At 60.2% G+C, this 115,343-nt stretch carries 105 protein-coding genes, 1 tRNA gene and 1 other RNA gene (1 of these 107 running past the window's edge); 37 read left to right on the top strand and 70 right to left on the bottom strand.

The window, feature by feature from the left end; genetic code table 11:
• Positions 1-363 precede the first annotated feature (363 nt).
• The 5 genes from lon to cmoB all read left to right on the top strand — a co-directional run bounded on the left by lon (position 364) and on the right by cmoB (position 5,972).
• Positions 364-2,781: an endopeptidase La gene (gene lon / locus LCH64_RS21835; RefSeq protein ID WP_003227839.1), complete on the top strand. Its 2,418-nt coding sequence runs from the start codon at positions 364-366 to the stop codon at positions 2,779-2,781.
• Positions 2,782-2,998: 217 nt separating this feature from the next.
• Positions 2,999-3,391, top strand: a complete 393-nt coding sequence (locus LCH64_RS21830; RefSeq protein ID WP_003227841.1) for a protease inhibitor I42 family protein — start codon at positions 2,999-3,001, stop codon at positions 3,389-3,391.
• Positions 3,392-3,393: 2 nt separating this feature from the next.
• Positions 3,394-4,029 (top strand): lysoplasmalogenase, encoded by a 636-nt coding sequence (locus tag LCH64_RS21825; protein WP_226501214.1) that lies wholly within the window; start codon positions 3,394-3,396, stop codon positions 4,027-4,029.
• Positions 4,030-4,239: 210 nt separating this feature from the next.
• A complete protein-coding gene (gene cmoA / locus LCH64_RS21820) occupies positions 4,240-5,019 on the top strand; it encodes a carboxy-S-adenosyl-L-methionine synthase CmoA (RefSeq protein WP_003227846.1) in 780 nt (259 codons plus the stop codon).
• Positions 5,016-5,972, top strand: a complete 957-nt coding sequence (gene cmoB, locus LCH64_RS21815; RefSeq protein ID WP_226501213.1) for a tRNA 5-methoxyuridine(34)/uridine 5-oxyacetic acid(34) synthase CmoB — start codon at positions 5,016-5,018, stop codon at positions 5,970-5,972. The genes cmoA and cmoB overlap by 4 nt, the downstream gene beginning before the upstream one ends.
• A gap of 132 nt (positions 5,973-6,104) precedes the next feature.
• On the opposite strand, the gene tadA is transcribed toward cmoB, so the two are convergent.
• Both tadA and LCH64_RS21805 read right to left on the bottom strand, forming a co-directional pair.
• A complete protein-coding gene (gene tadA, locus LCH64_RS21810; RefSeq protein ID WP_003227849.1) occupies positions 6,105-6,602 on the bottom strand; it encodes a tRNA adenosine(34) deaminase TadA in 498 nt (165 codons plus the stop codon).
• Positions 6,602-7,978 (bottom strand): multicopper oxidase family protein, encoded by a 1,377-nt coding sequence (locus LCH64_RS21805; protein WP_226501212.1) that lies wholly within the window; start codon positions 7,976-7,978, stop codon positions 6,602-6,604. The genes tadA and LCH64_RS21805 overlap by 1 nt, the downstream gene beginning before the upstream one ends.
• A gap of 226 nt (positions 7,979-8,204) precedes the next feature.
• Between LCH64_RS21805 and LCH64_RS21800 the strand changes: the two genes are divergently transcribed.
• Positions 8,205-12,845 carry a membrane-targeted effector domain-containing toxin gene (locus LCH64_RS21800; protein WP_226501211.1) on the top strand — a complete coding sequence of 1,547 codons (4,641 nt, stop codon included), beginning with the start codon at positions 8,205-8,207 and terminating at the stop codon, positions 12,843-12,845.
• A gap of 140 nt (positions 12,846-12,985) precedes the next feature.
• Here the strand turns inward: LCH64_RS21800 and LCH64_RS21795 are convergent, their stop codons facing one another.
• Positions 12,986-13,513 (bottom strand): hypothetical protein, encoded by a 528-nt coding sequence (locus LCH64_RS21795; RefSeq protein ID WP_226501210.1) that lies wholly within the window; start codon positions 13,511-13,513, stop codon positions 12,986-12,988.
• Between the two features lie 440 nt (positions 13,514-13,953).
• Between LCH64_RS21795 and LCH64_RS21790 the strand changes: the two genes are divergently transcribed.
• Positions 13,954-16,026 (top strand): TerD family protein, encoded by a 2,073-nt coding sequence (locus LCH64_RS21790; RefSeq protein WP_226501209.1) that lies wholly within the window; start codon positions 13,954-13,956, stop codon positions 16,024-16,026.
• Positions 16,027-16,214: 188 nt separating this feature from the next.
• Here LCH64_RS21790 and guaA read toward each other — a convergent pair whose 3' ends face one another.
• The 4 genes from guaA to LCH64_RS21770 all read right to left on the bottom strand — a co-directional run bounded on the left by guaA (position 16,215) and on the right by LCH64_RS21770 (position 20,973).
• A complete protein-coding gene (gene guaA, locus LCH64_RS21785) occupies positions 16,215-17,792 on the bottom strand; it encodes a glutamine-hydrolyzing GMP synthase (RefSeq protein WP_003227864.1) in 1,578 nt (525 codons plus the stop codon).
• Positions 17,793-17,891: 99 nt separating this feature from the next.
• The gene (gene guaB / locus LCH64_RS21780; protein WP_003227866.1) at positions 17,892-19,361 is read right to left on the bottom strand and encodes an IMP dehydrogenase; all 1,470 of its coding nucleotides are present in this window, start codon (positions 19,359-19,361) and stop codon (positions 17,892-17,894) included.
• A gap of 116 nt (positions 19,362-19,477) precedes the next feature.
• A complete protein-coding gene (locus LCH64_RS21775; RefSeq protein ID WP_226501208.1) occupies positions 19,478-20,026 on the bottom strand; it encodes a sugar ABC transporter ATPase in 549 nt (182 codons plus the stop codon).
• Between the two features lie 173 nt (positions 20,027-20,199).
• Positions 20,200-20,973, bottom strand: coding sequence for a sulfite exporter TauE/SafE family protein (locus tag LCH64_RS21770; RefSeq protein ID WP_003227870.1), 774 nt, complete (start codon positions 20,971-20,973; stop codon positions 20,200-20,202).
• A 100-nt stretch (positions 20,974-21,073) separates the two neighbouring features.
• Between LCH64_RS21770 and LCH64_RS21765 the strand changes: the two genes are divergently transcribed.
• The 4 genes from LCH64_RS21765 (at position 21,074) to leuA (ending at position 26,457) form a co-directional block, all read left to right on the top strand.
• On the top strand, positions 21,074-22,006 hold the full coding sequence (locus LCH64_RS21765) for a LysR family transcriptional regulator (RefSeq protein ID WP_226501207.1): 933 nt from the start codon (positions 21,074-21,076) through the stop codon (positions 22,004-22,006).
• A 99-nt stretch (positions 22,007-22,105) separates the two neighbouring features.
• On the top strand, positions 22,106-23,485 hold the full coding sequence (xseA, locus tag LCH64_RS21760; protein ID WP_226501206.1) for an exodeoxyribonuclease VII large subunit: 1,380 nt from the start codon (positions 22,106-22,108) through the stop codon (positions 23,483-23,485).
• A gap of 3 nt (positions 23,486-23,488) precedes the next feature.
• Complete coding sequence (locus LCH64_RS21755) at positions 23,489-24,313, top strand: peptidoglycan DD-metalloendopeptidase family protein (RefSeq protein ID WP_003227874.1); 825 nt, start codon at positions 23,489-23,491, stop codon at positions 24,311-24,313.
• 464 nt (positions 24,314-24,777) lie between these two features.
• The gene (gene leuA, locus LCH64_RS21750; protein ID WP_003227879.1) at positions 24,778-26,457 is read left to right on the top strand and encodes a 2-isopropylmalate synthase; all 1,680 of its coding nucleotides are present in this window, start codon (positions 24,778-24,780) and stop codon (positions 26,455-26,457) included.
• A gap of 167 nt (positions 26,458-26,624) precedes the next feature.
• On the opposite strand, the gene LCH64_RS21745 is transcribed toward leuA, so the two are convergent.
• The 21 genes from LCH64_RS21745 to trmJ all read right to left on the bottom strand — a co-directional run bounded on the left by LCH64_RS21745 (position 26,625) and on the right by trmJ (position 45,620).
• Positions 26,625-27,416, bottom strand: coding sequence for an amidohydrolase (locus tag LCH64_RS21745; RefSeq protein ID WP_103520540.1), 792 nt, complete (start codon positions 27,414-27,416; stop codon positions 26,625-26,627).
• Positions 27,404-28,552, bottom strand: a complete 1,149-nt coding sequence (locus LCH64_RS21740) for a pyridoxal phosphate-dependent aminotransferase (RefSeq protein ID WP_226501205.1) — start codon at positions 28,550-28,552, stop codon at positions 27,404-27,406. The genes LCH64_RS21745 and LCH64_RS21740 overlap by 13 nt, the downstream gene beginning before the upstream one ends.
• 250 nt (positions 28,553-28,802) lie before the next feature.
• Complete coding sequence (gene der, locus LCH64_RS21735; RefSeq protein ID WP_003227884.1) at positions 28,803-30,275, bottom strand: ribosome biogenesis GTPase Der; 1,473 nt, start codon at positions 30,273-30,275, stop codon at positions 28,803-28,805.
• A gap of 212 nt (positions 30,276-30,487) precedes the next feature.
• Positions 30,488-31,639 (bottom strand): outer membrane protein assembly factor BamB, encoded by a 1,152-nt coding sequence (gene bamB / locus LCH64_RS21730; RefSeq protein WP_045122617.1) that lies wholly within the window; start codon positions 31,637-31,639, stop codon positions 30,488-30,490.
• A complete protein-coding gene (locus LCH64_RS21725; RefSeq protein WP_003227886.1) occupies positions 31,632-32,273 on the bottom strand; it encodes a tetratricopeptide repeat protein in 642 nt (213 codons plus the stop codon). Before LCH64_RS21725 ends, bamB begins: the two co-directional genes overlap by 8 nt.
• A gap of 41 nt (positions 32,274-32,314) precedes the next feature.
• Positions 32,315-33,604 (bottom strand): histidine--tRNA ligase, encoded by a 1,290-nt coding sequence (gene hisS, locus LCH64_RS21720; protein ID WP_003227887.1) that lies wholly within the window; start codon positions 33,602-33,604, stop codon positions 32,315-32,317.
• A 36-nt stretch (positions 33,605-33,640) separates the two neighbouring features.
• Positions 33,641-34,750, bottom strand: coding sequence for a flavodoxin-dependent (E)-4-hydroxy-3-methylbut-2-enyl-diphosphate synthase (gene ispG, locus LCH64_RS21715; protein ID WP_003227888.1), 1,110 nt, complete (start codon positions 34,748-34,750; stop codon positions 33,641-33,643).
• Between the two features lie 3 nt (positions 34,751-34,753).
• Positions 34,754-35,791: a RodZ family helix-turn-helix domain-containing protein gene (locus tag LCH64_RS21710; protein ID WP_003227890.1), complete on the bottom strand. Its 1,038-nt coding sequence runs from the start codon at positions 35,789-35,791 to the stop codon at positions 34,754-34,756.
• Positions 35,791-36,549: a type IV pilus biogenesis/stability protein PilW gene (gene pilW, locus LCH64_RS21705; RefSeq protein WP_003227892.1), complete on the bottom strand. Its 759-nt coding sequence runs from the start codon at positions 36,547-36,549 to the stop codon at positions 35,791-35,793. Before pilW ends, LCH64_RS21710 begins: the two co-directional genes overlap by 1 nt.
• 12 nt (positions 36,550-36,561) lie before the next feature.
• Positions 36,562-37,710, bottom strand: a complete 1,149-nt coding sequence (gene rlmN, locus LCH64_RS21700; protein WP_003227893.1) for a 23S rRNA (adenine(2503)-C(2))-methyltransferase RlmN — start codon at positions 37,708-37,710, stop codon at positions 36,562-36,564.
• A 28-nt stretch (positions 37,711-37,738) separates the two neighbouring features.
• On the bottom strand, positions 37,739-38,164 hold the full coding sequence (gene ndk / locus LCH64_RS21695) for a nucleoside-diphosphate kinase (RefSeq protein ID WP_003227894.1): 426 nt from the start codon (positions 38,162-38,164) through the stop codon (positions 37,739-37,741).
• 87 nt (positions 38,165-38,251) lie between these two features.
• Complete coding sequence (iscX, locus tag LCH64_RS21690) at positions 38,252-38,452, bottom strand: Fe-S cluster assembly protein IscX (protein WP_027619659.1); 201 nt, start codon at positions 38,450-38,452, stop codon at positions 38,252-38,254.
• 14 nt (positions 38,453-38,466) lie between these two features.
• Positions 38,467-38,808, bottom strand: a complete 342-nt coding sequence (gene fdx, locus LCH64_RS21685; protein WP_003227897.1) for an ISC system 2Fe-2S type ferredoxin — start codon at positions 38,806-38,808, stop codon at positions 38,467-38,469.
• Complete coding sequence (gene hscA / locus LCH64_RS21680) at positions 38,808-40,673, bottom strand: Fe-S protein assembly chaperone HscA (RefSeq protein ID WP_226501204.1); 1,866 nt, start codon at positions 40,671-40,673, stop codon at positions 38,808-38,810. The genes fdx and hscA overlap by 1 nt, the downstream gene beginning before the upstream one ends.
• A gap of 51 nt (positions 40,674-40,724) precedes the next feature.
• Positions 40,725-41,246 carry a co-chaperone HscB gene (hscB, locus tag LCH64_RS21675; protein ID WP_003227901.1) on the bottom strand — a complete coding sequence of 174 codons (522 nt, stop codon included), beginning with the start codon at positions 41,244-41,246 and terminating at the stop codon, positions 40,725-40,727.
• Positions 41,247-41,254: 8 nt separating this feature from the next.
• Complete coding sequence (iscA, locus tag LCH64_RS21670; RefSeq protein WP_003227904.1) at positions 41,255-41,578, bottom strand: iron-sulfur cluster assembly protein IscA; 324 nt, start codon at positions 41,576-41,578, stop codon at positions 41,255-41,257.
• A gap of 28 nt (positions 41,579-41,606) precedes the next feature.
• On the bottom strand, positions 41,607-41,993 hold the full coding sequence (gene iscU / locus LCH64_RS21665; protein WP_003227907.1) for a Fe-S cluster assembly scaffold IscU: 387 nt from the start codon (positions 41,991-41,993) through the stop codon (positions 41,607-41,609).
• An 83-nt stretch (positions 41,994-42,076) separates the two neighbouring features.
• Positions 42,077-43,291 (bottom strand): IscS subfamily cysteine desulfurase, encoded by a 1,215-nt coding sequence (locus tag LCH64_RS21660; protein ID WP_003227909.1) that lies wholly within the window; start codon positions 43,289-43,291, stop codon positions 42,077-42,079.
• A gap of 47 nt (positions 43,292-43,338) precedes the next feature.
• The gene (iscR, locus tag LCH64_RS21655) at positions 43,339-43,830 is read right to left on the bottom strand and encodes a Fe-S cluster assembly transcriptional regulator IscR (RefSeq protein WP_003227911.1); all 492 of its coding nucleotides are present in this window, start codon (positions 43,828-43,830) and stop codon (positions 43,339-43,341) included.
• A 239-nt stretch (positions 43,831-44,069) separates the two neighbouring features.
• The gene (gene cysE / locus LCH64_RS21650; protein ID WP_024014221.1) at positions 44,070-44,846 is read right to left on the bottom strand and encodes a serine O-acetyltransferase; all 777 of its coding nucleotides are present in this window, start codon (positions 44,844-44,846) and stop codon (positions 44,070-44,072) included.
• 3 nt (positions 44,847-44,849) lie between these two features.
• Entirely contained in the window at positions 44,850-45,620 is a 771-nt protein-coding gene (trmJ, locus tag LCH64_RS21645) for a tRNA (cytosine(32)/uridine(32)-2'-O)-methyltransferase TrmJ (RefSeq protein WP_003227915.1), read from the bottom strand.
• A gap of 145 nt (positions 45,621-45,765) precedes the next feature.
• Here trmJ and suhB point away from each other — a divergent pair, with 145 nt between their 5' ends.
• On the top strand, positions 45,766-46,584 hold the full coding sequence (gene suhB / locus LCH64_RS21640) for an inositol-phosphate phosphatase (protein ID WP_003227916.1): 819 nt from the start codon (positions 45,766-45,768) through the stop codon (positions 46,582-46,584).
• A 239-nt stretch (positions 46,585-46,823) separates the two neighbouring features.
• Here suhB and LCH64_RS21635 read toward each other — a convergent pair whose 3' ends face one another.
• The 6 genes from LCH64_RS21635 to queA all read right to left on the bottom strand — a co-directional run bounded on the left by LCH64_RS21635 (position 46,824) and on the right by queA (position 52,928).
• Complete coding sequence (locus LCH64_RS21635) at positions 46,824-47,372, bottom strand: glycine zipper 2TM domain-containing protein (RefSeq protein ID WP_003227918.1); 549 nt, start codon at positions 47,370-47,372, stop codon at positions 46,824-46,826.
• A gap of 122 nt (positions 47,373-47,494) precedes the next feature.
• Positions 47,495-48,409, bottom strand: coding sequence for a protein translocase subunit SecF (secF, locus tag LCH64_RS21630; protein WP_003227920.1), 915 nt, complete (start codon positions 48,407-48,409; stop codon positions 47,495-47,497).
• A 9-nt stretch (positions 48,410-48,418) separates the two neighbouring features.
• On the bottom strand, positions 48,419-50,287 hold the full coding sequence (gene secD / locus LCH64_RS21625; RefSeq protein ID WP_003227922.1) for a protein translocase subunit SecD: 1,869 nt from the start codon (positions 50,285-50,287) through the stop codon (positions 48,419-48,421).
• Positions 50,288-50,351: 64 nt separating this feature from the next.
• Positions 50,352-50,690, bottom strand: coding sequence for a preprotein translocase subunit YajC (gene yajC, locus LCH64_RS21620; protein ID WP_003227923.1), 339 nt, complete (start codon positions 50,688-50,690; stop codon positions 50,352-50,354).
• A 43-nt stretch (positions 50,691-50,733) separates the two neighbouring features.
• Positions 50,734-51,849 carry a tRNA guanosine(34) transglycosylase Tgt gene (gene tgt / locus LCH64_RS21615; RefSeq protein WP_161794909.1) on the bottom strand — a complete coding sequence of 372 codons (1,116 nt, stop codon included), beginning with the start codon at positions 51,847-51,849 and terminating at the stop codon, positions 50,734-50,736.
• Between the two features lie 14 nt (positions 51,850-51,863).
• Positions 51,864-52,928 (bottom strand): tRNA preQ1(34) S-adenosylmethionine ribosyltransferase-isomerase QueA, encoded by a 1,065-nt coding sequence (gene queA, locus LCH64_RS21610; protein ID WP_003227927.1) that lies wholly within the window; start codon positions 52,926-52,928, stop codon positions 51,864-51,866.
• Positions 52,929-53,036: 108 nt separating this feature from the next.
• Between queA and LCH64_RS21605 the strand changes: the two genes are divergently transcribed.
• Positions 53,037-53,121, top strand: a tRNA-Leu gene (locus LCH64_RS21605).
• Between the two features lie 260 nt (positions 53,122-53,381).
• Here LCH64_RS21605 and LCH64_RS21600 read toward each other — a convergent pair.
• On the bottom strand, positions 53,382-53,738 hold the full coding sequence (locus LCH64_RS21600; RefSeq protein WP_226501203.1) for a hypothetical protein: 357 nt from the start codon (positions 53,736-53,738) through the stop codon (positions 53,382-53,384).
• A 67-nt stretch (positions 53,739-53,805) separates the two neighbouring features.
• Complete coding sequence (locus tag LCH64_RS21595) at positions 53,806-54,066, bottom strand: DUF6429 family protein (protein ID WP_226501202.1); 261 nt, start codon at positions 54,064-54,066, stop codon at positions 53,806-53,808.
• Positions 54,067-54,331: 265 nt separating this feature from the next.
• Between LCH64_RS21595 and LCH64_RS21590 the strand changes: the two genes are divergently transcribed.
• Positions 54,332-54,661, top strand: a complete 330-nt coding sequence (locus tag LCH64_RS21590) for a hypothetical protein (protein ID WP_103369541.1) — start codon at positions 54,332-54,334, stop codon at positions 54,659-54,661.
• Positions 54,662-54,695: 34 nt separating this feature from the next.
• Here the strand turns inward: LCH64_RS21590 and LCH64_RS21585 are convergent, their stop codons facing one another.
• Complete coding sequence (locus LCH64_RS21585) at positions 54,696-55,451, bottom strand: hypothetical protein (RefSeq protein ID WP_226501201.1); 756 nt, start codon at positions 55,449-55,451, stop codon at positions 54,696-54,698.
• 119 nt (positions 55,452-55,570) lie between these two features.
• On the opposite strand from LCH64_RS21585, the gene LCH64_RS21580 reads away from it, so the two are divergent.
• The 4 genes from LCH64_RS21580 (at position 55,571) to LCH64_RS21565 (ending at position 60,044) form a co-directional block, all read left to right on the top strand.
• On the top strand, positions 55,571-55,936 hold the full coding sequence (locus LCH64_RS21580; protein ID WP_103520550.1) for a hypothetical protein: 366 nt from the start codon (positions 55,571-55,573) through the stop codon (positions 55,934-55,936).
• 89 nt (positions 55,937-56,025) lie between these two features.
• Positions 56,026-57,204: a hypothetical protein gene (locus tag LCH64_RS21575; protein WP_103520551.1), complete on the top strand. Its 1,179-nt coding sequence runs from the start codon at positions 56,026-56,028 to the stop codon at positions 57,202-57,204.
• A 116-nt stretch (positions 57,205-57,320) separates the two neighbouring features.
• Positions 57,321-58,052, top strand: a complete 732-nt coding sequence (locus LCH64_RS21570; RefSeq protein WP_201136644.1) for a hypothetical protein — start codon at positions 57,321-57,323, stop codon at positions 58,050-58,052.
• A gap of 72 nt (positions 58,053-58,124) precedes the next feature.
• The gene (locus LCH64_RS21565) at positions 58,125-60,044 is read left to right on the top strand and encodes an alkaline phosphatase D family protein (protein WP_226501200.1); all 1,920 of its coding nucleotides are present in this window, start codon (positions 58,125-58,127) and stop codon (positions 60,042-60,044) included.
• Positions 60,045-60,170: 126 nt separating this feature from the next.
• On the opposite strand, the gene LCH64_RS21560 is transcribed toward LCH64_RS21565, so the two are convergent.
• Positions 60,171-61,343, bottom strand: a complete 1,173-nt coding sequence (locus LCH64_RS21560; protein WP_003227963.1) for an aspartate aminotransferase family protein — start codon at positions 61,341-61,343, stop codon at positions 60,171-60,173.
• Positions 61,344-61,445: 102 nt separating this feature from the next.
• Here LCH64_RS21560 and LCH64_RS21555 point away from each other — a divergent pair, with 102 nt between their 5' ends.
• From LCH64_RS21555 to LCH64_RS21545, 3 genes are all read left to right on the top strand, one after another.
• Positions 61,446-62,351, top strand: a complete 906-nt coding sequence (locus tag LCH64_RS21555; RefSeq protein ID WP_045122621.1) for a LysR family transcriptional regulator — start codon at positions 61,446-61,448, stop codon at positions 62,349-62,351.
• Positions 62,352-62,406: 55 nt separating this feature from the next.
• A complete protein-coding gene (locus LCH64_RS21550) occupies positions 62,407-62,811 on the top strand; it encodes a GNAT family N-acetyltransferase (RefSeq protein ID WP_103484055.1) in 405 nt (134 codons plus the stop codon).
• A 61-nt stretch (positions 62,812-62,872) separates the two neighbouring features.
• Positions 62,873-63,388 carry a hypothetical protein gene (locus LCH64_RS21545; RefSeq protein WP_226501199.1) on the top strand — a complete coding sequence of 172 codons (516 nt, stop codon included), beginning with the start codon at positions 62,873-62,875 and terminating at the stop codon, positions 63,386-63,388.
• Between the two features lies 1 nt (position 63,389).
• On the opposite strand, the gene msrA is transcribed toward LCH64_RS21545, so the two are convergent.
• The 3 genes from msrA to msrB are packed head-to-tail and all read right to left on the bottom strand — an operon-like array spanning position 63,390 to position 66,480.
• Positions 63,390-64,094: a peptide-methionine (S)-S-oxide reductase MsrA gene (gene msrA, locus LCH64_RS21540; RefSeq protein ID WP_226501198.1), complete on the bottom strand. Its 705-nt coding sequence runs from the start codon at positions 64,092-64,094 to the stop codon at positions 63,390-63,392.
• A gap of 15 nt (positions 64,095-64,109) precedes the next feature.
• Positions 64,110-65,918 carry a cytochrome c biogenesis protein DipZ gene (locus LCH64_RS21535; RefSeq protein ID WP_226501197.1) on the bottom strand — a complete coding sequence of 603 codons (1,809 nt, stop codon included), beginning with the start codon at positions 65,916-65,918 and terminating at the stop codon, positions 64,110-64,112.
• A 43-nt stretch (positions 65,919-65,961) separates the two neighbouring features.
• Positions 65,962-66,480, bottom strand: coding sequence for a peptide-methionine (R)-S-oxide reductase MsrB (gene msrB / locus LCH64_RS21530; RefSeq protein WP_226501196.1), 519 nt, complete (start codon positions 66,478-66,480; stop codon positions 65,962-65,964).
• Positions 66,481-66,631: 151 nt separating this feature from the next.
• Between msrB and LCH64_RS21525 the strand changes: the two genes are divergently transcribed.
• From LCH64_RS21525 to LCH64_RS21515, 3 genes are all read left to right on the top strand, one after another.
• The gene (locus LCH64_RS21525; RefSeq protein ID WP_003227973.1) at positions 66,632-67,342 is read left to right on the top strand and encodes a response regulator transcription factor; all 711 of its coding nucleotides are present in this window, start codon (positions 66,632-66,634) and stop codon (positions 67,340-67,342) included.
• Positions 67,339-68,859 (top strand): HAMP domain-containing sensor histidine kinase, encoded by a 1,521-nt coding sequence (locus LCH64_RS21520; protein ID WP_226501195.1) that lies wholly within the window; start codon positions 67,339-67,341, stop codon positions 68,857-68,859. Before LCH64_RS21525 ends, LCH64_RS21520 begins: the two co-directional genes overlap by 4 nt.
• 119 nt (positions 68,860-68,978) lie before the next feature.
• Complete coding sequence (locus tag LCH64_RS21515) at positions 68,979-69,680, top strand: hypothetical protein (protein ID WP_096795496.1); 702 nt, start codon at positions 68,979-68,981, stop codon at positions 69,678-69,680.
• A 67-nt stretch (positions 69,681-69,747) separates the two neighbouring features.
• On the opposite strand, the gene LCH64_RS21510 is transcribed toward LCH64_RS21515, so the two are convergent.
• From LCH64_RS21510 to hmpA, 8 genes are all read right to left on the bottom strand, one after another.
• Positions 69,748-70,239 carry a RidA family protein gene (locus LCH64_RS21510; RefSeq protein ID WP_226501194.1) on the bottom strand — a complete coding sequence of 164 codons (492 nt, stop codon included), beginning with the start codon at positions 70,237-70,239 and terminating at the stop codon, positions 69,748-69,750.
• A gap of 311 nt (positions 70,240-70,550) precedes the next feature.
• The gene (gene cyoE, locus LCH64_RS21505) at positions 70,551-71,438 is read right to left on the bottom strand and encodes a heme o synthase (RefSeq protein ID WP_003227980.1); all 888 of its coding nucleotides are present in this window, start codon (positions 71,436-71,438) and stop codon (positions 70,551-70,553) included.
• A 10-nt stretch (positions 71,439-71,448) separates the two neighbouring features.
• On the bottom strand, positions 71,449-71,784 hold the full coding sequence (cyoD, locus tag LCH64_RS21500) for a cytochrome o ubiquinol oxidase subunit IV (protein WP_003227981.1): 336 nt from the start codon (positions 71,782-71,784) through the stop codon (positions 71,449-71,451).
• A complete protein-coding gene (cyoC, locus tag LCH64_RS21495) occupies positions 71,784-72,407 on the bottom strand; it encodes a cytochrome o ubiquinol oxidase subunit III (protein WP_003227982.1) in 624 nt (207 codons plus the stop codon). Before cyoC ends, cyoD begins: the two co-directional genes overlap by 1 nt.
• A 3-nt stretch (positions 72,408-72,410) precedes the next feature.
• Positions 72,411-74,438: a cytochrome o ubiquinol oxidase subunit I gene (cyoB, locus tag LCH64_RS21490; protein WP_226501193.1), complete on the bottom strand. Its 2,028-nt coding sequence runs from the start codon at positions 74,436-74,438 to the stop codon at positions 72,411-72,413.
• A 3-nt stretch (positions 74,439-74,441) separates the two neighbouring features.
• Entirely contained in the window at positions 74,442-75,383 is a 942-nt protein-coding gene (gene cyoA / locus LCH64_RS21485; protein ID WP_003227985.1) for a ubiquinol oxidase subunit II, read from the bottom strand.
• Positions 75,384-76,208: 825 nt separating this feature from the next.
• Positions 76,209-76,718, bottom strand: a complete 510-nt coding sequence (locus tag LCH64_RS21480; protein WP_003227988.1) for a disulfide bond formation protein B — start codon at positions 76,716-76,718, stop codon at positions 76,209-76,211.
• Positions 76,719-76,979: 261 nt separating this feature from the next.
• Positions 76,980-78,161, bottom strand: coding sequence for an NO-inducible flavohemoprotein (hmpA, locus tag LCH64_RS21475; protein WP_226501192.1), 1,182 nt, complete (start codon positions 78,159-78,161; stop codon positions 76,980-76,982).
• Positions 78,162-78,323: 162 nt separating this feature from the next.
• Between hmpA and norR the strand changes: the two genes are divergently transcribed.
• The 5 genes from norR (at position 78,324) to LCH64_RS21450 (ending at position 82,845) form a co-directional block, all read left to right on the top strand.
• On the top strand, positions 78,324-79,877 hold the full coding sequence (norR, locus tag LCH64_RS21470) for a nitric oxide reductase transcriptional regulator NorR (RefSeq protein ID WP_226501191.1): 1,554 nt from the start codon (positions 78,324-78,326) through the stop codon (positions 79,875-79,877).
• A gap of 273 nt (positions 79,878-80,150) precedes the next feature.
• Positions 80,151-81,053 carry a chemotaxis protein gene (locus LCH64_RS21465; RefSeq protein WP_003227992.1) on the top strand — a complete coding sequence of 301 codons (903 nt, stop codon included), beginning with the start codon at positions 80,151-80,153 and terminating at the stop codon, positions 81,051-81,053.
• A gap of 27 nt (positions 81,054-81,080) precedes the next feature.
• Entirely contained in the window at positions 81,081-81,539 is a 459-nt protein-coding gene (locus LCH64_RS21460) for a GNAT family N-acetyltransferase (RefSeq protein WP_226501190.1), read from the top strand.
• A gap of 146 nt (positions 81,540-81,685) precedes the next feature.
• Positions 81,686-82,009 carry a hypothetical protein gene (locus LCH64_RS21455; RefSeq protein ID WP_226501189.1) on the top strand — a complete coding sequence of 108 codons (324 nt, stop codon included), beginning with the start codon at positions 81,686-81,688 and terminating at the stop codon, positions 82,007-82,009.
• Positions 82,010-82,095: 86 nt separating this feature from the next.
• Positions 82,096-82,845: a YkgJ family cysteine cluster protein gene (locus LCH64_RS21450; protein ID WP_226501188.1), complete on the top strand. Its 750-nt coding sequence runs from the start codon at positions 82,096-82,098 to the stop codon at positions 82,843-82,845.
• Positions 82,846-82,961: 116 nt separating this feature from the next.
• Here the strand turns inward: LCH64_RS21450 and LCH64_RS21445 are convergent, their stop codons facing one another.
• The 3 genes from LCH64_RS21445 to LCH64_RS21435 form a co-directional block, all read right to left on the bottom strand.
• The gene (locus LCH64_RS21445) at positions 82,962-83,927 is read right to left on the bottom strand and encodes a transporter substrate-binding domain-containing protein (RefSeq protein ID WP_226501187.1); all 966 of its coding nucleotides are present in this window, start codon (positions 83,925-83,927) and stop codon (positions 82,962-82,964) included.
• A 130-nt stretch (positions 83,928-84,057) separates the two neighbouring features.
• Entirely contained in the window at positions 84,058-84,297 is a 240-nt protein-coding gene (locus tag LCH64_RS21440; protein WP_003228000.1) for a hypothetical protein, read from the bottom strand.
• Positions 84,298-84,408: 111 nt separating this feature from the next.
• Positions 84,409-84,714, bottom strand: coding sequence for a type 1 fimbrial protein (locus LCH64_RS21435; protein ID WP_098965528.1), 306 nt, complete (start codon positions 84,712-84,714; stop codon positions 84,409-84,411).
• A 146-nt stretch (positions 84,715-84,860) separates the two neighbouring features.
• On the opposite strand from LCH64_RS21435, the gene LCH64_RS21430 reads away from it, so the two are divergent.
• The 8 genes from LCH64_RS21430 to LCH64_RS21395 all read left to right on the top strand — a co-directional run bounded on the left by LCH64_RS21430 (position 84,861) and on the right by LCH64_RS21395 (position 95,594).
• Positions 84,861-85,121: a hypothetical protein gene (locus LCH64_RS21430; protein ID WP_226501186.1), complete on the top strand. Its 261-nt coding sequence runs from the start codon at positions 84,861-84,863 to the stop codon at positions 85,119-85,121.
• Between the two features lie 440 nt (positions 85,122-85,561).
• Positions 85,562-86,722 (top strand): efflux RND transporter periplasmic adaptor subunit, encoded by a 1,161-nt coding sequence (locus LCH64_RS21425; protein WP_226501185.1) that lies wholly within the window; start codon positions 85,562-85,564, stop codon positions 86,720-86,722.
• Complete coding sequence (locus LCH64_RS21420) at positions 86,719-89,820, top strand: multidrug efflux RND transporter permease subunit (protein ID WP_103485648.1); 3,102 nt, start codon at positions 86,719-86,721, stop codon at positions 89,818-89,820. The genes LCH64_RS21425 and LCH64_RS21420 overlap by 4 nt, the downstream gene beginning before the upstream one ends.
• 7 nt (positions 89,821-89,827) lie before the next feature.
• Positions 89,828-90,505 (top strand): heavy metal response regulator transcription factor, encoded by a 678-nt coding sequence (locus LCH64_RS21415; protein ID WP_003228008.1) that lies wholly within the window; start codon positions 89,828-89,830, stop codon positions 90,503-90,505.
• Entirely contained in the window at positions 90,495-91,859 is a 1,365-nt protein-coding gene (locus LCH64_RS21410) for a heavy metal sensor histidine kinase (protein WP_226501184.1), read from the top strand. Before LCH64_RS21415 ends, LCH64_RS21410 begins: the two co-directional genes overlap by 11 nt.
• A gap of 297 nt (positions 91,860-92,156) precedes the next feature.
• A complete protein-coding gene (locus tag LCH64_RS21405) occupies positions 92,157-92,378 on the top strand; it encodes a hypothetical protein (protein WP_003228010.1) in 222 nt (73 codons plus the stop codon).
• A gap of 196 nt (positions 92,379-92,574) precedes the next feature.
• Positions 92,575-93,891 (top strand): OprD family porin, encoded by a 1,317-nt coding sequence (locus LCH64_RS21400; RefSeq protein ID WP_226501183.1) that lies wholly within the window; start codon positions 92,575-92,577, stop codon positions 93,889-93,891.
• A 197-nt stretch (positions 93,892-94,088) separates the two neighbouring features.
• Positions 94,089-95,594 carry a sensor domain-containing diguanylate cyclase gene (locus LCH64_RS21395; protein WP_226501182.1) on the top strand — a complete coding sequence of 502 codons (1,506 nt, stop codon included), beginning with the start codon at positions 94,089-94,091 and terminating at the stop codon, positions 95,592-95,594.
• A gap of 201 nt (positions 95,595-95,795) precedes the next feature.
• Here LCH64_RS21395 and lpxC read toward each other — a convergent pair whose 3' ends face one another.
• From lpxC to rsmI, 18 genes are all read right to left on the bottom strand, one after another.
• Positions 95,796-96,707, bottom strand: a complete 912-nt coding sequence (lpxC, locus tag LCH64_RS21390) for a UDP-3-O-acyl-N-acetylglucosamine deacetylase (protein WP_007961638.1) — start codon at positions 96,705-96,707, stop codon at positions 95,796-95,798.
• Between the two features lie 112 nt (positions 96,708-96,819).
• Positions 96,820-98,016 (bottom strand): cell division protein FtsZ, encoded by a 1,197-nt coding sequence (gene ftsZ / locus LCH64_RS21385; RefSeq protein WP_003228013.1) that lies wholly within the window; start codon positions 98,014-98,016, stop codon positions 96,820-96,822.
• Positions 98,017-98,084: 68 nt separating this feature from the next.
• Positions 98,085-99,344 carry a cell division protein FtsA gene (gene ftsA / locus LCH64_RS21380; protein WP_003228014.1) on the bottom strand — a complete coding sequence of 420 codons (1,260 nt, stop codon included), beginning with the start codon at positions 99,342-99,344 and terminating at the stop codon, positions 98,085-98,087.
• A 15-nt stretch (positions 99,345-99,359) separates the two neighbouring features.
• Positions 99,360-100,226, bottom strand: coding sequence for a cell division protein FtsQ/DivIB (locus LCH64_RS21375; protein ID WP_003228015.1), 867 nt, complete (start codon positions 100,224-100,226; stop codon positions 99,360-99,362).
• A gap of 4 nt (positions 100,227-100,230) precedes the next feature.
• Positions 100,231-101,205: a D-alanine--D-alanine ligase gene (locus tag LCH64_RS21370; RefSeq protein WP_086791637.1), complete on the bottom strand. Its 975-nt coding sequence runs from the start codon at positions 101,203-101,205 to the stop codon at positions 100,231-100,233.
• Positions 101,202-102,662: a UDP-N-acetylmuramate--L-alanine ligase gene (gene murC, locus LCH64_RS21365; protein WP_201136629.1), complete on the bottom strand. Its 1,461-nt coding sequence runs from the start codon at positions 102,660-102,662 to the stop codon at positions 101,202-101,204. The genes LCH64_RS21370 and murC overlap by 4 nt, the downstream gene beginning before the upstream one ends.
• The gene (murG, locus tag LCH64_RS21360; protein WP_226501181.1) at positions 102,655-103,725 is read right to left on the bottom strand and encodes an undecaprenyldiphospho-muramoylpentapeptide beta-N-acetylglucosaminyltransferase; all 1,071 of its coding nucleotides are present in this window, start codon (positions 103,723-103,725) and stop codon (positions 102,655-102,657) included. The genes murC and murG overlap by 8 nt, the downstream gene beginning before the upstream one ends.
• Positions 103,715-104,926, bottom strand: coding sequence for a putative lipid II flippase FtsW (gene ftsW / locus LCH64_RS21355; RefSeq protein WP_171061850.1), 1,212 nt, complete (start codon positions 104,924-104,926; stop codon positions 103,715-103,717). The genes murG and ftsW overlap by 11 nt, the downstream gene beginning before the upstream one ends.
• Positions 104,927-104,928: 2 nt before the next feature.
• On the bottom strand, positions 104,929-106,275 hold the full coding sequence (gene murD, locus LCH64_RS21350) for a UDP-N-acetylmuramoyl-L-alanine--D-glutamate ligase (RefSeq protein WP_045122625.1): 1,347 nt from the start codon (positions 106,273-106,275) through the stop codon (positions 104,929-104,931).
• 5 nt (positions 106,276-106,280) lie between these two features.
• On the bottom strand, positions 106,281-107,363 hold the full coding sequence (mraY, locus tag LCH64_RS21345; protein ID WP_003228019.1) for a phospho-N-acetylmuramoyl-pentapeptide-transferase: 1,083 nt from the start codon (positions 107,361-107,363) through the stop codon (positions 106,281-106,283).
• Entirely contained in the window at positions 107,363-108,730 is a 1,368-nt protein-coding gene (gene murF / locus LCH64_RS21340) for a UDP-N-acetylmuramoyl-tripeptide--D-alanyl-D-alanine ligase (protein WP_226501180.1), read from the bottom strand. Before murF ends, mraY begins: the two co-directional genes overlap by 1 nt.
• Positions 108,723-110,186 (bottom strand): UDP-N-acetylmuramoyl-L-alanyl-D-glutamate--2,6-diaminopimelate ligase, encoded by a 1,464-nt coding sequence (locus LCH64_RS21335; RefSeq protein WP_226501179.1) that lies wholly within the window; start codon positions 110,184-110,186, stop codon positions 108,723-108,725. The genes murF and LCH64_RS21335 overlap by 8 nt, the downstream gene beginning before the upstream one ends.
• Positions 110,186-111,925, bottom strand: coding sequence for a penicillin-binding protein 2 (locus tag LCH64_RS21330; protein WP_226501234.1), 1,740 nt, complete (start codon positions 111,923-111,925; stop codon positions 110,186-110,188). Before LCH64_RS21330 ends, LCH64_RS21335 begins: the two co-directional genes overlap by 1 nt.
• Entirely contained in the window at positions 111,925-112,218 is a 294-nt protein-coding gene (ftsL, locus tag LCH64_RS21325) for a cell division protein FtsL (RefSeq protein WP_003228022.1), read from the bottom strand. The genes LCH64_RS21330 and ftsL overlap by 1 nt, the downstream gene beginning before the upstream one ends.
• On the bottom strand, positions 112,215-113,156 hold the full coding sequence (gene rsmH, locus LCH64_RS21320) for a 16S rRNA (cytosine(1402)-N(4))-methyltransferase RsmH (RefSeq protein ID WP_226501233.1): 942 nt from the start codon (positions 113,154-113,156) through the stop codon (positions 112,215-112,217). The genes ftsL and rsmH overlap by 4 nt, the downstream gene beginning before the upstream one ends.
• A 2-nt stretch (positions 113,157-113,158) precedes the next feature.
• Positions 113,159-113,614 carry a division/cell wall cluster transcriptional repressor MraZ gene (gene mraZ, locus LCH64_RS21315; RefSeq protein ID WP_003228026.1) on the bottom strand — a complete coding sequence of 152 codons (456 nt, stop codon included), beginning with the start codon at positions 113,612-113,614 and terminating at the stop codon, positions 113,159-113,161.
• A gap of 401 nt (positions 113,615-114,015) precedes the next feature.
• Positions 114,016-114,369: RNase P RNA component class A (gene rnpB, locus LCH64_RS21310), an RNA gene on the bottom strand.
• Positions 114,370-114,442: 73 nt separating this feature from the next.
• Positions 114,443-115,343, bottom strand: partial view of a 16S rRNA (cytidine(1402)-2'-O)-methyltransferase gene (gene rsmI / locus LCH64_RS21305; RefSeq protein WP_080593268.1) — the 3' portion only. The gene runs 5 nt beyond the window's last position; only the last 901 of its 906 coding nucleotides appear in the window; the start codon falls outside the window, past its right edge; its stop codon occupies positions 114,443-114,445.

The following is a 115,343-nucleotide window of genomic DNA, read 5'->3' as shown; positions in this document are numbered from 1 at the left end:
AGCCAAACACAGCGAGAGGAGGTGCAGCGAAGCAAACCGGAGGCGCTGCGCCCGGATCAATCCCGCAGCGAAGGAACCCCGAGCCCCAGCGAGCGGGCCGAACGCAGGAGCAAGCGTTTTTTGCTTACTTTTTTAGGCGCTTGTAAAAAAGTGAGTCGCCGTCAGGGCGAAACCCTAAGTAGCCGTTACCAAAAAAACGGATATGTACACAAAAAACCAAGAACCTGGTCGGCCCAAAGGCCGCCAAGTCCAAAGCGAGCCCCCTGTCAAAACCCTGAACACACAAGCAGAAACACCCCCCCCATTGAAACCACCCAAAGCCTGCCCCATCTAAGACCCATACCCCATTGCGCAGGTGCCCCAATGAGCGACCAGCAAGAATTCCCGGACAACCCCGACGACTACACCGAAGCTGACCACATCGAACACCACTCCACCGGCAAAGGCCTCGCCCTGCCCGGCCAGAACCTGCCGGACAAGGTCTACGTCATCCCGATCCACAATCGCCCGTTCTTCCCGGCCCAAGTGCTGCCGGTCATCGTCAACGAAGAACCCTGGGCCGAAACGCTCGATCTGGTGAGCAAATCCGAACACCACTCCCTGGCCCTGTTCTTCATGGACACGCCCCAGGAAGACCCGCGCCACTTCAACACCAAAGCCCTGCCGCAATACGGCACGTTGGTGAAGGTGCACCACGCCAGCCGTGAAAACGGCAAACTCCAATTTGTCGCCCAAGGCCTGAGCCGCGTACGCATCAAGACCTGGCTCAAGCACCATCGTCCACCGTACCTGGTGGAAGTCGAATACCCGCACCAGCCGACCGAGCCGACCGATGAGGTCAAGGCCTACGGCATGGCGCTGATCAACGCGATCAAGGAACTGCTGCCGCTGAACCCGTTGTACAGCGAAGAGCTGAAGAACTACCTCAACCGCTTCAGCCCCAACGATCCGTCGCCGCTGACCGACTTCGCCGCCGCCCTGACCTCCGCCACCGGTTCCGAGCTGCAAGAAGTGCTCGACTGCGTGCCGATGCTCAAGCGCATGGAAAAAGTCCTGCCGATGCTGCGCAAGGAAGTTGAAGTCGCGCGCCTGCAGAAAGAGATCTCCGCCGAGGTCAATCGCAAGATTGGCGAGCATCAGCGCGAGTTCTTCCTCAAGGAACAACTCAAGGTCATCCAGCAGGAACTCGGCCTGACCAAGGACGACCGCAGCGCCGACCTTGAACAATTCGAGCAACGCCTGGAAGGCAAAGTCCTGCCGGCGCAGGTACAGAAACGCCTCGAAGAGGAAATGAACAAGCTGTCGATCCTCGAAACCGGATCGCCGGAGTACGCGGTCACCCGCAACTACCTCGACTGGGCGACCTCGGTGCCGTGGGGCGTGTACGGCGAGGACAAACTCGACCTCAAGCACGCGCGCAAGGTGCTCGACAAACACCACGCCGGCCTCGATGACATCAAGGATCGCATCCTCGAATTCCTCGCCGTCGGTGCCTACAAAGGCGAGATCAGCGGCTCGATCGTGCTGCTGGTCGGCCCGCCGGGCGTGGGTAAAACCAGCGTCGGCAAATCCATCGCCGAATCCCTCGGCCGACCGTTCTACCGCTTCAGCCTCGGCGGCATGCGTGACGAAGCCGAGATCAAGGGCCACCGCCGCACCTACATCGGCGCGCAGCCGGGCAAACTGGTGCAGGCGTTGAAAGACGTCGAAGTGATGAACCCGGTGATCATGCTCGACGAGATCGACAAGATGGGCCAGAGCTACCAGGGCGACCCGGCCTCGGCGCTGCTGGAAACCCTCGATCCGGAGCAGAACGTCGAATTCCTCGACCATTACCTCGACTTGCGCATGGACCTGTCGAAAGTGCTGTTCGTGTGCACCGCCAACACCCTGGATTCGATTCCCGGCCCGTTGCTGGACCGGATGGAAGTGATTCGCCTGTCGGGCTACATCACCGAAGAAAAAGTCGCCATCGCCAAGCGCCACCTGTGGCCGAAGCTGCTGGAAAAGGCCGGCGTGTCCAAAGCCAGCCTGAGCATCAGCGACAGCGCGCTCAAGGCCTTGATCGACGGTTACGCCCGTGAAGCCGGGGTGCGCCAACTGGAAAAACAGATGGGCAAACTGGTGCGCAAAGCGGTGATGAAGCTCATCGACGACCCGAAAGCGGTGATCAAGCTCGGCCCGAAAGACCTCGAAGCCTCGCTGGGCCATCCGGTGTTCCGCAACGAACAAGTGCTGTCCGGCACCGGCGTGATCACCGGTCTGGCCTGGACCAGCATGGGCGGCGCGACCCTGCCGATCGAAGCGACGCGGATTCACACGCTCAATCGTGGCTTCAAACTCACCGGGCAACTGGGTGATGTGATGAAAGAGTCGGCGGAGATCGCCTACAGCTACGTCAGCTCGCACCTGAAATCGTTCGGCGGCGATCCGAAGTTCTTCGATGAAGCCTTTGTCCACCTGCATGTGCCGGAAGGCGCGACACCGAAGGACGGTCCAAGCGCCGGCGTGACCATGGCCAGTGCCCTGCTTTCGCTCGCACGCAACCAGGCGCCGAAAAAAGGCGTGGCGATGACCGGCGAACTGACCCTGACCGGGCATGTGCTGCCGATTGGCGGGGTGCGCGAGAAAGTCATCGCGGCGCGGCGGCAGAAGATTTTCGAGCTGATCCTGCCCGAACCGAACCGCGGTAACTTCGAAGAACTGCCGGACTATCTGAAAGAGGGAATTACCGTGCACTTTGCCAAGCGCTTTGCGGATGTGGCGAAAGTGCTGTTCTGACAGTTATCTAAGGCCTGACACACCGCCTTCGCGAGCAAGCCCGCTCCCACATTGGTTGTGTGGTGATCACAAATCCTGTGTTCATCACAAAACCCTGTGGGAGCGGGCTTGCTCGCGAAGGCGTCTGTAGCGACACCACTGACTGCCTGACGGTCACACTTTGTCTCATCTTCAGTTATGCTCGCCGTTCGTCGCCAACACCGGAGCCACTGAGCCTATGTCCCCCACTCGCCTGTTCGTCCCCCTCGCCCTTTCCCTGCTGGCCGCCTGCGCCACGCAGCCGAAACACAACGTGACCGTGGAAAAACAGAGCGAATGCCCCGTGCGGCTGACCAACGGACAAAACCTGATCGTGATGCTACCAAGCAATCCGACCACGGGTTATCGCTGGGCGATTCAGGATTCGGCGGGCGGTGTGCTACATGCCCTCAGCCCCGAGGTTTACAGCAGCCCGAAAGATTCCGGCATGGTCGGCGCGGGCGGTTTTTCCACCTGGCGCTTCCAGGCCTTTGCCACCGGCACCGGCCGCCTGCGCCTGACCTCGCAGCAACCTTGGGAGCCCGAAGTAACACCAGTGGAAACCTTCGACTGCGCCATCTCGGTGAACTGAGCGTGGGCTGGCTGATTCTGGCGCTGATGGGCGCGGTGACGTTTCTCTACGGCGTGAGCACCCATGCGGCGCTGCTCTGCCTGTTGGTCAAACCGCTGCCGGTGCTGGCGCTGCTCGGCTGGCTGCACGATGCGCCACCCAGCGACTATCGGCGCTGGATCAGTCTGGGGCTGATTTTCTCTTTGCTCGGTGACGTGTTGTTGGCGTGGCCGGGGGATTTGTTCGTGTTTGGCCTGGGTGCGTTTCTGGTTGCACACCTGGCGTACCTCAAGGCTTACCTCAGCGATTGCAAGCGTCTGGCGCTCTTGCCGCTGGTGCTCGCGCTCGGCGTGGGCGCGGTGCTGCTGGGGCTGCTGATCTCCAGCGGTCTTGGGCCATTGCTGGTGCCGGTGGTCGTCTACGGCACCGCGATCAGCGCCATGCTCTGGCGCGCCCTCGCCCGCCTCGGCACCGACGTGCCCAAGCGTTCGGCGCTGCTGGCGGCGGCGGGCGCGGTGTCGTTCGTGTTCTCCGACAGCGTGATCGGCATTGATCGCTTCGTATCGCCATTCCAAGCGGCCCCATACGTGATCATCCTCAGCTACTGGCTGGGCCAGTGGGGGATTGCCGCTTCGGCGTTCTCCCCCGCCAAACGATGAAACCGTTGTGGCGAGGGAGCTTGCTCCCGCTCGGCTGCGCAGCAGTCGTAAAACCTGAGTACGAGGTATACCTGCAGTATCGCGTGCCCCGGAATTGGGGTCGCTTCGCAACCCAGCGGGAGCAAGCTCCCTCGCCACAGGTATGTGTTTCGGGCGTGCGTGCGGCGGTTTATCAGACAACCCAAGCATCCCGACGCCACTTTGGCTAAAATGCCGGCCTTTTCCACCGACACCGCCGGAACCGCCGTGAGCAAAGAACCCGATCGCATTTTCGCCCAGCCGATGGCCCAGGTGCCTGACTTCGCCTTCAACGAGGACGTGGTGCGGGTGTTCCCGGACATGATCAAGCGCTCGGTGCCGGGTTACCCGACCATCGTCGAAAACCTCGGCGTGCTCGCCGCGCAGTTCGCCCAACCAAACAGTGTCCTTTACGATCTCGGCGCCTCGCTCGGCGCCGTGACTCAGGCCCTGCGCCGCCACGTGCGCACCGACGGTTGCCGGGTGATCGCGGTGGATAACTCGGCGGCGATGGTCGAACGCTGCCGCGAATACCTCAACGGTCAGGATTCGATGTTCCAGGAGTTGCTGCCGGTCGAAGTGATCGAAGGCGACATTCTCGCGCTCGAATTCAAACCAGCCTCGGTGGTGGCGCTGAACTTCACCCTGCAATTCATCGCACCGGAACAGCGCACCGCGTTGCTCTCGCGTATCCGCCAATCGCTGCTGCCCGGCGGCGCGCTGATTCTGTCGGAGAAGCTGCGCTTCAACGATGCGCAAGAGCACGCGCTGCTCACCGATCTGCACGTCGCGTTCAAACGCGCCAACGGCTACAGCGAACTGGAAATTGCCCAGAAGCGCAGCGCCATCGAAAACGTCATGAAGCCCGACAGCCTCGAAGAACACCGCGAACGCCTGCTGGCCGCCGGGTTCTCGAAAGTCGTGCCGTGGTTCCAGTGTCTTAACTTTGCCTCGTTGATTGCCTTGCCATGATTGATCTGTCCCCCCTCGCCCGCCGTCTGGCCGGCACGCCGCTGGCCGACTGGGCCAACACCCTGCAAGGGCAACTCGACAAGAAAATGGAGAAAGGCCACGGCGATCTGGAGCGCTGGCAGAGTGCGCTGGACGCGTTGCCGAAGATCCAGCCGAGCGAAGTCGATCTGCTCAACGGCCTGAAACTCGACACCGATTGCGACGATGAAACCCGTGCACAAATGCGCACCGCACTGATGGGCCTGTCGCCGTGGCGCAAGGGGCCGTTCGACCTGTTCGGCGTACACGTCGACACCGAATGGCGCTCGGACTGGAAGTGGTCGCGGGTCGCTCCGCATCTGGATCTGAAGGGCAAACGCATCCTCGATGTCGGTTGCGGCAACGGTTACTACATGTGGCGCATGCTCGGCGCCGGTGCCGACAGCGTGATCGGCGTTGATCCGAACTGGCTGTTCTTCTGCCAGTTCCAGGCCGTGCAGCGTTATCTGTCCGAGCCGAACGCGTGGCACCTGCCGTTCCCGTTCGAAGACCTGCCGCCGAACCTGGAAGGCTTCGATACGGTGTTCTCGATGGGCGTGTTCTACCACCGTCGTTCGCCGATCGAGCATTTGCTGGCGCTGAAGGATTGCCTGGTCAAGGGCGGCGAACTGGTGCTGGAAACGCTGGTGGTTAAAGGCGACAAGCATCAAGTGCTAGTGCCAGAAGATCGCTACGCGCAAATGCGCAACGTGTGGTTCCTGCCATCGGTGCCGGCGCTGGAATTGTGGCTGCGCCGAGCAGGCTTCACCGATATTCGTTGTGTCGACGTCAGCATGACGACGGTCGATGAACAACGAGGCACCGAATGGATGAAGTATCAGTCGTTGAGTGACTTCCTTGATCCGGAAGATCACAGCAAGACCATCGAAGGCCTGCCGGCGCCGATGCGGGCGGTGATTGTCGCGAAGAAATAACCCAATCTCCCCTGCACAGGAGATCCCCCCTGTGGGAGCGGGCTTGCTCGCGAAAGCGGTGTGTCAGGCAACATTTAATCGCCTGACACACCGCTTTCGCGAGCAAGCCCGCTCCCACATTGGGTGTTGTGTTTATTCAGATGGCTTTGCGCGCCGGGCGCGGAAGAATTCGGTCAGCACTGCTCCACATTCTTCGGCCAGTACCCCACCCTCATACAACACCCGGTGATTCAAAAAGCCCTGGGTAAAAAACTGCCCCTGACTCTGCACAATCCCGGCCTTCGGCTCCAATGCGCCATACACCACCCGCGCAATGCGCGAATGCACGATCAGCCCGGCGCACATGCTGCACGGTTCCAGCGTCACGTACAGCGTGCTGCCCGGCAGGCGATAGTTGCTGACGGCTTGCGCAGCGGCGCGGATCGCGACCATTTCCGCGTGGGCACTCGGGTCGCTGGTGGTGATCGGGCAGTTGTAGCCACGCCCGATGATTTCGCCGTCCTGCACCAGCACCGCGCCCACCGGCACTTCGCCCAGGACTGCGCCTTGCTCGGCGAGGGCCAGTGCTTCACGCATGAAATCGCGGTCACGGCTGCGGTCGATGATCGCGGCGGGGCGAATCTGGCGCATCACTTCACCTCGATGGCGGCCATCAGGCCGGTTTCCATGTGGTCGATCACATGGCAATGGAACATCCACACCCCCGGGTTATCCGCCACCAGCGCCACTTGCGCACGCTCGTTCTTGCCCAGCAGGTAGGTGTCGGTGAAGTACGGGGTGATCTTGTGCCGGTTCGACGCAATCACCTTGAAGCTCATGCCGTGCAAGTGGATCGGGTGCTGATACTGGGTCATGTTCTTCAGTTCGAAGATGTAGCTCTGGCCCAGTTTCAGGCTGGCAATCGGCCGATCGGCGCAGGTCTTGTCAGTGATGTCCCAGGCCTTGCCGTTGATCTGCCACAGGCTCGGCGGCTTGCCGTTGTCGACATTCACCGACACCGAACCGACCCATTCGAAATTGAAGTTGAGTTTCTCGGCATTCGCCAGATCCGGCTCGGCCACCGGGTTGGCGGGCAAGGCTTTCGGCCACTCGGTCGGCGCATCGTTGTTGGCCACCGAACGCAAAGTCCCCAGACGCACCGGGCCATTGCGCAGCGACAACTCTTCACCGGCCGGCGGCGCCTTGATCGCCAGACAAATACGCATGCCCGGGCCGAGCCAGTATTCCTTGCCCAGCGGCCGCGGCTCGACCGGGTTGCCGTCCAGCGCATAAATCTGCGCTTCGACGCCGGGGATGTTGATGCGATAGGTCAGCGTGTTATCGAGGTTGAGCAAACGCACCCGGGTGATCTGCCCGGCCGGCAATTCGATCACCGGCGAGGGCACGCCGTTGATGGTCGACAGCCGCCCCGCCGTACCGCCACGCGCCGCTTCGCGCGGAACACTGAACTCGACGAAATGCCCCTCATCGTCGATGTGCCAGTTCTTCAGACTCAGGGTCTTTTCGTACTTGAAACCGGTCGGCTCGCGCTCTTCGACAATCAACGGCCCGACCAGCCCGCGCCCCAGCTCTTCGCTGCTGCTGACGTGCGGGTGATACCAGTAGCTGCCGGCGTCCGGCACGCGGAATTTGTAATCGAAGTATTCACCGGGCAGCACCGGCAGTTGCGAGACATACGGCACACCGTCCATCTCCAGCGGCAGACGGATGCCGTGCCAGTGAATGGTGGTCGCCACCGGCAGGTGGTTGATGAAACGCACCCGCAGCCACTCGCCCTGACGCACGCGCAGTTCAGTGCCCGGCGCCGACGGGCCGAACGCCCACGCCTCGGTCTTGTGCCCTGGCACCAATTCAACGTCCAGTGGCGCCGCGATCAGCTCGTAGTCGTGGCCCGCGTCAGCATCGGCCATCTTGCCCAGCCAGTAGCGCGACGCGCCTCCTGCTCCGACACCAACGACAACAAGACCGGCCAGGCCACCGAGGATTTGGCGACGGGTAAAGGACATGAACTCAACTACCTCACGTATCTGCTTCGGGCGCCGGGCCCGCAAAAGGCAAATACGATACACCTGCAATTGCGAAACAGTAAGGGCAGCGCGGCGGATGGACGCAGTTGCGCCTCGCGCGTACACGATTTCGAGCGCTCAAGTGACATAACTATGTAGTGCACATGCATCGAACAGCCGGGCGATCCTGTGCCACCCGTTTCTCATGGATAGAGAGTTCAACCACATGCCAAGCCCGATGCCCAACGCCGCCGACAAGGCCGCGCTCAAGGCGATTGCCGCCACCGTCATCCAGACCTGCCCGAGCCTGCAGGATGCCGCTCGACAGGTCGCCAACGATTTGCTGAGCAAATACCAGGTTCACGGCCTCGACCCGGATCAAGTGTATTTCCACCGCTTCGACGCCTCGCAAAGCAGTTCGAAAGCCTTCACCGGCTGGGAGCATGTGCACGCCACGCCCACTTCAAGCATGACCCTGACCCAACTGGTGATTCACCGCTTCCGCGTGGCTGATCAGGACAACGCCGACCTGCTCGACGTCTATGGCGGCTTCTACACTGCCGGCCCCGATGCCCGCACCTTCGATGAGCGCAATGAAGTGCGCCTGCACGGCAACGACGTGCTCAAGGACTTCTGGAGCATCGACTTCAGCACGCTATACGACGATCAACTGAACGCATTCTGGAACACCAGCGGCAGCGACTTTCGTACCCTGGCCAAGTGCAATTTCCTGATCAAAGCCCTGCAGGCGCGGGACCAACGTCAGCTGAGCGACGCGGATTTTCTGTTCGTCACGCGAGCGGTGATCGGCCCGCTGACCTGGCCGGTGAACCTGGCCATGCTGCAGGCACAACAGCGTTGTCCGAACAGCGTGCGCAGGCTGGATCTGGCCGGTTATGCCGCGATCAACGTTCTGCGTTTCGTCGCGCCCCAGGGTCGGCAGATCCTCTATCTGCCCGGTGACAGCGACGCTTTTCAGGTACTGGAAACTACCACCGACCTGCACTTCTGGATCCTGCAGCGGATGAACAAACGCGCTGCCCGCGAAACATTCCTTGCGCATTTCTCGCTGGCCGACCGGCAGCAGATCAACGCCAACCTTGGCGAGCTGATGAATCGCCTGGTAGCAACGTGGGGCCGCTACGACCACTCGCTGATCAATCAGGACAACCGCGCGGTCAGCGGCGACGCCTTCACCTGGCTGAGCGACTCGACCCGCGCGGCGATGTTTGCCGAGGCCAGCCTGTCCCTGACCTCCAATGGCGACCAGCGCAAGAAGCTGTGGATCGGCTACCTCAGCGCCGGGGTCAAGGTGTTCGGGCCGATGGCCGTGGTCGGCTGGCCAATCGCATTGCCGGTGATTGGCGCCAGCATTGCCAACATGGGCTTGAATATTGATCAGGCGGTCAATGGCAAAACCGCCACCGAGCGCAAGGCCGGAATCCTCGGTGCAGTCCTCAGCGGCATCGACATGCTGTTCAACCTGCTGGTCCTCAAGGGTCCGGGATCGCTGGTCGAAGTCGGCCCCGAGGTGGATGCCGCCGAAGCGGCGGAAATGGCCGACCTGATCGAGAGCAATCAACCTGAACCTGCACCACCGGCGGTGCAGGCGCCCCCGATCCCGACTGATCTTCCCGTAGCGCAGACACCTGCCACGAACATCCCGCAATCGTTCAAGATCAACCGGGTCTTGGGCGAGGACACGCTGATCAGCGAGTCGGGCAAATTTCGTGGTATCCATCGACTGGCATCCAATCCCTCGTCCGCAATCAGCCTTGGTGACAGCGCCTACTACGTGCGTTTTGAAGAAAACCTGAATGGACGTGGCAACTGGGCAATCATTGATCCCGCCAGGCCCGACGCCTTTGCCGGCTCGATCCCCGTCCGGCTGAACGCTGACGGTGCCTGGGAGGTGGCGCCGAGATTGGGGCTTCGCGGCGGTCTCGATATCCCCATGATCGCCGGTGGCAGTGAAGCGAGCGGTCCCGCCGTCGAACCATGGGCGCAAACACCGGGCATCCATGTTCCCGGACTCGATGATCCCGACATGCGCGCCTGGGCGCTCGGCGGTCCGGATCTGCAAGCCCAGTTCCGCCGCGCCTGGACCCTGGGCGGCATCGACATGCACAGCGTGATCAGGCCCGAAACCGAAGCAGGCAATGCACTCATGCCGCATGCGCATGAGGTGATCTCGTTAAGCGAGTTCGACCTGGCGCAGGAACAAGCACGTGCGACGCTGATCAGCGATGCCAACGCCTGGTATGAACTGCACCCGCCGGCTCCACGCCTGCATGTACTGCCGCCGGAGCCCGTCGCCTCCCCGAGCGACTTGTTCGACGTCGCGCTGGCGGAGAAACCCGGGCTGGTGATCGGTGAAAGCCGCGGCAGCATCGGCAGCAAGAAACTGCTGATCGAACACATGCCGCATCTCGCCCGCAGCGGTGTGAAGACCCTGTACCTGCAAGAGTTGCTGGCCAACGTCAATCAACTGGATCTGGATGCGTTCGCCCGCACCGGGGAAATGTCCGAGGAACTGCGAGACTACCTGAACAGAATCGACTTCCGGGCCGGCAACGACCCGGACGGCAAATTCAACCTGATGGCGCTGGTGAAGGCCGCCAACGCCCAGCGCATCCGACTTCAGGCGATCGACCTGTCGACCACTTACAACATCAACAAAGATTCGCTGCAGCCCTTCCCCAACAACCAGATGGCGCGCAGCTTCTTTGCCGGCGAAGTCATTCGCTTTCATCAGGAACTCAATGGCCCAGGCAAATGGGTGGCATTGGTCAATCAGGAAAACATGAGCGCCTTTCGCGGCTATCAAGGCATCAGCGAGCAGACCGAGGCCTTGAGTGTACGCATCGACGATGTAACGCCGGGACAAGCCGAAGCCATCGGTAGCGACCCTGGGCTGGCGGTGGAATATGCCGATTACCCCGACTCCCCGGTCGAGGAAATTGCCGGAGGCCTGAGCGATCCCGACAGTATTCAAAACCTGATCAAGGGCGACTGGCGGGTGCAAATGGAAACGCCATGGGCATACCGCACCCCGCAAAATCTGCGCGCACTGTTGCCGGAACCGGGAATGTTCACGTTTCAGCGCTACCGCAGCAGCCTGCTGGTGGTCTACCGCAATGCCGAACGCCACATGGCTGACAGCGCGATCAGAATCACCCCCGCCGGCAGGCTCAACCTCGATACACCGCTGGCCCCGCCCCCTGAATCGCTGACCGTGGACACACTGGACGAGTTGAAACAGGCGCTGATCGAAAAAGGCCTGAAGCCGATGGGTTGGCCTCAAGTGAGCGCCACAACGCTGCTTGAAGACACTCCGCGACCAGTCATCCCGTCGAACTGGCAGGCCAATGAGTTGCTGGATGGGATTACTCCGGTGAACGAGCCAGGAAAATTCCAGGGCATTTATCTGCTCGATTCGAATCCTGCGACCGCGATCTCGATCGACGACACCGCCTATTACGTACGCTACGAAACCGACATCAACGGCAGCGGACACTGGGCTGTCATTGATCCCGAGCATCCTCACGGCTTTACTCGCTCGATCCCGGTACGCCTGAACCCTCAGGGCGAATGGGAAACCATACCCCGCGCCGGCCTCAGTGGCGGTGGCAAGCCTGCGGTAACGGCCGGACCGAGCAGCCGCAGACCGGTGCTCGCCCTGCCCGCCTCGCAATACGACATGCCGGCGCCGCTTAAAACGGAGTTGGAGGAAGGCGCGGACGGCCTGAATGACGAAGCATTGCGTGATTTCTATGACAGCCTGAACGAGTTCGATGCCTACCGCGACTTCAAGGGCATCCGTAAACGCCTGTACCGCGACGCCCGGGATTTTTTCAGCACCTTGCGCCTGCCCGAACGCCCTCCCGTCCCCACCCTGGCAGCCGACGCGACCGCCGAGGAGATCATCGAGAAAATCCTCGAACATGCCCGGGGCTTGGTGATCGGTGAAAGCCACACCGCCGTTGGCAGCAAGCAATGGCTGATCGAGAACATGTCGTTGCTGGCCAGCAAACAGGTGAAGAGCCTGTACATGGAGCATTTGCTGACGGACTTCCATCAAGCCGCACTGGACGAGTTCTTCCAGACCGGCAACCTGCCGAAAAAACTCGAGGCGTATCTCAAGGCGCTCGACGTCGGCAACATGACCGATCCGCTGCAGCGCTACACGTTTCTGGAACTGGTCAGGGAAGCCAGAAAACAGGGAATCCACGTGCAAGCCATCGACTGCATGGCAAGTTATCGCCTCAATGGCATGGACATTCCGTCCGGCGATGAGGCGGCGCGGCAGAAAATGATGAATTACTTTGCCCGCCTGGTGATCCGCGCCGACCAGGCTGCGCGGGGCGCACACAAATGGGTGGCGCTGATGGGCAATTCCCACTCCAACAGTTTCGAAGGCGTGGCCGGCGTCAGCGAACTGGAAGAGGCGATCGGCATTCGCGTCGAGGATGTCCCCGAAGGGACTGCACGGGGCATCGAAGTCGACCCGGGGAAAATCCTGCCGTTGGGCGGTACCGAGCATGATCGCTCGGCACTGGTCAGGGGCGACCTGCGCCTGCAGATGGAAACGCCCTGGACCGCGCACACCATGACGGAATTCGAAACCCTGTTGCCGCGCTACGGCATGTACTCCCTGAAGCAGCAACCCAACATGACCTTCATCGTCCATCGCAGCCGCACGCAACAGCTGGTGCGGACCATCATCGAGACCGACGGCAAGCGCTTCTACATCGAACGCCCCGGCTGGCCTTCGGTGAGCGGTAAACGCTACCCGAGCATGAAAGCGCTGCTGCAGGCACTGGATGACATGGGCATGCAACTGGGCGGCTGGTCAAAACCGCTGTAACGCAAAAACGCAAAAAGCCGTGTGAAACGCATTTCACACGGCTTTTCGGTTGCAGCGATCAAGCCTCTAAGGCTTGCGCGGGATCAATTCGGTTGGCTCGACTGGTCGCAGTTACCAGTCGTTGAACCGTGCAGAATCAATCAACGTGCAACGCTGTAGTTTTGGACAACATCGTTTTCAAAATAGATGGTCAAAACAATGCCTTGGCGCGTGGTTTTGCCACTGGTCACGCTGCCCACCTCATTTAATGTTCCCTGCGCATTGGAGACATGGGACGAAACCTGTGCAATTTGGCCACCTGTCTCGGGCGATACGAATCTGTGGGCGAGATTCATATACTTCTCGACCCCTTCCTCGCTCTTCACATAAGTCCAGTTAGTTATAGTGTCCGAGTCTGCCGCCTCCTGCATGGGAGGGCCAAATAACTGGGATATCTGGCTCTTGGTGGTCTTGCCACGAATGATGGTGGTCTTTAGATAAGCTTCGTCATATTTCTTCGCACCTACACCATTGGGATTCAACGATCCCATTAAATCGTTTGAGTTTGCGCAGCCGATTAAAAGTCCCGCCATCAGACACAGCGCAATTCCGTTTCTAAACGCTTTTCCATGTGTTGGCGACATACGCTTACCTGCATGTATTTCACGAATTATGGAGATGACGAGCAACGGAGCTCGACGCGATGTTGTTGATCAACACGCATGACTTTGTTATCCGTCAAGACAGTAGCTGTACTTCAGTCAATAGAAGACGCTTCCAGATTAGGGAGCGAAGATCGACTTAGCTATAGGGCAAGTGTGCTATTGCCGGATGGCCATGATTGCCAAAAACGCCAATATCCGCCTGGATGATAGACAAGCGACTTGTCGTTCATCCCCCCTTCATATCGTGAATCAGCTTGTTACCGTTGAGAGAAGCAACGACCTGACAAAAAGCGAAAACCTTACGTAGAATGTCTCCGTGGCTATGGAACACCTTCCTTCTAACCCCCTATGAACTAGGGGTTCCGCTCTCCACACCGCGCCTGCTTCTAGCAGGCGTTTTCATATCAGTTGCAGGCATGATGCTGCGGCTCGCTCACGACGACGACCCAAGGAGAAAATCAAGCATGAATCAGGAGCTATTCCTGCGTCGCCGTAGCAAAGTTCACGTACCGGTGGGTACTGGCGGTGCAACCCGCGCTCAGGTCGCGTCGGCTATCCGGGAGGTCGCGGCGTTCCGGTGTGTACTATCAGAAACGCTGATAGAGCAGATCGGCATGTTGTCACCGACAGAGCTCAAGCACTGGTTGTATGGCATTGTTGAAATCCTTCGGCGGAGGAGTGGCGCGCATGTGCATCATCGGCCGTTCTATCCTGACTTTCCAGATCAGGTTCTGAGGGCCACAGAGGCGGAGTTGTATCTTAACGCGGTCATACATTACCTCACGCTTAGGCGCCTACCACCGACTGAAGAATCTCGACCTCCACTGCTTGAAGGCAACTTCATACACTGGGTTATTGAGCCGGGAAGCGTCCATGAGTTCGAGTCACTGCTCGAGCCGCTGGTTTCATCACGCACTTCACTTTCCGAAGAGGAAACGGCTGATGTTGTCTGGTTCGTCAGGGAGTACAAAAGTGATGTTTTCCGTCTGCTGCCCGAGGCCATCCCTTTCCGGGAGATACGTGCACAGGTTGGCGGCGCACTTATCCTGCATGTAGCCGGTGACGCACGGGTGGACGCATTCCTGGAGCGCAACGTCGAAACGGCGACGGATGTGCTGCGACTCGCGGTCGCCCTGAGTGGAGGTGACGTGTCACTTGCGACAGCTACGACACGTTTCAAAGCGATGAAGCGCTCGATGCGCCGTCTGTTATTACGCCTGCTCGACTCAATACCCAATGCTACAGAAGATGTGATGCGCCACGCCGAGCGCTGGAAGCGTCTGGCTGAAGTGCTGCATCCGGGCGACTACGCCGATAAGTACCCACGAGCACTCGACGCGATCACGGCAGCGCGCCGCGACGAAGCGCCAGCCACCTTTGGTTCACGTGTCGAAACACTGCTGGCCCAGCGCGACATCGCCACGCTCACGCCCTTACTACAGAGCCGTCCCGGTGAATTCGCACGACGGCTGGACGTGAGCCTGCGGCGCGCGACGAACCCCGAGTCGGTTCTCGACGCATTCGAGGCTGTTGCAACACAAGTGTCCTCACCTGTCCTGCTGCAATTGCTCGCCCAGGTACGCGCTCCACGCCCCCTGTCCCTGCGCGCCTTCACCCCAAAAGGCGCATTCGCCAAGGTCTATGGCATCAAGGATCACCGCGAACCTCTCACCGCCGAAGTGTTGGCTCGCGCAGCCCGAATCTGCGAAAACGCGCTTGTAACGCGTTTTGCATCGCTGCCGCCACTCGGTCGTTGTTTCATCGATCCCGCATTACGCGAATACAAGGTGCCGCTGGCGCAGCGTGCATCGTCGAAATCGCTACGTACGCTGGTGCGAGGCAGTCGGTTGCCTATGCCTGATGCACGCTTCATTCGCCTGTTCTTGTGGTGGAAGAATGGCACCGGGCGCACGGATATTGACTTGTCCGCCGCTTTTTTCGACGCCGACTTCGTATTCAAGCAAACGGTCGCGTACTACAACCTGAAGGATTTCGGCGGTTGCCACAGCGGCGACATCACCGACGCGCCCGACGGCGCGTCGGAGTTCATCGACCTCGATGTAGATGCCCTCGTCGACAGAGGTATTCGCTACGTCGTCACGTCCATCAACTCATACACCACACAACCGTACTGCGATCTTCCAGAATGCTTCGCTGGCTGGATGGCCCGCACCGATACGGCATCGGGTGAAGTATTCGAGCCGCGAACCGTGTTCGACCGTGTCGATATCGCATCCGACACAATTATCTGTCTGCCCTTCGTGATGGATTTACAGGAACGACGCACGATTTGGGCCGATCTGGGACTTACTTCATCGCCGCGGTGGAACAACGTCGGGAACAATCTCAGTGGGGTATCGTTGATGCTGCGGGCCTTGGTTCATACGCCACGGCCGGATTTGGCAACGCTGTTCGACTTGCATGTACGAGCACGAGGGGAACGAGTTGCTTCGCCGGAGCAAGCAAATGCAGTGTTTGCGCCTGAGCAAGGGATAACACCGTTCGATACAGATTTGATTCGATCACAGTTTCTCTGATACGTATGCCAGCCTTAGCGATCGATTGAGAACTACGCCCCTTGCTCCAGTGCTCCCACCAAAAATGCCAGCAAGTCTCACTGAGTGGCCGTTCGCTCCGAAGCACTAATAGAACCCCAAAAAAAACGCCTGATGCATAAGCACCAGGCGTTTTTTGTTTCAACCGATCCGCCCTGAGGCCGAGGGCATTATTCCCACTCAATGGTCGCTGGCGGCTTGCTCGACACGTCGTAGGTGACGCGGGAGATGCCTTCGATTTCATTGATGATGCGGCCGGAAACGGTTTCCAGCAGTTCGTAAGGCAGGTGAGCCCAACGTGCGGTCATGAAGTCGATGGTTTCTACGGCACGCAGGGCCACGACCCACGCGTAACGACGGCCATCGCCGACCACGCCAACCGATTTCACTGGCTGGAACACTACGAAGGCCTGGCTGACCTTGTGGTACCAGTCGGCTTTGCGCAGTTCTTCGATGAAGATGTGGTCGGCACGACGCAGCAGGTCGGCGTATTCCTTCTTCACTTCGCCGAGGATGCGTACGCCCAGACCCGGGCCCGGGAACGGGTGACGGTAGACCATGTCGTACGGCAGGCCCAGCTCCAGACCCAGACGACGGACTTCGTCCTTGAACAGTTCGCGCAGTGGCTCGACCAGTTTCAGGTTCATCTCTTCCGGCAGGCCGCCCACGTTGTGGTGCGACTTGATCACGTGCGCCTTGCCGCTTTTCGCGCCAGCCGACTCGATCACGTCCGGGTAAATGGTGCCCTGCGCCAGGTACTTGATGTTGTCCAGCTTGCAGGATTCGGCATCGAACACGTCGATGAAGGTACGGCCGATGATCTTGCGCTTCTTCTCCGGGTCGGCTTCGCCGGCCAGGTTGTTGAGGAACTGCTCTTCAGCATTGGCGCGGATCACCTTGACGCCCATGTTCTCGGCGAACATGGCCATCACTTGCTCGCCTTCGTGCAGACGCAGCAGACCGTTGTCGACGAAGACGCAGGTCAGCTGGTCGCCGATGGCCTTGTGCAGCAGCGCCGCAACCACCGAGGAGTCAACGCCGCCGGACAGACCCAGCAGCACGTTGTCGGTGCCGACTTGTGCGCGGATGTTGGCGATGGCGTCTTCAGCGATCTTCGACGGGGTCCACAGGGCTTCACAGCCGCAGATGTCCAGCACGAAGCGCGACAGGATGCGACCGCCCTGCTTGGTGTGGGTCACTTCCGGGTGGAACTGCACGCCGTAGTAAGCGCGTTCGTCGTTGAACATGCCGGCGATCGGGCAGCTTGGGGTGCTGGCGAGTATGTGGAAGTCTTCCGGCATCTTGGTGACCTTGTCACCGTGGCTCATCCACACGTCGAGACCGAACAGGCCGTCGGCGTCGATGTGGTCTTCGATGCCGTCGAGCAGGCGGCTCTTGCCGACCACGTCAACGCGGGCGTAACCGAACTCACGCAGCTCGGAACCTTCAACCTTGCCGCCAAGCTGCTCGGCCATGGTCTGCATGCCGTAGCAGATACCGAAAACCGGCACGCCCAGGTCAAACACCGCTTGCGGGCAGCGCGGGCTGTTGGCTTCGTGTACGGATTCGGGGCCGCCGGCGAGAATGACGCCTTTAGGCGCGAATTCGCGGATCGCCTCTTCGTCCATGTCGAACGGGTGCAGCTCGCAGTACACACCGATCTCGCGCACGCGGCGGGCAATCAGTTGGGTGTATTGCGAACCGAAGTCGAGGATCAGGATGCGGTGAGCGTGAATGTCGAGGGCCATGATTCAGTCTCGTCTAAGTAATTCAGAAACAGTCGTGATTCAGAAACAACTCGGGGCTGAATAAAACAGCCCCGGTTGCTTAACGATTTGCTTGAAGCATCAACCTACGCGGTAGTTTGGCGCTTCCTTGGTGATCTGCACGTCGTGAACGTGGGATTCGGCCATACCGGCACCGGTGATCCGCACGAACTCAGGCTTGGTACGCATTTCTTCGATGTCGGCGCTGCCGGTGTAACCCATCGAGGAACGCAGACCGCCCATCAACTGGTGGATGATCGCGGTCAGGGTGCCTTTGTACGGCACACGGCCTTCGATCCCTTCCGGAACCAGTTTCTCGGCGCCTGCCGAGGAGTCCTGGAAGTAACGGTCGGAGGAACCTTGAGCCTGGGACATGGCGCCCAGCGAACCCATGCCGCGATACGCCTTGTACGAACGGCCCTGGAACAGTTCGATCTCGCCCGGCGCTTCTTCAGTACCGGCGAACATCGAGCCCATCATCACGCAGGATGCACCGGCCACGATGGCCTTGGACAGGTCACCGGAGAACCGGATGCCGCCGTCGGCGATCAACGGCACGCCAGTGCCTTCAAGGGCAGCGGCGACGTTGGCGATGGCACTGATTTGCGGCACGCCGACACCAGCGACGATACGGGTGGTGCAGATCGAGCCAGGGCCGATACCGACCTTGACTGCGTCGGCGCCAGCTTCGGCCAGAGCCTTGGCGGCAGCGCCGGTGGCGATGTTGCCGCCGATCACCTGCACTTCAGGGAAATTCTCTTTGACCCAGCGAACGCGGTCGATCACGCCTTTGGAGTGACCGTGTGCGGTGTCGACCACCACCACGTCCACACCGGCGTTGACCAGCGCAGCAACGCGGTCACCGGTGTCTTTACCGGTGCCGACAGCTGCGCCAACGCGCAGACGACCTTGATCGTCCTTGCTGGCCAGCGGGTAGGCTTTGGCTTTTTCGATGTCTTTGACGGTCATCATGCCTTTGAGGGCAAACTTGTCATCGACGATCAGAACTTTTTCCAGACGGTGCTTGTGCAGCAGCTCGCGGACTTCGTTCTTGTTGGCGCCTTCACGGACGGTGACCAGACGCTCTTTAGGCGTCATCACTTCACGTACGGTGGCTTCCAGACGAGTTTCGAAGCGTACGTCACGGGAAGTGACGATGCCGACCAGGTCGCCATCGTGCAGTACCGGAACGCCGGAGATGTTGTGCATGCGGGTCAGTTCGAACAGGTCACGTACCGTGGCATCAGCCTCGATGGTGATCGGATCCTTGACGACGCCGGCTTCGAACTTCTTGACCTTACGCACTTCGGCAGCTTGCTGCTCGATGGTCATGTTCTTGTGGATGATACCGATACCACCTTCCTGAGCCATGGCGATTGCCAGACGGGCTTCAGTGACGGTGTCCATGGCGGCAGAAACCAGAGGAATATTCAGCTCGATGCCACGGGTAAGGCGGGTCTTGAGACTGACTTCGTTAGGAAGCACCTCGGAATAACCGGGCACTAGGAGAATGTCGTCGAATGTCAGAGCTTCTTGGCTGATACGCAGCATCGCGGGGGCTCCCGAGCGGGAAAATGGAAGCGCGCCATTATAGTCAGACACCCCCTGCTGTTCAATGTAAAACTCAGCTTAATATCAATGTTGCTGATATACGGAGACCCCCGCCGCTACAGCTCCACCTTGACCCAAGAGACAGATTGATCGAGCCAATCGGCGAACTCATCGATAAAGCTCTGCTTGAACCCGGCTTCCAGCCAGTTGTTGAAGATGAAACCCAGGTTGGAAAACGCACATTCCTGCAAGAACAGAAAGCCGTTGATATCGTCTTCATGCCCGCATTCCGGGCAGGTGAAGTTATCGGTGCGCCCGGGCATCCAGTCTTCCAGACTCTCGAACAGCGCTTCGCCGACTTCGCGGCGGCACTCGGCGCACCCGGCTTCTTCGAGAAAACCCTTGGCCGGGGTGTAGATGCAGCGCTTGACGATGATCTCCAGGCCATTGATCGGTTCACCGAAAGGCAGTGCCTCGGGATGCAGTACCACCGCACGCGCGCCGTCGGCAATCGCATGGGCCATGCGGTTGCCGGTGCGGCCGCAGGTAGTCAGCTGTTCTTCGATGATGTTCTTGCGCACCAGCCAGCGCACGATCGCCCGGGCCCGGGGTTCGTGGACCGGCAGGGTGGAGATTTTCGGGACGATGATGCTTTGCGAATTCATGGTGCAAGCCTGCTGCAGATACCGAGATTTACCCCTGTAGGAGTGAGCCTGCTCGCGATAGCGGTGGGTCAGACACATCAAGATCAACTGATACACCGCTATCGCGAGCAGGCTCACTCCTACAAAGGAATTGCGGCCGGCAGCTTAATCCCTGACGAAATCCGGTCAAGTGCTCACGCCATACTAATAATGTAGCGCCCGATCAACGCAATCCCGCTGGCCAGCACCAGCCAGGTCACCAGCCGCACGAACGCCTCGCGCGACAGACGCATGGTCAACCGCCGCCCGATCCACAACCCCAGCGCCATGGCCGGCAACAGACACAGCGCCAGCATCAACAAGGGTAGCTCGGCATACACCCCGGCGATGGCGAACAGGCTCAAACGCACCACCGTGCTGCAACTGATCAGCGCACTTTGCGTGGCCCGCGCCGCATCTTTCGGCAAACGGCTGTTGAGATAGATCGCATATAAGAAGCCGCCACTGCCAAACAGCGCGCCAAACAGCCCGCCCACGGTGCCCATCGGCAGCGCCCATGCGGCGGACAGCTGCGTCGGCCGGGCTTTGACCCACAGGCTGTAAATCGCGTAAGCACTGATGAACAGCCCCATCAACAGCAGCAACAGATCGGATTTGAGGTTAAGCAGGAAAATCACCCCCAACGTGCATCCCACCGCCATGCACGGCAACAGCCGCAACAACTCGGGTTTCGCCACGTCCCGGCGCGAAGGCAGCAGATTGCCGAACGCCGCGACGAAATCCAGCAGCACCAGCAGCGGCACGATTTTCGACAACGGCATGAACAGAATCAGAATCGGCCCCGCGACCAGTGCGGTACCGAACCCGGCAATCCCGAAGACGATATAGGCCAGCGCAATCCCCAGCCCGATCACCGCCCAGCCGCCCGCGCCCCACGTCCACTCGCTCAACAACCCCGCCACGCTCATCGGTCCGCTTCCTTTATAAGCCTGTGATGACTTTAGCCAGCGCCAAGCCTTGCGACTAATATGATCAAAGTCGCCCACCCATCTCGAAAAGGCATACCTGGTGCTTTCAACCCGTCAACTGCGCTATTTCGTGGAAATCGCCGAATGCGGCAGCTTCAGCGCCGCGGCTGAACGCTTGTTCATCGCGCAGTCGGCGCTGAGCCGGCAGATCAAGGACATGGAAGCGCGCCTGCAAACCCCGCTGTTCGAACGCACTGCACGCCAGCCCCGGCTCACGGCGGCAGGTGAGGCGTTTTTGCCGCGAGCCAGAAACCTGCTCAATGAACTGAGCAAAGCCAGCGCGATGGCCACCGAAGTCGGTAACGGGCAATCGGGTACTGTGCGTCTGAGTCATTCCAGCACCGTGTCGATCAGCGGGCATCTACTACATCGGATCAGCACTTATCTCGATCAGCAGCACGGCGTGTCGCTGGACATCGACAAACTGTCCTCCGAGGCGCAGCTTGAGGAACTCGCCGAAGGACGTCTCGACATTGGTCTGTTGCGCCTGCCGGTGTTGCGTCAGCGTGAGGGCATTCAGGTTGTGCATCTGTTCACCGAGCGCCTGCTGTTGGCGGTGCCGAGCGATCATCCGCTGGCCGATTCATCCGCTGTCGAACTGGCGCAACTGAAGGACGAAGCGTTCATCTCGATCCCGCATCCGCAGCGCGGTGGACTCAGTTATTTGTGCGCAGACCTGTGCATGCGTCAGGGCTTTTTCCCCAAAGCCGCGCGGGTGATGTCGCGCAAGACCACGCAGTTGCAACTGATCCAGGCTGGATTCGGGATTGCCCTGCTGCCCGAGTCGATGCAGGACATCGCGCCCAGCGGCGTACGATTTCTACCGCTGAGTGATGCCGATTGCCAAAGCACCGTCGCCCTCGCCTACCGGCAAAACCCCACGCCACTGGTGCAACACTTCATCCAGACCTTCACAAATCCACCCTGTGGGAGCGGGCTTGCTCGCGAAGGCGGCGTGTCAGTCGAAACTTGATTTGCCTGCCACACCGCTTTCGCGAGCAAGCCCGCTCCCACAATTGGTTTTGTGTTGGGTCATGGTGATCGGTAGGCGAATGCCTTTAAACTGCGCCCCATGATTAAAGATCCCTTTGCAAGACTTGGCCTGGAACGTGAAGTCCTGACCGTCAGCCAGCTCAACGGCCGCGCGCGGGTGTTGCTCGAAGACGTGTTCAGCAACATCTGGGTCGAAGGCGAAATCTCCAACCTCGCCCGTCCGGCGTCCGGCCACGTGTATTTCACCCTCAAGGACAGCGGTGCGCAGGTGCGTTGCGCGCTGTTCCGCAATAATGCGGCACGGGTGCGTCAGGCGCTGAAGGACGGCTTGGCCGTGAAAGTGCGCGGCAAGGTCTCGCTGTTCGAAGGGCGCGGCGACTATCAGCTGATTCTCGACACCGTGGAGCCGGCCGGTGACGGCGCGCTGCGCCTGGCCTTCGATGCGCTGAAAGAAAAACTCAGCGCCGAAGGCCTGTTCAGCGCCGAACGCAAAGTGCCGCTGCCGGCGCATCCGCAACGCATCGGCATCATCAGTTCGCCGACCGGCGCGGTGATTCGCGACATCATCAGCGTGTTCCGCCGCCGGGCGCCGCAGGTGCAACTGACGCTGATTCCGACCGCTGTGCAGGGGCGCGAAGCCACTGCGCAAATCGTCCGCGCGCTGAAACTGGCCGACGCCCGTGGTTTCGACGCGCTGATCCTCGCCCGTGGCGGTGGTTCGCTGGAAGACCTCTGGTGCTTCAACGAAGAAGCCGTGGCCCGCGCGGTCGATGCCTGCGTGACGCCGATCGTCAGCGCGGTCGGGCACGAAACCGACGTGTCGATCAGTGATTTCGTGGCTGACGTGCGCGCCCCAACGCCCTCCGCTGCCGCCGAATTGCTGGCCCCGGATTCGAGTCACCTGATCCGTCAGGTCGAAAGCCTGCACCGACGTCTGGTGATGCGCATGCGCGACCGTTTGATGCGCGATCGCCTGCGCCTCGAAGGCATGGCCCGCCGTCTGCGTCACCCCGGCGAACGCCTGCGTCAGCAAGCGCAACGCCTGGATGACCTGGACATGCGCCTGCGCCGGGCGTTCGAACGCCAGCTCAATACCCGCCGCGAACGCCTGATCCGTCTGGAAACCCGCCTCGCCGGGCAACACCCGGGACGCCAACTGGCGATGCTGCGCCAGCGCCTCGACAGCCTCGCCGAACGCCTGCCGCGAGCCATGCGCGAAGGCCTGAAAAGCCGTCGCCTGCAACTGCACAGCCAGATGCAGACGCTGCATGTGGTCAGTCCGCTGGCGACGCTTGGCCGCGGTTACAGCATTCTGCTGGATGAACGCGGCCAGGCGATCCGCAACGCCGCGCAGACCCACAACGGGCAGCGCCTGAAGGCCAAACTTGGCGAAGGCGAACTGCAAGTGCGCGTCGAGGACAACCACCTGACGCCCGTCACCCTCTCTTTACTGGACTGATCCATGCCGCGTTTTTTCGCTCCGTTATTGTTGCTGTGCCTGACCACCTTCAATGCCCACGCCGACAGCTACATCACCCGTCTGCTGAACAAACCGGTGCCGGGCGGCGTGGCCGTGGTTGATCTGGGCAGCGCCACTCAGGCACCTAAAGCCACCTATCAGGGCAAACCGGTGCTGGTGGTGAAAGAACAGAACAACTGGCTGGCGATTGTCGGTGTGCCGCTGACGGTCAAACCCGGCAGTCAGCAGATCAGCAGCGGCGGACGTAATCTGCCGTTCACCGTCGGCAACAAGAAATACCCGGAACAGCACATCACCCTGAAGAACACTCAGCAGGTCAATCCGAACCCGGCCAACCTCAAACGCATCGAGGGCGAACTGGCCGAGCAGATCAAGGCTTACCGCAGCTTCAGCCCGAACACCCCGAGCAACCTGCTGCTGGACAAACCGGTCAACGGGCCGCTGTCGAGCAAGTTCGGTGTGCGCCGCTTCTTCAATGGCGAAGAGCGCAACCCACACGCCGGCCTCGACTTTGCGGTGCCGGCCGGTACGCCGATCAAGACCCCGGCGGCAGGCAAAGTGATTCTCACCGGCAACTACTTCTTCAACGGCAACACGGTGTTTGTCGATCACGGCCAGGGCTTTATCAGCATGTTCTGCCACATGTCGAAAATCGACGTGAAGGTCGGCGATCAACTGGCCCGTGGCGCAGTGGTGGGCAAGGTCGGCTCGACCGGCCGGGCGACCGGGCCGCACATGCACTGGAACATCAGCCTGAACGATGCGCGGGTGGATCCGGCGATTTTCATTGGTGCATTTCAGCCGTAATTCTTGATTGAGGCTACCGGCCCCTTCGGGAGCAAGCCCCCTCCCACATTGGATTTGTGTGGTGAACACGATCAACTGTGGGAGCGGGCTTGCTCGCGAAGGCGGCCCATCCCACACCGTAAACCCTGCTGACACCCCACCCGCTTCAATTGCGCCCCAATCAACCCCCGCGCAAACATCAACACGATCATTCGCCTGAAGCACAATAAAATCGCGCTAATCCCCGCTTTTCGAGTATTCCTCTCAATTTTTTTCGACTGCTTGCCATCCTCTCACCTCGCGGTTAGGGTTGAAGACATGAAAACCTCTCACACCCTTATTCAGCTTCGCCAGCACCGTAGTCTGTGCCTCGTCAGCGCACGACTGCCGGGCTGAATCGCTGCGCCTCGTCCCAAGCTGTTCCCCGAACATTCGTTCCACCGGCAGGCCGCCTCTTTTCGGCCCAGACAATAAGGATTTTCCCGATGAGCATGCTCAAAGACCCGTCTTCGAAATACCGCGCGTTCCCCGTCATCAATCTGCCGGATCGCACCTGGCCGTCGAAAACCATCGACGCCGCGCCGATCTGGTGCAGCTCCGACCTGCGTGACGGCAACCAGTCGCTGATCGAGCCGATGGACGCGGTGAAGAAGCTGCGCTTCTGGAAAACCCTCGTGCAAGTCGGCGTGAAGGAAATCGAAGCCTCGTTCCCGGCCGCTTCGCAAACCGACTTCGACTTCGTGCGTACCCTGATCGAAGAAGGCCACATCCCGGACGACACCACCATTCAGGTGCTGACCCAGGGCCGTGAAGACTTGATCGAGCGCACTTTCGAATCCCTGCGCGGGGCGAAGAAAGCCATCGTTCACCTGTACAACGCCACCTCGCCTTCCTTCCGTCGCATTGTCTTCAACCAGGACAAGGACGGCATCAAGGCCATCGCGGTCAATGCGGCGAAGCTGTTCGTCAAGTACGCGGCGATGCAGCCGGACACCGAGTGGACTTTCGAATACTCCCCGGAAACCTTCAGCGCCACCGAGCTGGAGTTTGCCAAGGAAGTCTGCGACGCAGTGATCGAGGTCTGGAACCCGACGCCTGAGCACAAGATGATCCTCAACCTGCCGGCCACCGTCGAATGCGCAACGCCGAACGTCTACGCCGACCAGATCGAATGGTTCGGCCGCAACATCAACCGTCGTGACAGCGTGATCATCAGCCTGCACACCCACAACGACCGTGGCACCGGCGTCGCCGCCACCGAGCTGGGCCTGATGGCTGGCGCGGATCGCGTCGAAGGCTGCCTGTTCGGCAACGGCGAGCGTACCGGTAACGTTGACCTCGTCACTGTGGCCCTGAACATGTACACCCAGGGCGTCGACCCTGAGCTGGACTTCTCCGACATCGACGGCGTGCGCAAGGTCGTCGAAGAGTGCAACCAGATCCAGGTGCACCCGCGTCACCCGTACGTCGGCGACCTGGTACACACCGCATTCTCCGGCTCGCACCAGGACGCAATCCGCAAGGGCTTCGCCCAGCAGAAACCGGATACCCTGTGGGAAGTGCCGTACCTGCCGATCGACCCGGCCGACATCGGCCGCAGCTACGAGGCGGTGATTCGTGTGAACAGCCAGTCGGGCAAGGGCGGTATCGCCTACTTGCTGGAGCAGGAATACGGCATCAGCCTGCCGCGTCGCATGCAGATCGAGTTCAGCCAGGTCGTGCAGCGTGAGACCGATCGCCTCGGCCTGGAAATGACCGCCAAGCAGATTCACTCGCTGTTGATCAGCGAATACCTGCAAGCCAATACCCCGTACGCGCTGGTCAGCCATCGCCTGCAGGAAGAAAACGGCAACAGTGCCGTCGAAGTTGAAGTGGCGAGCCAGGGTCAGGGCGAAACCAACCTGCACTGGCGCGGCAAGGGCAACGGCGCGCTGGAAGCCCTGGTGGCCGGTCTGCCGATTCCGGTGGAAATCATGGACTACAACGAACATGCGATCGGCGCGGGCACCAACGCCAAGGCAGCGGCCTACATCGAACTGCGTGTGAACGGTGAGCGTGCGGTGCACGGCGTGGGTATCGATGAAAACATCACCACCGCCAGCTTCAAGGCGCTGTTCAGTGCGCTGAACCGCTCCCTGAGCCAGCCGGAAGCGAAAGCGGCCTAAGCCTTCGCTGACATGCAAAAAGGCCCCGGAGTGTGAACTCCGGGGCCTTTTTTATGCCTGCTGGTTTTGTGTTGCCTGATCGGGCCTCTTCGCGAGCAAGCCCGCTCCCACAGGGTATTGCGTTCTACCTGTGGGAGCGGGCTTGCTCGCGAAAGCGGTCGCGAATATCAAGTGAGTTCGAAGGTATCCGCGTCCAGATTGGCCGGGAAGCGCTCGCGATACGCCGCCAGTGGCGCGGCTTCCAGCACGACCTTGAACACGCCGTCCGCCTCCCCCGCCGCCAGCAACGTTTCACCCTGAAAATCCAGCACCTGACTGTCGCCGGTATAGGCGAAGCCCTTGCCGTCGGTGCCAATACGATTCACTGCCGCCACATAGCACAGGTTTTCAATCGCCCGCGCCGGCAACAAGCGGTTCCAGTGCAGACGCCGTGCGCCCGGCCAGTTGGCGGTGTACAGCAGCAGATCGGTGTCGTGCGCGTCGCGACTCCACACCGGGAACCGCAGGTCGTAGCAAATCAGCGGCCGGATGCGCCAACCCTTGAGTTCGAACTGCACCTGACGCTCGCCGGGCGTGTAGTGATGGTGTTCGCCCGCCATGCGAAACAGGTGGCGCTTGTCGTAATGCCAGACTTCGCCGTCCGGGCGCGCCCACAGCAGGCGGTTGCGATGGCTACCGTCCGCCGCCTGAATGATCACGCTGCCGGTGATCACCGCATTGAGCTTCGCGGCCTGCGCCTTCATCCATTTGCTGGTCGGGCCATGCTCGGCTTCGGCGAGGGTTTCCGATTCCATGGAGAAGCCGGTGGTGAACATCTCCGGCAGGATGATCAGGTCTGCGCCGCGGGCCTGCTCCAGCAGCACGTCGAAGTGCTCAAGGTTGGCCTGACGGTCGTGCCAGGCCAGGCTGGTCTGGATCAGCGCCAGGTGAAGATCGGGCAATGCACTCAGATCACGCATAGTTTTGCCGCTGCCTCGCGCAGCGTCTCCTCGCGTTTGGCGAAGCACAGGCGCACCAGGCGCTGGCCTTCGGGTGGTTTCTGGTAGAACACCGACACCGGAATGCTCGCCACGCCGTGTTCGCGGGTCATCCAGATCGCCATGTCGACGTCGTTCAGGTCAGGGCGAATCTGCGAGTAGTCGACCAACTGGAAATACGTACCGGTGACGCGGGTGAAGGTAAAGCGCGACGGCGCCAGCAAATCGCAGAACAGGTCGCGCTTGGCCTGATAGAAACCCGGCAGCTCTTCAACGTGCTCCGGGTGTTCGGCCATGTAATCGGCCAGGGCGTACTGCAGCGGCGTGACCCCGCAGAAACTGACGTACTGGTGCACCTTGCGCAGCTCGGCGGTCAGCGCCGGTGGCGCCACCACGTAGCCGGTTTTCCAGCCGGTGACGTGATAGGTCTTGCCGAATGAGCTGACCACGAAGGCGCGCTGATACAGCTCTTCGTGGGCCAGCACGCTGACATGCGGCACGCCGTCGAACACCAGGTGTTCATAGACTTCGTCGCTGATAAGGTATATGTCCCGACCCCGGATCAACTCCGCCAATTGATCCAGTTCGGCACGGCTGATTAGTGCACCGCTCGGGTTGTGCGGGGTGTTGATGACGATCATTTTCGTGCGCGGGCTGAGGGCCGCGGCGAGTTGCTCGAAATCGATGGAGAAATCGTTCGGGTTCAGTTGCACATGCACGCAGCGGCCGCCCGCCAACTGCGTCGCCGGCTCATAGCTGTCGTAGCACGGGTCGAACACGATGACTTCGTCGCCGCTGTGGATAACCGCCTGAATCGCACAGAAGATCGCCTGAGTCGCGCCTGGGGTCACCGTCACTTCACTGTCGGCATCGACTTTCACGCCATAGCTGCGCGCGATCTTCGCCGCGATCTGCTCGCGCAGCGCCGGCAGACCGGTCATCGGTGAATACTGGTTATGGCCGCTGGCGATATGCCGACCGACCGCGTCACGCAGGGATTGCGGGCCGTCGAAATCAGGAAAACCCTGGGACAGGTTGATCGCTCCGGTCTGCGCCGCGAGCTGAGACATCTGCGTGAAAATAGTGATGCCGACATTCGGCAGCTTACTGGTGATCATCGAGGGGTTCCCTGCTCTACACCCGGCTCTGACGGCGGCGCGGGAGAGCCCGAGAATAGCCCATCCGGCGCCCATAAAAAAAGGGCGCCCAACCGGGCACCCTTCTTTATCGCCGAACCCTGCAGGAGCTGCCGCAGGCTGCGATCTTTTGATCCTGCCTTCAAAGCAAAGTCAAAAGATCGCAGGCTTCGCCAGCTCCTACAGAAGCGGTTGAGCATTCCCACGCAATTGTGGGAACAATCAACCTTGATCACTTCTTGTCGCGGCGCTTCTTGCTGGCTTTCTTGTTGTGCGACATCAAGCGACGCTTCTTGTTGACCTGGCGGTCGGTCAGCGTGTTCTTGTTGCCTTCGTACGGGTTCTCGCCGCCCTTGAACTCGATGCGGATCGGCGTACCGACCAGTTTCAGCACACGGCGGTAAGTGTTCTCCAGATAGCGCACATACGACTTCGGCACTTTCTCGATCTGGTTACCGTGAATCACGATGATCGGCGGGTTCGCGCCACCCAGGTGAGCGTAACGCAGCTTGATCCGGCGGCTGTTGACCATCGGCGGCTGGTGCTCGCTGACCGCGTCTTCGAGAATCTGCGTCAGGCGGCTGGTCGGCCAGCGGGTCACCGCCGACTTGAACGAGTTCTGTACCGAGGCGTAGAGGTTGCCCACGCCCGTGCCGTGCAGCGCCGAGATGAAGTGAATATCGGCGAAGTCGACGAAGAACAGACGACGTTGCAGCTCGACCTTCACATAGTCGCGCTCGCTCGGGGTCATACCGTCCCATTTGTTGATCGCGATCACCAGCGCACGGCCGGCTTCGAGGGCAAAGCCCAGCAGGTTGAGGTCGTGATCGACCACACCTTCGCGGGCGTCCATCACGAAGATCACCACGTTGGCGTCTTTGATCGCCTGCAGGGTTTTGACCACGGAGAACTTTTCGACTTCTTCATGGATCTTGCCGCGCTTGCGCACACCGGCGGTGTCGATCAGCGTGTACTTCTCGTCGTTACGCTCGAACGGGATGTAGATACTGTCGCGGGTGGTGCCGGGCTGGTCGTAGACGATCACCCGGTCTTCACCGAGCATGCGGTTGACCAGAGTCGACTTGCCGACGTTCGGACGGCCGATGATGGCGATCTTGATCCCGTCTTTTTCGCTCGGGCCAGGAATGCGCTTGGCTTCCTCGCCTTCGGCGACGATCTCTTCCTCTTCGCCTTCCTGCGGCTCGTCTTCGTCACGCGGGAAATCGCTCAGTGCCGCTTCCAGCAGTTGAGTGATACCACGGCCGTGAGCACCGGCGATCGGGATCGCGTGGCCCATGCCCAACGGGGCGAATTCGGCGCGGGCCATTTCCGGGTCGATGTTGTCGACCTTGTTGGCGACCACGTGGGAACGCTTGTTACGCTTGCGCAAGTGTTCGGCGATCATCTGGTCGGCGGCGGTGAAACCGGCCTTGGCATCTACCAGGAACAGCACAACATCCGCTTCTTCAATGGCCAGCAGCGACTGCTCGGCCATTTTTTCGTCCATACCGTGTTCGTCACCGGAGATACCGCCGGTGTCAATCAGAATGTAGGAACGCCCTTGCCACTTGGCCTCACCGTACTGGCGATCACGGGTCAGACCGGACAAGTCGCCGACGATGGCGTCACGAGTCCTGGTCAGGCGGTTGAACAAGGTGGATTTGCCGACGTTCGGTCGGCCCACCAGGGCGATTACGGGAACCATGCGGCTCTCCACTTCGTTATTTCAGAAAATACAAAAGCCGCTGCGAGGCAGCGGCTGGTGCTCGGGGCAACACTGTGGGAGCGGGCTTGCTCGCGAAAGACCGTAGCAGCACCGCGTTTAATCAGGCTGTACGCGTCTTCGTTGACGCCCTTCGCGAGCAAACCCGCTCCCACAAGTGAAGCTGCCTGGGGCGTTAACCCCAAGCATAGTTGTTACTTGATGGTCAGGGCTTCCAGTTTGCCGCTGTTGCCATACACATAGATCGTGTTGCCCACCACCAGCGGACGGGCACGCAGGCCGTCACTGTCGATACGCTCACGACCCACAAAACGACCGTCCACCTGGCTCAACAGGTGCAGGTAACCTTCCAGGTCACCGACGGCTACGTAGCTGGAGAATACTTCCGGCGCCGACAACTGACGGCGAGCCAGCGAGTCGTTGCTCCACAGCGCAGTGGTCGAACGCTCGTCAACGCCTTCAACGGTGCCCGAAGACAGACTCACGTAGACGTTGCCGAAACCTTGAGCGACACCGGCATAGCTCGATGCATCGCGCTGCCAGAGTTGGCGACCGCTCTGCAGATCAAGTGCTGCCACGCGACCCTGGTAGCTGGCAACGTACAGCGTTTCGCCGGACAGCAGCAGGCCGCCGTCGATGTCGACCACGCGCTCCAGTTCCGAACGACCGGTTGGAATCGCGACCCGTTGTTCCCAGACCGGCACACCGTTGGAAATGTCCAGGGCGACCACTTTACCGGTCGACAGGCCAGCCACCGCGAGGCGGTTGGTCACGACCGGTGCGCTGGTGCCGCGCAGGGTCAGTACCGCTGGGGTGCTGTCGTAAATCCAGCGACGGTTGCCGGTGGCGGCATCCAGACCGATCAGACGATCGTCCTGAGTCTGTACCACCACGACGTCACCGTTGTTGGCCGGCGGCGCGAGGACTTCGCTGGAAACCCGGGCGCGCCACTTCTCTTCGCCATTGATGGCGTCGAGCGCAACGATTTCACCCTTGAGGGTACCGATCGTGACCAGACCGTAACCCACGCCAACGGCGCCGGAAACAGGCAGTTCAAGCTCTTTTTTCCACTTCACGTCGCCGTTGTTGCGATCCATGGCCATCACGATGCCGTTCACGTCGGCCGCGTAGATGGTGTCACCGTCGATCGCCGGTACCAACATGTTGTAGGTTTCGCCCTGACCGTCACCGATCGAACGACTCCACTGCTTCTGCAGAACGACTTCTTCTTTGAAGGAGGTCAGTTCGGCCGGTGGCAGTTCTTTTTTGCTGTTGCTGCTGCAACCCGCGGCCAAAATGGCCAGAGCCAGCAATGCTGCATGCTTCCAACGGATCACGTCACGCATCCCCTTTGGCCAGGTCGTCGAGCTTGATTTGAAGGCCACCGACTGCCGCTTCATCCGACAGTGCCGCCTTGGCTTTTTGATACGCGGTGTTCGCTTCGTCAGTACGCCCCAGCTGAACCAGCAAGTCGCCCTTGAGTTCTTCGCGAGTGGCCAGGAACGCCTTGTCAGCATCACCGTCGAGCAGCTTCAGGGCTTCATCGGCCTTGTTCTGCGCACCCAGCACCTGCGCCAGACGCTGACGGGCGATTTCGCCCAGCGCCGGGTTGGCCGGTTTGGCAACGATGGCTTTGAGTTCGGTCGCGGCGTCGTCGAGCTTGCCGCTGTCGACCGCTACTTTCGCCACGAACAGGCTGCCGTACTGCGCGTACGCGGTGCCGCCGAATTCGCTGTTGAGCTTGCCGGCCAGATCCGCAACGCGGGCAGCGTCAGGCTTGCCATCCGGGGTCAGCGTGGTTTCCAGCAATTGTTGATAGAGCACCGAGGCGCCTTGCGACTGGTTGCTCTGATACTTGTGATAAGCCTGCCAGCCGAACACGATGACCAGCGCCAACAGGCCACCGGTGACCAGAGGTTTGCCGTTGCGTGTCCACCAGTCCTTCAAATCCGCCAACTGTTCGTCTTCGGTACTCGACACCCCAATACTCCTTAATCGCTAAATCGGCTGTTTAGACAGCTTCAACCCTGCACGACGCAGGTGGCCAGGTGAGCGGCGAGCGCATCCCAGGCAATGCTTTGTTGTTCGCCCTGGCCACGCAGGGGTTTGAAACCTACCACTTGCTGGGCCATTTCGTCGTCACCGAGGATCAGTGCATACAGTGCACCGCTCTTGTCGGCTTTCTTGAACTGGCTTTTGAAGCTGCCGGCGCCGGCATTGACTTGCAGACGCAGGTTTGGAAGCTGGTCACGTACACGCTCGGCCAGGGCCAGACCGGCCAGTTCGGCCTGCTCACCAAAGGCGCAGAGGTAGACGTCGACCTGACGGGAGATTTCTTCCGGGATCTGCTCCAGGGTTTCGAGCATCAACACCAGACGCTCGATGCCCATGGCGAAACCGACGCCTGCGGTCGGCTTGCCGCCCATCTGCTCGACCAGACCGTCGTAACGACCGCCCGCGCAGACAGTGCCCTGGGCGCCGAGCTTGTCGGTGACCCATTCGAATACGGTTTTGCTGTAGTAATCGAGGCCGCGCACCAGTTTCGGGTTGAGCACGTACGGGATGCCAACCGCGTCCAGACGCGCCTTCAGACCTTCGAAGTGCGCACGGGATTCGTCGTCCAGGTAATCGGCCATCTTCGGCGCATCGACCAGTACGGCTTGAGTGTCGGCATTTTTGGTGTCGAGCACGCGCAGCGGGTTGGTTTTCAGGCGACGCTGGCTGTCTTCGTCGAGCTTGTCGTGGTGCGCCGAGAGGTACTCGACCAGCGCTTCACGATAGCGACCACGGGACTCGCTGGTGCCCAGGCTGTTGAGTTCGAGCTTGACCGCATCACGGATACCCAACTCGCCCCACAGGCGCCAGGTCATGATGATCAGTTCGGCATCGATGTCCGGACCGTCGAGGTTGAACACCTCCAGACCGATCTGGTGGAACTGGCGATAACGACCTTTCTGCGGACGCTCGTGGCGAAACATCGGGCCGATGTACCAGAGTTTCTGCACCTGGCCACCGCCAGTGATGCCGTGCTCGAGCACTGCACGCACGCACGCCGCGGTGCCTTCCGGACGCAGGGTCAGGGAGTCGCCGTTGCGGTCTTCGAAGGTGTACATCTCTTTTTCGACGATGTCGGTCACTTCACCGATCGAGCGCTTGAACAGCTCGGTGAACTCGACGATCGGCATGCGGATCTGCTTGTAACCGTAGTTATCCAGCAGACGCGCGACAGTGCCCTCGAAATAACGCCACAGCGGGGTCTGTTCGGGCAGGATGTCGTTCATGCCACGAATGGCTTGCAGAGACTTGCTCACTATAAATCCTTAAATTCGTTCGGCTTTCAGTCAGGCTCAGCCGCGCGCGATGACCGCTGCGTCAGCTTCGACCTTTTCGGCCGCTTTCTGGCGGATCAGCTTTTCCAGCTCGTCCACCAGATTGTCATTCGTCAGTTTCTGCGACGGCTTGCCGTCGATGTAAATCAGGTTTGGCGTGCCGCCGGTCAAGCCGATATGGGCTTCCTTGGCTTCGCCGGGGCCGTTGACCACGCAACCGATCACCGCGACATCCAGCGGCACCAGCAGGTCTTCAAGGCGCCCTTCCAGCTCGTTCATGGTCTTGACTACATCGAAGTTCTGCCGCGAGCAGCTCGGGCAGGCGATGAAGTTGATGCCACGGGAACGCAGATGCAAAGACTTGAGAATGTCGTACCCGACCTTCACTTCCTCGACCGGATCGGCCGCCAGCGAGATGCGGATAGTATCGCCAATCCCCTCGGCGAGCAGCATACCTAGGCCCACGGCGGATTTCACTGTGCCCGAACGCAAACCACCGGCTTCGGTGATGCCCAAGTGCAGCGGCTGGACGATTTCTTTCGCCAGCAGACGGTAGGCTTCAACGGCCATGAACACGTCGGAGGCTTTCACGCTGACCTTGAAGTCCTGGAAATTCAGGCGTTCGAGGTGCTCGACGTGCCGCAGCGCGGACTCGACCAGCGCAGCCGGGGTCGGCTCGCCGTATTTCTTCTGCAGGTCTTTTTCCAGGGAACCGGCGTTGACGCCGATGCGGATCGGAATCCCGCGGTCACGGGCGGCATCGACCACGGCACGCACACGGTCTTCACGACCGATGTTGCCCGGGTTGATGCGCAGGCAGTCCACACCCAGTTCGGCCACGCGCAAGGCGATCTTGTAGTCGAAGTGGATGTCGGCAACCAGCGGCACCTTGACCAGTTGTTTGATCTTGCCGAACGCCTCGGCGGCGTCCATGTCCGGTACCGAAACGCGGACGATGTCGACGCCGGCCGCTTCCAGACGATTGATCTGCGCGACGGTGGCAGCCACATCATTGGTGTCGCTGTTGGTCATGCTCTGCACAGCGATAGGCGCATCGCCGCCAACAGGCACGTTACCGACCCAGATCTTGCGCGAAACGCGACGTTTGATTGGAGATTCGCCGTGCATGACTTATTGACCCAACTTCAGGCGAGCAGTCTCGCCACTGGTGAACGGAGCGATATCGACCGGTTGGCCGTTGTAGCTGACCTGTGCGGCGCGAGCCACACCCAGACGCACCGCCAGTGGCGGCTTGCCGGAAACCGAAACGCTGTCGCCTTTATGTTTCAGACCGCTGAACAGCACTTTGCCGCGACCGTCGGTGACCTGTGCCCAGCAATCGGCGGTGAACTGCAGTTGCACCTGGCCGTCGCCGGCAGCTGGGGCAGCCGCTTCCACGGTTGGCGCAGCTGTGGCCGCGGTCACTGGAGCGGTGACGGTCGGCGCTGGTGTGGCCGGAACGTTAGGTGCTGGAGTCGCCGGGGTGGCCACCACCGGAGCCGGTGTATGAACCGGTGCGGCTGGCGTGGTCGCAGCCGGGGCGGCTGGAGCAGTTGCCGGAGCGGCAGGCTCGGCACCCGTCGCTTCAGCGGTGGTTTCCGATTGCGGCAGTGCGAGAGCGGTTGCGCCCTCGGCCTGACCTTCGGCAACGGCCTGGTCTTCCGGCTCATCGATCGGGTGAATCTGCGTGGTGCCGTCGGCGCCTTCGACTTCGACGTGCTCCGGAACCAGGCTGGTCAAGTCTTTGGTGCGCAGCGAGGTCTGATCCTGCCACCAGACGAAACCGCCGCCGATGACCGCGATCAGCAACAACAGGCTGACGATACGCAAAATGGTATGGGAAACCCGCACCGGCTCTTCGATACGCCCCAACGCATGCACATTGCTGCCTTGGGAGTCGGTACCGGTGGACTGGTCGAATTGCTGGACCAGAACGGTCTGATCCATGCCGAGCAACTTGGCGTAAGCGCGAATGTAACCGCGAGCGAAGGTATGCCCCGGCAGCTTGTCGAAAGCGCCAGCTTCAAGATTGCTCAGGGAAGTCACGGTGAGGTTGAGCTTGAGGGCCACTTCGGCCAGCGACCAGCCATTGCTTTCGCGGGCCTGGCGCAAAGTCTCACCGGGATTAACGCGAGTCGCTGCTACAACTTCGGGATGCGCCGCTTTCATCATTGCTCCGACAGGTATTGCTGATATTCCGGCGTACCGGGATAGAGTCGTTTTAATTGCAGGCCATAACTGGCGGCCTTGTCGCGATCTTCAAACACTTTTGCCAGCCGAACGCCGAGCAATAGACTACGTGCATTTTGCTCGGTTAGCAGGCTGAAACGGTCGTAATAGTCACGCGCGGGCACATAATGCCTGTCTTCGAAGGACAACTCAGCCATTTCCAGCAAAGCACGCGGTTGTTGACGGTTCAGCCGCAGGGCTTTTTCCAGTTGCTGCTGCGCCAGATCCCGCTGCCCGAGCTTCGAAGCGGTCATGCCGAGGTTCTCGAAGACCCGCGAACGCTCAGGATACAGGGTATCGGCGGCTGCCTGCTCAAAACGCTCGTAGGCTTCCTTGTAACGCTGTTCTTCGTAGAGAAAACTGCCGTAGTTATTGAGGATTCGTGCATCGGTGGGACGCGAGGACAGGGCTTTGCGGAAATGTTCGTCGGCCAGTTTCGGCTCCATTTCGGCCTGGAACACCAGCCCGAGGGCGGCGTTGGCATCGGGATCGGAATCGTCCAGCTCCAGCGCCTTCTTCAGCGGCACCTTGGCCCGTTCGGTCATCCCTTGCTGCAAGTATCCCAATCCCAGCTGCACGTAGGCAGCCCGCGCTTCGTCGCGGCCCTTGCTGGTCTTCATCGGGTTGTAGTCACCCGACAGGACACAACCAGCACACAGGCTGGCCATCAGCAACAGCAGCGCAAAGCGCAGGGACATAGAGATCCTCTCTTAGTTAGTGTTCGCGGCGTTCTGTGCCAGATCGCTGTCGGCGCTCAACTCGCGCACGGCGATGTAACGTTCGCTGCGACGGGTGCGATCCAGCACCTGCCCTACCAATTGACCACATGCGGCGTCGATGTCTTCACCACGGGTGGTGCGGACAGTGACGTTAAAGCCGGCCTGATGCAACTGATCCTGGAACCGACGAATGGCGTTGTTGCTCGGCCGCTCGTAACCGGAATGCGGGAACGGGTTGAACGGAATCAGGTTGATCTTGCACGGAATGTCTTTGAGCAGCTCGATCATTTCCACGGCGTGCTCAAGCTTGTCGTTGACGTCCTTGAGCAAGGTGTACTCGATGGTCAGCACACGCTTCTCGCCAAGGGCGGACATGTAGCGCTGGCACGACTCGAGCAGCATCTTAAGCGGATATTTCTTGTTGATCGGCACCAATTGGTTACGCAATGCGTCATTCGGTGCGTGCAGGGACAACGCCAGTGAGACGTCGATGTGCTTGGCCAGCTCATCGATCATCGGCACCACGCCCGAAGTGGACAGGGTCACGCGGCGCTTGGAGATCCCGTAGCCCAGGTCATCCATCATCAGATGCATGGCGGCCACGACGTTGTCGAAGTTCAGCAGCGGTTCGCCCATGCCCATCATCACCACGTTGGTGATGGCGCGGTCGATGGTGGCGGGAACACTGCCGAAGGATTTGTTGGCAATCCACACCTGACCGATGACTTCGGCGGCGGTGAGGTTGCTGTTGAAGCCTTGCTTGCCGGTGGAGCAGAAACTGCAGTCCAGGGCACAGCCTGCCTGGGACGAAACGCACAGAGTGCCGCGTTTGCCCTGGGGAATGTAGACGGTCTCGACACAGCTGCCGGACGCCACGCGCACCACCCACTTACGGGTGCCGTCGCTGGAAATGTCCTCGCTGACCACTTCTGGACCACGGACTTCAGCAATAGCCTTGAGCTTGTCGCGCAAGGCCTTGCTGACGTTCGTCATGGCGTCGAAATCATCGACGCCAAAGTGGTGAATCCATTTCATTACCTGACCGGCACGGAAACGCTTCTCCCCGATTGAGTCGAAGAATTTTTCCATTTCCGGCTGGGTCAGACCCAGCAGGTTTGTTTTAACAGTCGATGTAGTCATGGATTCACCTTCACTCTTTAAGCAATGCTTAGCGAGTGGTTACTTCAGTAGCTGCGAAGAAGTACGAGATTTCACGAGCAGCAGCGGCTTCGGAGTCCGAACCGTGAACGGCGTTGGCGTCGATCGACTCAGCGAAGTCAGCACGGATGGTGCCAGCAGCAGCTTCTTTAGGGTTGGTAGCGCCCATCAGCTCACGGTTGCGAGCGATAGCGTTTTCGCCTTCCAGAACCTGAACAACCACTGGACCGGAGATCATGAAAGCAACCAGGTCACCGAAGAAACCGCGCTCTTTGTGCTCAGCGTAGAAGCCTTCAGCTTCGGCTTTGGACAGCTGCTTCATTTTCGAAGCAACAACTTTCAGACCAGCCTTTTCGAAACGGGTAACGATTTCGCCGGCAGCGCCTTTTGCAACAGCGTCAGGCTTGATGATGGAGAAAGTACGTTGAACAGCCATGGTGTAACTCCAGAAACAGTAATTTGCGAAAAATTAAACCCGCGAATTATACGCGGGTTCTTGGGTATTGCCTAACCTGCGAGACGATCAGTCGACTTCTTCGATCCAGAGTGCCTGAACCGCTTCCAACACCTTCTCGCCGACACGGCCAGAGGTGTTGTCGAAGTCAGGCAATTCCATGATCCATCGCTGCAGGTCGACGAAATTGACAGAAAGCGGATCTACATCCGGCTTGGCTTCGGCCAATTCTTCTGCAATGCGTTGAACATCATTCCAACCGTAGCTCATGACAGTCTTACCAGTCAGTGCGGCGCTTCGGCCGCATGGTTAAGCGAATATTTCGGAATCTCGACGGTGATGTCTTCTTCGCCGACGATAGCCTGACAGGCCAGGCGCGATTGCGCTTCCAGGCCCCAGGCGCGATCGAGGAAGTCTTCTTCCAGCTCGTCCGCCTCTTCCAGCGAGTCGAAACCCTCGCGGATGATGCAATGGCAAGTGGTGCAGGCGCAGACACCGCCGCAGGCACTTTCCATCTCGATATGGTGTTCGTGAGCCAGATCGAGAATCGAAGTGCCGGGTTCGGCCTCGACCACCATGCCTTCAGGGCAGAACTTCTCGTGGGGCAGAAAAATGACCTGCGGCATCAGATATCCTCGATTTCATTCAGATTGCGCCCCGACAGAGCGGCTTTAACTGTCAGATCCATGCGGCGGGCAGCAAAAGCATCGGTCACTTGCGACAGACGCTTGGTCTGCTGCTCGATGGCGTAACCATCGGTGCCTTTCATCAGTTCGGCCAGTTCCTGCATCTGCAGCTCGATGACCATGCGCTCTTCGGCGTCGAGCAAACGCTCGCCATCGGCATCCAGAGCACCCTGTACCGCTTCGATCAGGCGCTGGGCATCGACTTGCTGCTCGCGCAGGACGCGGGCGACCTTGTCGTCATTGGCGTGCTGGAACGAATCCTTGAGCATCTTGGCGATTTCGCCGTCGGTCAGGCCGTAGGACGGCTTGACCTGAATGCTCGCTTCAACGCCTGAACCCAGTTCGCGGGCCGAAACGCTGAGCAGACCGTCGGCATCGACCTGGAAGGTCACACGAATCTTCGCCGCACCGGCCACCATCGCCGGAATGCCGCGCAGTTCGAAGCGCGCCAGGGAGCGGCAGTCGCTGATCAGCTCGCGCTCCCCTTGGAGCACATGGATCGCCATGGCCGACTGGCCGTCTTTATAAGTGGTGAAGTCTTGAGCACGAGCGACCGGAATGGTGGTGTTGCGCGGAATCACCTTCTCCATCAGCCCGCCCATGGTTTCCAGCCCCAGGGACAGCGGAATCACGTCGAGCAGCAGCAGTTCGCCGCCATCGCGCTTGTTGCCAGCCAGCGTATCCGCCTGGATCGCGGCCCCGATGGCCACCACTTGATCCGGGTCGATTTCCGTCAATGGCTGACGACCGAAGGCTTCGGCAACGGCCTCGCGTACACGTGGAACGCGGGTCGAACCACCGACCATGACCACGGCATGCACGTCTTCCAGTTCGATACCGGAATCACGCACGGCGCGGCGGCAGGCTTTCAGGCTGCGCGCAACCATCGGCTCGATCAGCGCATCGAAGGCTTCGCGGGTCAGCTGCGCCTTCCAGTCACCGTAGGCGACTTCAACGCTGGCCGCATGGGTCAGGGCTTCTTTCGCCGCGCAGGCAGTTTGCAGCAGATTGCGTTGCGCACCCGGATCGAGATCGGCGGACAGACCGGCGCTCTCGATGATCCAGCCGGCAATCGCGTGATCGAAGTCATCGCCGCCCAGGGCGCTGTCGCCGCCGGTGGCCAGCACTTCGAAAACACCGCCAGTCAGACGCAGAATCGAAATATCGAACGTACCGCCGCCCAGGTCATAAATCGCCACCAGGCCTTCGGCATGCTGATCCAGACCATAAGCCACGGCAGCCGCCGTCGGCTCATTGAGCAGGCGCAGCACGTTCAGACCGGCGAGTTTCGCCGCATCTTTGGTGGCCTGACGCTGAGCATCGTCGAAATACGCCGGAACGGTGATCACCGCACCGACCAGCTCGCCACCCAGGGTCGCTTCAGCACGCTGACGCAGCACCTTGAGGATATCAGCGGAGACTTCGACCGGGCTTTTCGGGCCTTGCACGGTGTCGATGAACGGCATGTGCGATTCGCCACCGACGAAGCGGTATGGCAGTTGCTCGCCCAATTGCTTGACGTCGGACAGGCCACGACCCATCAGGCGCTTGACCGACAGCACAGTGTTCAAGGGATCGGAAGACGCGGCCAGCTTGGCCGACTCGCCAACCTCGACGCGGTCGGCGTGATAACGCACGGCGGACGGCAGGATGACCTGCCCGTCAGCGTCGGCCAGTGGTTCGGAAAGACCACTGCGCAACGCAGCGACCAGCGAATTGGTAGTGCCCAAGTCAATCCCCACAGCCAGACGACGCTGGTGCGGTTGAGGACTTTGGCCGGGTTCGGCGATCTGCAGTAGGGCCATCGTGATCAGGACTTATCTGTATATCAGGCGTGCGACCGGAGCGGCACTGGGTTAATCGTCGAGGCGCTCTTCTAACTGGCGCACTTCGTAGGTGAGCTTGTCGAGGAACTGCATGCGCCGCATCAGGCGTTCGGCCTGTTCGCGTTGCGCTGCATCATCCCAACAGGCTGCGAAGCTTTCGTTCAACTGTTCCTGAGCCACTTTCAGGCGACGCTTGAATACCGCGACACCGTCGAGGTCGGCGCTGTCCTGGAGGTCTTCGAGCTCTTCGCGCCACTGCATCTGCTGCAAAAGAAACTCGGGGTCATGGACCGTGACTTCCATCGGCACTTCATGCCCGCTGATGGTCAGCAGGTAGCGTGCACGCTGGGCAGGACTCTTGAGCGTCTGGTACGCGTCGTTGAGCCGCGCAGACTGCTCAAGCGCCGACCGCTGTTCGCGCTCGGAGGCGTCGGCAAAGCGGTCAGGATGAACACCGCGCGCCAACTCACGGTAGCGCGTGGCCAACTGCTCGAGATCCAGGCGAAAGCTCGGTTGCAGCTCGAATAAAGCGAAATGACAAGGAATACCCACGACAAGCCTCAGATGTTGAAGCTTTCGCCGCAGCCACATTCACCGCGAACGTTGGGATTGTTGAACTTGAAGCCTTCGTTCAACCCTTCCTTGACGAAATCGAGCTCGGTGCCGTCCAGGTAAGCCAGGCTTTTCGGGTCGATGATCACTTTCTCGCCGTGACTTTCGAACACCTGATCCTCGGCAACCACCTCGTCGACAAACTCCAGCACGTAGGCAAGGCCGGAACAGCCTGTGGTGCGAACACCCAGACGAATCCCTTCACCTTTGCCGCGCCCGTCGAGGGAGCGTCGCACGTGTCGAGCAGCCGCTTCTGTCATGCTGATAGCCATCGTTGACTCCTTACTCGTCGCGCAATGCTTAGATCAAGCCTTTCTTCTGCTTGTAGTCGCGAACAGCCGCTTTGATAGCGTCTTCAGCGAGTACCGAGCAGTGGATTTTCACTGGCGGCAGGGCCAGTTCTTCGGCCAGCTGAGTGTTCTTGATGGTCTCGGCCTCGTCCAGCGTCTTGCCCTTCATCCACTCGGTGGCCAGGGAGCTGGAAGCGATTGCCGAACCGCAGCCGTAAGTCTTGAACTTGGCGTCTTCGATAACGCCCTGATCGTTGACCTTGATCTGCAGACGCATCACGTCGCCGCACGCCGGAGCGCCGACCATGCCGGTGCCGACATCCGGGTCTTCCGCGTTCATCTTGCCGACGTTGCGCGGGTTTTCGTAGTGGTCGATGACCTTTTCGCTGTAAGCCATGATGCTTAATCCTCACTCATCAGAGAGTCGCTCTTTAAGCCCCGCAACCTTGGGTCGCAGGGCCGGTTCGCGGCGACTTGAAATCAGTGTGCCGCCCACTCGATTTTCGAAATGTCGACACCGTCTTTGTACATGTCCCACAGCGGCGACAGAGCGCGCAGCTTGGTAACGGCCTCGCAGACTTTCTGCGCGGCGTAGTCGATTTCTTCTTCGGTGGTGAAACGGCCGAAGGTGAAACGGATCGAGCTGTGTGCCAGTTCGTCGTTGCGGCCCAGGGCGCGCAGTACGTACGAAGGCTCCAGGGACGCCGAAGTGCAGGCCGAACCGGACGATACCGCCAGATCCTTGAGCGCCATGATCAGCGACTCGCCTTCAACGTAGTTGAAGCTCAGGTTCAGGTTGTGCGGAACGCGGGCGGTCAGGCTGCCGTTGACGTACAGCTCTTCCAGGTGCTCGACCTGTTTGAAGAAACGATCGCTCAGGGCCTTGATGCGTACGTTTTCGGCAGCCATGTCTTCCTTGGCTACGCGGAAGGCTTCGCCCATGCCGACGATCTGGTGGGTCGCCAGAGTGCCGGAACGCATGCCACGTTCGTGACCGCCGCCGTGCATGGTCGCTTCGATGCGCACACGCGGCTTGCGGCTGACGTACAGTGCGCCGATGCCTTTAGGGCCGTAGGTTTTGTGGGCGGAGAACGACATCATGTCGACTTTCAGCTTCTGCAGATCGATCTCGACCTTGCCGGTGGACTGAGCCGCGTCAACATGCAGCAGAACGCCCTTGGAGCGGGTCAGTTCGCCGATGGCAGCGATGTCGTTGATGGTGCCGATTTCGTTGTTCACGTGCATCACCGACACCAGAATGGTGTCTTCGCGCAGTGCCGCTTCGATCATCGCCGGGGTGATCAGACCGTCTTCGGTCGGCTCGAGGTAGGTCACTTCGAAACCTTCACGCTCCAGTTGGCGCATGGTGTCGAGAACAGCCTTGTGTTCGATCTTGCTGGTGATCAGGTGTTTGCCTTTGGAGCCATAGAAATGCGCCGCACCCTTGATTGCCAGGTTGTCGGATTCGGTGGCGCCGGACGTCCAGACGATTTCGCGCGGGTCGGCGTTGACCAGATCGGCCACCTGACGACGGGCATTTTCGACGGACTCTTCAGCTTTCCAGCCGAACACGTGGGAACGGGACGCCGGGTTACCGAAGTTTCCGTCGACCAGCAGGCATTCACTCATCTTTTGCGCAACGCGCGGATCGACCGGGGTGGTCGCAGAGTAATCAAGGTAAATCGGCAATTTCATGGACTATCTCCTAAATCAGGGCTGGCGTTCCGCTAGCTCTTCGGCTGTCATTCGACGGCGGACGCTTCAATCTTGTCCAGGCGTGGCGCCTTGCTGTTGCAACGACGCTGGTCCTGACGCTGGGCTACTTCTTGCACCTCACGGCGAGTCACAAGATCAGCCAAGCTGATACCACTTAGAAATTCGTGAATCTGCAGGCTCAGATCGCACCACAGGTGATGAGTCAGGCAGGTGTCGCCGGAATGGCAATCGCCCTGGCCCTGGCACTTTGTAGCGTCGACCGATTCGTTGACCGCATCGATCACCTGAGCCACCTGGATGCCCTGCATGTCGCGCGACAACTGATAACCACCGCCTGGGCCGCGAACACTGGAAACCAGGTTACTGCGACGCAGCTTGGCGAAAAGCTGTTCGAGATAGGACAGGGAGATGCCTTGGCGCTCGGAGATATCGGCCAGGGACACCGGCCCGTGCTGCGCGTGCAACGCCAGGTCAAGCATGGCGGTCACGGCGTATCGGCCTTTTGTAGTCAGTCGCATGGACAATTACCACGGAGTTCGGAATGGGCGGGAGTATGCAATTCCCGAGCATTTAAGTCAACTATAAGACCTAGTGCTTTAGTCGGGTTTACCCGCAAAAGAGCGCGCGCATCATAGCAAAGGCTGGCGGCGTACAGCCAGCGGTACCGCGTTATCGTTCTTCGCGAGCAAGCCCGCTCCCACACTGGAAAGCATTCATCTGTGGGAGCGAGCCTGCTCGCGAAAAGCAGCGCTGCGGTTCAGCCGGCTTTGGATTCGTCTTTGCCCTTCACACAGGCAAAGTCTTCTTCGCGCAGTTCAGGCAGATCTTTCGCACAGTAATTACTGCCCAGATCCTTCAGCGCGCCGCACATCCCTTCCAGCCGCCCATCCACCGCTTGCAGGTGATCGAGCAACTGACCGATGGCACGGGCTACCGGATCGGGCATGTCTTCGCTGACACCATAAGCATCGAAGCCAATCTTCTCAGCCATCGCCTTGCGCTTGGCATCCTGCTCTTCATCGGTTTTGACGATGATCCGCCCCGGAATCCCCACCACTGTAGCGCCCGGCGGCACTTCCTTGGTGACCACTGCGTTGGAGCCGACTTTGGCGCCAGCCCCTACCGTGAACGGCCCGAGCACTTTGGCGCCAGCACCCACCACCACGCCATCACCCAGCGTCGGGTGGCGCTTGCCTTTGTTCCAGCTGGTACCACCGAGGGTTACGCCCTGATAGATGGTCACGTCATCGCCAATTTCGGCAGTTTCACCAATAACGATGCCCATGCCGTGATCGATAAAGAAACGCCGACCGACCTTGGCCCCCGGATGAATCTCGATCCCGGTCAGCCAGCGACCGAAGTTCGACACCAGTCGCGCCAGCCATTTCAGCTCGTTGCGCCACAGCATGCCGGCCAACCGGTGAATCCAGATCGCATGCATGCCGGGGTAGCAGGTCAGGACTTCAAAAGCGTTACGCGCCGCCGGGTCTCGATGGAATACGCTCTGGATATCTTCACGCAAACGCTCAAACATCATTCAGTCCTTCCGCTTAAGAAGCTCACCACGGGCCGCTTTTTGGGTTTCCGTGAGGATGCCACGCAAAATATTCATTTCCGCCCGGCTGACCGAGCTGCGTCCGTACAACCGGCGCAGGCGCGCCATCAAGTGCCGTGGTTTTTCCGGATCGAGAAATTCGATGGCGACCAGCGTCTGCTCCAGATGCTCATAAAAGCGCTCCAGCTCATCCATGGTCGCGAGCTCGGCACTTTTTACCGAGGCCACTTCTTCTTTCTCGATCTTGGTCGGCTGGCCTTGAGCAGCCAGCCAGGCCATGCGCACTTCATAGCTCAACACCTGCACCGCCGCCCCGAGGTTCAGCGAGCTGAACCCAGGATCGGAGGGGATGTGCACATGAAAGTGACATCGCTGCAGCTCCTCGTTGGTCAGGCCGGAGTCTTCACGACCGAATACCAACGCGATTTCCGCGCCCTGCCCCGCCTCTTCGACCACTTTGCTCCCGCATTCGCGCGGATCGAGCAACGGCCAGGGAATGCGCCGGTCACGGGCGCTGGTGCCGAGCACCAGATTGCAGCCGACCAGGGCGTCTTCCAGGGTGGCGACGACTTGAGCATTTTCAAGGATATCCCCGGCACCCGAAGCTCGAGCATCGGCTTCGTGGTGCGGAAACAACCGCGGTTCGACCAGCACCAGCCGCGACAGACCCATGTTTTTCATGGCGCGCGCGGCCCCGCCGATATTGCCGGGGTGGCTGGTATTGACCAGGACGACACGAATGTTCTGCAGCAAGGGAGGCGCTCTCGGACACAGGAAAGGGGTGCAAATCTTACAGAACAGCCTACCGTTAAGCTATGAAAGCGAACAGCGACCTTCACCTGAAGAAAAGTTCTGATAGAATGCGCGGCTTTCTTTAACAACCTTAGGTGACACATCCATGCAGCCCATGCTGAATATCGCGCTGCGCGCCGCCCGCAGCGCCAGTGAACTGATCTTCCGCTCCATCGAGCGCCTGGATACCATCAAGGTCGACGAAAAAGACGCCAAGGATTATGTATCCGAGGTCGATCGCGCCGCCGAACAGAAAATCATCGATGCTCTGCGCAAGGCTTACCCGAATCACTCGATCCAGGGTGAAGAGACCGGCATGCACGTCGGTAACGGCATCGAAGGCGAAGAGTACCTGTGGATCATCGATCCGCTGGATGGCACCACCAACTTCCTGCGTGGCATTCCTCACTTCGCTGTCAGCATTGCCTGCAAATACCGTGGTCGCCTGGAGCACGCAGTGGTTCTGGACCCGGTTCGCCAGGAAGAGTTCACCGCCAGCCGTGGTCGCGGCGCTCAACTGAACGGTCGTCGTCTGCGCGTCAGCGGTCGCACCAGCCTCGACGGCGCTCTGCTGGGCACTGGCTTCCCGTTCCGTGACGACCAGATGGACAACCTCGACAACTACCTGGGCATGTTCCGCGCCCTGGTTGGCCAGACTGCCGGCATCCGCCGCGCCGGCTCCGCCAGCCTGGACCTGGCCTACGTGGCTGCCGGTCGTTTCGACGCGTTCTGGGAGTCGGGCCTGTCCGAGTGGGACATGGCTGCAGGCGCCCTGCTGATTCAAGAAGCTGGCGGCCTGGTGAGCGACTTCACCGGCGGTCACGATTTCCTTGAGAAAGGCCACATCGTTGCCGGCAACACCAAATGCTTCAAGGCAGTCCTGACGGCGATCCAGCCGCACCTGCCGGCTTCGCTGAAGCGCTAAGCTTCCGGCGAAACGCAAAAAGCACCCTTCGGGGTGCTTTTTTTATGCCTGGAGAAATACCACCGGTCCAGTGTAGGAGTGAGCCTGCTCGCGATGGCAGTGTATCAGCCGGCATTAATGTTGACTGATGCACCGCCATCGCGAGCAGGCTCACTCCTACAGGGAATTTGTGGTGGGGCTTGAATCGCGCGCACAAAAAAGCACCCCGAAGGGTGCTTCTTTTCAAAACCATCAGACCGTTATTGACCTGGCTGATTCTGCGACAGAATCAGCTTGCCTTCCTTGTCGACCGGAATCTGGTTGCCCGGATCGCGATCCATCCGCACTTTGCCTTCCTTGCCATCCAGCGAATAACGCACGTCGTAACCGACAACCTTGTCACTGATGTCATTCACTGTGTTACAGCGAGTCTGGGTGGTCGTGTAGGTGTCGCGGTTCTGCATGCCTTCCTGCACCTTGTTACCGGCATAACCGCCACCGACCGCACCAGCAACGGTGGCAAGCTTCTTACCGTTACCGCCGCCGACCATGTTACCCAGCAGGCCACCACCGACCGCACCGAGCACCGTACCCACGATCTGGTGCTGATCCTGAACCGGTTTCTGCCGGGTTACTGCCACATCCTTGCACACTTCACGTGGAGTCTTGATCTGTGTCTTGACCGGTTCTACGGCCAGCACTTGCGCATACTCAGGGCCGCTTTTAACCAGGCTGTAGGTGGCAACAGCACCCCCGGCAGTCACACCGACAGCACCCAATACCGCACCAACCAGCAACGACTTGTTCACATGAACCTCCTGACCATCACATACGGGACGCGTCCCGCGCTTCTCCCAGCCTTGGAGCATAAAAAAAGGCGCGAGTTCAACTCGCGCCTTTTCTGGGCTGACAGCCGGAGAAGCGATGGCCGTTATGGACGGTCGTCGACTTCTTTCTCGGTGTTGGCCGGAGGAATCAGATCCTCGGTGCTCAGGTTCAGCCAGATCAGTACCACGTTCGCGATGTAGATCGACGAGTAGGTACCCGCCAGAACACCGATGAACAGGGCAATGGAGAAGCCGAACAGGTTGTCGCCACCGAAGAACAGCAGCGCAGCGATCGCCAGCAAGGTGGAGATCGACGTTGCCATGGTCCGCAGCAGGGTCTGAGTGGTCGAGATGTTGATGTTCTCGATCAGCGAAGCCTTGCGCAGCACACGGAAGTTCTCACGAACCCGGTCGAACACGACGATGGTGTCGTTCAGCGAGTAACCGATGATCGCCAGTACCGCTGCCAGCACCGTCAGGTCGAAGGTGATCTGGAAGAACGACAGGATACCGACAGTCACGATCACGTCGTGAATCAGCGAAACGATCGCGCCGACCGCGAATTTCCACTGAAAGCGGAAAGCCAGGTAGATCAGGATGCCGCCGAGCGCCAGCAGCATGCCGAGGCCGCCCTGGTCGCGCAGTTCTTCACCGACCTGCGGGCCGACGAACTCGACACGCTTGACCGTCGCCGGGTTGTCGCCGCCGACTTTCTGCAAGGCCTCGGCGACCTGATGACCCAACTGCGGGTCTTCGCCTGGCATACGTACGAGCAAGTCGGTGGTTGCACCAAAGCTCTGCACGATGGCTTCGTGATAACCGGAAGTCACCAGCTCTTCACGCACCTTGGTGACATCGGCCGGACGCTCGTAGGTCAGCTCGATGAGCGTACCGCCGGTGAAGTCCAGGCCCCAGTTCATGCCCTTGTGGACGACGCTGAAAATAGCCAGCAACGTGAGAAACACTGTGACGCCGAACGCGAAGTTGCGAACGCCCATGAAGTTGATTGTACGTAACATGGCAGCCCCTTAAATCCACAACTTCTTGAAGTCACGTCCGCCGAAGATCAGGTTGACCATTGCGCGGGTCACCATGATGGCCGTGAACATCGAGGTAAAGATCCCGAGGGACATGGTCACTGCGAAGCCCTTCACCGGGCCGGTGCCCATGGCAAAGAGGATGCCGCCGACCAGCAGAGTGGTCAGGTTGGCGTCGAGAATCGCGGTGAATGCCCGGCCGAAGCCTTCGTTGATTGCACGCTGCACGGTCATGCCGGCGGCGATCTCTTCACGGATCCGCGAGAAGATCAGCACGTTGGCGTCGACCGCCATACCCATGGTCAAGACGATACCGGCGATACCCGGCAGGGTCAGCGTTGCACCCAGCAGCGACATCAGCGCCAGCAGCAGCACCATGTTCACCGCCAGCGCGACCGTGGCGATCAAACCGAAGAAGCGGTAGATGGCGATGATGAACAGCGAGACGAACAGCATGCCCCACAGCGATGCATCGATACCTTTGGTGATGTTGTCAGCACCCAGGCTCGGACCGATTGTGCGCTCTTCCGCGAAGTACATCGGTGCGGCCAGACCACCGGCACGCAGCAGCAGCGCCAGCTCGGACGATTCGCCCTGGCCGTTCAGGCCGGTGATACGGAACTGCGCGCCCAGCGGCGACTGAATGGTCGCCAGGCTGATGATCTTCTTCTCTTCCTTGAAGGTCTGAACCGGCACGTCTTTCTCGACGCCGTCGACAACCTGCTTGACGTAGGTGGTTACCGGACGCTGCTCGATGAAGATCACCGCCATGCTGCGACCCACGTTCGAACGGGTCGCGCGGCTCATCAGCTCGCCACCGTGGCCATCCAGACGGATGTTCACTTCAGGTGTGCCGTGCTCGCCGAAACCGGCCTTGGCGTCGGTCACCTGGTCACCGGTGATGATCAGGCCACGCTCGATCTGCGCAGGAGGACGCTTGCCTTCACGGAACTCGAAAGTTTCGGAAGTGGCTTTCGAAGCACCCGGCTCTGCAGCCAGACGGAACTCAAGGTTGGCCGTCTTGCCGAGAATACGTTTGGCTTCGGCAGTGTCCTGCACGCCCGGCAGCTCAACCACGATGCGGTTGGCGCCCTGACGCTGAACGATCGGTTCGGCAACACCCAGCTCGTTGACGCGGTTACGTACCGTGGTCAAGTTCTGCTTGATGGAGTATTCACGGATTTCCGCCAGCTTGGCCGGGGTCATCGCCAGACGCAGCACCGGTTGACCGTTGAGGTCGGCCGGAACAATGTCGAAATCGTTGAAGTTCTTGCGGATCAGCGCACGGGCCTGTTCGCGGGAGTCAGCATCGCTGAAGCCCAACTGAATGGCGCCGCCCAGTTGTGGCAGGCTGCGATAGCGCAGCTTCTCTTTGCGCAGCAGGCTCTTGACGTCGCCTTCGTAGACTTTCAGGCGGGCGTCGAGGGCTTTGTCCATGTCCACTTCCAGCAGGAAGTGCACACCACCGGACAAGTCCAGACCCAGCTTCATCGGGTGCGCGCCGAGGTTGCGCAGCCATTGCGGGGTGGTCTGTGCCAGGTTCAGTGCGACGACGTAGTCATCACCCAATGCCTTGCGCACAACGTCCTTGGCCGGCAACTGGTCTTCAGCCTTGGTCAGACGGATCAGACCGCCCTTGCCGTTGGCGGCCAGCGAAGCTGCCTTGACGTTGATCCCGGACTCACGCAGCGCAGTGCTGACGCGATCCAGATCGGCCTGATTGACCTGCAGGGCCGTGCTGGCGCCGCTGATCTGAATGGCCGGGTCATCAGGGTATAGATTGGGAGCGGAATAAATCAGACCGACCGCCAGCACCGCCAGGATCAGAATGTATTTCCACAGAGGATATTTGTTCAGCATCACGCCGCCCGTTATGAACGCGGGGCGCCTTGCGCGCCCCGTCGATTGAGTAGAAGTTGGAACCTTAGATCGCTTTCAGCGTGCCTTTTGGCAGCGTGGCGGCGATGGCGCCCTTCTGGAACTTCATTTCCACGGTGTCGGAAACTTCCAGAACCACGAAGTCGTCGGCCACTTTGGTGATCTTGCCGGCGATGCCGCCGGTGGTAACCACTTCGTCACCCTTCGCAAGGCTGCTCAGCAGGTTCTTCTGCTCTTTGGCGCGCTTGGCCTGTGGACGCCAGATCATCAGGTAGAAGATGACCAGGAAGCCGACCAGGAAAATCCACTCGAAGCCGCCGCCCATTGGGCCTGCAGCAGCCGGTGCAGCTGCGTCAGCCATGGCGTTAGAGATAAAAAAGCTCATTTAGCACTCCAGTTGCAAATGTTGAATCTTGGGGTCAGAAAACTCAGTCCAAAGGCGGAACGGGGAGCCCGCGTTTGGCGTAGAAGGCATCGACAAAGGCGGCCAATGTACCCTGTTGAATAGCCTCGCGCAAACCAGCCATCAGCACCTGATAATGGCGCAAGTTATGGATGGTATTGAGCATGCTGCCGAGCATTTCGCCGCACTTGTCCAGGTGATGCAGATAAGCGCGGGAGAAGTTCTGGCAGGTATAGCAATCGCAGGTCGGATCCAGCGGCGAATCATCATGGCGATGGAACGCGTTACGGATCTTCAGCACGCCTGTATCAATGAACAGATGCCCATTGCGGGCATTACGGGTTGGCATCACGCAATCGAACATGTCCACACCGCGGCGCACACCCTCAACCAGATCTTCCGGTTTGCCAACGCCCATAAGGTAACGAGGTTTGTCAGCCGGCATCATGCCCGGCAGATAATCCAGCACCTTGATCATCTCGTGCTTGGGCTCGCCCACCGACAGACCGCCAATGGCCAGGCCATCGAAGCCGATCTTGTCCAGGCCTTCCAGCGAGCGCATGCGCAGATCCTGGTGCATGCCGCCCTGAACGATGCCGAACAGCGCTGCGGTGTTGTCGCCATGCGCGTTTTTCGAGCGCTGGGCCCAACGCAGCGACAGCTCCATCGAAACGCGAGCGACATCTTCGTCAGCCGGGTACGGCGTGCATTCGTCGAAGATCATCACGATGTCGGAACCGAGATCGCGCTGCACCTGCATCGATTCTTCCGGGCCCATGAATACTTTCGAGCCATCGACCGGAGAAGCGAAGGTCACGCCTTCCTCCTTGATCTTGCGCATCGCGCCCAGGCTGAATACCTGGAAACCACCGGAGTCGGTGAGGATCGGGCCTTTCCATTGCATGAAATCGTGCAGGTCGCCGTGTTCCTTGATCACCTCCGTGCCCGGGCGCAGCCACAGGTGAAAGGTGTTACCCAGAATGATTTCCGCGCCAGTGGCGACGATGTCACGCGGCAACATGCCCTTGACCGTGCCATAGGTGCCCACCGGCATGAAGGCCGGGGTCTCGACGGTGCCACGCGGGAAGGTCAGACGACCACGACGAGCCTTGCCATCGGTGGCAAGCAGTTCAAAGGACATGCGACATTCGCGACTCATTCTGTTTCCTCTGGGCCTGTTTGTTCAGGGGCAGTCGGGGCGGGATTACGGGTGATGAACATCGCATCACCGTAGCTGAAAAAGCGGTAGCCGTTGTCGACGGCGGCTTTATAGGCGGCCATGGTTTCGGGATAACCGGCGAACGCCGAAACCAGCATCAACAGCGTGGATTCGGGCAAATGGAAGTTGGTGACCAGGGCGTCGACCACATGGAACGGCCGGCCCGGGTAGATAAAGATGTCGGTGTCGCCACTGAACGGCTTGAGCACGCCATCGCGCGCGGCACTTTCCAGCGAACGCACACTGGTGGTGCCCACGGCAATCACCCGTCCACCACGCGCGCGGCACGCGGCAACGGCGTCGACCACGTCCTGGCCGACTTCCAGCCACTCGCTGTGCATGTGGTGATCTTCGATCTTGTCGACGCGCACCGGCTGGAACGTCCCCGCACCGACGTGCAGCGTGACGAACGCAGTCTCGACGCCCTTCGCGGCAATCGCCTCCATCAGCGGCTGATCGAAATGCAGCCCCGCCGTCGGCGCTGCCACCGCACCGAGGCGCTGGGCGTACACGGTCTGATAGCGCTCGCGATCCGAGCCTTCATCCGGGCGGTCTATATAAGGAGGCAACGGCATGTGCCCGACGCGATCGAGCAGCGGCAACACTTCTTCAGCAAAGCCCAGCTCGAACAGCGCATCGTGGCGCGCGAGCATCGTGGCTTCGCCACCGCCGTCGATAAGAATCTTCGAACCCGGCTTCGGCGACTTGCTGGAACGCACATGGGCCAGCACGCGGTGCGTATCGAGCACGCGTTCGATGAGGATTTCCAGCTTGCCGCCCGAGGCTTTCTGCCCGAACAGCCGCGCCGGAATCACCCGGGTATTGTTGAATACCATCAAATCGCCCGGGCGCAAATGCTCAAGCAAATCAGTGAATTGACGGTGTGCAAGGGCGCCGCTCGGCCCATCAAGGGTCAGCAGGCGACTACCGCGACGCTCGGCCAAAGGGTGGCGGGCGATCAGCGAATCAGGAAGCTCGAAGGTAAAGTCAGCAACGCGCATGATGGGGTTCGTCTAGCAGGGCCGGAAAGTCTAGCGGAATTATCAAAAATTGACCATGAAACGTGATTGACCAACGGTAATCACCTCTCTATACTTCGCCGCCATTGAGCCCTGATGGCGGAATTGGTAGACGCGGCGGATTCAAAATCCGTTTTCGAAAGGAGTGGGAGTTCGAGTCTCCCTCGGGGCACCAAAATTAAGAAAGGTCTTGCTTAGCAAGGCCTTTTTTTTCGTCTGCTGAAAAGTTGGGCAATTATTTTTGCGTAACCGTGCTACGAGAAGTGTGGGCTAAACGATGGGCGATTGATCACAGCAATATGCAAGAGAATCTGCAGCTATGACTTTGGCGCCATGCCGTGGCAATGGGCGACTGGCCGCATCGGTTAAACGTGCTGCAGGTTGTGCCACAACTGAGTCTTTGTCATGGTCGCCTAGTCCATTGAACGCTTGGGCTCAAAGCCTAATGGCGATTTCTTTCCAGATGTAGGCGTAGTTGTATTTCAGCCAACGAATCAGCACTTGATCTAACTGCCGACAAAACCAGTTGCGCTGTCTAGCTGCCAGCCTTTCTTCTATCGACTGTCTGAGTATGTCAGGGTCAAACCCCGTCCATACTGGAGGCACAGCCGCAACGAGATTGGTGAAGCACACCGGCGCGACCTCTGAATAGAGAATTTCGTAAAGGGTTTCAGGAGCGACGCCTCTTACCTGATTCGCCACATAGTCATATTCGACGGGAAAATCGTTGAATGGCTCAGAAAGAGCAGCTCTCACTTTTGTCAGTTGTGGTTCAGTCAGAAAATGCTCCAACGGACAAACTCCTCCAGTTGCGTTGCACTGGCGCGGCCCGAATCAAGTGATTAGCCAAAGCAGGACCTCAGATATCCGGGTCAGACACACGCTCGGCTTGAACACCTCCCCCAAACAAACGCTCAGCTATCTGACGACCTCGTTCCTGGCCCTCCTCCGTCAACCAGATCGATTTGTTCCTGTTTACCGGATCACTGATGAAACCCTGCTCATGCAATCGGTTCATGACTTCAAAATCGAACCCTTTCCATGCATTGCCGTCGTCGGAACTGAACGCGGCCAAAAGGCCAAGCACAGCCTCATCAATCAACTTTTCATCGTATTCCATGATCGTCGCTCCGCTCATGTGTCTGAATTAACGTCGAGTTTGTGTGGCACCTCATTCTCACTGGCCATCCTGAGAAACTCGCTCTGTTGCTTAGGTCATTGAATATTCCAGCGCGGTACGTGCAACCTGTTTTGCCTCGGGACTGCATCTGATGCGTCCACTCAGTATAATCACCCCCCGCCTACAGGCGGTCTGCCGCCCGTTGCGGCTTTCGTTGGTCGTACCGAATTTCAAGACTCATGCTCAAGGACATCCAAGGCCAACCATGGAAACGTCACTGGAAACCGTCGCCCTGTTCTCCCTCAAGCTCGCTTACGAGGAGGAAGGCCTGAGCCCGATTCTGCGGGACGATATGGTCATGGGCGACTACCAGAAAGACGTGTTCGAATTGCTGGTGCGCCGTGGGGATGTTGAGACGATTCAGTTCAAGATGAATGAGTGCCTGGGCTTGGCGATGGACGCCTTGGGCGGTGTCGAGAAACCGTTGGGGCGGGAGCTGCACAAGCTGTCAGCCGACTTCAGGCAGGCGCAGTCGCTGGAGCAGCTTGATCAACCGCTCCTCGCGCTCAAGGGTTATTTGAAGGACATTCTGTAATCAGACGCGCAATCTGTAGAAACAGCCCTTCGGATTACTGCCGCACTTTTACTACTCGAATGTCGACGGGAAACCCACCTGGCCCTTCCAGCTTCTTCCATCCCACGTATTGAAAAATCGCGTCCTGATCAATGGTCTCGCCCCTCTCCACCATCTCTCCGCCAAACACCGCGACCTCTTTATAGAAGGCGCAGTTGCCCTCATCGGGATGGGCGGTGTAGATGACGTAGGGTTTGACGTATCTCACGGCGCGCAAATGTCGGCCGCAGCCCCAATCGACCGTGATCATCAACGTCTTCAGATACGCTTCGCCATCCGTTTCCGATTCCTCGGCGAGTTCTTTGAGCTTGCCAATTCCGCCGACGTCGCTAAAGCCTAGATCGAGGGCGCGCTTGTATTCCGGGGACTTCTCGTGCTCGGCCTGAGCCTTGAAGTATTGCTGTTGAAGCTCCGCGACCAGGACCTCCTCTTCCTTGTTCCGGATCACGAACGCTTGAGCAATGACGTTTTCGCAACGGGCATATTCGGGAGAGATAAGGTTTTCCTGGGAGAGGTGATCGCGATGGACATTAACAGTGCGATTCAAGCTATCGACGCGGTCCATCGCTTGCCTGGTAGTCATGACTCCGTTTTGAACGTTGATCACGACCTGCTGAAAACTCTGACAATCGGAGAGGTATCCTTTCCAGGCGACCTCCGGGGTTTCATCCCAGCCGGCAAGTGCCGGGGTCATTACGGTAGAGAGGAGGAAAGCGCTGAGCAGGCGCGGGACAGAAAAAACGGTAGGCATGTGTAGTCCGTTACGCAGTTGAAGAAAGTGGCGCAAAGCTACTAGTTTGATATCTTGCCGTCCACTCTCGCTGGAGGCCTGTCAACCGCCTCCGTTATCGCGCACTCGGGAATAAACCAATGGATGCTTTGTTGTGCTTGCTAGTGATGGCCGGAACCTGGTTTTGGGTGGTGAAGCAACGGGGTGAGTGGAACTTGCTACTTGGCAACCTTGCTGGCGCAGGAAGTAGCGTGGTCACTGGCATTGTGTTCACGCTGATTTACAACGCAGTCATTGGTACATCGATGGCGACACCCAACCTGGATCGCAGTCTGGTGGTATTCACCACAAGCGCGGGCGTTCTGGCGGGGGTATGGTTGTGGATTGCCAATCGCCATCAACCCGAACATCCGGTTGCACGTCAGTTGCTGGGTGGGATGTGTGGCTTTGCTGCCGGCTTGGCAACCCTGCTGGTACTTGCTGTGAATTATTTCCCCGACGTGTGAACGGAGGCGTAATTGTTTTGCTATCTTGCCGCCCGCAAGGGCAGACCTACTTAGCAAGCTGACACGAATTAAAGAAGGAAATGGATGGGATGGAAACATCGTTGATCGTGATGTTTTTGCTGGTCTGGGCAGGGATGTGGGTCTGGGTCGTCAAGAATCGTGGAACCTGGCCGGTATTCTTCGGCCACTTCGCCGGTGTGATTGCCGGGTTTATCGTGGCAGCCGTGGTGTTCGTTATCGTCAACGGACTTCTGCCCGAAAAATCCACGCCCGCGACATCCAGCGGCACTCAGCCGCAAATCGCCAACGAAAGCCAGCTCAGAACCTTTGTCCCACGCACTCCGGCCAGTCGCGCATCCGCTCCGACGTCGCCGTTGCTGCCAACCGACAGCCCGCGCTATCCACGACTCTCTACACCGCTGCTTTCCGCCAGTCTCGATCCACAGTGGAGAAGCCAATACGCGCAATGGCGAGCCAGCGCAGATATGGTCAACGGGGTCAACGGAAGCCTGGCGGGGCTGATCTGCCGGTCAGCGGCAAAATCCACGCTGCGCACTCCCGATTCCGCCTCCTTCGACGAGACCGAGGACTTTCGATTCGACAGCTACAAATCCCAGACCTACCTCGTAACGAGCAGGATTAGTGGCGAAAACATGGAAGGCACGATGGTCAGCCTCGGCTATGACTGCGCCGTGCAGTTCGTCTCTGGCAACGGGATCAAGGATGACCAATGGCGCCTGCTGGAGTTGACCATGCAAGGAAAATCAGGCCCTGCGGCTTCTGCCAACACGTCGTCCGGGGAAGCATTGCCCGAGTATGTCGCCGATGCGCCTGCTGCTACGCCAGAACCGCTCAAGTCCGGCCTGGTGGAAAACTATCTCAATGAAATACCGACAACCCGTTCTGAACTGGCGACGGTTCAAGGGATGAGTGCCCAACAGACTCTGGCTCATGCGCAGTTGCGAAAAGGGCTCGTTGGCAGGCCGGATCCCAACAAAAGACTGATCGCATTCCAGATGTGCGAGCCGTTTATACGCAGCGTTTTGCGTCAGCCGGAACTGGCCTTGTTTGCAGACGACAAGGCTCTCTCGACCCAGCGTTACAAAGATCAGATCTATACCAGCACGAGTATGATGAAGATCCACGACGCTGCGAAAAACTATCTGACCTATCGTTTCGAATGCACTCTGCAGGCGTTGCCAACCATGAACGAAGGTTTTGACGACTGGAAGTTGCTGGATTTGCGCTTCGAACTGACAGGTAGCTGATCGGCTCGATGAGCAAGAAGCGCGACGCTTCTATCTTGTTATCTTGCTGCCCATTATTGCAGCGGGCTCGAAGCATGCTGCCTTGAGCGTTTTTGCAGGTTTAAGGAAAGGATCGAATGGAGTTTCTGAGTTTTCTGGCATTTATCGCCGCCTGGGGTTTCATGTGGCGCTGGGTGGTGAAAAACCGCGGCAGCTGGAATCTGTTTTACGGCAACATCGTTGGCGCGGCGGGCGGTTTTATCGTCGGCATGGTGGTGCTGTCGATCTTGCTGTCGATATTCCCGTCGGCGCATAAATCCGCAAAAGCGCCAATCGAAGACGTGATCACACAGAGCGATGTGACCACCAGTCTGTTGCCCGAAGCCGAGTCGGATTCGACGTCCGCGGTGCTGGAAAACGCGCCGGGCTTTGCCGCGATCGAGCCGGATAACCAACCTTCTCCGCCGGATTCCGCACTGCTGCCGAATTACGCCAGCCGGGCACCGAAATCGATATCGGAAAAAACCGTCCTGGATCAGAGCGACGCGCAGGGCCGTAAAGCGCTCACCGCGCTGCGCGACAAGCTTGGGCAAAATGCCGACAGCGATGAATCGATGCTCGCGTATGTCATGTGCGGCACGCTGGTCACCAGCACGCTGCGCTTCCCGGCGTCGGCGCGCTTCGCCGACAGCTCTGCCATTGTCACCAAGCGCTTCAAGGATCAGGTCTACACCCTCAGCAACAAGGTCACCGCGCGCAACATGAACGGCGATGACGTCACTTATAGCTTCGACTGCTCGGTGCAGGAGCAACCCGCGTCCGCCGAATGGCGACTGCTGAATCTGAAGTTGCAGAAGGTCGGTTCTTAAGCCTCGTTTAAGGGTTCAAGGCGCCGGCTGCGCTATCATCGCCAGCCTGTGCGCCTTGAGCTTTGCCCCCGAATGTCCCCGATACCTGCTGACCTGAACCCGCTGCCTCCCGTTTTGGCCGGCCCGCTGCTGCGACGGCTGGAATCGACGCGAGTGGTGCTGTGGCTGGTCGGTACCCGCGAACTGGCGCTGACCTTACGCCTACAGGGTGTAGGAGACATTCCTCTCGATGCCGGGAAATGCACAGTCATCTCCGTAGGCCATCACGCGTTCGTCCATCTGATCGACGTTGTGCTCGACAGCACCCTGCCCTGCGACACGCGTATTGACTACGACCTGCTGATCGACGGCCAGACGCCCATCGCCGCATGGGCGCCGCATCTGCTGTACGGCAATGCCCGCTGTCCGAACCTTGTCGTGCGCTCGCGGATCGATCAGTTGCTGCACGGTTCCTGCCGCAAGCCCCATCACCCGGCGGCAGACGGTTTGCTGTGCGTCGATCAACTGTTGGCTGCCGAAACCGATCCGCAACAACGTCCAGCCCTGCTGATGATGAGCGGCGACCAGATCTACGCCGACGATGTTGCCGGGCCGATGCTGCGAGCGATTCACGCCTTGATCGAACGCCTCGGCCTGTTCGACGAACACCTCGAAGGCGCGGTGGTCAGCGACAGCGCCAAACTCTACATGCACCCGGCCAGTTACTACCACCGCGCGGATTTGTTACCGGCGCTGGAGAGCAACGAGACCTTGCGCGAGCGATTTTTCGGCGGCGCGCGTAAGCCGATTTTCACCAGCAGCAGCGCCGACAATCACTTGGTGACATTTGCCGAAGTGATGGCGATGTATCTGCTGGTGTGGTCGCCGGTTGCCTGGACCCTGATCACCCCACAAGCGCCGGTAATGACCCCGGAACGGCTCAAGCGCTACACCCTCGAACAGACTCGCATCGATGGATTTAAGGCCGGCCTGAACAACGTCGCCCGAGCCTTGGCGCACCTGCCAAGCCTGATGATTTTCGACGACCACGACATCACCGATGACTGGAATCTTTCCGCGCAATGGGAGGAAACCGCCTACGGCCACCCGTTCTCCAAACGCATCATCGGCAACGCCTTGATCGCGTACATGTTGTGCCAGGGCTGGGGCAATAATCCGGACGCGTTCAAGGATGTGCTGGAGAACACTCGCAGCCTGAGCGCCAGTGGTGACGATCAATATCTCGACAGCCCGGTGCAGGACGCGCTGATCGATGATTTGCTGCGCTTTCAGCACTGGCATTTCGTGCTGCCGACCAGCCCGGCGCTGGTGGTGCTCGACACCCGCACCCGCCGCTGGCGCAGCGAGATGGCACTCAAACAACCCTCCGGTTTACTGGACTGGGAAGCGCTGAGCGAACTGCAACAGGAGCTGCTCGATCATCCGTCAGCAATCATTGTTTCCCCCGCGCCGATCTTCGGCGTGAAGCTGATCGAAACCGTGCAGAAGGTTTTCAGCTGGTGCGGCTATCCGCTGCTGGTCGACGCGGAAAACTGGATGGCTCATCGCGGTGCGGCGCAGGTGATCCTGAACATTTTCCGACACACCCGCACACCCGGAAACTACGTGGTGCTGTCCGGCGACGTGCATTATTCCTTCGTCTACGAAGTGCTTATCCGACACCGCAAGGCCGGGCCACGGATATGGCAGATCACCAGCAGCGGGATCAAGAACGAATTTCCGAAAACCCTGCTGGAATGGTTCGACCGCCTCAACCGCTGGCTCTACTCGCCGCGCTCGCCGTTGAACTGGTTTACCAAACGCCGACGCATGCGCATCGTGCCCTATACCCCGGAACATGCCGAAGCGGGTGAGCGGCTGTGGAATTCGGCGGGGATCGGGCAGGTGTTTTTCAATGCGCAGGGGCAGCCGAGCGAGATCATTCAGCACAATTCGAACGGGGCGGTGAAGACGCGGATGCTGGCGCCGGAGTTGGGGGATCATCCTGATTAGCATCACACACTTTTCCAATGTGGGAGCGGGCTTGCTCGCGAATGCAATTGATCATTCAAAATCAATGTCGACTGACAACACGCTTTCGCGAGCAAGCCCGCTCCCACAGGGACTCTCGGCGGCAGGTCAGTGCGCGATCACGGCACGCCCCACACCTCTGACAATCATCTCCACCTCTCGCTCATCAATCGTCAGTGGCGGCAGCAGCCGTATCGTCTTGCCGCGTGTAACGTTGATCAGCAATCCATGATCCCGCGCAGCAATCAGCGTCAGATCGCGGATCGGCTGTTTCAGCTCGATGCCGATCATCAAGCCCTGCCCACGAATCGCCAGCACGTTGGGGTTGTCTGCCAGTTCGGCACGTAAACGAGCCAGCAAGCGCTCCCCCTGTACCCGAACATTTTCCAGCAAGCCTTGTTCTTCGATGATATCCAGCACCGTGCAGCCGACCCGGCAGGCCAGCGGATTACCGCCGAACGTGCTGCCATGGCTGCCGGGGGTGAACAGATCCGCCGCCCTGCCCCGCGCCAGACAGGCGCCGATCGGCACGCCGTTGCCGAGGCCTTTGGCCAGGGTCATGACGTCCGGCACGATGCCTTCATGCTGGAACGCAAACCATTGGCCAGTGCGGCCGATACCGGTCTGGATTTCGTCGAGCATCAGCAGCCAGGCGTGACGATTGCACAGTTCGCGCAGGGCTTTGAGGTAGCCGGGCGGCGCCAGTTGCACACCGCTTTCGCCCTGGATCGGCTCGACCAGAATCGCCACGATCCGCTCGCCGTGCTTTTGCTGCACTTGATCCAGCGCGGCCAGATCACCGAAGGGCACTTTGACGAAATCCCCCGGCAGATCATTGAAACCCAAACGCACCGCCGGCCCATCGCTGGCCGACAAGGTGCCCAACGTGCGGCCATGAAACGCGTTGGCCATGACCACCACCAGTGGCTGTTCGATGCCTTTGCTCCAGCCGTACAAACGCGCCAGCTTCAGTGCTGTCTCGTTGGCTTCGGCGCCGGAGTTGTTGAAAAACGCCCGCTCCATCCCTGACAACTGCGTGAGTTTCTGCGCCAGCTGTTGCTGCCAGTCGATGCTGTACAGGTTGGAGGTGTGCAGCAACAGTCCGGCCTGCTCGCTGATAGCGGCGACGATCCGTGGGTGCGAGTGCCCGACGTTGGTCACCGCGACTCCGGCGACAGCATCCAGATATTCTCGACCGGCCTGATCCCACAGGCGCGTGCCCAGGCCTCTGATAAAGCTCAGGGCCAGCGGTTGGTAGGTGTTCATCAGGGCGGCGGTCATGACTTCAAACTCCAGTGAAGGTCGGTGTGTTTGCAGTATGGTTAGCCACCAGAACTGGATAAACTCGGCAAAACTTCAATCATTTAAAAGCAGGACTTGATAATGGACCTGTTGCAGGCAATGAGCGTGTACGTGAAGGTCGTGGAAGCCGGGAGCATGACGGCGGCCGCGTTGCAGTGCGAAATGTCCACGACCATGGTCGGAAATCACCTGCGCGCACTGGAGCAAAGGCTCGGCGTGCAGTTGCTGCAGCGCACCACCCGCCGTCAGCGACTGACCGAATTCGGTAGCGTTTACTACCAGCGTTGTCTGGATGTATTGGGTCTGGTGGCCGACTCCGAACGCCTCGCCGAACAGGCCCTCGACGAGCCGCGCGGCTTGCTGCGTATCACCGCGCCACTGACTTTTGGCGTCGAACGTCTGGCCCCGGCGCTCAGCGAGTTTTCCCTGCAATACCCGCAATTGAAAATGGATGTGGTGCTGACCAACCGCCGTCCGGACCTGCTGGAAAGTGGCCTCGACGTAGCGTTTCGGCTGGGGCATTTCGAGCAGTCGAACCTGATCGCCCGGCCGCTGATCGACTACACCCTGACCGTATGCGCCTCCCCGGCGTACGTCGCGCGACGCGGCATGCCGATCACCCCTGAAGACCTGCAGCAACACGACTGCCTGTCGTTCGCCTACCCTGCCGGCGATGACTGGCAATCGGTGGAAAAACGCTGGCGCCTCAGCGGCCCGGACGGCGAGATTCTGGTCGACGTCAGCGGCCCGATGCTGATGAACACCTCTGCCGGCCTGCATCAGGCGGCACGCACCGGCATGGGCATTGTGATGCTGCCGGACGCGCTGGTGGAACAGGATCTGCGCGACGGCAAACTGGTGACGGTGATCCCCGATTACCAGCCACCGAGCCGCCCATTGCACCTGCTGTACGCGCCGGATCGTTATCGTTTGCCCAAGCTGCGGCGCTTCGTCGAATTCGCGATGAAAACCTGGGGCAGATCCTGATTTGGGCTGCGATTGACTATGCTCCGGTGATTGCCGAAAAGGATGCTGCCATTCGATGAAAACCAACCTCACCGTACGCGATCTGTTGCCTGCCGAAGTGGAGCCAGTTCGCCTGTTTCTTGGGCAACATGGCTGGGGACACCGAACGGGTTCCAACGACTACTTCGCCCAACTCATCGAAAACTCGCAACGCACAGCGGTCGCGCTGAGCGGCGAGCAGATCATCGGTTTCGCCCGAGGCCTCACCGATGGTTTGTCCAACGGCTATCTGTCGATGGTCGTGGTCGATGACCAGCATCGGCGCGCCGGCGTCGGGCGCGCACTGGTCGAGCATGTCATGGGTGACAACCCCGAGATCACTTGGGTCCTGCGCGCCGGGCGCGAAGGGGCGGAGACGTTTTTTGCCAGTTTGGGATTTGAAACGTCGGTGATTGCCATGGAGCGGCCGCGCTTGAAATAACCGGCGCCGACCATGGCAACCGCTATGATTCATCTTCTCTTTCAAGCACGGACGCCAATTGATGCTAATCACTCTGCAAAACACCCCACTGTGGGTTTATGCGGTTTTCCTGGTACTGGTGTATTTCGGGATCAAGGCACGCACGCCCAGTCCCAAGAGCCGTTTAGCAATGCTGGTCACACCGCCAGCGTTGATAGCCTGGTCTCTCTTCTCAATAAATCTGACGCTTAACCCAGCCTTGTCCCTCAGTTGCTGGATCGGCGCCCTTTTGTTGGGCGGCGTTACAGCATGGCTGATGTTTTCGGCGCAATACGTGACGCTTGATGATTCGCAAACAGGACTGATCTTGCCCGGCACATGGAAAGTGTTGATGTTGTACCTGCTGTTTTTCGCCGTGAATTACTACTTCGGTTATCAGGATGACGTGCATCCGGAGCAAGCCTCTACTCCGGATATGCTGCAGTTCAAAGCTGCAACGTCAGGTTTCGTCTGTGGACTGATAGGCACTCGTTCGCTGAAGTACTACCGGTTGCTGCGCTTGCTTCAGGCGCAACGCCCGGGATTGACCGCACAATGAATCAGGAGCCGTCTTTCACCAACACCGGCTTCTCCTGATAACGCTGCGCAAACAACTGCTTCAACTGCGCCACCTTCGGCATGTCGTTGATCACGATGTACGGATAGCTCGGGTGTTCGGTCAGGAAATCCTGGTGGTAGTCCTCCGCCGGGTAGAAGCCGTTGTAGGTTTCCAGTTGGGTGACGATCGGTTTGCTGTAGGCATGCGCCGCGTCGAGTTGGGCGATGTAGGCCTGGGCCACCCGTTGTTGATCGGCATTGACCGGGAATAGCGCCGAGCGATATTGCGTGCCGCTGTCGGGGCCTTGGCGGTTGAGTTCGGTCGGATTGTGGGCCACCGAGAAGTAGATCTGCAGCAGGCTGCCGTAGCTGACTTGCGTCGGGTCGAAGGTAACTTGCACGGACTCGGCGTGACCGGTGTCGCCTTCGCTGACCCGCTCGTATTGCGCCGTGTTCGCTGCGCCGCCGGCATAACCGGAGACGGCTTTCTGCACGCCTTTGACGTGCTGGAAAACCCCTTGCACGCCCCAGAAACAACCACCGGCGAACACCGCGGTTTCACTGTGCGCCTGGGTGGTTTCGTCGAGGGCTGGTGGCGGGATGACCACCGCGTCTTCAGCGCCGAAAGAGAACGCCGAGCATTGGCCGATCACGCCGGCCATGGCGACGCCGAGCAATGCACGTCGCCAGTTGTTTTGAGCTTTCATGTTGCGCACTCCCGATCAGCCGAAGGTGAAGGCGTAAGCCGATACGCCCGGATCAAGAAATTCGATGGTGAAGGTGCGATCCTTCACCTCGTCGGTTTGCCGCACCAATTGGTACAAGCGCTGTTCGGTCACGCGACCGCTGCCATCCGCGGCGACATCGACTCCGTGGGCATCGCCCGGCGCCTGACCGTCAATCGACACTTTGAAGCGCACCGGTTTGCCATCTGCGCCCGGCCCCAGTACCAAATGCAGATCGCGGGCGTGGAAGCGATAGACGATGCGACCGGCCGGCGCACTGGCGGTGGCGCGCTCGGCGCCGACAGCCCACTGCCCGCCAAGGCTCCAGTCATTCAAAGTCAGGTTGGCCGGTGGGTTATAGGTCGCGACCTTGTCAGGCACCAGGCTGGTTTGCGGTACGAAATGTTCCGCACGCTGGTAGCCGACATAGGTTTCCGGCGATAGCACCTGATTCATGTCCGGGGCCATCTGCACGCCTTGGGCGTCAGCGTTGATCAGGCCATCAGCCACGGTTTTCGCCCCGGCTTCACGCAGCAACTGCTGGATGACCCGCTCTGATTCGGCGTAGTCGCCTTCGCCAAAATGGTGGTATCGAATCCGTCCCTGAGCATCGGCAAAATAATGCGCCGGCCAGTATTCGTTGTTGAAGGCACGCCAGATCTTGTAGTCGTTATCGATCGCCACCGGGTAGTTGATACCCAGCTCCTTCATGGCTTTCGTGACATTGCCGACATCGCGCTCGAAAGCGAACTCCGGCGCATGCACACCGATTACCACCAGCCCCTGATCGCGATACTTCTCGGCCCAGGCTCTGACGTATGGCAGGGTGCGCAGGCAGTTGATGCAGGAGTAGGTCCAGAAGTCCACCAGCACCACTTTGCCCTTCAGTGCCTGGGCGTCCAGCGGTGGCGAATTGAGCCATTGCACGGCGCCAGTGAGCGGTGGCAACTGCCCTTCGACCGGCAATGTTCCGGGTGCCTTGTCAGCAATTTTCATTGCCGCGCCTGTGGCTTTCATGCTGCCGTTCGCCGCGTCATCCACATCGGGAATCTGCGCCATCATCGTGCCGCTGCCCGCAGGTGATTTACCGGAGAGTTTGCCCACCAGCGCTTGTTCGATTCCGCCCGTGGATGCGGTCGACAACCGTGCCAACAGCCCGGTGTCGAGGCCCAGCGCAATCGCCGCGACACCCGCCAGCATCGCCGCTCCCAACCCACGACGGATCCACTCCCCCGTACCGATCGAGCGCTTCATCAACGCAAAGACCTTACCGCCCAGCAGCAGCGCCGCCGCCAGTGAAGTCGCGGCGCCCGCCGCGTAGGCGAGCAACAACAGCGTGGTGGCGATGCTTGCCCCTTGCAGCGCGGCACCGGTCAGAATCAAGCCGAGAATAGGCCCGGCGCACGGCGCCCAGAGCAACCCCGTGGCAACGCCGATCAGAAACGAGGCGCCGGGACGCGGACGATTGTCCTGGCCCGCGGCTTCGGACAGCCGACTGCCGGCCGAGACCAGCGGTCGCGTCAGGCGCTCGGCGAGACGCGGCAGCAGCAGCGTCAGCCCGAACAGTGCAACGAACAGCAACGCGAGCCAGCGCCCGTACTGATTGACTTGCACCACCCAACCGCCGCCCACCGCCGCCAGCGTGGCGACGAGGGCGAAGGTCAGCGCCATCCCGGCCAATAGCGGCAAGCCACTCTTGATAAACGGCTGCCCGGTGCGAGCGAAGACAAAAGGCAGAACAGGCAGGATGCACGGACTGACGATCGTCAGCACACCGCCCAGATAAGCGAGAACCAAGAGCCACATGGTGTCGTCCTGTAGAAAGTGAAGATCGAAAAAGGGCCATGGCTCATGCCGCCACGGGTTTGAACGTCATCGCCAGGCCGTTCATGCAATAGCGCAGGCCGGTGGGATTCGGGCCGTCATCGAAGACATGCCCCAGGTGCCCGCCGCAGCGCCGACAGTGCACTTCATTGCGCGACATGCCGAAGGAGCGGTCCTGACGCGTGGCCACCGCGTGCTCCAGCGGTGCCCAGAAACTCGGCCAGCCGGTGCGGCTGTCGAACTTGGTCGCCGATGAAAACAGCGCCAGGTCACAGCCCGCGCAGTCGAATGTGCCGTTGCGATGTTCGTTGTTGAGGGGGCTGGTGTAGGCCCGCTCGGTGCCTTCTTCGCGCAGGATGGCGTACTGCTCATCCGAGAGCAGCGAGTGCCATTCGCTGTCGCTGTGGCTCACCTCGAAAACCTCATCGGCATGGGCTTGCTCGATCAGTGCGGTGCCCAAGGAAAATTTTGGCAATACACCCGCCACCAGGGCTGCAACCCCCAGCCCGCCGCTCGCTACGAGAATCTGTCGCCGTGAAAACATGGCCGTCTCCAAAAATTCCAGGTGCCTGTCATGGAACACAGCCTAGGCTTGGGTTGATCGCCAAATCCTCACGGGAAGTTAACGAATTCGTGATAACTCGCCCCGAGGAAAACCCGCACAATGCGCTCACTGCGCCGAAGGATTGAGCTTGATGGAACCGACCAGACGCATCCTCGTGGTCGAGGATGACCAACACATCGCCGATTTGATTTGCCTGCATTTGCGCGATGAACATTACGACGTCGTGCACTGCGCCGACGGCGACGAAGGCATGCGCCTGTTGCAACAGGGGCAATGGGATGCGCTGATCCTCGACCTGATGTTGCCGGGGGTCGACGGCCTGGAAATCTGCCGCCGCGCCCGGGCGATGGCGCGCTATACGCCGATCATCATCACCAGCGCACGCTCCAGCGAATTGCACCGCATCCTCGGTCTGGAACTGGGTGCCGACGACTACCTCGCCAAACCGTTTTCAATGCTGGAACTGGTGGCCCGGGTCAAAGCCTTGCTGCGCCGGGTCGACGCCATGGCGCGCAACCTGAAAATGGACGCCGGCAGCCTCAATCTCGATGGTCTGAGCATCGACCCGATCACCCGCGATGTCGCCCTCAACGGTGCGCGGCTGGACCTCACCCCGCGAGAGTTCGACTTGCTGTATTTCTTCGCCCGCCAACCGGGCAAGGTGTTCTCGCGCATGGACCTGCTCAATGCGGTGTGGGGTTACAGCCACGAAGGCTACGAGCACACGGTCAATACGCACATCAATCGCTTGCGGGCGAAAATCGAAAGCGATCCGGCGCAACCGACACGCATCCTCACCGTGTGGGGCCGTGGCTATAAATTCGGCACGGAACAACCATGAAACTGACCCTGTCGCAGCGCCTGTCCGTCGTATTCGCCGTGTTGCTGCTGGTGTGCTGCGGCACCTCGGCATGGCTGCAGGTGCGCTCCAGCAAGATGCACGAGCTGGAAGTGGTGCAAGGCCTGTCGCGGGACCTGGCGCAGCACATCGCCCATGACACGGTGCTGATGGACAGCAATGGCTTGATGCCCGGCGCCGTGCGCGAACTGTTCAGCCAGTTGATGCTGGTCAACCCGAGTGTCGAGGTGTACCTGCTCGACACGGAGGGGCGGATCGTCGGCAATGCCGCACCCGAGGGTCGGATGCGACGGGAAAAAATCGACCTCGTACCGATCAAGCGCCTGCTCGACGATCAACCGCTGCCGATCCTCGGCGATGACCCGCGCAGCGTCGATGGCCGCAAGGTGTTCAGTGCCGCGCCACTGAAGGTCAATGGCAAGCCTGCGGGCTATCTGTACGTGGTGTTGCTCAGTGAAGAACATGATCGTTTCGCCGAACGCGGCGCGACCAGTGCTGCGCTCAACACCGCATTGCTATCAATCGGGCTGGTGGCGCTGTTGTGCCTGATTGCCGGCCTCACGGCATTCAACCTGATTACCCGGCCATTGCGCCGGTTGACTGAAACTGTCAGCCGCTTCGACATCGACGGCACGCCGCAATCTGCGCCCGTCATGCCAGCCGCTGTGGATAAAACCGCTGACCCGGATGAAATCGCTGTGCTCGACGCTGCCTTCCGGCAAATGCAAAACCGCTTAGGGGAACAGTGGCGCTCGTTGACCCGCCAGGATCAGGAGCGCCGTGAACTGGTGGCGAACATCTCCCACGACCTGCGCACACCACTGGCCTCGCTGCACGGCTATCTGGAAACCCTGTCACTCAAGGACGCCACGCTCTCTGCCGAGGAGCGGCGCCGCTATCTGGGTATCGCTCTCGATCAAAGCCGCAAGGTCGGCGGGTTGGCGCAATCGCTGCTGGAGCTGGTGCGTCTGGAACACGGCTTTGTGCAACCGGTGCTGGAACGCTTCTCCCTGATCGATCTGCTGCAGGACATCTTCCAGAAATTCGAACTGGCCGCCGAAGCCCGCCACGTCGAACTCAAGGCCAGCTTCGGGCCAAACCTGCCGACGGTCTGCGCCGACCTTGGCTTGATCGAACGGGTGCTGACCAACCTGGTGGACAACGCCTTGCGCCATACGCCGCCGGGCGGCGAAATCGAGCTGGATCTGAAACCCCAGGGCGCATTGGTCGAAGTGACGGTTAGCGACACCGGCCCCGGCATCGCACCCGAGTTGCGCGAAGGTCTGTTCCTGCGTCCGTTCAATATTGGTGGTGCGCGACGCGACGGAGGACTGGGGCTGCGCATCGTCCACCGCATCCTGCAACTGCACGGGCGAGACATTCAGTTGGTCGATGTCGCTGGGCGTGGCGCAACTTTCCGCTTCACGCTGCCGACCGATCAGCAAACCGCGGAACAGTGGATGGTGCGCTCGATGAACCTGAACACGCCGGACAAATAATCCGCACCACCGGACTGTTGTTCCGTGACAACGCCGCCCCGCTCCCCTAAATTAACCGGCCTGAAAAAGACCCCGTGCTTTCTCGTCTCAACTCAAGTTAAAAAAGTAGTGAAATTTCAATGTCCGATTTCAACACCGCTGAATCCGTAGTCACCGAATCGTCCAAAGCGGAATACGAAAACTCCATCAATCTTTCACAACACCTTCCACAAGCCAAGATCATCAGCGAGATGGTGCTGGATGCTTTCCAGTCGACCCGCGAAAGCGACCAGATCCGCGAGCTGCGCGCCGCGATCCGTCAGGCGCACGACAGCTTCGATGACGACAAGGCCTACGAGCTGATGGGCGAACTCAAGCGCCTCAAGGACGCCGAGGCCGCCGACATCGCCGCCCTCGAAGACCTGAGCAGCAAGTTTTCAATCGGCCGCATCCTGTCCTGCTTCAAGGACGATCCGGCGTTCCAGGAAATTGTTTACGGCCTCGCGCTCAAAGTGCTGAATCAGACCCACCAGGCGATCAGCAACCCGAGCGGCGGCAAGAGCAAGGCTGCCAAGAAGAAAGAACTGGAAATCTTCACCATCAGCAAGGACGGCAGCAGCGTGACCCTGCCGCTGCGCACGCCGCGTTCGCGTCTGAACGTTGACCGTGAAGCGCTGGAGTTCCTCGGTTTCACCTTCGTCGGTGAAGGCGAAGAAGCCGAGTTGGAGGGCGAGACCTTCATCGACAACGCCGGCACCGAACACGCGATCAACCGCAAGAACATCATCACCGCCCTGCAACAGCAGACCGCGTTCGATGGCTACAGCATCGCTGCGCAGTAACCCCGTCGCCGACAAAAAAGCCCCGCATTGAAATTCAGGCGGGGCTTTTTGTTGGGCGGCGCGGCGGTCAGACTTCCGGTTGCACCGCTGCGATCATGTCGACTTCAACCGCGGCGTTCTTCGGCAACTGGTAGACACCGACCGTAGTGCGCGTATGTCGCCCGGCATCACCGAGCACATGGCTGAAAACGTCCGATGCACCGTTGGCCACTTCGCTCAGGTCAACGAAGTCCGGGGTCGACTTCACGTACACCGTGACCCGCAACAACGCCCGGATCTTGTCCAGCGAACCGACCGCATCGACGATCAGCGCCAGGCAGCGCATGGCACTGATGCTCGCGGCAGCCTGGGCGTCCTTGAGGCTCAACTCCAACCCCACGCGACCGGGATACAGAATCCTGCCATTGACCCGCGGCACCATGCCGCTGATGTACAACTCATCGCGGTGGCGGATCAGCGGCGCGTAATTGCCGCCGGCGGTGTTCTCGCCATAGATGTCGTAGTTCAGCTCGTGTGCCAGGGCAATGAAGCGTTCGTCGCAGGTCATCCTCTCAATCATTTCGCCCAGCCTTTTGATCGATGCATGAAAAATCGCGGAGTGGAACAGTTGAGCGCCGAGAGAGTGGCATGGCGCTATCACTGAAGACTGGATCCAAATCTAGGTGTTTTGCCAGTACTGCGCAACCTTCGAAATCGGCGGCGCACGCCATCGCGAGCAGGCTCGCTCCCACATTTGATTGGCGTCGTTCACAAATCCCCTGTGGGAGCGAGCCTGCTCGCGATGGTGTCACCTCGATTCAGCATAATTTACCCAACAAAAAACCCCGCACATCTCTCAACGTGCGGGGTTTTTCTTGAAGCCATCCAGCCTTACGGCGCGTACGTCAGCAGCAGCTCGGCCGGCACCTTGAAGTCCAGGGACATCATGACGCTCAGGGCGGTGATGGTGAAGATCGAGAACACGAACAGCTTGCGTGCCCAGACCGTGTCATCCACCGCCTTGTAGCCGGTCCAGGCCATGTACAACCAGTACATGCCCATGGCCGCGGCGACGGCGAGGTAGCTCATGCCGGCGTAACCGCTGAAAGTCAGCATCAAGGTCGCCACGAGGAACGCCAGGATGTAGAGCAGGATGTGCTTCTTGGCCACTTCGATTCCGCGCTTGACGGGCAACACCGGAATCGATGCGGCCAGGTAGTCGTTGAAACGGAAAATCGCGATGGCGTAGGAATGCGGCATCTGCCACAGGCTGAACATCACCAGCAGGGTCAGTGCGGCCATGTCGAAGCTGTTGGTTACGGCAACGTAACCGATCACTGGCGGCATGGCGCCCGACAGACTGCCCACCAGCGTGCCGTGAACCGACTTGCGCTTGAGGTACAGGCTGTAGAAGCCGACGTAGATGATGAAGCCGATTACCGCGAACAGGGCGGCCAACGGGTTGGCCACCTTGTACAACAAGGCAACGCCGAGAACACCCAGGATGGTCGCGTAGACCAGGGCCAGTTTCAGGGAGATCAAGCCCTGCACCAGCACCCGGTTCTTGGTGCGTTCCATCTTCAGGTCGATGTCGCGGTCGATGCAGTTGTTGAACACGCAACCGGAGGCCACAACCAGGGATGTGCCGATCATGGCGGCCAGGAACACCGCCAGATCTACATGCCCTTTCGAGGCCAGGAAGAACCCGCCTGCCACAGAAAGCACGTTACCGAAAATGATCCCCGGTTTGGTGATTTGGATAAAGTGCTTGAGCGACATCGGGTCTACCTCACTTCGCCATCATGTACGTGTGGATGCTGAACATGATCCACAGCGACAGGCCAACCAGCAGCAGGATCACGATGGCCGTAAAGACAAACGCGATCACGTTGTTACGTTGTGCAATCGAACGGTCCAGGTGCAGGAAGTAGTACAGGTGAACGATCACCTGGATTACCGCGAACAGCAGAACGATTGCCAGCGTGGTCGACTTCGGCAAGGTCGGGAACATCACCAGGCCGAACGGGATGGCAGTCAGGATCACCGACAGGATGAAGCCGATGGCGTACGACTTTACGCTGCCGTGGCCAGCATCATGGCTGTCATGGGAGTGTGCATTAGCCATTACAGAGTCCCCATCAGGTAAACAACGGTGAATACGCAGATCCACACCACGTCCAGGAAGTGCCAGAACAGGCTCAGGCAGCTCAGACGGGTCTTGTTGGTCGCCGTCAGGCCGTGCTTGTTGACCTGGTACATCATGATGCCCATCCAGATCAGACCCGCGGATACGTGCAGACCGTGGGTACCAACCAGGGTGAAGAACGCCGACAGGAAGCCCGAACGGCTAGGACCGAAGCCCTCGGAGATCAGCAGGTGGAACTCGTTGATCTCCATGGCGATGAAGCCTGCGCCGAGCAGGAAGGTCATGAACAACCAACCCAGAACCTGCTGCTTTTTACCTTTGTACAACGCCAGCATGGCGAAGCCGTAGGTGATCGAACTGAACAACAGCAGAGCGGTTTCGCCCAGCACGTATGGCAGTTCGAAGATGTCGTGGCCCGACGGGCCACCGGCGACGTTGTTTACCAGTACTGCGTACACCGCGAAGATCGACGCAAACAGAATGCAGTCGGTCATCAGGTAGAGCCAGAAACCGTATACGGTCATCTCGCCCGAGTCGTGGTGATGGTCATCGTGCCCATGGTCACCATGGGCGTGTCCAACATTGGTCACTAAGTTCGACATGGTTTAAGCCTGTTCCAACGAGGTTACACGGGTGGCATTGGCCGGGATTTTCCCTGCCGCGACCAGACGCTTGTGCTGCTCGGCTTCGATGCGCTCGATCGTTTCAACCGGAACCATGTAGCCCTGGTCGTCACGTACGGCGTGGATCACGAAGTAGATGACAGTGCCGGCCAGGCTGGCGATCGCCAACCACCAGATGTGCCAGATCATCGCGAAACCGAAGACGGTCAGCAGTGCGCCCATCACCACGCCAGTGGCGGTGTTGTTCGGCATGTGGATCGGTTCGTACTTGGCCGGAGCCTGGTACGCAGTACCGTTTTCCTTGGCTTCGGTGAACGGGTCGATGCAGTCAGCCTTAGGCAGCACAGCGAAGTTGTAGAACGGAGGTGGCGACGAGGTCGACCATTCCAGAGTGTGGGCATTCCACGGGTCACCGTGTTCGCACATGTTCTCTGGCTTGTTGCGGTCACGCACACTGACGTACAGCTGGATCAGTTGGCAGGCGATACCGACAGCGATCATCACCGCACCGAACATGGCAACGTACAGGTACGGTACCCACTCAGGGTTGGTGGTGGCGTTCAGACGACGGGTCATGCCCATGAAGCCCAGTGCATAGAGCGGCATGAACGCGACGAAGAAGCCCGAGATCCAGAACCAGAACGCTGCTTTACCCCAGCCTTCGTGCAGCTTGAAGCCGAACGCTTTCGGGAAGTAGAAGCCGAAACCCGCGATGTAGCCGAAGACTGCGCCGCCGATGATCACGTTGTGGAAGTGCGCGATCACGAACAGGCTGTTGTGCAGAACGAAGTCAGCACCCGGGATGGCCAGCAGTACGCCGGTCATGCCGCCGATGGCGAAGGTCACCATGAAGCCCAGAGTCCACATCACCTGGCTGGTGAAGCGCAGACGGCCCTGGTAGATGGTGAACAGCCAGTTGAACAGTTTCACACCCGTCGGGATGGAAATCAGCATCGTCGCCAGACCGAAGAAGGCGTTGACGCTGGCACCCGAACCCATGGTGAAGAAGTGGTGCAGCCAAACCATGAAGCCCAGTACCGAGATCGCGCCCGAAGCGTAGATCATCGAGTGGTGGCCGAACAGTTTCTTGCCGGTGAACGCCGAGATCACTTCCGAGAAGATGCCGAATGCCGGCAGGATCAGGATGTAAACCTCAGGGTGGCCCCAGGCCCAGAACAGGTTGACGTACATCATTGGATTGCCACCAAGTTCATTGGTGAAAATGTGGAAATCCATGTAACGGTCGAGGGTCAGCAGTGCCAGGGTAGCGGTCAGGATCGGGAACGAAGCCACGATCAGGACGTTAGCCCAGGTGCAGGTCCAGGTGAAGATCGGCATGTCCATCAGTTTCATGCCAGGGGTACGCATTTTCAGCACGGTCGCGAGGAAGTTGACCCCCGTTAGCGTCGTACCTAACCCGGATAGCTGTAGCGCCCAGATGTAGTAGTCCATACCCACGCCAGGGCTGTACTGCAGACCCGACAGCGGCGGATAGGCAACCCAGCCGGTCTTGGCGAATTCGCCGACGCCCAGGGACAGGTTGATCAGCACAACGCCGGACACCAGCAGCCAGAAGCTCAGGGAGTTCAGGAACGGGAAGGCAACGTCACGCGCGCCGATCTGCAGCGGCACTGCAAGGTTCATCAGGCCGGTGAAGAATGGCATCGCCATGAAGATGATCATGATCACACCGTGAGCGGTGAAGATCTGGTCATAGTGTTCAGGTGGCAGGTAGCCAGGCGAACCCTCGGTGGCCATGGCCAGCTGGGTACGCATCATGATGGCGTCGGCAAAGCCACGCAGCAGCATGACCATGGCAACGATGATGTACATCACACCGATTTTCTTGTGGTCGACCGACGTCAGCCACTCGGTCCACAAGTAGGTCCACTTCTTGAAGTAGGTGATTGCAGCGAACAACGCCAGACCACCGAGCGCGATCATCGAGATGGTGACCATCACGATCGGCTCGTGGAAAGGGATCGCTTCCCAACTTAATTTACCAAACATCGTTTACTCCTCTGCCCCGGCAGCTGAATGCGAATTCGAGTCCATATCCGTTGCCGCCACTTCTTTCTCTTTCTTCTCGTGCTTCAGCGGCTTGCCCGGTTTCATGCCTTCGTACTTGTCGACGATGATCTGGAACAGGTTCGGCGTGACCGAGGAGTAGAGCTCGACTGGATTGTTCTGGCTTGGCTTGGCAAGGGCTGCGTATTCAGCTTGTTCAAGCTGTTTAGGTGCCTTTTTGACTTCACTTACCCAGGCGTCGAAATCTTCCTGAGAAGTTGCGATCGCTTTGAATTTCATACCGGTGAAACCAGCACCGCTGTAGTTGGCGGAGATACCGTCCATTTCAGCGTTGCGGTCAGCGATCAGGTGCAGCTTGGTCTGCATGCCCGCCATCGCGTAGATCTGGCCGCCCAGGCCCGGGATGAAGAACGAGTTCATCACGGCGTCGGAGGTGATCTTGAAGTTGATTGGCGTGTGCGCCGGGAACACGATCTTGTTGACCGTGGCAATGCCTTGTTCCGGGTAGATGAACAGCCACTTCCAGTCCAGCGCAACGACTTCGATGGTCACCGGCTTGACGTCGGATTCAATCGGACGGTACGGGTCCAGTTTGTGGGTCGAAATGTAGGTGATGTAACCCAGGGCGATGATGATCAGAACCGGGATGGTCCAGACGGCCACCTCGATTTTGGTCGAGTGCGACCATTTCGGGGTATAGACGGCGTCCTTGTTGGAAGCGCGATACTTCCAGGCAAACAGGAAGGTCATGACGATAACCGGCACAACGACCAACAGCATCAGCAGCGTGGCGGTGATGATCAGGTTGCGCTGTTCCAGGCCGACCTGGCCCGTTGGATTGAGCAGGGTCATGTTGCAGCCTCCCAGCAACAACGTGCCGAGCAGCGGCACTAGGCCTAGTAATCTGGGGTACCTGTTTTTACTCATCTCACGACCTCTAAAGCAGCTTGCGCAATGCAGTTGGGTTTTGATCGCCAACACTTCACCCTGCCAAGGGTTGGCATTTTCTTTGGATTGAATAAGGGCCGCCCGTCGCGCGTCAGACGCTCGACAAAACCTTGGGACAGCGGTCAGTTCTTATTCGAATTCGTGGTCAAAGGCCTTGTTACAGACCAATTCCATTTGGTGCGGAAAGTTGGAAGGCACCGACACCTGGGTGTCTCAAAAGCCTTTCGGCCTGCTCGACACCCGACTTCCTGCTCGGTTCCTTATAAAGGCCGAGCAGTGCCGGGAATTCAATGCGGGCGATTGTAGATAGGTAGCGCCCTATACACCATGTCTTATCCCGAAATAATTTTTATCGCTCAGAGCAACAATCCATCACCGTTTTTGCAAAAGTTCCGCATGTTATCGAAATCAATTCTCAACAAAAACACCAAAAAATGTAGGCCTATACACCTCAGTTCAGACAGCTCCGAAGGCTTTTTCCCGGCATCGAATCGGCGCAAAGCCCGATATTCAAAGGCCTCTGGCCATCTGCCAGAGCTTGTTAAAACTGCCTGATCTGGCACATCCGTGCAAAACCAGAAAAATGCCGAAACAGACCAATCCTTTTTTGTAACATTACGCCAATCCGGGTCGCCGAAACGCCCTGCGACAGGGCGCGTGTGACAACATGTCGCACACCTGCCGCACTCTCTGTTGCCGTTCGTCACGGTGATTTCACAAACACTCTGAAATGCAAAACGCCTCGATCGGCTGATCCGCAAATCGAGGCGTTTTCTGTATCGGCCAATCAGCCGAAGAGTTGACTCAACGCAGTGCTTTTCGGTTGCGCGAGGTCAGCAGCGGAACAAGGATCACCACCAGCACGAACGCCACCAGCGCCCATTGCGCCAGCGACAGGCCGAGGATCGGCGGGTACGGTGTCGAACAGAAACCGTCGACCTGGAAGCCCAGCGGGAAGATCTTCGCCAACGGCAGGTCGTCGACAATCGGCTGCAATACATCGATGCCGCAGCTCACCGCCGGATAGAACTGGGTGTACACATGATGCCCGGCGACACCGGCCCCGGCGATCGCGCAGATCACCACCAGCACTTCGAACACCGTGATGCTGCGTCGGGTGCGCATGGCCGCGCCGATAAAGGCGAACAGCGCAATCAGCAGCAAGGCATAACGCTGCAGGATGCACAGCGGGCATGGCGCCTCGCCCAGCACGATCTGCATATAAAGAGCGCCACCGATCAGCGCCAGACAGATGACCCCCAACAGCACCAGAAAGCGCCGCTCACGTCCCAGTCGAATCGTTTCCTCGCTCATCGCGTTTCCCTTTCAAATCCATGGTTCAGCCGTTGAACGGCTGATGGTTGCCCGCAAGTCTACACGCGGGACATTACGCCGCGCAGTAGCGGGGGAATAAACGATAAGGCGGTTAAGGAATGATTAACCTTTAAACAGAATTTGATAATTGAGACCGCGTAACGGCCTTCGCGAGCAGGCTCGCTCCCACATTGGATCTGCGGCGAACACAAATCCCGCGGGAGCGAGCCTGCTCGCGAATGAAGGCAACCGCGTTTCAGATCATTCCAGAGCAGCCGCCGGCCCGAAGAACTCATAACGGCTCTGCTGCTCCGGTACACCCAAGGCTTTCAGATGCCGTTTGATCGCCCCCATGAAGCCTTTCGGCCCAAGAAAGTAAGCATCGACATCGCGCTGCTGCGGCAACCATTCACTCAACTGCTCGGCGCTCAGCATCCCGAGCTTGTCCGCCGCCGGGCTTACGCCGTCATCTTCGGCGTAGCAATAGAAGCGCTTGAGCTGTGGATGACGCGCCGCCAGACCGTCGACCCAGTCGCGGAACGCATGCACGCTGCCATTGCGCGCGCAGTGGATAAAATGCACCGGGCGTTCGGTTTGCAGCGCTGCTTCAAGCATCGCCAAAGTCGGAGTGATGCCGACACCGCCACTGATCAGCACCAACGGCTTGTCACTGGCCGTCAGGGTGAACTCGCCCGATGGCGGAAACAGCGCAATGCTTGCGCCGACGTGCAGTTGATCGTGCAAGTAGTTGGACGCACGACCACCCGGCTCGCGTTTGACGCTGATGCGGTACTGGCCCTTGTTCGCCAGTGCCGACAACGAGTAGTTGCGGCGAATCTCTTCGCCATCGAGGATCAACTTCATGCCGATGTACTGGCCCGGCTGTGCAGCAAGGATCGGACCTTTGTCCGCCGGTTCGAAGTAGAACGAGATGATCTCCGCGCTCTCCTCGACCTTGTCCACCACGATGAACTCCCGCGCCCCGCGCCAGCCGCCGACCGCTTGTTCTTTTTGGTCGTAGATCGCCGTCTCCGCGCCGATCAGAATCTCGGCCAGCTGCCCGTACGCCGCGCCCCATGCGCTCATGACCTCAGGCGTGGCGATCTCGTCGCCGAGCACTTCGGAGATGGCGCGCAGCAGGCAGGTGCCAACAATCGGGTAGTGCTCCGGGAGGATTTGCAGGGCGACGTGCTTGTTGATGATCTTCGCCACCAGATCGCCCAACTGGTCGAGCTGATCGATGTGCCGCGCATACATCAACACGCCGTTGGCCAGAGCACGCGGCTGGTCGCCACTGGCCTGGTGCGCCTGGTTGAACAGTGGACGTACCTCAGGGTACTCGGCGAGCATCATGCGGTAGAAGTGGGTGATCAGCGCTTCACCGCCGCTTTCCAGCAGAGGCACGGTGGATTTGACGATGGCACGATCCTGGACGCTAAGCATAAGAGTGACTCCTGAGCTTTTTGAGAATTACCTTAGGCTTATCAGTTTTCGTGCCAGATTATTTATCGTTATAAATCAATGGCTTATTTTTTGATTAGTCATTTAGACTCAAAGCGCCTTATAGTCATAGCGACTACATAGAGTCTCTTTGACTACAAGACCATGACCGCCAAATCCCTGCTCACCGCTCTACTGCCGCTGGTCTCCGACCTGTCCCGCGAACTGCCCGAAGGCGAGCGCTATCGACGCCTTCTCGAAGCCCTGCGCGCCCTGCTGCCATGCGACGCCGCCGCGTTGCTGCGCCTCGACGGCGAATGGCTGGTGCCATTGGCGGTGGATGGATTGAGCACCGACACCCTCGGCCGACGCTTCAAAGTCAGCGAACACCCACGTTTTGCCATCCTGCTGGAGGGCGCCGGGCCGACCCGGTTCGCCGCCGACAGCGACTTGCCCGATCCTTACGATGGCCTGGTCGATGGTCTGGGCGATCACCTCGAAGTCCATGACTGTCTCGGTTGCCCGCTGTTCGTCGAGGAAAAACTCTGGGGCCTGATTACCCTTGATGCGCTCGACCCGGAGCGTTTCGAGCCGATCGAACTCGACGCTTTGCAAGCCTTCGCCAGCCTCGCTTCGGCCACGGTCAACGCCGCCGAACGCATCGAACGCCTGGCGCTGCGTGCCGAAGACGAGCACCAGCGCGCCGAGGTCTACCGCCAGGCCAGCGGCCAGCAGCCGCGCGAAATGATCGGCCAGAGCAAGGCGCACAAACGCCTGGTGGAGGAAATCAATCTGGTCGGCGGCAGCGACCTGACCGTGCTGATCACCGGCGAAACCGGGGTCGGCAAGGAACTGGTGGCGCAGGCGATCCACGCCGCCTCCCCGCGCGCCGACAAACCGATCATCAGCCTCAACTGCGCCGCCCTGCCCGACACCCTGGTCGAGAGCGAACTGTTCGGCCACGTGCGCGGTGCCTTTACCGGCGCTACCAGCGACCGCCGCGGCAAGTTCGAACTGGCCAATGGCGGCACGCTGTTTCTCGATGAAGTCGGCGAACTGTCGCTGACCGTGCAGGCCAAATTGCTGCGTGTGCTGCAAAGCGGCCAGTTGCAGCGGCTTGGCTCGGACAAGGAACATCAGGTCGATGTGCGCCTGATCGCCGCGACCAACCGCGATCTGGCCGAAGAAGTGCGCAGCGGCCGCTACCGCGCCGACTTCTATCACCGCCTGAGCGTGTACCCGCTGCGGGTCCCGGCGCTGCGCGATCGCGGCCGCGATGTGTTGCTGCTCAGCGGCTTTTTTCTGGAACAGAACCGCTCGCGCATGGGCCTCAACAGCCTGCGCCTGAGCAGCGACGCCCAGGACGCGTTGCTCGCCTACACTTGGCCGGGCAACGTGCGCGAGCTGGAACACTTGATTGGCCGCAGCGCACTGAAAGCGCTGGGCAATTGCAAGGTACGGCCGAAGATTCTCAGCCTGAGCGCGGCAGATCTGGATCTGCCGCGCGAGGTTGTGGATAACTCGGCTGAGCCAGTTGCCGAGGTGCCTTCGATGCCGTTGATCAGCGGCGATTTGCGCAGTGCCACCGAGCAATATCAGCGGCAGTTGATCAGTGCTGCGCTTGAACGTAACCAGGATAACTGGGCGAGTGCGGCGCGGGAGCTGGGGCTGGACCGGGCGAATCTGGGGCGGATGGCCAAGCGCCTTGGAATGAGATAGATCTCCATTGTGGCGAGGGAGCTTGCTCCCGCTCGGCTGCGCAGCAGTCGCAAAATCAGCGGACATGGCCAAGCTGATACACCGCGGTGGATGGTTATGGGAGCGCTTCGCACTCCAGCGGGAGCAAGCTCCCTCGCCACAGAGCATTCGCCGCCGTTCGGCCGAGATTGGGGATTGAGCCTAAAGCCTGCCCCCGACAAGTCGATAACCCGGCATCAATAGTTTCTGGCGATTTGCACCCTCGCCCATCACCTTTTTCCACAGAAGGTTTTTATGTCTTCCAACAAAGCCCGCGCAGATTCACTTTCGCTTCTGCTGTTTACCTTGCGCAGCGGCAAGCTGATGGCGATCAACCTGCTGAAAGTCAGTGAAATCATTCCCTGCCCGCCGCTGACCAAAATGCCGGAGTCGCATCCGCACGTCAAAGGCATCGCCACCCTGCGCGGCGCTTCGCTGTCGGTGATCGACCTCAGCCGCGCGATCGGCGAGCGACCGCTGGAAGACCCGAACGGCGGCTGCCTGATCGTCACCGACGTCAGCCGCTCCAAGCAGGGTCTGCACGTTCAGGCGGTGAGCAAAATCGTCCATTGCCTGACCACCGACATCAAGCCACCGCCATTCGGCTCCGGCGGCTCGCGCGCCTACATTACCGGCGTGACTTCGGTCGACGGCACACTGGTACAAGTGCTCGACATCGAGAAAGTCATCCACAGCATCGCCCCGGCGCAGATCGAGATGGCCCCGACCGACCTGAGCATGGAAGACGCCGAAGTCCTGGGCAACGCACGGATTCTGGTGGTCGACGACAGTCAGGTGGCGTTGCAGCAATCGGTGCACACCCTGCGCAACCTCGGCCTGCAATGCCACACTGCGCGCAGTGCCAAGGAAGCCATCGACTGCCTGCTGGATCTGCAAGGCACCGCGCAACAGATCAACCTGATCGTCTCCGACATCGAAATGTCCGAGATGGACGGCTACGCCTTCACCCGCACCCTGCGCGAGACGCCGGACTTCGCCCACCTCTACGTGCTGCTGCACACCTCGCTCGACAGCGCGATGAACAGCGAGAAAGCGCGCCTGGCCGGGGCCAACGCGGTGCTGACCAAGTTCTCCTCGCCGGAACTGACGCAGCGGCTGATCGAAGCGGCCAAACACGTCGCCGCCAACGGTCACTGAGTCTTGGGCCAGACGTACTGCTTTTTGATGCGGCGCGACCTTCGCCAAGACGTGCCGCCGATCCACTGGCCGGAAGGCATTGAACTGAGCACTTATCGCCCGGAACTGGCGGCGGCGGTGCATCAGCTGATGCAACTCGGCTACCGTGAGGGCGGCGGTCGGGTGCCGGCACTGGAGGAATGGCAACTGCGCTTCGAGAGCGATCCCGAATACGACCCGGCGCTGTGTTTCATTGCCAGCGATGCCGAAGGCGTGATCGGCGTGGCGCAGTGCTGGACCAGCTCGTACATCAAGAATCTGGTGGTGCCCCCACGTGCTCAGGGCCGAGGTTTGGGTCGGGCATTGCTGCTGAATGCATTCAAGGTGTTTCAGCAACGCCGTGAAGGGTTTGTCGATCTGAAGGTGCTGGAAGACAACCTGCGGGCGCAGCGTCTGTATGAGAGTGCCGGGATGTATGTAGTCCGCCGTGAGATTGTTCCTGACTGATGCGCCGCTTTCGCGAGCAGGCTCGCTCCCACAATTTGAAATGCGTTCCAATTGTGGGAGCGGGCTTGCTCGCGAAGAGGCCGGCCCAGGCAACTTCTCACCCTCAGGCACACTCAAACCTTGGCCAAACCCAAGGATGCCCAACCATGAAAGCCCTCACCCTAAGCCTGCTCTGCCTCACCGCCCTAGCCTCCCAGGCCCACGCCTCCAGTCCCGACGCCTGGGCCGCCTACGATAAAACCGTACTCGCCAGCTGCACCAAGGCCAGCGGCCTCAAAGACGCCAAACCGGTCGGCACCCCCGCGCAATTCGATGACCGCGTCGGCTACACCGCCGTGCTGCTGCAAGGCCAATACCCGCAAAAGCACATGAAAGGCCAGCAAGGCACCGAGCTGTGCCTGTACAGCAAAAAGTCGAAAACAGCATTCGTTACCGAATGGGACTCGATCCGTCCGACCGCGAAGCCTTGAGGGCTGGCGCACAACTTGCTTCGATCAGCCTCAGCCTGGCGACTTTACGTCGCCGTTTCACACTCTGATTGAAGATTGATCGTGCAATGAATACGACGTTTTCCTGCGTCGGTTGCGGCAAATGCTGCACCGACCACCATGTGCCCCTGACCCTCGCCGAAGCCCGCATGTGGGCGGCGGATGGCGGTCAGGTGATCGTGCTGGTGGAGGCCTTTCTCGGCAACGGCCTGGGCCTGCCGGCGCAGCAGCGTGAACACGCCGAACGGCGTTCCGCGGTAGTGCGCAGCGGTACCACCGAGGCCCACGTGGCAATCACCTTCGCTGCCTACAACGTCGGTCGCTGCCGGAATCTTGACGATGACAACCTGTGCCGGATTTACGAACGCCGGCCGTTGGTGTGCAGGATTTATCCGGCAGAAATCAATCCACACATCGCACTCAACCCTGCCGCCAAGGATTGCCCGCCCGAGTCGTGGCAACAGGGGCCGCTGCTGATTGTCGGCGGGGAGTTGGTCGATCAGGAACTGCTGGAGCTGATCCAGCGTTCGCGTCAGGCCGATCGCGATGACATCCGGATCAAGGATGCGATCTGCGCCGCACTGGGGATTCGCACCACAGCGCTCAAGGGCGATGGGTTTACCGCATATTTGCCGGAAATGGGCGCGTTTGCGGCCGTGATCGATCAGGTTTCAGCACAGCCTCTGAACACAGAATCCAGTGAATGGCTGTTTCATTTGTCCGGGGATGATGTGGCCGGGCAGTTGCTCGCAGCCGGGGCACAGGTGGTGACGGAGCCGGCGCAGACGTATGCGTTTATTTCGCTGCGGGCGGCTTGATCCGAATCTCGTACTGCCTGAAGTGGCGCTTTCGGGAGCAAGCCCCCTCCCACAGGGATCTGAGCTGTACACAGAACAATGGATCAACCCATAACCCTGTGGGAGGGGGACTGCTTTTATTGGAAGAACTCGCTGCGCTGCAGCGCGCTGCGCAGATTATTCATGGTCTGGGTCATCTGCGGGCCGATGCCCCCTTTGACCAGCTCGCCGTCGGCATCCAGCCCCAGCACACCGGACAAGTAGACCGCATCGCCAATCCGCACTGCGTCGGAAAACGGCAAGCCTCCGACATTGGGTTGGTAACGCGGCGAAGCGTTGGTGATCGGCGGTAAAAAGCGCCGAGTGATCGCCTGATACTCGCCCGTTTGCTGGAGACGCGCGAGCGCCGAATTCAAATCATCACGCAGCCGGGTGTCGGTTTTGCGTACGGCCATGGCCACCCCGCTTCCCAGCATCGGATCCTTGATCGCCGGGCCTGCAAACGCGAAGTCGTGCCCCTGAGGCTGGCTCAACAGTGCGTGGGTTATCTCGATGGAGTCCTGCAAAGTGGCGTCGATTTCGCCCGCCAGAAGACTGGCAATCAACTGATCGTTGAACTGAAAACTGCGCACCGTCACGCCGGAACCGGCCCAACGGGCCGTAGCGAACGCTTCCCGGCTGGTGCCGGCCAGCACACCGACCCGCCTCCCCTTGAGCGATTGCACATCCGGTTGCAGATTCGCCGCCCTGCGCGCCACCAACTGGCTGCTCAGCGGATACAGGTTGTCGGTAAAATCCAGCTGCTCGCGCCGCGCCGGCGTGGCGGTCATGGGCATGATCACATCGAAACGATGGGCCTGGAGCGCTTGGATATTGGTCGCGTAATCCTGATCGACCCACACGCAGCGCCTGTGCAGCTCGGCGCACAACGCATTGCCCAATTCAATGTTCAGCCCCACCAGTTCCCCTGCGTCGTTGCGACTTTCAAAGGGCGGAACAAGGGGCTCGATGCCAAACCTGAGCGTCGGCTCTACCGGCGACGAAACGCAACCGGTAGTCAGGGCCAGGAGCAGCAGGGCAGACAGGTTTCTTGCCAGAGACATTGGGGCGACCTTCATCAGAGATTTCACAAGTGCATGAATCTTTGACGAAAGGTCACCGGCATTCCCAGAGGACGAATCATCTATCGCTGTGGGAATAATCCTTTTCTGACAGAGATGCCGTCAGGTCCGATCAGCGCTTGCCCATCGAACGACGGGTGCCCGGCGGCGCCATGCCCGGGGTCTTGGTGTGGCCATTCTTGGCGCCGTTCTTGTACCACGGCTGATTCGAACCCTTGGCCGCCGCCAGTTCACCCGGTTTGAACGGGAACTTGAAAGCCGCAATCTCGGGTTTGCTCTCGCTGGCGTCAGCCAGTTCAGCCGGGACATCGCTCACAGCGTCGTCAACCGGCGGTTGGGTCGGGGAAGTCATAAAAGCTCCGCAAAGCAAAAAGTCGGGCCCGAACAGTGAGCCGCGAAGGCGCGCAGTATACCTGCGCGCCCAGACTCGGCACCTGAAGATTTGCACCGCTCGCCGAACGGTTTACAGGTAAGTGATGGTGACGATGCCTTTATCGCTCGACGTCTTCAGCGCTTGATAGGTCATGGAAAACGGCAGCGACTGATGGCTGCAAGCGTTGCGATAGGTATCCACATCAACTTGCAGACCCGGTTTGATTTCAACCTGCCGCGACACATCGGAGGCCAACGACCCGGCACGCTCCACCGCACAACCGGAATCGACGATCTGCCCGGTGAAACGGATCTCGCCGGAAGTCGATTGCGGCGCGGCACAGACTGCCAATGGAAGCAAAACAAGCACACTCGCCAAAGCGGTTTTCAGATTCATTGCACGACACTCCCGAAGAGGCCCGCTCAATTTGACGGCCGGGCTGTACAACGTTTATCCGCGGGTGAGGGCGGATCTTTAGGAGCGTAGATGTTGCGAGGCACAAACGTTCCGATTTAGAGATATTGGGTGGTGGAATTGGGGGGATGGTCACGGTTTTGAATGGCGGTGGCTGGACTGTCGTCATCGCCAGCAGGCTGGCTCCTACAGTTGGAATGGGTGTGGTCAGGTGGAAAGTGGTCGGCTGTCAGGCCGCCTTCGCGAGCAAGCCCGCTCCCACAGTTGGATTGAGTGCATTCAGCTGGAAATTGGTCGGCTCGCAGGCTGGCTCCCACAAAAGCGCTAAAGCCGAACGCACGCTCTTCACCACTCAAATGGCCGAGTGTCAGCTCGCCGAAAGCTCTTGATCTTGCCGTGCCGGCCCCGTCGGCAGGCTGAGTGGAGGGATTGATCCGGGGGTGGGAGCGCAGCGACCGTTTGGCGCAGCCAAACACAGCGAGAGGAGGTGCAGCGAAGCAAACCGGAGGCGCTGCGCCCGGATCAATCCCGGAGCGAAGGAACCCGAGCCTAAGCGAGGGCCGAACGTTGGGGCCAAGCCTTTTGCTTACTTTTCGCTGGGCCGGCACTCCGGCGTCTGGAAAAGTGAGCCGCTGTAAGAGCGGAACCATAAGAAGCCGTTACCGCAGCAACGGATATGTACCCCATCAACCCACAACATGGTCGGCCCAGAGGCCGCCAAGCCAAACGAAACTGACAGCGCTGACAGCTAGCCGTCACCCTCCTGACCCCCAAACAAGCTTATAAATACCCAACCTGCCCAAACTCAACCCCTTGGCGCCCCAATCGCATGCGAATCCAGAAACGAACCGCCCTGCTCGCCACCCCGCTGATCATCGTCGCCGCTCTGGGCCTGTGGTACGCCACCAAACCGGCCCAGACCAAACTCGCCACCCCCACCGCCATCCCGGTCCGGGTCGTGGCAGTCAGCGAAAAGGACGTCCCCCGCTACGTCAGCGGCATCGGTTCGGTTCTCTCATTGCACAGCGTCGTGGTACGCCCGCAGATCGACGGCATTCTGACAAAGATCTTCGTCAAAGAAGGCCAACTGGTCAAAGCAGGCGACCTGCTCGCCACCATCGACGACCGCTCGATCCGCGCCAGTCTTGATCAGGCCCGCGCACAACTGGGCGAAAGCCAGGCCCAACTGGAAGTCGCCCTGGTCAACCTCAAGCGCTACAAACTGCTCAGCGTCGACGACGGCGTCTCCAAGCAGACCTACGATCAGCAACAGGCGCTGGTCAACCAGTTGAAGGCCACCGCCCAAGGCAACCAGGCTTCGATTGACGCCGCGCAGGTACAACTTTCCTACACCCAGATCCGCTCCCCGGTCACCGGCCGCGTCGGTATTCGCACAGTCGATGAAGGCAACTTCCTGCGCATGACCGACACCCAGGGCCTGTTCACCGTCACCCAGATCGACCCGATCGCCGTCGAGTTCTCGCTGCCGCAACAAATGCTGCCGACCCTGCAAGGTCTGATCAACGACCCGCAGCACGCGCAGGTCAAGGCCTACATCGGCGCCGACACCGACGGCGAAACCGGCAACCTGCTCGGCGAAGGTCACCTGACCCTGATCGACAACCAGATCAACGCCAACACCGGCACCATCCGCGCCAAGGCCGAATTCGACAACGCCAGCCAGAAGCTCTGGCCGGGCCTGCTGGTGACGGTAAAAATTCAGACGGCACTGGATAAGAATGCGCTGGTGGTGCCGCCTACCGTCGTACAACGCGGCCTCGACCAACACTTCGTTTACCGCGTGAACGGCGACAAGGTCGAAGCCGTACAAGTGCAGATGGTTTATCAGGGCAGCGGCCAGGACATCATCAAAGGCGTGAAGGCGGGTGATCAATTAGTCAGTGACGGCCAGTCGCGGCTCAAACCCGGTTCGACCGTGCAGGTGATGACCGAGCCGCCGCAGGTGGTCGAAGCGGAGCCCAAGCCATGAAGGAGCACAAAGGCGTCTCCACATGGTGTATCGACCACCCGGTCGCGACCATTCTGCTGACCTTCGCCCTGGTGCTGCTCGGGGTAATTGCCTTCCCGCGCCTGCCGATTGCGCCACTGCCGGAAGCGGAGTTTCCGACGATCCAGGTTTCCGCGCAGTTGCCCGGCGCCAGCCCTGACACCATGGCGTCCTCCGTGGCCACGCCGCTTGAAGTGCAATTCAGCGCCATCCCCGGCATGACCCAGATGACCTCCAGCAGTGCGCTCGGCTCAAGCCTGTTGACCCTGCAATTCACCCTCGACAAAAGCATCGACACCGCCGCCCAAGAAGTACAAGCGGCGATCAACACCGCCGCCGGCAAACTGCCCAAGGACATGCCGACGCTGCCGACCTGGAAGAAGGTCAACCCGGCCGACAGCCCGGTGCTGATCCTCAGTGTCAGCTCCACACAAATGCCCGGCACCGAACTCAGCGACCTGGTGGAAACCCTGCTCTCGCGTCAGATCAGTCAGATCGACGGTGTAGGCCAGATCAACATCACCGGTCAGCAACGTCCGGCGATCCGCGTGCAAGCCTCGGCCGACAAACTGGCTGCCATCGGCCTGACTCTGGCCGACATTCGCCTGGCGATCCAGCAGACCAGCCTGAACCTCGCCAAAGGTGCGTTGTATGGCGAATCGAGTATCTCCACGCTGTCGACCAACGACCAGTTGTTCCATCCCGAGGACTACAGCCAGCTGATCGTTTCCTACAAGGACGGCGCCCCGGTTCACCTGAGAGATGTCGCCAAAGTCGTCAACGGTTCGGAAGATGCCTACGTGCAAGCCTGGGCCGGTGATCAACCCGGTGTGAACCTGGTGATCTCGCGCCAGCCCGGTGCGAACATCGTCGAAACCGTCGACCGTATTCAAGCGGCGCTGCCGGGCCTGGAAGCCATGCTGCCGGCCTCGGTGCAGGTCAAAGTGCTGATCGACCGCACCCAGACCATTCGCGCGTCGCTGCATGAAGTGGAAATCACCCTGTTGATCGCCATTCTGCTGGTGGTGGCGGTGATGGCGCTGTTCCTGCGCCAACTGTCGGCGACGCTGATTGTCTCGGCGGTGCTCGGCGTGTCACTGGTGGCCAGTTTCGCCCTGATGTACATCCTCGGTTTCAGCCTGAACAACCTGACGCTGGTGGCGATTGTGGTGGCCGTGGGGTTTGTGGTCGACGATGCGATTGTGGTGGTGGAGAACATCCACCGGCATCTGGAGGCCGGCGACGGCATGCGTGAGGCGGCGGTCAAGGGCGCCGGCGAGATCGGCTTCACCGTGGTCTCGATCAGCTTCTCGCTGGTGGCGGCGTTCATTCCGCTGCTGTTCATGGGCGGTGTGGTCGGGCGGCTGTTCAAGGAATTCGCCCTGACCGCGACTTCGACCATTCTTATTTCGGTAGTGGTATCGCTGACGCTGGCGCCAACCCTGGCCGCGCTGTTCATGCGCAAACCGGTGCATCATGCCCATGACAAACCGGGCTTCAGTGAGCGTCTGCTGGCGTGGTACGAGAAAGGCCTGCGCCGCGCCCTCGCCCATCAGAAACTGATGATCGGCGTGTTCTGCCTGTCCCTCGGATTGGCAATTGCCGGTTACATCTTTATTCCCAAGGGCTTCTTCCCGATTCAGGACACCGGGTTCGTGCTCGGTACCACCGAAGCCGCTGCGGATATTTCCTACGGCGACATGGTGAAAAAACACCTGGCGATGGCCGAAATCGTCGCGGCCGACCCGGCAGTCGAAGCGTTTTCCCACTCGGTGGGCGTGTCCGGCAGCAACCAGACCATCGCCAACGGCCGCTTCTGGATCGCCCTGAAAAAACGCGGCGACCGCGACGTCTCGGCCAGCCAGTTCATCGACCGTATCCGTCCGAAACTGATGAAAGTCCCGGGCATCGTCCTGTACCTGCGCGCCGGCCAGGACATCAACCTCAGCTCCGGCCCAAGCCGCGCCCAGTACCAATACGTACTCAAGAGCAATGACGGCGCGACCCTGGCCACCTGGACCCAGCGCCTGACCGAGAAGCTGCGCAGCATCCCGGCGTTCCGCGACATTTCCAATGACCTGCAACTGGGCGGCAGCATCACCCATATCAGCATCGACCGCAGCGCCGCCGCGCGTTTCGGCCTGACCGCGAGTGATGTCGACGAGGCGCTGTACGATGCGTTCGGCCAGCGCCAGATCAATGAATTCCAGACCCAGGTCAACCAGTACAACGTGATTCTGGAGCTCGATACCCAACAGCGCGGCAAGGCCGAAAGCCTCAACTATTTCTACCTGCGCTCGCCGTTGAGCGGGGAAATGGTGCCGCTGTCGGCGCTGGCGAAATTCGACGCGCCGACCATCGGCCCGCTGTCGATTGCCCATGACGGCATGTTCCCCGCCGCCAACCTGTCGTTCAACCTGGCACCCGGCGTGGCCTTGGGCGACGCGGTGATCCTGCTCAACCAGGCCAAGGCCGAGATCGGCATGCCGACCGCAATCAGCGGCAACTTCCAGGGCGCAGCGCAGGCATTCCAGAGTTCGCTCGCCAGTCAGCCGTGGTTGATTCTCGCGGCGCTGGTGGCGGTGTACATCATTCTCGGCGTGCTTTATGAGAGCTTCGTGCATCCACTGACGATCATCTCGACCCTGCCGGCGGCGGGTCTCGGTGCAGTGATCATGCTGTGGATCTGCGGTCAGGACTTTTCGATCATGGCGTTGATCGGGCTGGTGCTGCTGATCGGTATCGTCAAAAAGAACGGCATTCTGATGATCGACTTCGCCCTGGAAGCCCAGCGCAATCGCGGACTGGCGCCGCAGGAGGCGATTTTCGAAGCGTGCCTGACGCGGTTCCGGCCGATCATCATGACCACACTCGCCGCGCTGCTCGGCGCGTTGCCGCTGATGCTCGGTTACGGCACTGGCGCCGAACTGCGCCAGCCGCTGGGGATCGCGGTGGTGGGCGGCTTGCTGGTCAGCCAGATGCTGACGCTGTTTACCACGCCGGTCATATACTTGTGGCTTGAGCGGCTGTTCCACAGGCCCAAACCAATGCCCACGACGGCACTGGCGACTACAGACTGAGGCGGTCATGCGCGTTCTGATTATCGAAGACGAGGAAAAAACCGCGGATTATCTGCACCGCGGTCTGACGGAACAGGGTTACACCGTGGATCTGGCCCGCGACGGCGTCGAGGGCCTGCACCTGGCGCTGGAAAGCGACTACGCGGTGATCGTCCTCGACGTGATGTTGCCGGGTCTGGACGGCTTCGGCGTGCTGCGCGCCTTACGTGCGCGCAAGCAGACCCCGGTGATCATGCTCACCGCCCGCGAGCGGGTTGAAGACCGGATCAGGGGCCTGCGTGACGGCGCCGACGATTACCTCGGCAAGCCGTTTTCCTTTCTGGAGCTGGTAGCGCGTTTGCAGGCGCTGACCCGGCGCAGCGGTGGCCATGAACCGGTGCAAGTGAGCATCGCCGACCTGTGGATCGATCTGATCAGCCGCAAGGCCACCCGCGCCGGCACCCGACTGGATCTGACGGCGAAAGAGTTCTCGCTGCTCAGCGTTCTGGCGCGCCGACAAGGTGAAATCCTCTCGAAAACCGCGATTGCCGAGATGGTCTGGGACATCAATTTCGACAGCGACGCGAATGTCGTCGAAGTCGCGATCAAGCGTCTGCGGGCCAAGCTCGACGGGCCGTTCGACGAGAAACTGCTGCACACCATTCGTGGCATGGGTTACGTGCTGGAGAGCCGTGGTGTCCAGTAACTCGATTGCCCTGCGCCTCAGTGGGATGTTTACGCTGGTGGCTTTGCTGGTGTTTCTGTTGATCGGCGGCGCGCTGTATCAGCAGGTCGACAAGGGCCTGGGCCTGCTGCCGGAAGCCGAGCTGGATGCGCGTTACAGTGTGCTCGAATCCACCGTCGGTCGTTACGGCACGCCCGATCATTGGGTGAAGATCAACAACAAACTCAAGCTGCTGGGCGAGGAAGACAAGCGCATCAGTTTCTGGATCAGCAGCGGTGACCCGCAGTATGAGTTTGGCAACCTGACCCCGCAGATTCGCGAGTTCGCCAACGGCCCGTTGGGCATGCGCGACCTGCAATTGCCCGACCAGCCCTATCCGCTGAAAGTGCTGGTCAGCCAGTTTCCGGCCAAGGACCAACGCCCGCCGCTGCGCTTCATGATCGGCATCGACACCGATACGTTTCACCAGACGCAACATCAGTTGCTGATTGCCTTGATCGGTCTGGCGATTATCGGCGTGGCGCTGGCCTCGGCGCTCGGGTACTGGGTGGCACGGATTGGCCTGCAACCGCTGATCAAACTGTCCCACGAGGCGCAGCGTCTGGCGCCGCCATTGCGCGCTGGACGCCTGCGCATGTCGCCGTTGCCGCCGGAACTGGAACAGTTTGTCGACTCGTTCAACTCAACCCTTGAGCGGGTCGAACAGGCCTATTCGCGGCTGGAATCGTTCAACGCCGACGTGGCGCATGAGCTGCGTTCGCCGCTGACCAACCTGATCGGCCAGACTCAGGTCGCGCTGACCCGCGGGCGCTCCGCCGAGCATTACTTCGAAGTGCTGCAATCCAATCTGGAAGAGCTGGAACGCCTGCGTTCGATCATCAACGACATGCTGTTCCTTGCCAGCGCCGACCAGGGCAGCAAGGCGACCAAACTGACCGAGACCTCGCTGGCGGATGAAGTTGCAACCACGCTGGATTACCTGGATTTCATCCTCGAAGACGCGCAAGTGCAGGTGCATGTGAGTGGCGACGCACAGGTGCGGATCGAGATCGCGCATCTGCGTCGGGCATTGATCAATCTGCTGAGCAACGCCGTGCAGCATACCGAGCCGGGCCAGGTGATCGAAGTGCGGATCGAAGTCGAGGAACATCAGGTCAGCATCGGCGTGGCCAACCCCGGATCGCCGATTGCCAGCGAGCATTTGCCGCGCTTGTTCGAACGCTTCTATCGGGTCGATGCCTCGCGCAGCAACAGCGGCAACAACCATGGATTGGGGCTGGCGATCGTCAAGGCGATTGCGCTGATGCACGGTGGCGATGTGTTTGTGCGCAGCGACCGGGGGATGAATACGTTCGGCATCCACCTCCCGGTTTAACTGAAAAGCAAAATCACTGTGGCGAGGGAGCTTGCTCCCGCTGGGCTGCGAAGCGGCCCCAAAATCAGCCTTCAGATCAATCGCATCCACATTGTTTACGACTGCTGCGCAGCCGAGCGGGAGCAAGCTCCCTCGCCACAGGTTTGTGGTCAGGCAAGTAGCGCGCGGTGAAATCCCACGGGTTATCTTTGCTTGTACTGCAACAGTCATTTATGAAAATCAGGCTGTTTCCCAACGTCCGGCAACCTTATCTTTGCCCGCACCAAACAGCACTTGCCAAGCAAGAAGGTTTTCCAGATGTCCAACAGTATGGGTATTGCCAGCGCTTTCGTTTTGTCCTCATTGATCCTGTCGCCCATGGCGATGGCTGAAGAATCGCAAGCGTTCATCGCACAGAATGCCGCGCGCGCTCACGCCTTCGAGCAGTCTCAGGCAGAAGTGATGGTCAAGTCGCAGGACGCCTCGCAAGCCCCTCAGGCCGCCACTTCCCAGGCTCAAGCAGCCGAGAAAGACAGCTGAGTCGCGCACCGCGAAAAATTTCCCTCGACGCGGTTGTTTGGCTCTTCCCGTTCAACCGTCGTCCTTCCAGGCCGCTGCCTTTCAGCGGCCTTTTTTCGTTGTGGTCTGAAAGCCGTTTGGTTCGTCTGTAAAAACAAGAAACATCCCGCACCTCAAGACATTGAAGTGTCAGTTGACCCAAGGAGCTCCATCGCAAGTGCGTTACCCAGTCCGCGTCACCCCGCTGTTCATTGCAATTGCCGCAACGATTGCCCCCGCCGCCCATGCCGACGAAGCCGCCAAGGAAGGTTTCGTCGAAGGCTCGAGCCTCAACCTCAACGCTCGCAACTACTACATGAATCGCAACCGTCTGCAGCAGACGGACGACAACATCGAGTGGGGCCAGGGTTTTCTCGGGATCTTCCAGTCGGGTTACACCGAAGGCACGGTCGGCTTCGGCATCGACGCCCACGCCATGCTCGGGTTGAAGCTCGACGGCGGTGGCGGCACCGATGGCTCGAGCATCCTGCCGGTCAGCGATGGCAACGGCAAAGCGCCGGGCTCGTTCTCGACCGCGGGCGGCACGTTGAAAATGCGTGCGTTCGATACCGAGTTGAAGGCCGGCGACCTGTTCCTCACCAACCCGGTGATTGCCGGCGGTGAAAGCCGCATGCTGCCGCAGACCTTTCGTGGCGTCAGCCTGACCAACCACAGCTTCGACGGCTGGATGTTCGAAGGTGGCCAGGCCAGTTTCACCAAGCCGTACAACCAGAGTGGCCACCAGCGCATCGGTACCTCCTACGGCAAACTCGCCGAAGGTGACGCAAGCCAGCACCTGAACTGGGCCGGCGTGTCCTGGAGCGGCGTCGAAGGGCTGACCAGCAATCTGTACGCTGCCGAGTTGAAGGACATCTGGAACCAGTACTACTACGACCTGGATTACACCTGGCAGTTGAACGATCTGGTCAGCCTCAACCCGGGCCTGCACTTCTATCACACGCAGGACACCGGCGACGCGCTGCTGGGCAACATCGACAACAACACCTACAGCCTGCATTTCACCGTCGGCATCGGCAGCCACAGCATTACTGCCGCGTATCAGCGCGTGAACGGCAACACGCCGTTCGACTACATCAGCCAGGGCGACAGCGTTTACCTCGACAACTCGCAGCAATACTCGGACTTCAACGGCCCGAACGAACGTTCGTGGAAGCTCAAGTACGCCTATGACTTCGCCGGGCTGGGGATGCCTGGCCTGACTTCGGCGGTCTCCTATTCGCGCGGCACCGTGGACTTGACCAAGGTCGATCCGGACAGCAAAGGCTATGCTTCGTGGTACAGCGCCGACGGTCGCAACGCCAAGCATTGGGAGCGCGACCTCGATCTGAAATACGTGGTGCAGAGCGGCCAGGCGAAAAATCTCGCGGTACGCCTGCAATGGGCGACCAACCGGGGCGGCAACGGTTATGGCGCGATTGATACCGACACCGATGAATACCGTGTGATTGTCGACTACCCGATCAACGTCTTCTAAGATCACCCCTGCGCCACGGTCTTGAATTGAGAGATATACCCTGTGGGAGCGGGCTTGCTCGCGAATGCGCTGCATCAGTCGACAACAATGTTGAATGACACGGCGCATTCGCGAGCAAGCCCGCTCCCACAATGGAATACCGTCACTGACTTGATGCAACTACGCTAATAAGATCCTCTCAACCGACAGCCCCCATCATGATCGCGAGCCGTACCCCACCTGTGGCGGGCAAGACCGGACGCCCCGAATTGCTGCTGATCTGCGGCAGTTCGCTGACCGTGATCGCGATTCTGTGCATCGTCACTTTTCTGCTGATTCGTGAGCACGCCAACGCTCAGGAGTCGGCCACCCGCAGCGCCACCACCATCGCCCAGTTGATCGACGCCGATGTCCTGCGCACGGTCGAGTTGTATGACCTGACCCTGCAAGGCCTGATCGCCGCCGCCCAGCGCGATGACTTGCGCGACGTCACCCCGCAGATCCGCCATCTGGCGCTGTTCGACCGCTCGACCACCGCGCGCTTCAAAGGCGACATCCTGCTGCTCGACAAGCATGGCGATGTGGTCGCCGACTCATCGCGGGTCGAACCCAAGCCGGGCAACTTCGCCGACCGCGATTACTTCCTCGCCCATGCCTTCAACCGTGACATGGGCATGTTCATCAGCCGCCCGTTCAAGACCCGTTGTGATTGCGACGAAGCCAACCAGTGGCGTATCAGCTTCAGTCGGCGGATCTCCTCGGACACCGGTGAGTTCGCTGGCGTGGCGGTGGCGTCGATGAAACTCGACTACTTCGATCAGTTGTTCAACAGTCTCGACATCGGCAAAGGCAGCACGCTGAACATCATCAACAGCGACGGCGTGCTGCTGGCGCAGAAGCCGTATCTGCAAAGCGACTCCATCGGCAAGAGCTTCGGCAACCGGCCCAACGTGCAGCGGATTCTCGGCGACAAGGATGGCAGTGGCAGTTTCACCAGCACCTCGAGCATGGACCATCAGCAACGGCTCTACACCTATTCGCGGGTCGGCAATCTGCCGTTGACGGTGATGGTTGCACTCTCCAGCGATGAAGTGTTCGGCACCTGGCGCCGCACGGCGCTGTTGATCAGTGGCGCCACCGGCGTGCTGTGTGTCGGGCTGCTGTGGCTGACCTGGCTGCTGGCCCGTGAGCTGCGCTTGCGCCAGCGCGCCGAACGCGAACTGGCGCAACTGGCCGCCACCGATGCGCTGACCGGCGTGGCCAACCGGCGGATGCTCGATCAGGCGCTACGCCACGAATGGTTCCGCGCCCAGCGTTCGGGCAAGCCGTTGTCAGTGATGATGATCGATGCCGACCACTTCAAGGCGTTCAACGACCGCCACGGGCATCAGGCCGGTGATCAGGCGCTGCGTGAATTGGCCAAGGTGATCACGGCGAACGTGCGACGACCAGGGGATCTGGTCGCCCGTTACGGCGGCGAAGAGTTCTCGGTGATCCTCGCCGAAACCGACAGCAGCGGCGCGCGACAGATTGCCGAACATATCCGCCAGGCGGTCGAACAGATGCCGAGGGTCGAGGGTGCAGGCGTGGCGATGACCGTCAGTATCGGCATCAGCACCTGGACAACTGCGGTCGAGATGTCGCTGGAGCAACTGCTGTTTGCGGCGGACAAGGCGTTGTATCAGGCCAAGGAAGGTGGGCGGAATCGGGTGGTGGTGGCCTGAATTTCGCTTCGGCCTTACCGGCCCTATCGCTGGCAAGCCAGCTCCCACAGGTTGCGCGGTTATTCGCAGATCCTCTATATACCCTGATTCCTGTGGGAGCTGGCTTGCCAGCGATGAGGCCCGCACAAGCAATAGATAAACCGCAGGCATAAAAAAAGGCCATCCAAGGATGGCCTTCAAAAAACTAGAGAGGTTTTTTACTTACACCGCCGCAACCGGGCGCATGTAAGAGATCGGTGCAGTGCTGGCGTCTTCGAACGTCACGACTTCCCACGCATCTGTCTGCTCAATCAACTTGCGCAGCAGCTGGTTGTTCAGTGCATGACCGGACTTGAAGCCTTTGAACTCACCAATCAGGCTGTTACCCAGCAGGTACAGGTCGCCAATCGCATCGAGGATCTTGTGCTTCACGAATTCGTCTTCGTAGCGAAGGCCGTCTTCGTTCAGTACACCATCGGAATCAACCACGATCGCGTTTTCAACGCTGCCGCCGAGTGCGAGGTTGTGCTTGCGCAGGTACTCGATGTCACTCATGAAACCGAAAGTACGGGCGCGGCTGACTTCTTTTACGAACGAAGTGCTGGAAAAATCCACGCTTGCACTTTGGGTGCGGTCCCGGAAAACCGGGTGATCGAAATCGATCTCGAAGCTCACCTTGAACCCTTCGAAAGGGACGAAAGTGGCGCGCTTGTCGCCGTCTTCCACTGTCACTTCACGCAGGATGCGGATGAATTTCTTGGCGGCGTCCTGCTCTTCCAGGCCAGCCGATTGAATCAGGAATACGAACGGTCCAGCGCTGCCATCCATGATCGGGACTTCGGACGCGGAGAGCTCGACGTAGGCGTTATCGATGCCCAGGCCAGCCATGGCCGAGAGCAAGTGCTCTACCGTGTCCACTTTGACGTCGCCGTTGATCAGCGTCGTCGACATAGTGGTTTCACCAACGTTTTCCGCGCGGGCAGGAATCTGCACCACAGGGTCGAGGTCAGCGCGACAAAACACAATGCCAGTGTCGACAGGCGCAGGCTTGAGGGTCAGGTAGACCTTCTCCCCGGAGTGCAGGCCTACACCTGTGGCACGGATAATATTTTTCAGTGTGCGTTGTTTAATCATGGCTTGGGCCGCTTCAGCGCAAATTGCGAACTGGTATCAACAAAGGCTGGCGATAATAGCAGACCGAGCCTTTGCTGAACACCAATCACCGTCATAGCCCTGATACATTCCATCAATCGGCCTGACGACGCAGGAATGCCGGGATGTCCAGGTAATCCAGATCGTCCTGCGGGTTCATCTTCGCGGCAGTCGCAGCACCGGCCTGAGCCTGGTTGCGCATGACGGTCGGACGGTCCAGGTCACGGTAGTTCACCGCCGGAGCTTCCTGACGCGCAGGAGCCGGTTGTTGAACCTGAGCGGAAGCCATGGAGGTGTGAACGGTGTTGTCGATGACCTTCACAGGCTTCTCGATTTTCGCGCCCAGACCGGTGGCAACCACGGTGACGTGCAGTTCGTCGCGCATGTCCGGATCGATAACGGTACCGACCTTGACCATCGCGTGCTCGGAAGCGAAGGCTTCGATGATGCTACCCACGTCGGAGTACTCACCCAGGGACAGGTCAGGACCGGCGGTGATGTTCACCAGGATGCCGCGTGCACCTTGCAGGTTCACGTCTTCCAGCAGCGGGTTGCGGATGGCCGCTTCGGTCGCTTCACGTGCACGGTTCGGACCGCTGGCGCAGCCAGTGCCCATCATCGCCATGCCCATTTCGCTCATCACGGTACGCACGTCGGCGAAGTCGACGTTGATCATGCCCGGACGCTTGATGATGTCGGAGATACCGCGAACGGCACCGGCCAGTACGTCGTCAGCCTTGGCGAAAGCCGACAGCAGGCTGGCGTCTTTACCGAGGATGGTCAGCAGCTTCTCGTTAGGAATGGTGATCAACGAGTCGACGCTTTCGGAGAGCATGCGGATGCCTTCGTCGGCGATCTGCATACGCTTGCGGCCTTCGAACGGGAACGGACGGGTCACGACCGCAACGGTCAGGATGCCCATTTCCTTGGCCACTTCGGCGATGATCGGCGCAGCACCGGTACCGGTACCACCGCCCATGCCGGTGGTGATGAACACCATGTTGGTGCCGGCCAGCACTTCAGCGATGCGCTCGCGATCTTCCAGCGCAGCCTGACGGCCGACTTCCGGGTTGGCGCCGGCGCCCAGGCCTTTGGTCACACCGGTGCCCAGTTGCAGGATGGTGCGCGCGCCGATGTTTTTCAGCGCTTGAGCATCGGTGTTGGCGCAGATGAATTCAACGCCTTCGATGTTGCTCTTGACCATGTGGTTGACAGCGTTGCCGCCGCCACCGCCGACACCGATAACTTTGATTACCGGGCTTGCGGGGATGTTGTCTACGAGTTCGAACATTTTCCCTCTCCTTACATTCTCTAGTTTTTTCGCCTACTGCATTTTTGTTGCGGTGTTGCGGTAAAGCTTTAGAAGTTGCCTTGAACCCACTTCTTCAATCGGTCCAGCAACGGCGCCTGCGGCTCATCGTTGCTGTAGCTGTCGCGGCTGCCGATGCCCGAGAACGAGATCCCGTCGGACTGCTTCTGCAGGCCGTACATCAACAAGCCAACGCCAGTGGAATAAATCGGGTTGCGCACCACGTCATCCAGGCCTTTCACGCCGTGCGGCACGCCCAGACGAACCGGCATGTGGAAGATTTCTTCGGCCAGCTCGGTGGCGCCTTCCATCTTCGAAGTACCGCCGGTCAGCACGATGCCCGCCGGGATCAGGTCTTCGTAGCCGCTGCGACGCAGCTCGGCCTGGATCAGGGTGAACAGTTCGTCGTAACGCGGCTCGACCACTTCGGCCAGGGCCTGACGCGACAGTTCGCGCGGTGGACGGTCGCCAACGCTCGGCACCTTGATGGTTTCGCCGGCACCGGCCAGTTTGGCCAGGGCGCAGGCGTAGCGAATCTTGATCTCTTCGGCGTACTGGGTCGGGGTGCGCAACGCCATGGCGATGTCGTTGGTCACCTGATCACCGGCAATCGGGATCACCGCGGTGTGGCGGATCGCGCCTTCGGTGAAGATCGCGATGTCGGTGGTGCCGCCGCCGATGTCGACCAGGCACACGCCCAGCTCTTTTTCGTCGTCGGTCAGCACCGAGTAGGCCGAGGCCAGTTGCTCGAGAATGATGTCGTCGATTTCCAGACCGCAGCGACGCACGCATTTTTCAATGTTCTGTGCAGCATTGACGGCGCAGGTGACCACGTGAACCTTGGCTTCCAGACGGACGCCGGACATGCCCAGAGGCTCGCGGACGCCTTCCTGGTTATCGATCACGTAATCCTGCGGCAGGGTGTGCAGCACGCGCTGGTCAGCCGGGATCGCCACGGCCTGGGCGGCATCGAGCACGCGCTCCAGGTCAGCCGAGCTCACTTCGCGGTCACGAATCGCCACGATGCCGTGGGAGTTCAGGCTGCGGATGTGATTGCCGGCCACGCCGACGAACGCCGAGTGAATGCGGCAGCCCGCCATCAGTTGGGCCTCTTCGATCGCGCGCTGGATCGATTGCACGGTCGACTCGATGTTCACCACCACGCCCTTCTTCAGGCCGCGGGACGGGTGAGTACCGATACCGACGATTTCCAGCGTGCCGTCGTCCGCGACCTCGCCTACCAGCGCCACCACCTTGGAGGTGCCGATATCCAGACCGACGATCATTTTGCCGCTTTGCACGTTTGCCATGGGTCCTGCCTCTTCTTAATTCTTTGCGACAGCGGGTTTGTCTGTCGTCGGCGCTGCAGGTTCCCGCCAGCCAACAGCGAGGCCGTTGGCGTAGCGCAGATCGATGCGCGCAATGTTCGTAATCTGGTCTTTAAGCGTCTTGTCATAGATGGCAATGAAGCGGCGCATCTTTTCCACCAGGTTGCCGCGTCCCAGCAGCAACTCGATGCCGGGGCCGGAACTGCCGGCACCGGTGGTCAGGAACCAGCTGCCACGTTCACGCAATTCCAGGCGCGCGATCGAGAAGCCCAGCGGCCGGAGCATCTGGCTCAGCACCTGATACTGCTGCATCACTTGCTGCTGGGCCCGTTGTGGACCGAACAGCTGTGGCAGGTGTTCGTAGTTCGCCAGTTCCTTTGGCGTAAATGCCTGGCCCTGGTTGTTGAGCAGCGACTCGTCGCCCCAACGGGCCACCGGCAGTTGCTCTTCAAGGCGGATCACCACTTGATCCGGCCACACCCGGCGTACTTCGGCGTGGGCGATCCATGGCATCTGTTCAAGCTCGGTGCGCATCCCGGCCAAGTCGATGGTGAAAAAGCTCGACGCCACGTACGGGGCGATTCGCTGCTGCACCGCCTGCTGGCTGATGTAGCTCAGGTCACCCTGCACGGCGATCTTGGTGATCGGCCGGTCGGCGTACGGCAGCAAGCGCTGCGCACCTTCGTAGGTACCGAACCCGAGCACCACCAGCAGTACCGGCCAGAACAGGCTTTTCAGAAAGCCGAAATTGGCTTTCGGCAGGCGCGCGGACATCGGCTCTTTGGCCACCATTCGGCTGGCACCCCGCGGCACCGGCTTGCGGCCGGGTGCGGGTGGCTGATGTCTGAGCTGAGCGCCTTGCATGGTCTTAACCTCGCGCCTCTGTATGACCGGAGCCTTCAACACTGGCGGCCAGAATGGCCAGAACCAGTTGCTGGAAGTCCAGACCGGCAGCACGGGCCGCCATCGGCACCAGGCTGTGATCGGTCATGCCCGGTGCGGTGTTCACTTCCAGGAACCAGAACTGCCCGTCGGCGTCCTGCATCACGTCCGCCCTGCCCCAACCGGCAATACCCAGCGCCTCACAGGCCTTGGCCGTGAGATCCATGAGTTCCTGTTCCTTGGCGGCATCCAGCCCGCACGGAATGCGGTACTGGGTATCGTTGGCGATGTATTTGGCGTCGTAGTCGTAGAACGTGTGCGGTGTGCCCAGGGCGATAGGAGGCAACACCTGGTCACGCAGGGTGGCGATGGTGAACTCCGGACCTTGAATCCATTGCTCGACCAAGACTTGCGAATCGTAGGTACTGGCCGCTTTCCATGCGTCGATCAACTCGGACGCAGAACTCACTTTGGCCATCCCGATACTTGAACCTTCATGCGCCGGTTTGACGATCAAAGGGAAGCCCAGTTCCGTCGCCGCGGAAATACAATCGGCTTCGCTGCACAGCACGGCGTGACGCGGCGTCGGAATCCCGAGACTGTGCCAGACCTGCTTGGTGCGCAGCTTGTCCATCGCCAGTGCCGAGGCAAGGATGCCGCTGCCGGTGTACGGAATGCCGGCACACTCGAGCAGGCCCTGCATCGAGCCATCTTCACCGCCACGACCGTGAAGGATGATGAACGCGCGGTCGATCTTTTCGTTCAGCAGACGCTGCAGAAAATCCTCGCCGACGTCGATCCCGAACGCGTCCACGCCAGCGCTTTGCAGCGCGTCGAGCACGGCGTTACCGGATTTCAGCGAAACCTCACGCTCGGCACTCATGCCACCGAACAGCACGGCGACACGGCCGAAGTCTTTCGGCGCGATGGTGGAGAACAGGTTGGCGTAGGCAGCAGTCATTTCAACTTCCCCTCGACCGACGCAGCCACGGCGCCGGCGAACAACTCACTTTTCAACAGTTTTGGTGCGAGACCGCCGATATCACCGGCGCCCTGGCACAGCAGAATGTCGCCGGCACGCAGCAGCGGCTTGACCAGCGGCGCGAGGTCGACACCGCGTTCGATGTAGATCGGGTCGAGCTGACCGCGCTGACGGATGCTGTTGCACAGCTTGCGGCTGTCCGCGCCCGGAATCGGCTCTTCGCCGGCCGGATAGACTTCCATCAGCAGCAGCACGTTGGCGTCGGCCAGTACATTGACGAAATCGTCGTACAGGTCACGGGTGCGGCTGTAGCGATGCGGCTGGTAGACCATCACCAGACGGCGGTCCGGCCAGCCACCGCGCACGGCTTTGATCACCGCAGCGACTTCGGTCGGGTGGTGACCGTAGTCGTCGACCAGCATCACATTGCCGCCGTCCACCGGCAGTTCGCCGTAGACCTGGAAGCGTCGGCCGACCCCCTGGAAACCGGACAGGCCCTGGACGATGGCTTCGTCGCTGACGCCTTCGTCGCTGGCGATGCAGATGGTCGCCAACGAGTTGAGCACGTTGTGGTTGCCCGGCATGTTCACGGACACGTCCAGCGGCTCGCGATCCGGGCGCAGCACGGTGAAGAAAGTCTGCATGCCTTGCTGGCGCACATTGATCGCGCGCACGTCGGCGTCTTCGCTGAAGCCGTAGGTCACGGTCGGACGTTTGACCAGCGGCAGGATTTCACGCACCACCGGATCGTCCAGGCACATTACCGCCAAACCGTAGAACGGCAGGTTGTGCAGGAACTCGACGAAGGTTTTCTTCAGTTTGTTGAAATCACCGTCGTAGGTCGCCATGTGGTCGGCGTCGATGTTGGTGACCACGGCCACCAGCGGTTGCAGGTGCAGGAAACTGGCGTCGCTCTCATCGGCTTCGGCGATCAGGTAGCGGCTGGTGCCGAGCTGGGCATTGGTGCCCGCGGCATTCAGACGGCCACCGATAACGAAAGTCGGGTCCAGGCCACCGGCGGCGAACACCGAAGCGATCAGGCTGGTGGTGGTGGTTTTGCCGTGGGTACCGGCGACGGCGATGCCGTGGCGATAGCGCATCAGCTCGGCGAGCATTTCGGCACGCGGCACCACCGGAATGCGGCGCTCAAGAGCGGTCGCCACTTCCGGGTTGGAGGTGTTGACAGCACTTGAGACCACCAGCACGTCAGCGGTGGCGGCGTTCTCGGCACGGTGGCCGATATAGATGTGCGCACCGAACGATTCCAGACGCTCGGTCACTGGCGAAGCTTTCAGGTCGGAACCGGACACTTCATAGCCCAAGTTCAACAACACTTCGGCAATGCCGCACATGCCCACGCCGCCGATACCGACGAAGTGGATACGACGGATGCGGCGCATTTCCGGTTGTGGCATGGCTTTCTGATTCTCAACCATGGGCCACCTCCAGACAGGTATCGACCACGCTACGGGTGGCATCGGGTTTGCCCAGACGGCGGGCCGCTTGGGCCATTTCTTCGAGTCGTTGCGGTTGCATCAAGACCTCTGTCAGGCGCGCGGCAAGGTCCGCGGCACCAGTCGTTCTTTGCGGCATCACGAAGGCTGCGCCTTCACGGGCCAAATAATCGGCGTTGCGGGTCTGGTGATCGTCGATCGCGTGGGGCAAAGGCACCAGCATCGAGGGCAGACCAACGGCAGCCAGCTCACTGATGGTCAGCGCGCCAGCGCGGCACACCACCAGGTCAGCCCAGCCATAGGCCTGGGCCATGTCTTTGATAAAGGGCTGCACCTGCGCATCAACGCCGGCGGCGCGGTAGCGCTCTGCAGTCACTTCATCGTGGTTTTTGCCGGCCTGATGAAACACTTCCGGACGCAAATCGGCAGGGACTTGCGCCAGGGCTTCAGGCAGCAACTTGTTCAACGGTTCTGCGCCAAGGCTTCCGCCGAGAATCAGCAAACGCGCTTTACGCCCGGCCAGAGCCGGTCGCGATGTTTCGAGGAACAGCTCGCTGCGCACCGGGTTTCCGGTGGTACGGCGGGTGTCCGACAGAGTAAAGGTGTCGGGGAACGCTTCACACACCCGGGCGGCGAACGGCACCAGCAACCGATTGGCGGTGCCGGCCACGGCGTTCTGCTCGTGAACGATCACCGGCACACCGGCCAGTTTCGCGGCAATCCCGCCCGGGCCGGTCACATAACCACCGAAGCCGACCACGCAGACTGGACGCAGCTGGCGAATCACCGCCCGCGCCTGCCACACCGACTTGAGCAGCATGAACGGTGCCTTGAGCAGCGACAGCTTGCCCTTGCCACGCAATCCGGTGGCGTTGATGCGATGCAGTTCAAGACCTGCAGCCGGCACCAGTTCGTTTTCGATTCCGCGCGGCGTGCCGAGCCAGTGCACGGTGTAGCCGCGCGCCTGGAATTCACGGGCACAGGACAGCGCCGGGAACACGTGGCCGCCGGTGCCGCCGGCCATGATCAATACGTTAGCGCCCATGGTTCGGCTCCTCGGCGAAGTCGCTCTCATGGAACTCCATCTCTTCACTGCCCAGGTGGGTCCGACTCTCCCACTCGATCCTCAGCAACAAGCCGAGGCAGGCACAGCAGATCACCAGGGAACTGCCGCCATAACTGAGGAACGGCAGGGTCAGGCCCTTGGTCGGCAGCAGACCGACGTTCACCCCGATGTTGATCAGGAACTGACCGATCCACAGGAACGACAGACCGTAGGCCACATAAGCGGCGAAGAACTGCTTGGCTTTTTCGGCCCACAGACCGATGTACATGCCGCGAATACACACGAACACGAACAGCGCCACGGTGCACAGCGAACCCACCGCACCCAGCTCTTCAGCCAGCACCGAGAACACGAAGTCGGTATGCGCTTCAGGCAGGTAGAACTGTTTCTGCACGCTGTTGCCCAGGCCAACGCCCAGCCACTCACCGCGACCGAAGGCAATCAACGCCTGCGACAACTGATAACCGGCGCCGAACTGGTCGGCCCACGGGTCGGCGAAGTTGGTCAGACGCGCCATCCGGTAGGGCTGCATCTGAATCAGCAAGACCACGGCCCCGACTGCGAGTACCACCATCAGCGAGAAGCGGAACAGCCCGACCCCGCCGAGGAACAGCATCGCTGCCGCAGCGCCCATCATTACTACGGTGGCGCCGAAGTCCGGCTCCATCAGCAACAGCCCCGCCATCGGCAGCAGCACGATGAACGGCTTGAAGAAGCCCATCCAGCTCTCGCGCACTTCTTTCTGACGACGTACCAGATAACCGGCGAGGTAGATCACCACAAATACCTTGGCGATCTCGGACGGCTGAACGTTAAAGAAGCTGAAACCGATCCAGCGCATCGACCCGTTCACTTCCCGGCCGATCCCGGGGACGATCACCATCACCAGCAGACCGAAGGCGCCGATCAGCATCATCCAGCCCAGACGCTGCCAGGTGGCGATCGGAATCATCATGGTAATGATGCAGGCACCCAGGCCCAGCGCCACATAGATCAGGTGGCGAATCATGTAGTACAGCGCGCTGCCCGACTGCGCCGCCGCCACTTCGGTGGAGGCCGAGGCGATCATGATCAGGCCCAGGCCCAGCAACGCCAGGCAACCGGCGAGCATCGGGAAGTCGAGGTCGATGCCACGACCGGTGATGATCGGCGACGGGTACGGCTTGATGATATTGCGCAGGCTCATGCCAGATCCTCCACGGCGCGGACGAACTGGTGACCACGGTCTTCGTAATTCTTGAACATGTCGAAACTGGCGCAGGCGGGCGACAGCAGCACCACGTCACCCGGCTGGGCGACCGCGCGGCATTGCTCGACGGCTTCAACCAGCGAACCGGCGCGAATCAGCGGCACCGCGTCGCCGATGGCTGCGCCGATCTTGTCGGAGTCGCGGCCCATCAGGATCACGGCGCGGCAGTTGGCCGCCACTGGATCGCGCAGATCCTTGAACTCGGCACCCTTGCCGTCGCCACCGGCGATCAGCACGACCTTGCCGTCGATGTCCGCGCCCAGGCCTTCGATGGCGGCCAGTGCGGCGCCGACGTTGGTCGCCTTGGAATCGTTGTAGTAACCCACACCGTCGAGATCACGCACCCACTGGCAGCGGTGTTCGAGACCGGCGAAATTGCGCAGGGCATCGAGCATGGCGTCGAACGGCAGGCCGACCGCATGCCCCAGCGCCAGCGCCGCGAGGGCGTTCGCCTGGTTATGCGCGCCGCGCACTTTCAGTTCGCGAACAGGCATCAGGTTCTGGAATTCGAAGGCCAGGTATTTCTCGCCGTCTTCTTCGCGCAGGCCAAAGGCCTTGAAATCCGGTTTGTTCAGGCCGAAGGTCCAGCACGGCTGGCCCTCGCCGATCAGCGGACGGCTGAGTGCGTCCTGACGGTTGACCACAAACTGCTTCGCGCCACGGAAGATCCGGTGCTTGGCCAGGTGATACGCCGGCAGGCCGCTGTAGCGGTCCATGTGGTCTTCGCTGATGTTGAGCACGGTGGCCACTTCAGCGTTGAGCTGGTCGGTGGTTTCCAGCTGGAAGCTCGACAACTCCATCACGTACAGCTCGACGTCGTCGCTGAGCAATTCCAGCGCTGGCGTACCGAGGTTGCCGCCCACCGCCACGCGTTTGCCGGCCGCAGCCGCCATCTCGCCGACCAGGGTGGTGACGGTGCTTTTCGCGTTGGAACCGGTGATGGCCACGATCGGCGCCCGCGCGTTACGCGCGAACAGCTCGATGTCGCCGGCCATTTTCACACCGCGGGCGGCAGCGGCTTGCAGGGCCGGGGTCGCCAGCGCCAGGCCGGGGCTCACGTAGAGCTCGTCGGCACGGCACAGGAATTCGACGTCCAGCTCGCCACAACGCACTTCCACGTGCGGATAGTCACGCTTGAGCGTGGCCAGTTCCGGTGGATTGTCCCGCGTATCGGCGACGGCAAACGACACACCCCGGTTCGCCAGGAAGCGAACCAGGGACATGCCGCTCTTGCCGAGGCCGACAACGATGCGGAAGTGGTCAGAAGCGATCAGGGACACTCGTTCTACCTCAGCTTCAGGGTGGCAAGGCCGATCAGCACGAGAATCACGGTGATGATCCAGAAACGGACGATCACGCGTGGCTCGGGCCAGCCCTTGAGTTCAAAGTGGTGATGAATCGGTGCCATGCGGAACACTCGGCGACCGGTCATCTTGAAAGAAGCAACCTGGATCACCACCGACAGGGTTTCCATCACGAACACGCCGCCCATGATGAACAGGACGATTTCCTGACGGACGATCACTGCGATGGTGCCCAGTGCCGCGCCGAGCGCCAGCGCACCGACATCGCCCATGAACACTTGCGCCGGGTAGGTGTTGAACCAGAGGAATCCGAGGCCGGCACCGATCAGCGCGCCGCAGAACACGATCAGCTCGCCCGCGCCCGGCACGTAAGGAATCAGCAGGTATTCAGCGAATTTCACGTTACCCGACAGGTAGCAGAAGATCCCCAGACCGCCGCCGACCATAACGGTTGGCATGATCGCCAGACCGTCGAGGCCGTCAGTCAGGTTGACCGCGTTGCTCGAACCGACAATCACGAAGTAGGTCAGCACGATGAAACCGGCGCCCAGCGGAATGCTGTAGTCCTTGAGCATCGGCAGGATCAGCGTGGTTTCCACCGGCGTCGCAGCAGTCATATAAAGGAAGATCGCCGCGCCCAGACCGAACACCGACTGCCAGAAATACTTCCAGCGGCTTGGCAAGCCACGGGAGTTCTTCTCGATCACCTTGCGGTAGTCATCGACCCAGCCGATGGCGCCGAACAGCAGGGTCACCAGCAGCACGACCCACACGTAACGGTTGCTCAGGTCAGCCCACAGCAGGGTGCTGACACCGATGGAGGACAGAATCAGTGCGCCGCCCATGGTCGGCGTACCCGACTTGGACAGGTGCGATTGCGGGCCGTCATTGCGCACGGACTGGCCGATCTGACGGTTCTGCAGGGTGCGGATCATCCACGGGCCATAGCACAGCGACAAAACCAGCGCGGTCAGCACACCGAGGATCCCGCGCAGGGTCAGGTACTGGAAGACCGCGAAGCCTTTGTAGAACTGTTGCAGATACTCCGCTAGCAGCAGCAGCATTAATGTTTCTCCAGACTGGACCCGCACAGAGCCGCAACGATGTTTTCCATCGCTGCACTGCGCGAACCCTTGATCAAAATGGTGGTGTTTGTGTCCTGCTCGGCGCCGAGGGCCTGGATCAGTTCGGCTTGCGTGCCGAAGTGATGCGCCTCTTTGCCGAATGCGTTCACGGCGTGGACCATGTTCGGTCCGACCGCGTAAAGCGCGGAAACCTTGCCCCGGGCATATTCGCCCACGTCGCGGTGCCCCTGCTCCGCCCAATCGCCCAACTCGCCGATATCTCCGAGCACCAGGACGGTGCGGCCGGAAAAGCCGGCGAGTATATCAACGGCAGCGCACATGGAGGTGGGGTTTGCGTTGTAAGTGTCATCGATCACGCGCATGCCGTTCTTCGCCAGTTGCGCGACGGTGCGACCCTTGACCGGTTGTACCGCGCCAAGCCCGGTGGCGATGCCGAACAGCGACACGCCCAGAGCGTGCGCGGCAGCAGCGGCGGCCATGGCGTTGGCGACGTTATGGGTGCCGAGCAGGTTCAGTTGAACGTGCTCCACACCTTCAGGTGTATGCAGGTTGAAGGCCGGGCAACCCCGGGCATCGGTGCTCAGGTCGCTGGCGTAGAAATCTGCCTGAGGATTGCTCAGGGAGAAGGTCAGCACCTTGCGTCCGCCGGCGCGGAGCTTCCAGATACCAAACGCCTTGTCATCGAGGTTGAGCACGGCGATGCCATCCGCCGCCAGACCGTCGATGATCTCGCCTTTGGCTTCGACGATTTTTTCCGGCCCGCCGAACTCGCCAACGTGGGCGGTACCGGCATTGTTGAGGATCGCCACGTGCGGCTTGGTCAGCCCGACGGTGTAGGCGATTTCGCCCAGACGCGAAGCGCCCAGTTCGATCACGGCGGCGGTGTGTTCCGGCGCCAGTTCGAGCAGGGTCAGCGGTGCGCCGAGATCGTTGTTCAGATTGCCGCGAGTCGCCAGCACCGGACCGCGAGTACGCAGGATGCTCGCGAGCATTTCCTTGACCGTGGTCTTGCCGCTGGAGCCGGTGATGGCCGCCACTGGCTGAGTGAACGCGGCACGGTTCAACGCCCCCAACTGGCCGAGGGCCTGGCGGGTGTCCTTGACCAGCAGTTGCGGCAGGGTGCTGTCGGGCACTTCACGCTCGACCAGCGCCGCGACCGCGCCTTTGCCGGCGACGTCGTTCAGATAGTCGTGACCATCGAAGCGCGGGCCAGTCAGGGCAATAAACAGTTGGCCAGCGGTGATCGCCCGGCTATCGATGCTGACGCCGTCGAAACTGGCGTCGGTGCTGATCAGACGTGCGTCGAGCACGTTGGTCAGTTCGCTCAATTTCAGGGCCTTAAGCATGAGCCACCTCCCATGCGGTGAGGGCATGATCGGCTTCGACCAGATCGGAGAAAGCGTGACGCTCGCCGTTGATTTCCTGATAGTCCTCATGGCCTTTGCCCGCCAGGACGATCACGTCATCCGCCGAGGCAGCGGCGATCAGTTGGGCGATCGCCTGACCACGACCGGCAACAAAAGTGACTTTATCCACAGCGGTGAAGCCGGCACGGATGTCGTCGAAAATCTGCGCCGGATCTTCCGTGCGCGGGTTGTCATCGGTGACCAGCACGCGGTCGGCCAGACGTTCGACCACTTCGGCCATCAGCGGACGCTTGCCACGGTCACGATCACCACCGCAGCCGAACAGGCACAGCAACTGGCCTTTGACGTGTGGGCGCAACGCGGTCAGAACTTTTTCCAGCGCATCCGGGGTGTGGGCGTAATCGACCACCACCAGCGGTTGAGTGCCGCCACCCAGACGCTGCATGCGTCCGGCCGGGCCTTCGAGTTTCGGCAGCACCTTGAGAATTTCGTCGAGGGCGTAATCCAGACCGAGCAAGGCGCCGACCGCCGCCAGTACGTTGCTCAGGTTGAAACGACCGAGCAGCGTGCTGCGCAGGTGATGCTCGCCCTGCGGCGTGACCAGCGTGGCGCGCACGCCGTGGTCATCGAACTGCGCTTCACGGCAGAACAGGTAGGCGCTGTTGTCGAGCAGGCTGTAAGTGATCAGGCGCGAATCGCGTTTATCGGCGGCCAGTTGCCGGCCGAAATCGTCGTCGAGGTTGACCACGCGGCACTTCAGGTCATTCCAGGCGAACAGCTTGGCCTTGGCCTCGGCGTACGCCTCCATGGTGCCGTGATAATCCAGGTGATCGCGGGACAAGTTGGTCATCACCGCAACGTCGAACGCCAATGCGGTAACGCGGCCCTGGTCCAGACCGTGTGACGAGACTTCCATGGCCACGGCTTTGGCCCCGGCCTTTTTCAGGTCGCCCAGGGTCGCTTGCACGGCAATCGGATTCGGCGTGGTGTGCATACCGCTTTCCAGCGACCCATAGAAGCCGGAGCCCAGCGTACCGACGATGCCGCAGTGCTGGCCGAGCAGATCCAGAGCCTGCGCAACCAGTTGGGTCACGCTGGTTTTGCCGTTGGTGCCAGTGACCCCGACCAGGTTCAGGTGATGGCTTGGCTCACCATAAAAGCGCCCGGCGATATCGGACAGCTGCGAAGCCAGACCTTTGACCGGGATCAGCGGCACTTCGGTGATCGGCAGCACGGTGGCGCCTTCCACTTCATAGGCAACCGCCGCCGCGCCGCGCTGCAAGGCATCGGCGATGTGCGCACGGCCATCGAATTTACCGCCCGGGACGGCGAGGAACAGGTCACCGGCGCGTACGTTGCGACTGTCCAGCGCCAATTCACGGATCAGCAGATCGTGGCCGGCGTGGGGGAATATCTTGTTCAGACTAAGAGACATCAGCCGCGCCCTCCATTGGATTTCAGCGGAACGGCCGGCGTAGCGTTGGCCTGTTGGGTGGTCGGCAGGTTGTCCGGGGTCACGTTCATCAGACGCAAAGTGCCGGACATCACACGGCTGAACACCGGCGCCGAGACCAGACCACCGAAGTAACCGGCCTTGGACGGTTCATCGATCACTACCACGATGGCGTAGCGCGGATCGCTCATCGGCCCGAAACCGGCGAACAGCGAGCGATAGGAGTTTTCGGCGTAGCCCTTGGTGCCTACCGAAGTCTTACGCGCAGTACCCGACTTGCCGGCCACGTGATACGCCGGCACCTGCGCACGGAACACGCCGCGCGGTGCTTCGATCACTTGCTGCAACATGCCCTGCATGGTTTTTGCGACCGCTTCCGGCAGCACCTGGGTGGTCTGCGGCGGCTTGTCGGTTTTGATCAGGGTCAGTGGTGCGAGACGACCGTTGTTGGCCAGCGCCGAGAACGCGTGAACCAGCTGGATCGCGGTCACGGAAATACCGTAGCCATACGACAGCGTCGCGGTTTCAGCCTTGCGCCAGTCACGGTAGTTCGGCAGGTTGCCGACACGCTCGCCCGGGAAGCCGAGACCGGTGTCCTGGCCAAGGCCGACTTTCTGCGCGAGACGGTAAATGGTCTCACCGCCGATATCGAACGCGACCTTACTCATGCCGACGTTACTGGAATTGATCAGGATGCCGGTCATGTCGAGTACCGGACCTTCGGTCTTCGAAACGTCCTTGATGGTGTACTTGCCGATCTGCAGCGAACCCGGGTACACCTCGACGGTGTCGGTCGGTTTCCAGCGGCCGGATTCGATCGCCGCGCTCATCGAGATCGCTTTCATGGTCGAACCCGGTTCGAACACGTCGATCATCGCGCGGTTACGCATCATCGCCGGCTGCAGGTTGCGACGGTTGTTCGGGTTGTAGGTCGGCTGGTTGACCATGGCGAGAATCTCGCCGGTCTTCACGTCCATGATCACCAGACTGCCGGCCTTGGCGCCGTTCTCGATGATCGCGTTGCGCAGTTCGCGGTTGGCCAGGTATTGCAGACGCAGGTCAATCGACAACGCCAAGGGCTTGCCGGCCTTGGCGTTCTTGGTGACCTGGACATCCTTGATCAGCCGACCACGCCGATCCTTGATGACCTGCCGTTTGCCCGGCACCCCGGCCAGCCACTCGTCGTAGGCCAGCTCGACGCCTTCGCGCCCGTGATCGTCAATGTCGGTAAAACCGACCATGTGTGCGGTGACTTCACCGGCCGGATAGAAGCGGCGGAATTCTTCGATGCCATAGACGCCCGGCACTTTCAGGTCCAGCACGGCCTGGCCCTGCTCGGGGGTCAGCCCGCGCACCAGGTAAATGAATTCTTTATTGGCCTGGGCTTCAAGACGCTCGGCCAAGGCTTTCGGATCCTGCCCCAGCGCAGCGGCGAGTGCTGGCCACTTTTCTTTGGCCAGTTGCATTTCCTTGGCGTTGGCCCACAGCGTGGTCACCGGCGTACTGACGGCCAGGGGCTCGCCGTTACGGTCAGTAATCAGACCACGGTGTGCAGGAATCGGGATATGACGAACACTGCGCGCGTCGCCCTGCCCCTTGAGGAAGTCTCGGTCGATCACTTGCAGGTCGATGATGCGCCAGCAGATCGCGGCCACCATGACACCGAGCAGACCGACGACCAGACGGAAGCGCCACGGGAAGAGTGCCCCTTCGAGTTTCATCATGGCGCCACCATCTTCACGTCAGCCGCGCCAGGGATGTGCATTTTCAGTTGTTCGGTGGCCAGCACTTCGATGCGGCTGTGCGCGGTCCAGGTGCTCTGTTCGAGAATCAGGCGCCCCCACTCGGCCTGCGCCTTGTCGCGCACGCTGAGTTCGTTGTAAAGGGTGTTGAGCAACTGGCGGTTCCAGTGCGCGCTGTAAGACACGCCGATGGCCGACACGAGCACGCCGATAAACAGCAGCAACATGATAAAGCTGCCGCCAGGCAGGGGCTTGGCGAAAAGCTTGCTCACCGCAACTTCTCCGCGACACGCATGACAGCGCTACGGGAACGTGGGTTGGCTTTGAGTTCGGCGTCGGAGGCCGTCTGCGCTTTGCCATGGATTTTGATTTTCGGTTCGAACGTCACGTGGCGCACGGGCAGGTTGCGCGGCAGGTTGTCGGCTTCGCCTTTCACCAGTTTGCGCATGAACAGTTTGACGATGCGGTCTTCCAGCGAGTGGAAGCTGATGACCACCAGACGGCCACCGATTTCCAGAGCCTCCAGAGCGGCTTCGAGGCCGGCCTCCAGATCGCCCAGTTCGTTGTTGACGTGAATACGCAGGCCCTGGAATGCACGGGTCGCCGGGTTCTTGCCCTTCTCCCACGCCGGGTTGGCGACTTTGAGGACCTCGGCCAGATCAGCGGTGCGCTCGAACGGCTTGATGTCGCGGCGCTCGGCCACGGCACGGGCCATGCGGCCGGAGAAACGCTCTTCGCCGTATTCCTTGAACACCCGGGCGATTTCTTCCACCGGCGCGGTGTTGACGAATTCGGCGGCACTGATGCCACGGGACGGGTCCATGCGCATGTCCAGTGGGCCGTCATTGAGGAAACTGAAGCCGCGCTCGGCGTCATCCAGCTGCGGCGAAGACACGCCGAGATCGAGCAGGATACCGCTGACCTTGCCGCTCAGACCTTGCTCGGCAACCACCGAACCCAGCTCGGCAAAGCTGCGCTGCACAACGACAAAGCGGCCGTCTTCGGCCGCTAGCGTTTGCCCGGTGGCAATCGCTTGAGGATCCTTGTCGAATCCGATGAGCCGACCGTCCGTCCCAAGCTGGCTGAGGATCAGCCGACTGTGCCCGCCGCGACCGAACGTACCGTCCAGATAGCAGCCATCAGGACGTACGGCGAGAGCCTCGACGGCTTCGTCAAGCAGTACGGTGATGTGGTTAAAGCCGCTATCAATAGTCACAGGATCAAATCACGCAGTTCGTCAGGCATGGCGCCCGGTTGTTGAATAGCAGCAAGGTCAGCGGCAGACACCGCGTTCCATGCATCCTCGTCCCACAATTGGAACTTGTTCAGTTGGCCCACCAGCATCGCTTTCTTATCAAGCTTTGCGTATTCGCGCAGACGCGGTGGAACCAGAAAACGACCACTGCCGTCGAGTTCGAGGTCGACGGCATTACCAATCAATAAACGCTGCAGGCGACGGTTCTCTTCGCGAAGCGAAGGGAGTGCGCGCAACTTGGTTTCAATAATTTCCCACTCGTCGAGCGGGTAGACACACAGGCACGGATCAACGGCATCAATGGTCACGATCAATTGACCGGAACTACGCGAAACGAGCTCGTCACGGTACCGGCTCGGCATGGCGAGACGGCCCTTTGCATCGAGACTGATAGCGTTAGCTCCGCGAAACACGTCAGCGTTTCTCCAATTTTTATCGTTTTGAGCTCAAAAAACCCACTTCATGCCACTTTCCGCCACTTGCGCACACTATAGGAATGCGCCCACCACACCGTCAAGGCGCGGATTAAAGGAAAACCCTTACAGAACGGAGATTTAGGAGCTTAAAAGGAGGGGTAACGACAATTTGGCAGATACTTTCGACCAATAACTTGATGCAGCACTGAAAGCTGCGCTCGGAAGTTAAAGTAATTTGTTAAGAGTAAGATTTTTTCGGTATTACAAAAGCGCTTCTGCTGTTGATTGAAGCAAGGTGGGAAATGGCTATTACTGCATTTGCCGCTGCCGGACTTTAGCGCAGGCCTGCCGATAATAACCAGCCCTGATGCCATTGATTCAAGCAGGGAAAGAAAAAGGTGGAGAGTCGATCTGTAAGCCGGGTTCTGTCTTGAACAGTCATTCGTCTACGATGGCCATCACTGGACATCTTTAGCAACCTACCCGGTCCCAGCGCGGGCCACGCCTTGGGACCCTATTTGGTCTTGCTCCAAGTGGGGTTTACCTAGCCACGAACTGTTGCCAGACGTGCGGTGCGCTCTTACCGCACCTTTTCACCCTTACCGGCGCCGAAGCGCTTAGGCGGTTATTTTCTGTGGCACTTTCCGTAGGCTCACGCCTCCCAGGCATTACCTGGCACTTCGCCCTATGGAGCCCGGACTTTCCTCCCCCCCCTAATTTTCATAGAGGGCAGCGACTGTCCGATCGACTCTCCGCCGCGAAGGTTAACGGCAGAGCGCCCGAAGAACAAGCGCTAATAGCCGTGAAACCTGTCTGCGCGACGGCTTATTCGCCCTTCTGCTGATCCAGTGCGACCTGATAAAGCACGTTTTTGCGCTCACCGGTGATTTGTGCGGCCAGGGCGGCGGCACGTTTGAGCGGCATCTCTTCGAGCAGCAGATTGAGGACGCGCATCGCTTCGCTGCTGACGGCGTCTTCGGACTCCGGTGCAGACCAGCCTGCGACCAGCACCACACACTCGCCCCGCTGCTGATTGCTGTCGGCCTCGACAAACGCACGCAGCTCAGCCAGCGGCAACCCCTTAAGCGTTTCGAACGTCTTGGTGATTTCTCGGGCCAGCAATGCCTGACGCTCGCCACCGAACACGGCTTCCATGTCCTGCAGGCATTCGAGAATACGGTGCGGGGCCTCGTAGAAAATCAGCGTGCGCGGCTCTTCCTTGACCGCTTCCAGACGCGCCTTGCGCCCCACCGACTTGGCCGGCAGGAAACCTTCGAAGATGAATCGGTCGGAGGGCAGACCTGCCGCCGACAGCGCTGCGATCAAGGCACAGGCACCTGGCACCGGCACCACATTGATCCCCGCTGCTCGCGCCTGACGCACCAGGTGATAACCCGGATCGGAGATCAGCGGCGTCCCGGCATCGGAAATCAGCGCGACGTTATCGCCCGCCAGCAAACGGGTAATAAAGCGGCTACCTTCATCACGTTCGTTGTGTTCGTGGCACGCGGCCAACGGCGTCGAAATGCCGAAGTGCTGCATCAACCGCGCCGAGTGCCGCGTATCCTCGGCGGCAATCAGCGCCACTTCGCGGAGGATTTTCAGGGCCCGGGCGCTGATGTCGTCCAGGTTGCCGATGGGCGTCGCCACCACATAAAGCGAGCCAGCAGCGGAATTCAAAGGACCTGGAGCAGTCAAAGCGCACACCTCATGATCGGTAAAAGCC

It is taken from the genome of Pseudomonas sp. MWU16-30322 (assembly GCF_020515535.1).
GTDB lineage: Bacteria > Pseudomonadota > Gammaproteobacteria > Pseudomonadales > Pseudomonadaceae > Aquipseudomonas > Aquipseudomonas fluorescens_H.
The sequence above is the reverse complement of the archived record's forward strand: the minus strand, read 5'-3'. Positions and strand labels throughout refer to the sequence as shown.

Excerpts from the sequence above, each read along its gene's own strand:
- lon (WP_003227839.1), top strand. The coding sequence starts at position 364 with ATGAGCGACCAGCAAGAATTCCCGGACAACCCCGACGACTACACCGAA.
- LCH64_RS21830 (WP_003227841.1), top strand. The coding sequence starts at position 2,999 with ATGTCCCCCACTCGCCTGTTCGTCCCCCTCGCCCTTTCCCTGCTGGCC.
- cmoA (WP_003227846.1), top strand. The coding sequence starts at position 4,240 with ATGCCGGCCTTTTCCACCGACACCGCCGGAACCGCCGTGAGCAAAGAA.
- cmoB (WP_226501213.1), top strand. The coding sequence starts at position 5,016 with ATGATTGATCTGTCCCCCCTCGCCCGCCGTCTGGCCGGCACGCCGCTG.
- tadA (WP_003227849.1), bottom strand. The coding sequence starts at position 6,602 with ATGCGCCAGATTCGCCCCGCCGCGATCATCGACCGCAGCCGTGACCGC.
- LCH64_RS21805 (WP_226501212.1), bottom strand. The coding sequence starts at position 7,978 with ATGTCCTTTACCCGTCGCCAAATCCTCGGTGGCCTGGCCGGTCTTGTT.
- LCH64_RS21800 (WP_226501211.1), top strand. The coding sequence starts at position 8,205 with ATGCCAAGCCCGATGCCCAACGCCGCCGACAAGGCCGCGCTCAAGGCG.
- LCH64_RS21790 (WP_226501209.1), top strand. The coding sequence starts at position 13,954 with ATGAATCAGGAGCTATTCCTGCGTCGCCGTAGCAAAGTTCACGTACCG.
- guaA (WP_003227864.1), bottom strand. The coding sequence starts at position 17,792 with ATGGCCCTCGACATTCACGCTCACCGCATCCTGATCCTCGACTTCGGT.
- guaB (WP_003227866.1), bottom strand. The coding sequence starts at position 19,361 with ATGCTGCGTATCAGCCAAGAAGCTCTGACATTCGACGACATTCTCCTA.
- LCH64_RS21775 (WP_226501208.1), bottom strand. The coding sequence starts at position 20,026 with ATGAATTCGCAAAGCATCATCGTCCCGAAAATCTCCACCCTGCCGGTC.
- LCH64_RS21770 (WP_003227870.1), bottom strand. The coding sequence starts at position 20,973 with ATGAGCGTGGCGGGGTTGTTGAGCGAGTGGACGTGGGGCGCGGGCGGC.
- xseA (WP_226501206.1), top strand. The coding sequence starts at position 22,106 with ATGATTAAAGATCCCTTTGCAAGACTTGGCCTGGAACGTGAAGTCCTG.
- LCH64_RS21755 (WP_003227874.1), top strand. The coding sequence starts at position 23,489 with ATGCCGCGTTTTTTCGCTCCGTTATTGTTGCTGTGCCTGACCACCTTC.
- leuA (WP_003227879.1), top strand. The coding sequence starts at position 24,778 with ATGAGCATGCTCAAAGACCCGTCTTCGAAATACCGCGCGTTCCCCGTC.
- LCH64_RS21745 (WP_103520540.1), bottom strand. The coding sequence starts at position 27,416 with ATGCGTGATCTGAGTGCATTGCCCGATCTTCACCTGGCGCTGATCCAG.
- LCH64_RS21740 (WP_226501205.1), bottom strand. The coding sequence starts at position 28,552 with ATGATCACCAGTAAGCTGCCGAATGTCGGCATCACTATTTTCACGCAG.
- der (WP_003227884.1), bottom strand. The coding sequence starts at position 30,275 with ATGGTTCCCGTAATCGCCCTGGTGGGCCGACCGAACGTCGGCAAATCC.
- bamB (WP_045122617.1), bottom strand. The coding sequence starts at position 31,639 with ATGCGTGACGTGATCCGTTGGAAGCATGCAGCATTGCTGGCTCTGGCC.
- ispG (WP_003227888.1), bottom strand. The coding sequence starts at position 34,750 with ATGCACGGCGAATCTCCAATCAAACGTCGCGTTTCGCGCAAGATCTGG.
- LCH64_RS21710 (WP_003227890.1), bottom strand. The coding sequence starts at position 35,791 with ATGAAAGCGGCGCATCCCGAAGTTGTAGCAGCGACTCGCGTTAATCCC.
- pilW (WP_003227892.1), bottom strand. The coding sequence starts at position 36,549 with ATGTCCCTGCGCTTTGCGCTGCTGTTGCTGATGGCCAGCCTGTGTGCT.
- rlmN (WP_003227893.1), bottom strand. The coding sequence starts at position 37,710 with ATGACTACATCGACTGTTAAAACAAACCTGCTGGGTCTGACCCAGCCG.
- ndk (WP_003227894.1), bottom strand. The coding sequence starts at position 38,164 with ATGGCTGTTCAACGTACTTTCTCCATCATCAAGCCTGACGCTGTTGCA.
- iscX (WP_027619659.1), bottom strand. The coding sequence starts at position 38,452 with ATGAGCTACGGTTGGAATGATGTTCAACGCATTGCAGAAGAATTGGCC.
- fdx (WP_003227897.1), bottom strand. The coding sequence starts at position 38,808 with ATGCCGCAGGTCATTTTTCTGCCCCACGAGAAGTTCTGCCCTGAAGGC.
- hscA (WP_226501204.1), bottom strand. The coding sequence starts at position 40,673 with ATGGCCCTACTGCAGATCGCCGAACCCGGCCAAAGTCCTCAACCGCAC.
- iscA (WP_003227904.1), bottom strand. The coding sequence starts at position 41,578 with ATGGCTATCAGCATGACAGAAGCGGCTGCTCGACACGTGCGACGCTCC.
- iscU (WP_003227907.1), bottom strand. The coding sequence starts at position 41,993 with ATGGCTTACAGCGAAAAGGTCATCGACCACTACGAAAACCCGCGCAAC.
- LCH64_RS21660 (WP_003227909.1), bottom strand. The coding sequence starts at position 43,291 with ATGAAATTGCCGATTTACCTTGATTACTCTGCGACCACCCCGGTCGAT.
- iscR (WP_003227911.1), bottom strand. The coding sequence starts at position 43,830 with ATGCGACTGACTACAAAAGGCCGATACGCCGTGACCGCCATGCTTGAC.
- cysE (WP_024014221.1), bottom strand. The coding sequence starts at position 44,846 with ATGTTTGAGCGTTTGCGTGAAGATATCCAGAGCGTATTCCATCGAGAC.
- suhB (WP_003227916.1), top strand. The coding sequence starts at position 45,766 with ATGCAGCCCATGCTGAATATCGCGCTGCGCGCCGCCCGCAGCGCCAGT.
- secF (WP_003227920.1), bottom strand. The coding sequence starts at position 48,409 with ATGTTACGTACAATCAACTTCATGGGCGTTCGCAACTTCGCGTTCGGC.
- secD (WP_003227922.1), bottom strand. The coding sequence starts at position 50,287 with ATGCTGAACAAATATCCTCTGTGGAAATACATTCTGATCCTGGCGGTG.
- yajC (WP_003227923.1), bottom strand. The coding sequence starts at position 50,690 with ATGAGCTTTTTTATCTCTAACGCCATGGCTGACGCAGCTGCACCGGCT.
- tgt (WP_161794909.1), bottom strand. The coding sequence starts at position 51,849 with ATGTCCTTTGAACTGCTTGCCACCGATGGCAAGGCTCGTCGTGGTCGT.
- queA (WP_003227927.1), bottom strand. The coding sequence starts at position 52,928 with ATGCGCGTTGCTGACTTTACCTTCGAGCTTCCTGATTCGCTGATCGCC.
- LCH64_RS21595 (WP_226501202.1), bottom strand. The coding sequence starts at position 54,066 with ATGGAATACGATGAAAAGTTGATTGATGAGGCTGTGCTTGGCCTTTTG.
- LCH64_RS21590 (WP_103369541.1), top strand. The coding sequence starts at position 54,332 with ATGGAAACGTCACTGGAAACCGTCGCCCTGTTCTCCCTCAAGCTCGCT.
- LCH64_RS21585 (WP_226501201.1), bottom strand. The coding sequence starts at position 55,451 with ATGCCTACCGTTTTTTCTGTCCCGCGCCTGCTCAGCGCTTTCCTCCTC.
- LCH64_RS21580 (WP_103520550.1), top strand. The coding sequence starts at position 55,571 with ATGGATGCTTTGTTGTGCTTGCTAGTGATGGCCGGAACCTGGTTTTGG.
- LCH64_RS21575 (WP_103520551.1), top strand. The coding sequence starts at position 56,026 with ATGGAAACATCGTTGATCGTGATGTTTTTGCTGGTCTGGGCAGGGATG.
- LCH64_RS21570 (WP_201136644.1), top strand. The coding sequence starts at position 57,321 with ATGGAGTTTCTGAGTTTTCTGGCATTTATCGCCGCCTGGGGTTTCATG.
- LCH64_RS21565 (WP_226501200.1), top strand. The coding sequence starts at position 58,125 with ATGTCCCCGATACCTGCTGACCTGAACCCGCTGCCTCCCGTTTTGGCC.
- LCH64_RS21560 (WP_003227963.1), bottom strand. The coding sequence starts at position 61,343 with ATGACCGCCGCCCTGATGAACACCTACCAACCGCTGGCCCTGAGCTTT.
- LCH64_RS21555 (WP_045122621.1), top strand. The coding sequence starts at position 61,446 with ATGGACCTGTTGCAGGCAATGAGCGTGTACGTGAAGGTCGTGGAAGCC.
- LCH64_RS21550 (WP_103484055.1), top strand. The coding sequence starts at position 62,407 with ATGAAAACCAACCTCACCGTACGCGATCTGTTGCCTGCCGAAGTGGAG.
- LCH64_RS21545 (WP_226501199.1), top strand. The coding sequence starts at position 62,873 with ATGCTAATCACTCTGCAAAACACCCCACTGTGGGTTTATGCGGTTTTC.
- msrA (WP_226501198.1), bottom strand. The coding sequence starts at position 64,094 with ATGAAAGCTCAAAACAACTGGCGACGTGCATTGCTCGGCGTCGCCATG.
- LCH64_RS21535 (WP_226501197.1), bottom strand. The coding sequence starts at position 65,918 with ATGTGGCTCTTGGTTCTCGCTTATCTGGGCGGTGTGCTGACGATCGTC.
- msrB (WP_226501196.1), bottom strand. The coding sequence starts at position 66,480 with ATGTTTTCACGGCGACAGATTCTCGTAGCGAGCGGCGGGCTGGGGGTT.
- LCH64_RS21525 (WP_003227973.1), top strand. The coding sequence starts at position 66,632 with ATGGAACCGACCAGACGCATCCTCGTGGTCGAGGATGACCAACACATC.
- LCH64_RS21520 (WP_226501195.1), top strand. The coding sequence starts at position 67,339 with ATGAAACTGACCCTGTCGCAGCGCCTGTCCGTCGTATTCGCCGTGTTG.
- LCH64_RS21515 (WP_096795496.1), top strand. The coding sequence starts at position 68,979 with ATGTCCGATTTCAACACCGCTGAATCCGTAGTCACCGAATCGTCCAAA.
- LCH64_RS21510 (WP_226501194.1), bottom strand. The coding sequence starts at position 70,239 with ATGATTGAGAGGATGACCTGCGACGAACGCTTCATTGCCCTGGCACAC.
- cyoE (WP_003227980.1), bottom strand. The coding sequence starts at position 71,438 with ATGTCGCTCAAGCACTTTATCCAAATCACCAAACCGGGGATCATTTTC.
- cyoD (WP_003227981.1), bottom strand. The coding sequence starts at position 71,784 with ATGGCTAATGCACACTCCCATGACAGCCATGATGCTGGCCACGGCAGC.
- cyoC (WP_003227982.1), bottom strand. The coding sequence starts at position 72,407 with ATGTCGAACTTAGTGACCAATGTTGGACACGCCCATGGTGACCATGGG.
- cyoB (WP_226501193.1), bottom strand. The coding sequence starts at position 74,438 with ATGTTTGGTAAATTAAGTTGGGAAGCGATCCCTTTCCACGAGCCGATC.
- cyoA (WP_003227985.1), bottom strand. The coding sequence starts at position 75,383 with ATGAGTAAAAACAGGTACCCCAGATTACTAGGCCTAGTGCCGCTGCTC.
- LCH64_RS21480 (WP_003227988.1), bottom strand. The coding sequence starts at position 76,718 with ATGAGCGAGGAAACGATTCGACTGGGACGTGAGCGGCGCTTTCTGGTG.
- hmpA (WP_226501192.1), bottom strand. The coding sequence starts at position 78,161 with ATGCTTAGCGTCCAGGATCGTGCCATCGTCAAATCCACCGTGCCTCTG.
- norR (WP_226501191.1), top strand. The coding sequence starts at position 78,324 with ATGACCGCCAAATCCCTGCTCACCGCTCTACTGCCGCTGGTCTCCGAC.
- LCH64_RS21465 (WP_003227992.1), top strand. The coding sequence starts at position 80,151 with ATGTCTTCCAACAAAGCCCGCGCAGATTCACTTTCGCTTCTGCTGTTT.
- LCH64_RS21460 (WP_226501190.1), top strand. The coding sequence starts at position 81,081 with ATGCGGCGCGACCTTCGCCAAGACGTGCCGCCGATCCACTGGCCGGAA.
- LCH64_RS21455 (WP_226501189.1), top strand. The coding sequence starts at position 81,686 with ATGAAAGCCCTCACCCTAAGCCTGCTCTGCCTCACCGCCCTAGCCTCC.
- LCH64_RS21450 (WP_226501188.1), top strand. The coding sequence starts at position 82,096 with ATGAATACGACGTTTTCCTGCGTCGGTTGCGGCAAATGCTGCACCGAC.
- LCH64_RS21445 (WP_226501187.1), bottom strand. The coding sequence starts at position 83,927 with ATGTCTCTGGCAAGAAACCTGTCTGCCCTGCTGCTCCTGGCCCTGACT.
- LCH64_RS21440 (WP_003228000.1), bottom strand. The coding sequence starts at position 84,297 with ATGACTTCCCCGACCCAACCGCCGGTTGACGACGCTGTGAGCGATGTC.
- LCH64_RS21435 (WP_098965528.1), bottom strand. The coding sequence starts at position 84,714 with ATGAATCTGAAAACCGCTTTGGCGAGTGTGCTTGTTTTGCTTCCATTG.
- LCH64_RS21430 (WP_226501186.1), top strand. The coding sequence starts at position 84,861 with ATGGTCACGGTTTTGAATGGCGGTGGCTGGACTGTCGTCATCGCCAGC.
- LCH64_RS21425 (WP_226501185.1), top strand. The coding sequence starts at position 85,562 with ATGCGAATCCAGAAACGAACCGCCCTGCTCGCCACCCCGCTGATCATC.
- LCH64_RS21420 (WP_103485648.1), top strand. The coding sequence starts at position 86,719 with ATGAAGGAGCACAAAGGCGTCTCCACATGGTGTATCGACCACCCGGTC.
- LCH64_RS21415 (WP_003228008.1), top strand. The coding sequence starts at position 89,828 with ATGCGCGTTCTGATTATCGAAGACGAGGAAAAAACCGCGGATTATCTG.
- LCH64_RS21405 (WP_003228010.1), top strand. The coding sequence starts at position 92,157 with ATGTCCAACAGTATGGGTATTGCCAGCGCTTTCGTTTTGTCCTCATTG.
- LCH64_RS21395 (WP_226501182.1), top strand. The coding sequence starts at position 94,089 with ATGATCGCGAGCCGTACCCCACCTGTGGCGGGCAAGACCGGACGCCCC.
- lpxC (WP_007961638.1), bottom strand. The coding sequence starts at position 96,707 with ATGATTAAACAACGCACACTGAAAAATATTATCCGTGCCACAGGTGTA.
- ftsZ (WP_003228013.1), bottom strand. The coding sequence starts at position 98,016 with ATGTTCGAACTCGTAGACAACATCCCCGCAAGCCCGGTAATCAAAGTT.
- ftsA (WP_003228014.1), bottom strand. The coding sequence starts at position 99,344 with ATGGCAAACGTGCAAAGCGGCAAAATGATCGTCGGTCTGGATATCGGC.
- LCH64_RS21375 (WP_003228015.1), bottom strand. The coding sequence starts at position 100,226 with ATGCAAGGCGCTCAGCTCAGACATCAGCCACCCGCACCCGGCCGCAAG.
- LCH64_RS21370 (WP_086791637.1), bottom strand. The coding sequence starts at position 101,205 with ATGACTGCTGCCTACGCCAACCTGTTCTCCACCATCGCGCCGAAAGAC.
- murC (WP_201136629.1), bottom strand. The coding sequence starts at position 102,662 with ATGGTTGAGAATCAGAAAGCCATGCCACAACCGGAAATGCGCCGCATC.
- murG (WP_226501181.1), bottom strand. The coding sequence starts at position 103,725 with ATGGGCGCTAACGTATTGATCATGGCCGGCGGCACCGGCGGCCACGTG.
- mraY (WP_003228019.1), bottom strand. The coding sequence starts at position 107,363 with ATGCTGCTGCTGCTAGCGGAGTATCTGCAACAGTTCTACAAAGGCTTC.
- murF (WP_226501180.1), bottom strand. The coding sequence starts at position 108,730 with ATGCTTAAGGCCCTGAAATTGAGCGAACTGACCAACGTGCTCGACGCA.
- LCH64_RS21335 (WP_226501179.1), bottom strand. The coding sequence starts at position 110,186 with ATGTCTCTTAGTCTGAACAAGATATTCCCCCACGCCGGCCACGATCTG.
- LCH64_RS21330 (WP_226501234.1), bottom strand. The coding sequence starts at position 111,925 with ATGAAACTCGAAGGGGCACTCTTCCCGTGGCGCTTCCGTCTGGTCGTC.